This is a genomic window from Reyranella aquatilis, assembly GCF_020880995.1.
In the GTDB taxonomy this organism is placed as follows: Bacteria; Pseudomonadota; Alphaproteobacteria; order Reyranellales; family Reyranellaceae; genus Reyranella; species Reyranella aquatilis.
The window spans coordinates 111,461-226,803 of record NZ_JAJISD010000002.1; the positions used below are offsets into that span (position 1 = coordinate 111,461).

A 115,343-nucleotide genomic window follows, 5' to 3' on the forward strand; every position below is an offset into this window, starting at 1 on the left:
GCAAGGCCGTGGGCATTCCGCTCGAACCCATTCCCTATCGCGGCGCGGCGCCGCTGGTCGCGGACCTGCAGGGCGGCCACATTGCAGCGGGCTGCGGCGGCATCACCGACTTCCTGGAGCATCACCGCGCCGGCAAGGTGAAAGTCATCTTCACCTCGGGTGTGAAGCCCACGACCTCGGCGCCCGAGATCCCCACCATCACCCAACTCGGCTACCCGCAACTCTCCATCCTGGGCTGGTACGTGTTCTTCGCCCCGCCCAAAACACCGGCCCCGCTGATCGACGCCTGGGGCAAGGAGTTGAAGGCGGTGCTGGCGATCCCCGAAATCCAGAGAAAGCTGGTCGAACTGGGCCTCGACGTCGAGACCTCCACGCCCGCCCAGTTCACAGAACGCATGACCGCCGATCTCGCACGCTGGAAGACGATCATCGATTCGATCGGCTATAAGCCGCAGGGTTGATCCCACGGAGACGAGTGCATGCCGATCCTGAAAAGGCCCGATGCCGAGATCCACTACGAGGTTCACGGCCGGGGCTTTCCCCTTCTGCTCTACGCACCGGGGGGCCTGCGCTCGTCGATCGAATTCTGGGGACCGGCGGCCGACGGCACGCCGCGCGCGTGGATGGACCCGCGCGTGGCACTGAGCGACAGGTTCACTGTCATTTCCATGGACCAGCGCAATGCCGGCAAGTCGGTGGCCGACGTGAAGCCCGACCATGGCTGGCACACCTTCGCTGCCGACCATCTCGCCCTCATCGACCATCTGGGTTTCGGGCAGTTCGCCGTGATGGGCGGCTGCATCGGTGGCAGTTACTGCTTCGAGGCGATCGAGCAGGCGCCGGACCGGGTCGCCGCCGCGGTCCTGCAGAACCCGATCGGCCTGTGGGAGAACCGCGACACGTGGGACGAGGCCGTGAAGGGCTACGCCGCGACCGTGCGGGCCCGGGATCCCTCGATCTCCGAAACCACAATCAGGAGCTTCGGGCAGAACATGTTCGGAGGTGACTTCGTCTTCTCCGTCACCCGTGACTTCGTGAAGGACTGCCGGACTCCCCTGCTGCTGCAACCCGGCACGGACAAGCCTCACCCTGCCCATACGAGCAACGAGATCGCCTCGCTCGCCCCCAATATCGAGGTCCAGAAGGATTGGCGGGCTCCACACTTCCTTCAGGAATCGATAAACCGTGTCCGCGCCTTTCTGGAGAAGCACACGGCATGACGACCAGGCTAACGACTCTCGCGGCGATCCTTCTGACCGCGGCCTCCACACTCGCCCCTGTCGCCCAGGCACAGGAAGTCTGGGGCGCCGTCGCCACCGACAACGAGCGCCTGTTCGGCCTGTCGTCCGGCATGGCGACGCGCGAGGCCGCCGAGACCTCGGCCCTGGCGCAATGCGGGCCGCTCGAATGCGCCATCCGGATGTCCGCGCCGCAGCGCTGCATCGCCTACGCCCACAGCGACAACGGCCAGGCTTCGGGCTATGGCGCGGCCTCCACCCGGGCAGATGCCGAGCAGTCGGCCTGGAACGAGTGCAACGCGCGCGTTCCCAGCAATTCCTGCACGATCCGGGCGGCCCGCTGCTTCGAGTAGGCGGGCATCGGACTCCTAGAACTCGACCTTCGAGTTCGCCAGCAACCACCGGCGGGCATCGTGGATCGAGCGGAAGACCTGTACGGGCCGCTCCTCCGACGTGAGCGACATGAAAAGCCTGCCGAGTTCGCCGCGATTGCCGTCCGCCACGATGGCGAGCGGTCCTCGCGGTCGCTGAACGGGAGCGGACCGCAGGCGCTCGGCAATGCCCTCCAGCTCTTCCCTGCCGATCGACGACGTCGCCGACGTGATGTCGATGATCTTGCGGTAGGGCAGCGTGCCGGTGTCGATGAGCTCCTTCACCAGCAGCGCGAGGTCCTCGAGCGTGATGTCGCCCCGGGCCACCGCGACGACCATGCGGTCCGGCGGGAAGATATCGAGCTTGAAAGGCATGCTACCTGATCGCGAAAGGCACCGGCGCGATCCTACGTCAGTCGCGGCTCAGGGGCGATCTCGTCCCCTTGCATCGTCACGGCAGAAAGATCGGCCGCCTGGCGCCCCGCTTGCCTCAGGCAATCGGGTGTTCGTCGAGCCATTTCCGCGCCGCGTGCAGGCTGTGGAAGACCTTCACAGGGCGCTCCGCGCTGGTCAGCTGGGCGAATGTCGAGGCGTTGTCGGCGGCCTGGCCGGGACTGACCACGAAAGCCAGCGCCCCACGCGGCCGGGAAACGGCGCGGGACAGGACCAGTTCGGCCAGCATATGCACGGCAGCGCTGTCGAGGGGCGCCGTCGGGGAGGCGATGTCGATGATCTTGCGGTAGTGCAGCACGTCGCTCGCCAGGAATTGCTGGACCGACTCGCGGACGTCCTCGGCGGTGATCGCTCCCCGCACGACCGCGATGACGAGGCGGCTCGGGTGGAAGAAATCGATATGGATCGGCATCTAATTGCGGTTCAGGTTGCCCACATTCCACCGCATGGGAGCGGCAGGCTGGCTGGCGATACCATGCCCGCCCGCAGCCGCAAACAGGAGTTGTCTCTTGGAGCAGATCGCCGTCGTCTTCGTTGTGGCCCTTGCGGCCGGTGCCGCCCTGTACCTGTTCGGCCGCAACGTGTCCTCCCGGCAGCGCCTGATCCGCTCCCTGGCGGCGGCCGTCGCCGGTGCCGTGGCCGCAGCCGGCGCGGTCTACGGGCTCCAGGCCCTGACGGGGGACGACACCCAGATGGTCGACAATGCGATGACCGAGGCCCGCACGCTGCCGCTGGTAGGGCTCGTGCTGGCCGACGTGCCCGATGCCGAGACACGGCTGCGAGCCTCGCTGAGGGAAGAGCTGCGCAATCCGACGACGCAGGGACCGCCTCGGCCGCTTGTGCTGATGAGCGAGCTGCGCGCCAAGCACATCGTGCCGGCGTTGCGCGCCGCCGACGCCGCCGATGCCGAGGGCGTCCTGGCCGCACGGATCGCGCTGATGCGGCATCTCGCAGGCACGAACGTCGCGGCCTGCCGTGAACTCGCGCTGATCGGCATCCAGAGGGCCGACCGGCTCGACGCCCAGGGCCAGAAGCTGATGCGCGACATGCTGACGGCGATGGAAAAGGCCTACCGCACGGGCCGCGCAGCCCTCAGTTCAGGGGCAGCCCAACCGCCGGTGCCGAACGACACCGAGGCGCGCACTCTTCTCGTCGAGGCCGGCCTCGCGTCGTCCGATTTCGAGAAGCTGCAGAATCTCGCGAAGCTGTCGAACGAGGAAGCGTGCGAACTGGGAATTCGCCTGAACGGCGCACCCGGCAAGCTGCCGCCGGACAGGGCGGGCGGCCTCGCGCGCTATCTTGCGGCCGCGCAGTAGGACGAAGCGACCTCAGGCGATCACGGGGGCAATCACCGCCTTCAGGACGGCAGCAACGTCGTGCGGCGACATCCGAACCTGAAGGCCGCGCTGGCCGCCGTTGAGATAGACGAGGTCGTGCGCCATGGCCGCCGACTCGATCGCCGTCCGTACGGGCTTCATCTGGCCGAAGGGGCTGATGCCACCCACCTTGTAGCCGGTCATGCGCTCGGCATCGGCCGGCTTCATCATCTCGGCGGACTTCCCCTTGAACGCGGCGGCCAGCTTCTTCATCGAGACTTCGCGGTCGGACGGCACGATCACGCAGGCCGGCTTGCCGTCGACCAGCGTCATCAATGTCTTGAGGACGCGCATCGGCTCCTCGCCCAGCGCCTCGGCGGCCTGCAGCCCGACTTTGTCCGCATCGGGATCGTAGTCGTAGGTGTGAACCGTGAAGGCGACCTTCGCCTGCTCGAGTGCCTTCGTGGCGCGTGTGACCTTCGACATCCCTGCTCCGACCGTTCGTCCGGTCGGAGAGGATAGCCCAGGACCGCGTCAGTTCCCCTTCAGGATTTTCGCCGCCGCGTCGGCGAAGACCTGGCAGCCCAGCACGATGTCCTCGTCATGGGTGTTCTCGGTGAAGTGATGCGAGATGCCGCCGATCGAAGGCACGAACATCATCGCCGCGGGCATCCTGAGGCCGATCACCTGCGCGTCGTGGCCGGCGCCGGAAGGCATGCGCACATGCTTGTCGGGAGCGTGGACCGCGGCCGATTCCTCGATCGCCTCGAGAAAGCGCTCGTCCATCAGTAGCGGCTGCGTGCGCGAGAGATTTACGCACTCGACCTTGCAGGGGCTGTTCTTCTGATGGTCGGCGACGATCTCCATCAGCTTCGCCTCGAAGGCCTGCAGGACTTTCTGGTCGGCGTCGCGGAACTGCAGGATCATCTCGGCCCGGCCGGGAACGATCGCCGGAGCGCCGGGCTCGAGCACCATCTTGCCGACCGTCCAGACGCTGCGAGGACCGGACACGGCAGGGAACTTGTCCATCACGTCATTGTAGAGCCGCATCATGGCGACGCCTGCATCCTTGCGGATCGGCATCGGCGTCGTGCCGGCATGGTTCTGAATGCCGCTGAAGGTCAGGCGGAACTGCATGATGCCGACGATCGCCGTCACGATGCCGATGCGCTTCTCGCCGGCTTCGAGGAGCCCGCCCTGCTCGATATGGGCTTCGAGATAGCCGCGGTACCGGCCCTCTTCCAGATGCTCGCGTGGCACGCCCTCGAGGCCTGCCGCCTTCAGCGCCTCGCGCATCGGTGTGCCCTCGTCGCGGTGCTTGGCCTTGTCGATGTCGGCCTCGGAGAAGATGCCGATGAAGGAGCGGCTGCCCGTCATCTGGCCCCAGTGCCCCTCCTCGTCGGCCCAGGAGGCGACGTCGACGGCCAGATGCGCCGTCTCGGGATCCTCTGCCAGCGCCCGCGCCACTTCGAGCCCGTAGATCACGCCCATCACGCCGTCGAGCCAGCCGCCGCGCGGCTGGGTGTCGGAATGCGAGCCGATCAGGATGCGCGGGCCGGTCTTCGGACTCTTGCCGATTACCGTGCCGATCCCGTCGATCACCGGCTCGAGGCCAGCCTCCTTCATGCGCGCCGCCAGCCAATGACGGCTCTCGACATCCTGCGGAGATAGATGCGGGCGATGCACGCCGGTCTCGTAGCGCCCGAAATCGGCAATGCGCCGCAGGTCGCCGAGCAGTCGTTCACCGTTGATCGTGGGCATGTTGTGGCCTCAGTTAAGGTGCGCCGCGACCCAGGCGGCAAGGGAAAGGACGCGGTCGTCGTCATGGCGCAGGCCGACCAGCTGGACGCCGAGCGGCAGGCCGTTCGGGCCGGTACCCGCGGGCAGGGTCACGCAGGGCGTGCCAGCCAAGGTCCAGATCGAGTTGAAGACCGGATCGCCGGTGGCCTCGAGGCCCTTGGGTGCCTCGCCCGGCGCGCTGGGCGTCAGCAGTAGATCGACCTTGTCGAAAAGCGAGTCGATATGGGCCTTGAAGGCAGTGGTCTTGCGCTGGGCCGCGACGTAGCGCTCGAATGAGACGGCCAGCCCACGCTTCATCGGACCGTTCATCAGCTCGTCGCTCACCTTGTCGGGATTGCGCAGCCGCTCGTCGGCATAGTTGCGTACGCTCTCGAAGCCGGTGATTGCCGCATGGTCCTCGATGATGTCGGCGAACTGCGGCGCAAAGGATACATCGACGACCGACGCACCCTTGTCAGACAGAAGCGTCGCCGTGTTATCGATCAGCGCCTTGGTCTCGGGCTCGGCCTTGTCCCAGACCGGCGAACGGCAGACGCCGATGCGCGGCCGGCCGATGTCGCGATCGATGTGCACGGGCGGCAGCTTCAGGACGGCGGCCCGGAACAAGGCGATGTCGTCGAGCGTGCGCGCCATCAGGCCGAGCGTATCGACCGAATGGCACTGCATCTTGATGCCGACGCGGTTGAAGTCCCCGAAGGTCGGCTTGTAGCCCACCACGCCGCAATAGGCGGCCGGACGGATCACCGAGCCACCGGTCTGCGTGCCGAAGGCCAGCGGCACATGCCCATCGGCCACCGCCGCGGCCGAACCCGAGGACGAGCCGCCCGGCGTGTGCGCAGGATTGTGCGGGTTGGTCGTGGGGCCCGGATGACGGTTCGCGAACTCGGTCGTCACCGTCTTGCCCATGATGACGGCATTGGCGGTCCGGCAGAGCGCCACGCAGGCGGCATCGCCGAACGGCACCTTGCCCTCGAAGATCGGCGAGTTGTGGCCGGTCGGCATGTCGTAGGTGTCGATGATGTCCTTCACACCCACGGGAACGCCGCGCAGCAGACCGCCCCCGGCCGCATCGGCGGCCCTCGCCTGCGCGATCGCCTGGTCGGGATCGAGATGTGCCCAGGCCTTCACCACGTCGTCGCGCTCGGCGATGCGGTCGAGACAGTCCCGCACCAGCTTCTCGGAGGTGAGCGTGCCGGCCTCGATGGCGGCAACGGCCTCGACGGCGGACAGCGGCTTCATGACAGCACGCTCCGCGCCCAGGCCGCGATGTCGAGGAGGCTGGCATCCTCATGCTGGCGACCGACCAGCTGGATGCCGACCGGCAGGCCGGTCGGGCCTTTGGTCAACGGCAAGGTCACGCAGGGCATCCAGAGGTATGTCCAGAGCAGGTTGAAAGTGGCGTCGCCGGTGCGTTCGAGCCCCGGGGGCGCCTCGCCCTTGGCCGGCGCCGTCAGGATCACGTCGATCTCGCTGAACAGCGCATCGACCGCGGCTCGGCCGGTCTCGCCGAGCTTCCGCGCCGCCACCCAAGTCGCGTAATCGATTTTGGAGCCGGCCTCGAGCTTGTCCTTCCTCAGGCTCTCGCTCAGCAGGCCGGGAAAGCGCCGCGCCTCGTCGGCATGGGCGCGCGGTCCATCGAAGGCCGACAGGGTCTTCTGCCCCTGGGTCATGTCGCGCACCGGTGCGGGAAGATCGATCTCCTTCACCTTGGCGCCGGCCTTCGCGAAAGCCGCCGCCGCGTCGTTCACCGCCTGCGTGCCTTCGGGTGAAAGCTCATCCCGATGATGGGTGAAGGCGACCGCGATGCGTGGCGGTCGGTCGAGCCTGTTGACCGGCGTGAACGGCATCGCCATCAGCGCGGCGCGGAACAGGGCGATGTCCTCGACGCTGCGCGCATAGGCGCCGATCGTGTCGAGCCATTCGGTGTTGGCCTTCATGCCGGCCGGCGCGAAATGACCGTAGGTCGGCTTGTAGCCGACGATGCCGCAGAAAGCGGCGGGACGGATCACCGAGCCGCCGGTCTGCGTTCCCGTCGCCAGCACGCTCTGGAAGTCAGCCACGGCGGCCGCCGAGCCGGAGGACGAGCCGCCCGGCGTGTGCGCGGGATTGTGCGGGTTCTTCGTCGGACCGGGATGGCGGTTGGCGAACTCCGTCGTCACCGTCTTGCCGAGCAGAATCGCGCCGGCATCGCGGGCCAGCGCGACGGTCGCGGCGTCGGCCAGCGGCTGGTGAGTGCGGTAGATCGGCGAGCCGTAGGTCGTCGGCTGGTCGTGGGAATCGATGATGTCCTTCACGCCCATCGGGATGCCGTGCAGCAGCCCCTTGCGTGGTCCGCGATCAAGCATCCTGGCGGTTTCGAGGGCAGCCTCGCGCGCGAGATGGGACCAGGCGAGCACGTCGGCGTCCCGTTCGTCGATGCGATCGAGATGAGCGCGGACGATCCCCTCGGCGGTGGCCGCTCCGGAGTCCAGTCGTTGCGCGAGTTCTGTGGCGGTGAGCGTATTGAGCGCGGCCATGGTCGCCAGCAAAACAGCAAGAAGCATGCCGCGTCCAGCGCGGTCCGGGGTGGCTCGCTTCATGCTTCGTATGCCGGAACCACGGAGGTTCCCAATGCTCACCCGTCGCGCCGCCCTTCTCGCCGCCACCGCGCTCTCTTTCGTCAGTGTCGGTTCGTCACGGGCTCAACAGCCCTCCACCCTGCGCATCGCCATGACGCTGGCCGACATCCCCGCAACCGACGGCGCGCCCGACCAGGGCACCGAAGGCATCCGCTTCATGGGCTACACGCTCTACGACACGCTGGTCGCATGGGACCTGTCGTCCGCGACCGCACCGGCGAAGCTGGTGCCCGGTCTGGCGACCAAATGGTACCAGGATCCGGCCGATCCCACGAAATGGATCTTCGAACTGCGCCAGGGCGTGAAGTTCCACGACGGCTCCGACTTCAACGCCGATGCCGTGATCTTCAGCATCGACCGGGCCCTGAACGACAAGTCGCCTGCCTTCGACCGTACCGGCCGCAGCGTGCTGATCGCCGCGCTCTGGCCGCTGATCGGCTATCGCAAGATCGACGACTACAAGGTCGAGCTGCAAACCAAGGGTGTAGACACGATCATGCCCTCTCTGCTCAACCGCTTCCCGATCTCGAGCCCGGCCAACTTCGAGAAGGTCGGCCGCGACTGGCAGGCCTATCGCAAGTCGCCTTCCGGCACCGGTCCGTGGAAGATGAAGGCGTGGACGCCCCGCGAGCGCGCCGAGCTGGAGCGCAACAACGACTATTGGGACAAGGCGCGACTGCCCCGGAGCGAGCGCATGGTGCTGCTGCCGATTCCCGACGTCTCGACCCGTACCGCCGCGCTGCTGTCGGGACGGGTCGACTGGATCGAGGCACCGGCGCCCGATTCGCTCGACAAGCTGCGCGCCGGCGGCTGCAAGATCGAGACGAACGCCATCCCGCACATGTGGCCCTACACGCTCAGCATGCTGCCGGGCGCGCCCACGGCCGACATCCGCGTGCGCAAGGCGCTGAACCTTGCCGTCGATCGCGACGCGATGGTGAAGCTGCTGAACGGGCTGGCCGCCCCGGCCGTCGGCTGCGTTCCGGCCGATCACCCGTGGTTCGGCAATCCCACCTTCAAGATCCGCTACGATCCGGCTGAAGCGAAGAAGCTGCTGGCCGAGGCGGGCTACGGGCCGCAGAAGAGGCTCAAGCTGAAGGTCGCGATCTCGACCTCGGGCTCGGGCCAGATGTATCCGCTGATCATGAACGAGTTCATCCAGCAGCAGTTCGCCGAGGTGGGCGTCGATCTCGAATTCCAGGTGATGGACTGGAACGCGCTTCTCAATTTCATGCGCCAGGGCGCGAAGGCGCCGGAGGCCGCCACGTTCAGCGCGATCAACGTGAGCTGGAACACGATGGACCCGCACAATGCATTCATGCGCTTCGTCGACAGCCAGCAGGTGCCGCCGCGGGGCTCCAACTGGGGCTACATCAACGATCCCGAGTTCGACAAGCTGGCAGCCGAGGCGCGCAGCACGGCGGATCCCGCCGAACTCGACAAGGTGCTGGCAAAGATCAACACCCGCATGGTCGACCAGGCGGTCTTCGTCTGGTTCGTCCACGACGTCTGGCCGAACGCGATCTCCTCCAAGGTGAAGGGCTACGTGCACCCCAAGAGCTGGTACGTCGACTTCTCGCCGGTGACGGTCGGCTAGTCTCCCACCCGGGCGCGCTGCAATGCCTGCCACACGCGCGAAGGCGTGGCGGGCATCTCCAGCCGCTCGACGCCCGCCGGGCGCAGCGCGTCGAGGACGGCCGCCATCACGGTCTGCGGCGCGCCGATGCAGCCTGCCTGCCCGGAGCCCTTGACGCCCAGCGGATTGGCGCCGGTCGGCCGCTCGACCAGCTCGATGTCGAAGAACGGCAGGTCGGTCGCGCGCGGCAGCGCGTAGTCCATCAGCGAGCCGGTGAGCAACTGGCCCGACGCGGGATCGTAGACCGTGTGCTCCAGCAGCGCCTGGCCGATGCCTTGGGCGAGTCCACCCTGCACCTGGCCTTCCGTCAGCATGGGGTTGATGAGGCGCCCATAGTCGTCGACCGCGATATAGCTCAGGAGATCGACGGCACCCGTCTCGGGATCGATCTCGACCTCGGCGACATGACAGCCGTTCGGGAAGGTGAACACGTCGGTGACGTTGAGCACATGCTCGCCCAGCCCGGGCGACATGCCGTCCGGCAGGTTCGCCGGATCGCTCGCACTGGTGGCGAGGGTCGCGAGGTCGATGCCGCGATCGCTGCCGCGCACCGTGAAGCGACCGCGCGCGTAGTCGATCTCAGCCTCGCCCGCCTGAAGAAGATGCGCGGCCAGCCGGCGTGCCTTCGCCAGCGCCGCATCCATCGCCTTGACCAGCGCCGCGCCACCCATGTGCATCGAGCGCGCGCCGCCATGGCCGGCGCCGGTCCTCACTGCCCGCGTATCGGCCTGCACGTATCGAAAGGCTTCCAACGGCAGACCGAGATGCTGCGAGGCGATCTGGGCGAAGGAGGTCTCGTGCCCCTGCCCGTTCGACTCGGTACCGACGGCAATGGTCACCCGGCCGTCCGGATCGAATCGCACCTCCGCGCCCTCGTTGGGTGCGCCGCGGGAGGTTTCCAGGAAACAGGCAACGCCCTGTCCGCGCAGGCGCCCTCTTGTCCGGGCCTCGGCTCGACGCGACTCGAAGTCCCGCACGTGCCCACGCCCCACGGCGACATCGAGGTTGGCCACGAAGTCGCCGGAGTCGATGGCCATTCCCATCGCGGTCCGGTGCGGGAAGGAGGCGATCAGGTTCTGCCGCCGCAGGTCGGCCGGCGCCCGGCCGAGGGCACGCGCCGCCGCCTCGATGGCGCGCTCGACGATGTAGTTGGCCTCGGGTTTGCCGGCCCCGCGATAGGCATCGACCGGCGTCGTGTTGGTGAGCGCGCCGCGCACGTCGACCGCGATCGCGGGAATGTCGTAGAGGCCACCCTGCGCCGTCGAAGCGGCGACCACCGACGCGCCGGGTCCGTTGCCCGACAGGTAGGCGCCGAGATTGGCGACCATCGCGACGTCGAGCGCAAGGATGCGTCCCGTCTCGTCGAGCGCCAACCGCGCGGTCGCCTCGATGTCACGACCCTGGGCGCCCATCACGAAATCCTCGGCGCGATCGGCCAGCCAGCGCACCGGCCGCTTCAGGCGCCGCGCCGCCCACAGAAGCAGGATCCATTCGGGATAGAGGAAGTTCTTCATGCCGAAGCCGCCGCCGACATCCGGCGCATGAAGCTGGATGCGCTCGGGCGCCACCTTGAAGACGAACTCGGCGAGCTGGCGCCGGATGCCGTGCAGCCCCTGCCCGGTCAGTTCCAGGTCCATCGTGTCGGTCGCCGCATCGTACCGCGCTATGCCGGCGCGCGGCTCCAGCGGCACGACGATGACGCGATTGTTCGTCACGTCGACCTCGACGACATGGGCCGCTTTCTTCATCGCCTCGGAGACCGCGACGTGGTCACCGCGTTGCACGTGGTAGACGAGGTTGCCGGGCGCTTCATCCCACAGGAGCGGCGCATCCTTCGCGAGCGCGCCGAGACCATCGACGACCGATGGCAGCGGCTGGTAGTCGATTTCGACGCGCTCCGCGGATTCGCGCGCGAGCTCGGCGCTGTCGGCCACGACGAAACAGACCGGATCGCCGACATGGCGGACACGGCCCGTTGCCAGCGCGGGCCGCGGCGGCACGATCATCGGCGTCACTGCGGCCAGGCACGGCATGTGACCCAGGCCGTCCGCCGCGAGATCGGCAGCCGTCGCGACCAGATGCACGCCCGGCATGGATGCAGCGGCCGAGACGTCGATCGAGCGGATCAGGGCATGGGCATGCGGCGACCGCAGGACATGGCCATGAAGCGCGGCCGGCTCGGCGATATCCTCGACGTAGCGGCCGTGCCCCGTGAGGAACCGCGCATCCTCGAGGCGGCGCATCGATCTCGCATCCCGGCTTGCATCCGCCACGTCGTTTCTCCCGCATCGTTCCTTTGCGAAGAGCATACACCATTGACGCGCCCCGACGACGGGCGGAGGCTCCCGCCACCTGGCTCACACCCATTCTTCCGGAGAAAGAAATGATCGATCTGCATTATTGGCCCACGCCGAACGGAAAAAAGGTCACCATCCTGCTCGAGGAATGCGGCCTGCCCTACAAGGTCGTGCCGGTGAACATCGGCCAGGGCGATCAGTTCACGGATTCCTTCCTGGAGATGAATCCCAACCATCGCATGCCGGTGATGGTCGACCATGCGCCGGCCGACGGCGGCAAGCCGCTTGTCGTGTTCGAGTCCGGCGCGATCATGATGTACATCGCCGAGAAGGCCGGGAGGTTCTATCCGCAGGACCTTCGCGCCAAGCACGAAGTGAACCAGTGGCTGATCTGGCAGATGGCCAACCAGGGACCGAAGAGCGGCGAGTGCGGCCATTTCCGCCGCGTCGACCAGGCCAGGGAAGGCGACCAGACGTACGCGATCACGCGTTTCACCGACGAGGTGAACCGCCTGTACGGCGTGCTGAACAACCGGCTCTACAAGCACCGCTACCTCGCCGGGGACCAGTACACGATCGCCGACATGATCTGTTACCCGTGGACCGTGAACTGGAAGTTCCAGGGCCAGGACATCGAGGAGTTCCCCTACTTCAAGCGCTGGTTCGAGGAGCTGGGCGCACGTCCCGCGGTCCAGAAGGGCATGGCCGTCGGCGCCGACTTCGCCGTCGATCGCGAGAAGCTGCCGCCCGAGGAACAGGAGCGCATCCGCAAGATGCTCTACAACCAGCGTGCCCGGCCGGTTCGCGTGGCTGACTAAGGGCGGCGTTCGCTGGAGAGAGGCGGTGCCACCTCCTCCAGCGACTTGCCCTCCGCGGCGACGCCCAGCTTCAGCGTCACCAGTGCCGCCGCGATCATCAGCCCCGCGCCCAGCATGTATCCCCACAGGATTTCGCCCGAGCTGCCGCCGGCGATCAGCACGCCGAACAGCCACGGTCCGCCGACGCCGCCGAACAAGGTGCCGAAGGCGTAGAACAAGGCGATGGTGAGGGCCCGGATTTCCAGCGGAAAGCACTCGCCGACCGTGAGATAGGCAGCACTTGCCGCCGCTGAGGCGAAGAAGAAGACGACGCTCCACAGGGCCGTCTGCGTCGTCGCGTCGAGATGTCCGGCATGGAACATCCAGCCCGTCACCGCCAGCAGCACGCCCGAGATCGCGTAGGTGGCGGTGATCATCTGCCGCCGGCCCAGCGTGTCGAACAGCGGCCCCAGCAGCAGAGGGCCCAGGAAATTGCCGATCGCGAAAGGCAGGATGTAGAGGCCGACCTTGTCGGCCGGCACGTTATAGAACTTGGTGAGGATCAGCGCGTAGGTAAAGAAGATCGCATTGTAGACGAAGGCCTGCGACGCCATCAGCACGACGCCCAGCGTGGTGCGGCCGCGATAGTGCTTCAGCAGCGTCTGCGCGACCGAGAACATCGTCGTCCTGTGCGGGTCGCCGAGTTCCAGCGTCTTCGTCACCGGCTCGAGCGTCCGGCCGGTATCGGCCGCCACTCGCGCCTCGATCTCCTCGACCACGTCCTCGGCCTCGCGCGGCTTGCCGTGGATCATCAGCCAGCGCGGGCTCTCCGGCAGGAAGCGCCGCAGGAAGAGGATCACGAGCCCAAGCACCGCGCCGCTGGCGAAAGCCAGCCGCCAGCCCATGTCCGGGTCGAGCACGTTTGGATCGAGCAGCCAGACCGAGAGCAGCGCCCCGCCGGCGGCACCGATCCAGAAACTGCCGTTGATGGCGAGGTCGATGCGGCCGCGCAGGCGGGCCGGGATCAGTTCCTGGATCGCGGAGTTGATCGCGGAGTATTCGCCGCCGATGCCCGCGCCCGTGAGGAAGCGAAAGAACAGGAAACTGTAGAAGTCCCACGAGAAAGCCGTCGCCGCCGTCGCGACGAGATAGACTCCCAGCGTCACATTGAAGAGCCTCTTGCGCCCCAGTCGATCGGTGAGATGGCCGAAGAACAGCGAGCCCAGCACGGCGCCCGCGAGATAGGCGCTGCCGGTCAGACCCACCTGTTCCGCCGTGAGCTGCAGGCGCGGGCTCGTCTGCAGGGCGGCGGCCACCGAGCCGGCCAGAGTGACTTCCAGCCCATCGAGGATCCAGGTGATGCCCAGTGCGACCACGACGAGCCGGTGGAAGCGGCTCCAGGGCAGGCGGTCGAGACGGGCGGGGACATCGGTCTGCACAGCCGGTGCAACGCGGCGCGCGGAGGAAGGTTCAAAACAACGATGCCTCGCACCGCCGCAAGGCTGGGTTGCCGACCCGCCGGTGGCGAGCGGAAAGCGCGGGGCCTAGAGTGAGGGGATGACCGACAACACGATGGCAGCCGGCACCGCACCGGTTTCTGCCCCTACGGCGCCCTCCCTCACGGCTGCCGCCGACAGCACCACCTTCGCCGTCATTCTTTCCTTGAGTTTCTGCCATCTTCTCAACGACATGATGCAGTCGCTGGTGCCGGCGCTGTATCCGATTCTCAAGCATTCATACGCGCTGTCGTTCGGCCAGATCGGCTTCATCACCCTGGCCTTTCAATGCACGGCGTCGATGCTGCAGCCGGTCGTCGGCATGTACACCGACAAGAAGCCACAGCCCTATTCCCTGATGGTCGGCATGGGCTTCACCCTGGTCGGCCTCCTGCTCATGTCGCAGGCGAACTCCTATCCGTTGATCCTGTTCGCTGCCGCACTGATCGGTATGGGATCCTCGGTGTTTCATCCCGAGGCCTCCCGGGTCGCGCGCATGGCGGCTGGCGGCCGCTACGGCCTTGCCCAGTCGCTGTTCCAGGTCGGCGGCAACATGGGCTCCGCCGCGGGTCCGCTGCTCGCCGCCTTCATCGTGGTGCCTGCCGGTCAGCAGAGCATCGTCTGGTTCTCGGCGGCCGCGCTGGTCGCGATGATCGTGCTGTTCCAGGTCGGCCACTGGTACAAGGCGCGCCGCGCCATCCAGAAGCCGGCCGCCCGCAAGGCTTCCACGACCGGAAGCGTCGTGACGCTGTCGAAGCGTCGCGTCGGCGTGGCCGTCGCGATCCTGGTGGCCCTGCTCTTCTCGAAGAACGTCTACAGCGCCAGCCTCGGCTCCTACTTCACCTTCTATCTGATCCAGAAGTTCGGCATGGAGGTGCAGACCGCGCAGCTCTACCTGTTCGCCTTCCTGGTCGGCATCGTGGTGGGCACGATCCTGGGTGGCCTGGTGGGCGACAAGGTCGGGCGCATCCCGGTCATGTGGTTCTCCATCCTGGGCGCCCTGCCCTTCGCGCTGATGCTGCCCTACGCCAACCTGTTCTGGACGGGCGTGCTGGCGGTCGCCGTGGCGATCATCATGGCTTCGGCCTTCTCGGCCATCCTGGTTTATGCGCAGGAACTCCTGCCCGGCCGGGTCGGCCTGGTCGCCGGCATGTTCTTCGGTGTCTCTTTCGGCCTGGGCGGCCTCGGCGCCGCCGCGCTCGGAGAGATCGCCGATCATGCCGGCATCGAGGCCGTCTACAAGGTGACGCCGTTCCTGCTCCTGCTCGGTCTCCTCACGGCCTTCCTGCCGAAGCACCCGAGCACGCCGAAGCTTCCCGCCTGATCAACCCATGCCGGCCGTCACGATACGGCCGGCCTCGGCGATCACAGCGCTGCGCGCCTCGTCGGAAATCGTCGAGCCCGTGTAGTAGACGGCAATGAAGACCGGTGCGCGGCCGGGCGGCCAGGCCACGGCGATGTCGTTGGCGCTGCCGTTGCCGCCGGTGCCGGTTTTGTCGCCAAGTCGCCAGCCGGCAGGCACGCCGGCCTTCAAGCGCTTGTCGCCCGTCCGGTTCGCCAGCAGCCAACCGACCAGGCGCTCGCGGGACCCTGCCGAGAGGGCTTCGCCCGTCACGAGCTTCTGCATCGTGGCGATCATCGCCAGCGGCGAAGTCGTGTCGCGTGGATCGCCGGGGGTGCCTTCGTTGAGCTCCGTCTCGATCCGGTCGAGGCGCGTGACGCTGTCGCCCAGCGCACGCACGAAGGCCGTCAGCCCCGCGGGGCCGCCGAAGCTCGCGAGCATCAGGTTGCCGGCCGTGTTGTCGCTCAGGGTCATCGCGGCGGCGCAGATCGCGTCGACGGTCATGCCGGCAGGTCCGGCGTGCTCCTTGGTGACAGGCGAGTAGGTCACCAGGTCGCTCGCGCCGAAGACGATGCGGCGATCGAGCTTTTCCTCGCCGCGGTCGACCCTGGCCAGCATCAGCGCCGCTGCCAGGAACTTGAAGGTGCTGCACATCGGGAAGCGCTCGTCGCCGCGATGGGCCATGCGACGGCCGCTTGCCGTATCGAGCAGGGCGACACCGAGGCGGCCGCCGTTGCGCTTCTCGAGTTCTCGAAGCGCCGACACCGTGTCATCGGCGAAGGCCGGCAGGGACAGAAGCGGCGCAGCCAGCAGCGTGCGGCGGGCGATCGACAGCGACAGGGCATCCTCCTCGGTTGGCACCGCGGCGTGGATAAGAGCCGATTATGGCGGCACCCTGGCCTGTCGCTTGCTTACTCCTGCGTTAAAGTGGTGACCGGACTAGCCGAAAAGTCGCGGCCCGCCGCCACGCTGCGGCACAACCCAGGAGACAGAATGGTTCTCGGAATGTCCATCGCGACCTTCACCGTCGTGCACGTCGTCATCAGCCTGATCGCCATCGCGGCGGGCGCCGTCGCGTGTGCGCGCATGCTCGCAGGTCGGACACTTGACGCATGGAACTCGATGTTCCTGTTGTTCACGGTACTGACGACGCTGACCGGCTTCCTGTTCCCCATCACCGCCTTCACGCCGGCAATCGGCGTGGGAATCGTTTCCTCCGTGGCGCTCGCGATCGCCCTGCTCGCGCTCTACGCCGGCCGTCTCGCCGGCCCCTGGCGCTGGGTCTACGTCGCCAGTGCCCTGTTCGCCTTCTACCTGAACGTATTCGTGCTGGTGGTGCAGTCCTTCCAGAAGATCGCCTTCCTGAACAAATTCGCCCCGACCGGCTCCGAGCCGCCTTTCGCAGTCGTGCAGGGCATCGTACTGCTGGGCTTCATCCTGTTGGGCTTCCTGGCGCTGAGGCGCTTTCGCCCGGCCTAGAAGAAGATGAAGACGGAGGGGAAACGACATGAAGGATTTCGCGGGCAGGATCGCCGTCATAACCGGTGGCGGCACGGGCATGGGGCGGGAGCTGGCGCGCCAGCTCGCGGCCGAGGGCTGCAACATCGCGCTGGGCGACGTGTCGGGGGGCGCCATGGCCGAAACCAAGCGCCTTTGCGAGGCGGCCGGCCTGCAACAGGGGCAGCGCGTCACGACGCACATCGCCGACGTGGCCGACGAGCCGCAGGTCGTACGCTTCCGCGACGAAGTGGCAGAGCAGCAGGAGAGCGACCACATCAACCTGCTGTTCAACAATGCCGGGATCGGCGGCGGCGGCAGCTTCCTCGTCAACGAGCGCGACGAATGGGAACGCACCTTCAACATCTGCTGGGGCGGCGTCTACCTCTGCACCCGCGCCTTCATGCCGATGCTGCGCCGGGCCGATGCCGGCCACATCGTCAATACCTCGAGCGTGAACGGCTTCTGGGCCTATATCGCGCCGAACATCCCGCAGACGGCCTATGCCGCCGCCAAGTTCGCCGTGAAGGGGTTCACGGAGGCGCTGGTCACGGACCTGCGCATCAACGCCCCGCACATCAAGTGCTCGGTGGTGATGCCGGGCCATATCGGCACGTCGATCATCGCCAACTCCCGCAAGCTGCAGAGCGGCAACCAGTCCGACGAGATCACGGCGCACGAGGTCGGGCTGGCGCGAGCCCGCATCTCCTCCATGGGAGTCGACGCGACCAAGCTCTCGGACGACGATGTCCGCAAGATGATCGCCGAGCGGGCGCGGCGCTTCCTCGAGGATGCGCCGACGACGGCGGCGGAGGCCGCGACCATCATCCTCGACGGCGTGCGCAAGGAGCGCTGGCGCATCCTGGTGGGCCGAGACGCCGAGCGGATCGACAGCCTCGTTCGCGCGACGCCCGAGCAGGCCTATGAGACGGAGTTCTTCGAGGCCTTCGCGAAGGAGACCGGTTGGGTCGTCGGCGGGCGCTGACCCACCGGGCCATCGCTCCGCCCGATCGCATTATGGTTTGGTGACGTCCGGGCGATCGGGCACGCGCCCCGAGCTGAGCGGCGACGCCTCCGGCTCTCCGCCCTCGCGCGGCTCGAGGCTGAAGAGGTCGCGGCCGATCGATGCCGGGCGCTGATTGGCGACGTCGCGGCGATCGTACAGGAAGAGCCGCCGAGCATTGGCGGGCGGCAGGCGCGCCGCATCGGCGAGGCTGCGGGGCCCCTGCAGCACGACGTCGTAGCGGTCGGGATCGGTCGGCGACAGGCTGACATAGCAGGCGGCGCGATAGCGCCCGCCCTGGTTGACGGCCACTTCGAACGTCGGCCCGACGATCTCGGGAAGCGCGACGCCGGCCGCCCGCAGGTCGTCATAGAGCTTGTCGACCTCCTCCCGGGTCCGCATGACCGACCATGTGGCAAGTTGATCGGCGAGCCGTCCCTTGGCCTTGGCGGCGTTCAGGCCATCCTGCACGCGCTCGAGCATGTACTGGCGAACCTGCGGGCCCGCGATCGGTCCGACGATCATGGACGACACCGGCACCGGCGCAGGCAGCGAGTTGTTGCAGAGGTTCGCCGCCTGATGGGACATCGGCAGCGCCGGACGCTCGAGACCGATGGGGCAGAGATTGAGTTCGAGGAATTCCCCGATCGTTTCGAGATACTGGTACTCCTCGATCGGGCGCGCCATCAGGTTGGCCACGAAAGTCGGCGGCAGCCCCAAGTCGGCGGCATAACGGATCAGCATCGCCGCACCGCCGCGCGCATCGGCGAAGCCCTGCAGCCGGCTCGCCACCGGATCCTCGTGCGTCTGTTCCCGCAGGTCGCTCCGGTCGAGGAAGAAATTGTGGAAGGCGACCTTGCCACCCACTTCCACATTGCAGTCGTGCGGATAGGAGGCGGCGGCGCGGACCGCGTTGCCGCCCAGCAGGGCCAGGGCGCAGGCCGACAGGCAGAGGTCCTGCTTGCGGACGACCGCGACAACCCGGTAGCTCTTGAGCAGTTGGCCGATCTTGATGCCCTCGGGAAGGCTGCCGCCGAGGCTGCTGAGTTCGATCGTCGCCAGCGGAGCGTTTGCCTTCGCCGGAGTGGATGCCTGCAGCCTGACAAGGATGTCGCGAAGCCTCTCGGCATCGCCCGTCTCGATCATGCCAGTGAGACGAAGCGTGGGAGGCTCGGTCCCCTGCGCCCGGGCATAAGAACCGGTCGGCGCGCCGGCCGGCGGGACGGATTTGATGGTGGCGGCAGACGCTTCGGCAGGAATCGCGATCGATGCGATCCAACAGGCGCCCAGCACCACGAATGCCGCAAGCTTCCACATACTCGTCTCGCTATCGCGATGCCGACTCACCGTCGAGCATCCAAATGCATTGTTCGCGCCACTGTGAACTATAGTGAGCAGGCCGCATAAATTTGATGACAATTAATCAATTCAAATCGTGAAATCGGACCGCAGCCGGTTCCCGAACGCACTGCCAAAAAACGAATCAGGGCATCCCGGGTTCCATGAAAAAGCCACAGTTACGACAAGGGCCCCGATCACCGGCATAACCGGCAATCAAGGCCCTCACGCGATAGCATCCCGTCCGTCAACCGGCGAGCGCACAAAGGTTTCGATCGTTTCCCGTCGGCCGTGTGGTCGGGCCGACGACGGGATCAAGCCTTGAGATTGACCGCCGCTTCCTTGCCGCGCTCGACCTGGACCTCGTACGTGACCTTCTGGCCTTCATTCAGGCCATTGAGGCCAGCGCGCTCGACGGCGCTGATGTGTACGAAGACGTCCTTTCCGCCCGAGTCGGGCTGGATGAAGCCGTATCCTTTGGTGGCGTTGAACCACTTGACGGTACCTGAAGCCATTTTCGTATCCTTTATTTCCGGCGCGAGAGAACCGTGCCTTCCGAACGATAGCAAGATTCCGCCCCCTCTGACCATCGCCCGTCCAACGCCCGAAAACGGACCATAAAATAGTCACGATGAGGCGGGCCACAGCCCAGGGTCAGCGTACTCAGATCCAGAGGATCCGGGGATAGGAGGTTCCCTCGCCAGACCATGCCAGCACGTTCCAGGCCGGCGCGATGACGCAGGGAAAGGTGTGAATCTCGTTCACCGGATCGTCCCGCAGCGCGTAGGGATAGGAACCGTCGGGGTTCTGCGCAAGCACGAGCGCTGCCAGCAGTTCATTCGCCTTGTGCGGTTGCTGATTGCGCAGGGCAATCACCATGCCGAGGCTGCCTTCGTACCAGGGCGAGACGATCGTATCCGGCGGATACCCGTCGCGGGAAATGAACGTGGTGTAGCCGCGCAGGCCGGTCGCCGGGTCCGTGACGGCGTAGAGTTCGCCGGCGCGCGCGAGCGATGCGGCGGCTGCCGCCTTCAGTCCCCATTTCTCGAGCAGCACGGCCCCCCAACTGTGGGTGTCGAAGGCGCGCATGCCGTCGGGCTTGTTGACGCCCTTGCTGACGATGCCGCCCTGCCAGAACAGGCCCGTCGCGGAATCCCAGCCGACGCCATTCTCCAGGAGCGCCGCCTTCAGGGCGGCGGCGCGTCCGGCATAGTCGACCGACCCGCTCCCGTAGAGGCGATGCGCGAGATCGAGCGCCCACCACAGATCGATGTTGTGTTCGGTGCTCCACCACGGGACCACGTAGTCCGCCTCGAGCACCCCCTCCACGATGCGTCCGCGTCCGCCATCGACCAGGCCCTTGGCGTTGAGATAGTCGAGCGCGTAGTCGATCCCGGCCAGCGCCGCCGCCAGGGGGCGCTCCGCGAACCAGCCGCGGAACTGCGGTTGATCGGCGATCAGCAGGGCGTAGCAGACCCAGGCCTGCGCGCCGTTACGGATGATGCCTGCCTCGTGGGCGGAGAGCGTCGCCTGCTGGTTGGCAAAGGGAAAACTGCCGTCCGCGTTCTGCACGTTGAGCAGCGCATCGACCAGTTGCCGCGCCGCCGCGCGCTCTCCCAGTTGCAGCAAAGCGATCAGCGCGACCGCCTGGTCGTAGAGGAAGCAGGTGTCGTTGAAAGCGTCGTAATAAACGTCCTTGAGCGGCCGCTGACCGGCATCGGCGGCGGGAACGATGAACGACCTTATGAGACCCGACGGCATCGTGTACTCGCCACAGATCCGCTTGGTGTTCACGTCCACCAGCGACACGCGACCAACGCCCTTCGGCACCAGAGAAACCGCCCACTTCATGTCCCGGCGCGCCGGAACGATGCTGTCCGGTACCGCCGAGATCGCCGTCGTCAGGGAGCGGTACTCGATCCGCAGGTCGGGGAAGCAGCCGTCGCCGGCCGCCGCATTCTCCTCCGCCCACACCTGCCCCACGACACGCACCGCACAGCCCTCCAGCATCTCCACGAGGCGCAGCTTGATCCTGCCGCCGAAGGGAAACGCGCGGCTGATGGTGAACGGGCCGGGCGCCGCGACGGCCAGCGCCCAGGCATATTCGCCATCGGCCTCGCTGGTGACGAAGATCCGGTAGGAACGGCCGGCCACGGCATCGAAACCGTTGAGCCTTCCGCGAATGACGAAAGGCCCCGACGAGTCGAGCACCACGTCGCGGAACTGCGGCGGGGATTCAACGTACGAGACCGTCCAGTAGCGTCGCACATCGCCCGGCCGGTCCGACTGTCGCCACGGCGCGCCGACCGGAATCCGCCCGGCATCCCGTGCCGCCAGCGCAGCAGCCGGATAGGTCACGAGCTGGAACGTCCAGCTTCCCGCGATCACCCGGCTCACTTCGGCCTTCCAGTGCCGGTTGGCCGCGACGCGTGCGATGAATTGCGTGGCCCCGTCGACGCTGCCGACGACGTAGTAGGATCCCCAGTTAGCTCCGCCATCGCCGAACTGGGTCGCGCTCCTCGCCGCCGGCCGGCCCGCTTCGGCCGGCTCCTCGCCGTCGCGACGGCCGATCCAGCCGTCCATGGAAGAGAACGGCGCATCGACAAGGCCATTGAAGGTGGCCGCTCGTCCGACGACGAGCGGAAAGAACAGCGGCGCGGTCACGATCACGGGGGAGTAAGGCTGCGACGGCCCGGGAGCCGGCGGCAGGGTGAAGGTGCCTTGCCACGTGCCGGCCGAGAACCGGTCGATGGCGGGATCGGCAGGGGCGAGCACCGAGGATTTCCACGGCGTCCGGGTCTTCTGCTGCGAGAGGATGAAATCCCGCGCCCGCCGGACGCTTGTGCGAACCCGCTCGTCGGCCGTCCCTGTCTGCGGATCGCTCATGGTGCGAGTCGTTATAGCGCACGGATGGCGGAAATCCGGCGGATGGCCCTCATCGCGCCGGGGGCGTGAAGCCCTTGCTGCGGATCTTCTTCTCCAGGATGGCGATTCCCCCCGCGGTGTCGCCCTTGTTGCATTTGGTGATTCCGTCGGTGATGTCGAAGTCGGGCCTTGTGCCGCCGTTGCCGCCCGCGTCGCCCAGATAGCGCGTGGCATAGTCGCCGAGCTTCTTGCAGTAGGCCGCATCGTCGCTCTGGGCCGCGGCTTCGCCTGCAGCACCGGCCAGCAGCAGAAGCGGGATCATCAGTCTCTTCATCGGATCGTCCAACCCCCTTCGATCTTTGTCGCCGCACGGCCCACCGCTCACGGTGTAAGCTTACAACCTAACGGGTGGCGGGTGACCTGACACCCTGTCGCGCACCAAGGAGGATCGTTTGAAGACCTACCAGCATTTCATCGCCGGCGAATACGTCGACCCGATCGGTGGAAAATGGATCGACAGCATGGACCCCTATCGTGGAGAAGTCTGGGCGCGGATTCCCCAGGGCTGCGCCCGCGACGTGGACCGCGCCGTGGCGGTCGCGTCTCTCGCGCTGCGGGAAGGACCGTGGGCCACCATGTCTCCGTCCAGCCGGGGCAAGCTGATGATGAAGCTCGCCGATCTGATCGCGGCCAACGCGCAGCGACTGGCCGAAGTCGAGGTGCGCGACAACGGCAAGCTGCTCTCCGAGATGCTGGGACAGGTCAACTACAATCCCGAATGGTGGCGCTACTTCGGCGGCCTCGCCGACAAGATCCAGGGCGCCGTCGTGCCGATCGACAAGCCCAACCATTTCGCCTTCACGCGGCACGAGCCGGTCGGCGTCGTGGCGGCGCTCACCGCGTGGAATTCGCCCCTGCTGTTCATCGCCTGGAAATGCGCCGCGGCCCTCGCCGCGGGCTGCACGGTGGTGGTGAAGCCGTCGGAGTTCGCCTCGGCGTCCACGCTCGAATTCGCCGCCCTCACCAAGGAGGCCGGCTTCCCGGACGGCGTGTTCAACGTCGTCACCGGCTACGGCCAGGAAGCGGGTTCCGCGCTCGTCGATCACCCCGGCGTCGCCAAGATCACCTTCACCGGCTCCGACAGCACCGGCGCGAAGATCTACGCGCAGGCCGCAAGGACACTGAAACGCGTGTCGCTCGAACTGGGCGGCAAGTCCCCGAACATCGTCTTCGAGGATTGCGACCTGGGCGCCGCCGCGTCGGGCGCCATCTCCGGCATCTTCGCCGCCACCGGCCAGACCTGCATCGCGGGCTCGCGCCTCTTGGTGCAGAACTCGATCCGCGAGGAATTCAGCAAGCGCGTCGCCGAGCTGGGCCGCTCGGCACGCAAGGGCGATCCGATGCTGGCGGACACCAACATCGGCCCGGTCACGACGGCGCCGCAGTACCGCAAGATCCTGGACTACATGGAGATCGCCAAGGCCGAAGGCGCGCGCTGCATCCTGGGCGGCGGCGCCGCCAGCGACATGCCGGGCGGACAGTTCGTCGAGCCCACCATCTTCGTCGACGTACGCCCCGACATGCGGATCGCGCGGGAGGAAGTGTTCGGCCCCGTGCTGTCGATCATCGGCTTCGACACCGAGGAGGAAGCGGTGCGGCTGGCCAACGACACGATCTACGGCCTGGCGGCCGGCGTCTGGACCAAGGACATGAACCGGGCGCTGCGCATGACCGCCGCGCTCAAGGCCGGGACGGTCTGGGTCAACACCTATCGCGCCATCAGCTACATGATGCCGTTCGGCGGCATGAAGCATTCCGGCATCGGCCGCGAGAGCGGCATGGAAGCGATCCACGAGTATCTCGAGACCAAGAGTGTCTGGATCTCGACGGCGGAAGGCTCACCCGCCAACCCGTTCGTGATGCGTTAGCTCCGTTCCGGATCGTCCGAGCGCCAGGCCTTCCTTCAGGTGGAGGACGGCCTGGCGCACCGCCGGGTCGAGCCCCTCCCCGCCTCCATCGAGATGGCCGACGATCGCATCCCGCATGGAGGGCGGCCAGAACTTGAGAAGATGCGTGGCGATGGCCAGCGGAGCGTCGATGCCGCGCTGCGGGGTGAAGAACCGGCCGATCTGGTTGGCCATCGTCACCAGTTTTCCGACGGACACGAGCGCTACTCCGCCGCGATGCGCCGGCTGCGCCGGGCCCGCTCGGCATAGTCCTTCTGCCAGTCGCCCGGGCCGTTCGAGGGCGACACCTGCACGGCCGTGACCTTGTATTCGGGGCAGTTCGTCGCCCAATCGGAGATATCCGTCGTCACCACGTTGGCCTGCGTGTCGGGATGATGGAACGTCGTGTAGACGACGCCCGGCGCCACCCGATCGGTGATGTGCGCGCGCAGGCTGGTGCTGCCGGCACGGCTGTCGAGCCTGACCCAGTCGCCGTCGCGCACGCCGCGCTGCTCGGCGTCGTGCGGATGGATCTCCAGCAGGTCGTGGTCGTGCCACACGACATTGCCTGTGCGCCGGGTCTGGGCACCGACATTGTACTGGCTGAGGATGCGGCCGGTGGTGAGCAGCAGGGGAAAGCGCGGCCCCGTACGCTCGTCCGTCGCCACATACTCGGTAATCAGGAAGTTGCCCTTGCCGCGGACGAAGCCGCCGACATGCATCACCGGCGTGCCGAGCGGCGCCTTCTCATTGCAGGGCCACTGGATCGATCCGACCCTATCCAGAAGTCCATACGACACGCCGGCAAAGCTCGGCGTGAGTCGGGCAATCTCGTCCATGATCTCCGACGGATGCCCGTACGGCATTTCGAAGCCCATGGCTCTGCCGATGGCGATCGTGATCTCCCAGTCGGCCATGCCCGCCTTGGGCGTCATGACCCGGCGCACGCGATTGATGCGGCGTTCGGCATTGGTGAAGGTGCCGTCCTTCTCGAGGAACGTGGAACCGGGCAGGAAGACGTGGGCGTAGGTCGCCGTTTCGTTCAGGAACAGATCCTGCACCACGACGCATTCCATGGATGCAAGCGCCCGCGCGACATGTCCGGTGTCGGGATCCGACTGCAGGATGTCCTCGCCCTGCACGTAGAGGCCCTTGAAGCTGCCCTCGATCGCGGCGTCGAACATGTTGGGGATTCGGAGGCCCGGCTCCGGATCGAGCGGTCGCCCCCACATCGTTTCGAACGTGCCGCGCACGGCATCGTCGGAGACGTGGCGATAGCCGGTGAACTCGTGGGGAAACGACCCCATGTCGCAGGCGCCCTGGACATTGTTCTGGCCGCGCAGCGGGTTCACGCCCACGCCTGGCCGGCCGAGATTGCCCGTCGCCATGGCGAGATTGGCGATCGCCATGACGGTGGTGGTGCCCTGGCTATGCTCGGTCACGCCCAGCCCGTAGTAGATCGCGGCGTTGCCACCCGTCGCGTAGAGCCGCGCGGCACCGCGGATCGTCTCTGGATCGACGCCCGCCATCGGCCCGACCGCCTCGGGGCTGTTCCGTGGCTCGGAAACGAAGGCAGCCCAGTCCTCGAACGCATCGCGGTCGCAGAACTCCCGCACGAACCGTTCGTTCACCAGGCCTTCGGTGACGATCGTGTGGGCCAGCGCGTTCATCACCGCCGTGTTGGTGCCGGGCCGCAGCGGCAGGTGATGGTCGGCTTCGACGTGCGGCATGCGCACGAGGTCGATCCGGCGCGGATCGATCACGATCAGCCTCGCGCCCTGACGCAGGCGCTTCTTCATGCGCGAGGCGAAGACCGGATGCGCATCGGTCGGATTGGCGCCGATCACGACGATGACGTCGCTCTGCTCGATCGAATCGAAATCCTGCGTGCCGGCCGAGGTGCCGAACGCCTGCGCGAGGCCGAACCCCGTCGGCGAGTGGCAGACGCGCGCGCAGGTATCGACGTTGTTGTTGCCGAAGCCACCTCGGATCAGCTTCTGCATCACGTAGGTTTCCTCGTTCGTACAGCGCGAGGAGGTTATGCCGCCGATCGCCAGCCTTCCGTGCTTCCCCTGCAGGCGGCGGAATTCCGAGGCGACCCGGCCGATCGCCTCGTCCCAGCTCACCTCGCGCCACGGCTGGTCGATGCTCTCGCGGATCATCGGCTGCAGGATCCGATCCCGGTGATGGGTATAGCCCCAGGCGAAGCGGCCCTTGACGCAGGAATGTCCGCGGTTGGCCTTGCCGTCCTTCCAGGGGACCATGCGCACCAGTTCCTCGCCGCGCATCTCGGCCTTGAAGCTGCAGCCGACGCCGCAATAGGCGCAGGTCGTCACCACGGAATGCTCGGGCTGGCCGATTTCGATCAGGCTCTTCTCCGACAGCGTCGCCGTCGGACAGGCCTGGACGCAGGCGCCGCACGACACGCATTCGGAGCTCAGAAAGTCATCGAGCGCCGTGCCGGGTGACACTTTCGATTCGAAGCCGCGTCCCTGGATCGTGAGCGCGAACGTGCCCTGCACCTCCTCGCAGGCGCGCACGCAGCGCGAACAGACGATGCACTTGGAGGGATCGAAGGTGAAGTAAGGGTTGCTCTCGTCCTTCGCCTGTTTCGTATGGTTCTCGCCCTCATAACCGTAGCGCACGTTGCGCAGCCCGACGGCGCCGGCCATGTCCTGCAGTTCGCAATCGCCGTTGGCCGCGCAGGTCAGGCAGTCGAGTGGGTGATCGGAGATGTAGAGCTCCATCACGCCGCGGCGGATCTTCTTCAGCCGCTCGGTCTGCGTCGACACGACCATGCCGGACGCGACCGGCGTCGTGCACGAGGCGGGTGTGCCGGCGCGGCCCGCAATCTCGACGAGGCAAAGGCGGCAGGAGCCGAAGGCTTCGACCGAATCGGTGGCGCAAAGCTTGGGCACCTGGATGCCCGCTTCCACCGCCGCGCGCATGATCGAGGTGCCTTCAGGGACCATGACGGCACGGCCGTCGATGACCAGCGAGACCTGCGTCCCGTTGCAGCTCGGGGGCGTACCGTAATCGGTCTCGGAGACGAGCGGCATGGCGTGCTCCTATCCCGCGGCCACGGCGCGAGCTCGGCGGACAAAATCCTCCGGGAAGTGCCGCAGCGCACTCATCACCGGATAGGGCGTGAAGCCGCCCAGGGCGCACAGCGAGCCGAACTTCATGGTCTGGCAGAGATCCTCGATCAGCTCGAGGTTTGCCGCGACACGTTCGCCTCGCCTGATCCTGTCGAGGGTCTCGACGCCGCGCGTCGAGCCGATGCGGCAGGGCGTGCACTTGCCGCAGGATTCGATGGCGCAGAATTCCATGGCGAAGCCCGCCTGCCGCATCATGTCGACCGTCTCGTCGAACACCACGATGCCGCCATGGCCGATCAGACCGTCGCGCGCAGCGAAGGCCTCGTAGTCGAACGCCGTGTCGAACAGCGCGCGCGGGAAGTAGGCGCCCAGGGGACCGCCGACCTGCACCGCCCTCACCGGCCGGCCGCTTCGCGTGCCGCCGCCGATCCCGTCGACCAGCTCGCCCAGCGTCACGCCGAAGGCCGTCTCGAAGAGGCCGCCATGCCTGACGTTTCCGGCGAGTTGAATCGGCATGGTGCCGCGCGATCGTCCCATTCCGAGTACCGAATAGGCCTCGGCGCCCTCGGCGAGGATCCACGGCACGGTCGCCAGCGTGACCACGTTGTTGACGACCGTGGGGCGGCCGAACAGGCCCTTGTGGGCAGGCAGCGGCGGCTTGGCGCGGACCTGCCCGCGCTTGCCCTCGATGCTCTCCAGCAGCGCGGTCTCCTCGCCGCAGACATAGGCGCCGGCGCCGACACGGACCTCGATGTCGAAACCGGCCGCCGCGCCCAGCAGCCCGTCGGCTTCGGCGAGCGACACCGCGCGCTCGAAGGTGCGCACGGCATCGGGATACTCGGAGCGGATATAGACGAAGCCCTTGGCCGCACCGACGGCGAGGCCGGCGATCGCCATGCCTTCGATCAGCGCGAAGGGGTCGCCCTCCAGCAGCATGCGATCGGCGAAGGTGCCGGAATCGCCTTCGTCGGCGTTGCAGACCACATACTTCCGGTCGGCCACCGTGTCGGCCACCGTCTTCCACTTGATGCCGGTCGGAAAGCCCGCGCCGCCACGCCCGCGTAGACCCGACTTCGCGACTTCCTGCAGGGTTGCCGCCGCACCAAGGCTGCGGGCGCGTTCGAGGCCACGGCCACCGCCGTGGGCGCGCCAGTCGGCGAGCGACAGCGGATCGACGATGCCGCAGCGCGCGAAGGTGAGCCGCGTCTGGCGCTTCAGGAAGGGAATGTCCTCGGGCCGGCCGAGATACAGGGGATGGCTGGCGCCCGCCGTCAGCAGCCCCGGCGCGTCACCGGGCTTTGCGGGTCCGAAGGCAATGCGACCGTCGGGCGTCTCCACCTCGACCATCGGCTCCAGCCAGAACAGGCCGCGCGAACCGGTGCGCACGATCTGGATCTCGATGCCACGCCGCCGGGCCTCATCGTGCAACGCGGCCGCCACCTTGTCGGCACCGACGGCCCGGGCGGCGGCATCGCGCGGCACGAAGAAGCGCATCATCATCGCGACACCTCGCTCACGATCTCGCCGATCGAGCCGTCGTCCAGACGCGCCATGGGCTCGCCGTCGAGCATCGCCGCGGGTGCGGAGGCGCACAGGCCGAGGCAATAGACCGGCTCGACCGTGACCCTGCCGTCGGGCGTCGTGCCACCCCATTCCAGACCGAGACGATCCAGCAGGCGGCGCGCCAGGCCCTCCCCCTCCATCGCCTGGCAGGCCTCGGCACGGCAGATCTTCAGCACATGGCGGCCCGCCGGCCGGTCGCGGAAGTCGTGATAGAAGGACACGACGCCGTGCACCTCGGCACGCGTGACGTTCATCGCCTGCGCCAGGAAGGGGATCGCCGGATCCGGGATGCAGCCGAACGACGCCTGCACGTCGTGGAGGATCGGCAGCAGGCGCCCCTCGCGTCCCTCATGCCGGCGGACGATCTCGCGCGCTTCGGCTTCGTCCCACTGCACCGACACCTGAACTCCACCCTATATGGACACCGGCTCGTTGCCGGGTTCGCCGGGGGAATGCTCGGCGGATGGGGCGGCAGTCTCAATAAAGGCGTTCGGTGCTGCGATAGAACAAATCTATCGACCGCCCCTTCTGGGGCGGAGAGCACCCGTCAGACCGGCGAGGCGGCGAGCCGGGTGGCTTCGGCGACCAGGGCGTTCACAAGGGGGCTCATCGGCTCGCGCCGGGGTACGACGAGGCCGATCGAGTGCGTCGCATCGGGCTCGACGATCGGAATGGAGCGCAGATGCTCGGTGAGGCCCAGCGTATCGGCCAGCTTCTGCGGCATCACGCTGGCCCAGCGGCCGGTCCGGACGTGCGAGAACAGCACGATCATCGAGTTGGATTCGAGCGTGGGATCGGCCTGGCCGCCGGCCTCGTGCAGGAGCTGGTCGATGATACGCCGGTTCTGCATGTCGGGCGTCAGCAGACAGAGCGGGATGCGCCCGACCTCGGCCCAGGTGACGCTGTCGCGATCGCCGAGCGGGCTGCTCTCCGACGTGAGCAGCCGATACTGCTCGGTATAGAGCGGCACCGCCCGCAGCCGCCCCAGCGGCTCGTTGTCGATATAGGTCAGGCCGGCATCGACCTCGAGATTCTCCAGCATCGCCAGGATCTCGATCGAGGTCCGCGACAGGATGGTGAACTTCACGTTGGGATGTCGCGCCCGGAACGGCGTGGTGAGCGCCGACACCATGGCGAGCGCCGTCGGGATCGCCGCGATTCGCAGCCTGCCGCTGAGCCCTTTTCGCAACGACACCACTTCCTGTCGCATCGCGCGCGTGTCGGCCACGATGCCGCGCGCCCAGTCGAGCACGCGATCGCCTTCCGGCGTGAAGCCGATGAAGCGCGACGTCCGCTGCACCAGCATCACGCCGAGCATGTCCTCGAGGCTCTTGATGCCGGCGGAGAAAGTAGGCTGGGTGACGCCGCACAGTTCGGCCGCCTTGCTGAAATTCCGCTCCTGGGAGAGCGCGAGCAGGAATTCCAGTTTGTCGATCATGCGGGGAGACTAGCCGAAAACCGCCGCTCCCGCTGCCCCGCCCGGGACGGCTAGGGACGCCGGGGGACGCCCGGTGGAGCTACATGGCCGTCCTGGCCTTTTCGGACTCCTGCTGCAGGCTCCACGGTGCGCGGTAGCCGGCGCGCCAGTCCGGCGGGAGTTCGCAGGGCCGGAGGTCGAAGCTCGCATAGGTCGCCGGCTTGCCGCGCACGATGTCGCCCATATGCGGGCTGGCGATCGGCGAGGGCACGTAGCAGAACGAATCGGCCGACGAGTAGACCGGCAGGAGCAGCGGGCGTGCCGCGCTCGACCTGTTCTGCGTCGAGCCGTGGATCGTGCGGCAGTTGAGCAGCAGGGTCGTGCCCGGCCCTCCGGTGGCGCGCTTCACCTCGCTCTCGCGAATCTGCCGCGCATCGGCCTCGCGCAGCGCGACCGCGAAACCGCCCTTCTCGTCGTACATCGTGTAGAGCGGCCCTTCATGGCTGCCCGGTACGAAGGCCAGCGGCCCCTGATCGTCGCTGCAGCCGTCGATGTAGACGCCGACGGTGACCGGGCTGTAGTCGGTGTGAGGCCAGGCCTGGATGTCCTGGTGCCACTTGAACTCGCGGCTGCCGTTGCCCGCCTTCACGTTGAGCTTGGCATGGTGGAACTTCACGTCCGGACCGACCACGTCGGCCACCAGGTCGGTCATGACCGGGTCTGACATGAAATCCCAGAACGTCGGATGCTGGTCCTGCGGCGAGGTCACGCGATGCAGGCGCGGATCGGAGGCCGAATGGCCCTGCTCCAGCACGAACACGTCGCCTGACCGGGTTTCGGCACGGCTGCGGTCGACGACTTCCGTCATCGCAGCCCGAAGCCGGCTGAGCCAATCGGCCGACACGTAGTTCTCGAGCACGAGATAGCCATCGCGGAAATAGGCAGCGCGCTGGTCCTCGGTCAGGACCAGGGGTTTGTGCTTGAGGACGTCCTGCGGCTTCATCGAACGTTTCCTTCTCCGGGGGTGTTCTTGCGACACGTGTCCCGGACGTTGCGGGGCGGCGATGGCCGTCGGCAAGGAAAAGCGTGACGCCGTGCCGCAGAACAAGACCTCATCTCGGTTACGCCGCTCTCTTCGGCAACGCCCATGTTACTGTTCACACGAAAACGGACGGGATGCGAATGACGACAGGCAGTGTGGCGATCGGCATCATCGGCGCCGGCATCATGGGCGAGCGGATGCTCAACGCGATCCTGCAGCAGGATCCGGCAAGGGTTCACGCCTGCGGCCTCTGGGATCCGGCGCCGGCCGCCCTGCAGCGCATGCGGAACAGCTTCCCGCAGGTCGCCCAGGCGGGCGATGCGGCCGGGCTGATCTCGGCCAGTGACTGTGTCTACATCGCCTCGCCGCCGGCCTCGCATCTCGCGCATGCCCGCGCTGCGCTGGCGGCGGGCAGAACCGTCTTCTGCGAGAAGCCTCTTTCCATCGACGTCGCAGACGCACGGGCCTTCGTGGCAGAGGCCGGCGACCGGGGTGCCGTGAATTTCCCCTTCGCCTCCTCCCTGGCTGTCGCGGCGATCCGCAACTGGATGGAGGCTGGCGATATCGGCACACCTCGGCGCGTTGTCATCGAGGTGGGCTTCGCGGCCTGGCCACGCCCCTGGCAGGCCGATGCTGCAGGCTGGCTCGACCGGCCGATGCAGGGCGGATTCACGCGCGAGGTGGTCTCCCATTTCCTGTTCCTCGCGCGCCGCCTCGTCGGGCCGCTGCACGATCTGAAGGGCCAGGCCGTCTTCCCGCAGGACGGCAGGTCGGAGCGGCGGATCGAGGCCACGCTGCAGGCCGGCGACCTGCCGGTGACGCTGACGGGCGCCGTCGGCGAGACGTCCAAGGACGATCACAATATCTGGATTCTGGAAGGCGACCGGAGTGCCGTGCGGCTACGTGACTGGTCGATCGCGGAGCGTCTCATGCCCGACGGGTCGTGGCAGCCCGCACCGGATGCCCTTCCCAACGAGAAGGCGCGTCCCATCGCGCTGAAGCGTCAACTCGAGGGCGTGGTGAACCTCGCGCGGGACAAGCCGCATCATCTCGCCACGCTGCGCGAAGCCCTCGACGTGCAGGAGGTCGTGGAGTCCATCGTCGGATCCGCTTCCAAGCGCCGCGAATAGTCGACGCCTTTGGCAGATACTCGTGCCGCCAACGACCGTTCGCGCGTTCGATGCGAGAACCAGTGCGGCCTGATGGCGGTTATTTGAAGCAGAGCGCAGCGCGCCTCGCACTGCTGAGGATCGACCACCCGCGCGGCGCGTGATCCGGCACCCGAGTGAATGCGTAAAGCGGACGTCTGCTGCACACACATCCGAAGGAGCGCGCCATTTCCGAGGCCGGAAGAAGGAGTCCGTCGCGACGCGTCCTCCTGGCATCGCTGCTGGCGCTGCCGGTGGCAGTCGGTGCGCGGGGCGCATCCGCCCAAAGCGAGCCTTGGGGCGCCCTTCGTCAGCCCGGATCCTTCGCCTTGATCCGCCATGCGCTGGCACCTGGCACCAACGACCCGACAGGGTTCCGCCTCGACGACTGCACCACCCAGCGCAATCTTTCGGCAGAGGGCCGTGCGCAGGCCGCCCACATCGGCGAGCTCTTCCGCGCCAACGGCATCGCCGCCGCGGACGTCTATTCCAGCCAGTGGTGCCGCTGCCTCGAGACGGCCTCGCTGATGAGGCTGGGCGAGACGCGACAGCAGCCGCTGCTCAACTCCTTCTTCCAGGACCGCGCACGCGAGGCCCGCCAGATCGAGGCGCTGCGGCAATGGATCGGGCAGCTCGATCCGGCCCGACCAACAGTGTTCGTCACCCACCAGGTGGTCGTCACCGCGCTCAGCCAGATCTTTCCCGGCAGCGGGGAGATCGTCGTGATGCAGCGCGCGCCGGATGGAAGGCTGTCGGTCCAGGGCCGGCTTCCGACCGCCTGATCGTCGGCCCGACCATATCTGCACTGCCCTGCGCGGCCGAAGGCTGCTATGAGCGCGCGCCCCGCCTTCCGCGGATATGTGAAACAGCCGCGCATGCGCACGACCAAACCGCCGATCTGGCTGCTGATGAGTGCCACCGTGTGCTCGCAGATGGCGCTGACCATTTTCCTGCCGTCGCTGCCGACGATCGCGGGCGACCTCGCCGTCTCCTACGGCACCGCCCAGCTGACGCTGTCGATCTACCTGTTCGCGTTCGCCTTCGCCCAGCTGGCGGTAGGCCCGCTCTCGGACAATCTGGGCCGCCGCCCGCTCCTGCTCGCCAGCCTCGTCGTGTTCACGGTGGGCAGCATCTGCTGCGCTCTCAGTCCGACCATCGAGACGCTGATCGCCTCGCGCCTGATCCAGGCCTGTGGCGCCTGCGGTGGCGTGGTGCTGGGCCGCGCCATCGTTCGCGACAGCCGGACCGGGCCCGAAGCCCCCCGGGCGATGGGCTACATGGCGTCCTCCATGGCGCTCGCACCGGCGCTCTCGCCGCTGCTGGGTGGGCAGTTGCTCGGCTTCTTCGGCTGGCGCAGCAATTTCTGGTTCACCGCCGCCTGCGGGTTCGCCGTACTGGTCTTCGTCTGGCGCATCCTGGGCGAGACCGCACCGAAGGCTGCCCCCCGGACGACGGGCGTGGTGCGCGACTACATCGACGGCTTCGGCGCGGTGCTGCGGGAGCGCCGCTTTCTCGGCCTGATGATCGCGACCACCTGCGCCTCGGCGGGCTTCAATGTCTTCTTCTCCGGCGGCCCCATCCTGCTGATCCAGGTGATGGGCGTGGGCGCCGAACTGTTCGGCTGGTTCACGCTGGCATGGGCGGGCAATTTCGTGCTCGGCAGCCTTGTGTCGAGCCGCCTGCAGGGCCGGGTGAGAAGCCTGCTCCTGATTCCCGTGGGTCAGAGCATCCTCACCCTGGGCGCCGTGGCCATGATGGCGACGGCGGCGCTGGGCTACGTCACGCCGCTGGCGCTGATCGTCCCGCTGGTGCTGATGGGCTGGGGCAACGGGCTCAACATGCCCAACGCGATGGCGAACGCGCTCTCATCGGTGCCGGCCAATCGGGTTGGCGCCGCCTCGGCGCTGATGGGCTTCGTGCAGATGGTCACCGCCGCGGTGCTGACCCTGCTGGTCGGCTACGTGCCGCACGACACGCAGATGAACATCGGCATAGGCGTAGCGGTCACGGGCATCATCGGACTGATCGGCTGGTGGACCCTGGTGCGTCGACCGCCGGCGACAGCGCCCTGACGGTGTTCGCCGTCAGGCCAGGCAATCTCGCAGGAGAGCCACCGTGCGGCGGCGCGCCTCGCCGGCCGCGGCTTCGTTGAAGGGCGGATAGCCCTGGCGGTTGAAGCCATGCTCCGTGCCCGGATAGACGTGGATATCCACTCCGGCCTCCCCGTCCATACGCGCCCGGATCGCCGCAACCGTGGCCTCGGGCACGTGCGGATCGTCGCTGGCGAACTGCATCAGGATCGGGCACCCGCGCTTGCCGGCCTCGTCGAGATGCTGGTCGATATGGACGCCGTAGTAGCTCACGGCGGCGTCGATCGGCAGGCGGGTGCTGGCGAGATAGGCGAACTTGCCGCCGAGGCAGAAGCCCATCACGCCGACCTTGCCGGTGCAGTCCGGACGGGCGCGCAGGAACGCCACGATGTCGCCGAGGTCGCGGGCGAACTGATCGGTATCGAGTTCGGCCCACAATGCGCGTGCCTTGGTGCGCCCCTCATCGGTGTAGGGGAGATAGCACCCCGCCTCCTGTCGCCAGAAGACGTCCGGCGCCAGCGCGATGAAACCGTCGGCGGCATAGCCGTCGGCCACCGACCGGATGTGCGGATTGGTGTTGAACACTTCAGGCAGTACGACCAGCGCCGGCGCCGGCAATCGGGCAGGCAACGCCAGGTAGGCCGCGAACTGTCCGCCGTCTGTTGCCGTCAGCCTGATCTCCTCGCCCATGGCTTTTCCTTCTTTCGCTTCCGGACATCACGATAGACAGCGCGTCGGCAAGCCGGAAGCGATGTCTTCCACCCGCTCGCCATGTTGCCCCGGACCGATCGCGCGCCCATCATCGCCCAAAAGCCGGGCGGGAACAGGAACCATGCAATTCATCAACGCCAAGGACAGCCTGGTCGTCGACGCGATCGACGGGCTCCTGCGCAGCAGCGGCGGCGCCAATCTGGCGCGTCTCGACGGCTATCCCGACATCAAGGTCGTGCTGCGCACCGACCACAGGCCCGGCCGCGTCGCCATCGTCGCGGGCGGCGGTTCCGGCCACGAACCGGCGCATGCCTCGTTCGTCGGCAAGGGCATGCTGACCGCCGCCGTCTGTGGCGAGGTCTTCGCCTCGCCGTCCATCGACGCGGTGTTCGCCGCGATCATGGCGGTGACGGGCAAGGGCGGATGCCTCGTCATCTTCAAGAACTATACCGGGGACCGGCTGAACTTCGGCCTCGCCGTGGAACGCGCCCGCGCGCTCGGCCGGAAGGTCGAGGTCGTGATCGTGAAGGACGACATCGCCCTGCCCGACAGTCCGCAGCCCCGTGGCATCGCCGGCGTGATGTTCGTCGAGAAGATCGCCGGCCACTATGCCGAGAAGGGCGCGGACCTGAAGACGGTCGCGGCCATGGCGCAGAAGGCCGCCGACGATCTGGTGTCGCTCGGCATCTCGCTCTCCTCCTGCACCCTCCCCGGCATCGGCCGTGAGGACCGCGTCCCCGCCGGCAAGGCCGAACTTGGACTCGGCCTCCACGGCGAGCCGGGCGTCGACCTGGTAAATTTCGAGAGCGCGCGCCAGGCGGCGCTGCTGCTGGTCGAGCGCCTGTTCGCCGCGGCCAGGCCCGCGCGCTCCTACGCCCTGCTGGTCAACAATCTCGGTTCCACCACGCCGCTGGAGATGAGCCTGCTCACCAACGAGGTCCTGGCGAGCCGGCTGGGTGCGAAGATCAAGCTGGTGCTGGGCCCCGCAACGCTGGTGTCGTCGCTCGACATGCACGGCTTCTCCCTCAGTCTTCTCCCCCTCACGCCCGATTTCGAGAAGGCACTGCTGTCTCCGGCAAGCCCGCTGGTCTGGCCCACGGTCCGCACGCACGCGAAGCCGAAGCTCGTGAAGCTCCCCCGGGAGATGAAGCACAAGCCCCTCCGGGCAAGCCGGAACGCGGCGCTGAACGCGCTGGTCAGCCGGGCGTGCGACATCCTCATCTCTGCGGAGGGAAAACTGAACGCCCTCGATGCCAGGGTGGGCGACGGAGACACCGGCTCGACCGTCGCAACGGCGGCGCGTCATCTGCAGGCAGCGCTCCCCCTGATGCCGCTGGCCAGGCTCGACCGCTTCTTCGCGGCAACGAGCGAGGCGCTCGCGCGCTCGATGGGTGGATCCTCGGGCGTGCTGCTCGCCATCTTCTTCTCGGCCGCGAGCCAGTCGGCCACGGCGGGCGCACGCTGGCAGGATGCCCTGTCGGCGGGGCTCGCCAGCATGATGGCCTATGGCGGCGCGAAACCCGGCGATCGCACCATGATCGATGCGCTCGCACCGGCCCTGGAGGCATTGCCGATGGGCCTGGAGGCCGCGGCGAAAGCCGCACGGGCCGGCGCAGACTCGACGGCAGGAATGAAGACCGCCCGCGCCGGCCGCTCGAGCTACCTGTCGTCTTCCCATCTCGCGGGCGTTGCGGATCCTGGAGCGGAGGCTGTCGCCACGCTGCTGGAAGGCATGGCGAAGAGTTGACCAACGCATAGTGCGGCAATGCACAGACGAGCCGTCGGCACTCGCACCGTGGACCGGCTACTTCCGTCGAAGCTTCAGGGAGTTAGGCGAATGGTGCCCAGGGGCGGAGTCGAACCACCGACACTGCGATTTTCAGTCGCATGCTCTACCAACTGAGCTACCTGGGCATGCCGTCCGTTGGAGGCGGCGCTTATAGGACGCGTCAGCCCCGCTGTCCAGACGCTCCGCCACCTTCGCCGGACGATCGGGTTTCCGTCTCGTCCTCGTCCGGGACCTCGTCGGTCGGCACGCGATAGCCCTCCTTCAGCCAGCGGCCGAGATCGATGTCGGCGCAGCGCTTGCGGCAGAACGGCTTGTATTTCGGGTCCGCGGGCTTTCCACAGGTCGGACATTTCGGCTCGATACGGACGGCACGCAGCGGCACGTTTCGCTCAGTCATCGCTCTTCTCCAGCGCCTCCAGCTGGGCCGCCAGCGTTGGACCGCGTCGTGCGCGGGTCAACTCGAACAGGCCCAGCCGGGTGAAGCCGTAGATCTGGGTCGGCACCGGATCGCCCGCCAACGCCTCCGCCAATGCGGCCTGCACCTTGTCACGATCGTAGGCGCTGCGCATGGTGACGAAATCGATCACCACCGCGCCCGCGAGATTGCGCAGCCGGAGCTGCTGGGCGATCGCCGGGGCCGCCTCGAGATTGACGTCGACCGGTCGGCGCGGGGCGCGCCCCTGGCGGCCGCCGGCGCCCGCGCTGTCGACGTCGACGGCACAGAGGGTCTCGCCCGGCTCGAACAGCACCTCGACGCCGCTCTGCAGCGCGATGCGGGAAGCGAGCGCGGTGTCGATCTGGCCCGCGACATCGTCGATGTCGAAGGCCGGCATCGTCCCGTTGTGCCAGCGCACCCGGATCTTTTCTCCCTGCCGGTCCATCAGGTCCTGCAGCGTGCGCGCCATGGTGCGGTCGTCGATGATCACCTCTTCGAGCGTGGCGCCGTGATCGCGCAGCATGCGCGCGATGGGATCGCGTTCGCCCGGCACACGCGAGGACAGGTCGGCCGGCGGCTGGATGTCGAGGGCGAGCCGCCGGATCTTCTCCCACCGTTCGAGCACGCCGGTCGCGTCGGCACGCAACAGCTCGGCGGTCGCGCCCAAGGCGGCCGTGCGCAGCACGATGCCGCCGTCGAGAAGTCCCTCTACATGCGCCTTGAGCCGCTCACGCTCGGACTCGCCCTCGATGCGGCGCGAGAAGGTCACGCCCGTGCCGTTGGGGTGATAGACGAGATAGCGCCCGCTGACGGCCAGGTTCATTGAAAGCCGCGGGCCCTTGTCTCCCTCGCCGTCGTTGCGCACTTGCACCAGCACGGGGGCGCCCGGCGGCGGCCAACCGTCGATTCCCGACCGGTCCTCGGCGCGCAGGAAGCCCGCGCGGCCGATGCCGATATCGACGAAGGCCGCATCGAGATCGGTCATCACCCGCTCGAGCCGGCCGAGGAAGATGCTGTCGACGCGCGAGGGCGTGTCGCGGCGCACCACCTGCAGTTCGACGAGGCGCCCTCCCGAGACCAGCGCCATGAGGAACGCCTTGGGCAGGACGTGGCAGACGAGCCGGTCGATGCGGCTCATCGCGCGGCCGATTTCAGCAGCCCCACGGTCTCGAACAGGGGCAATCCGACGACATTGCTGTAGGAGCCGGACAGGAAGGCCACGAAGGCGGCGGCCCGGCCCTGGATGGCATAGCCGCCGGCCTTGCCGCGCCACTCGCCACTGGCGAGATAGGCGTCGATCTCGGCCCGTTCGAGGCGCTTGAAGCGCACGATGGTCTCGACCAGCCGCGTCTGCACCTTGCCGCTCGGCGACGCCACGGCGACCCCGCCCAGCACGCGATGACGGCGACCGGACAGCCGCGTCAGGCAGTCGCGCGCCTCGGCCTCTTCTTCGGTCTTGGGCAGGATGCGCCGGCTGCACACAACGACGCTGTCGGCCGCCAGCACGAGGGCGCCGGCATGACGCGGCGCCACGGCCTCGAGCTTCGCGCGCGCCATGCGCAACGCATAGGCGCGGGGCAGCTCCCGCGCGTGCGGTGTCTCATCGATGTCGGCAGGGTCGATCGCCGCGGGCTCGTATCCGACCTGCCGCAGCAGGTCGAGCCGTCGCGGCGACGCGGAGGCCAGTACGAGCGGGGGGATCGGCGAGGCGCTCAACGCCTACTTGAAGCGGAAGGTGATGCGGCCCTTGGTCAGGTCGTAGGGCGTCATCTCGACCGTGACACGGTCGCCTGCCAGAACGCGGATACGGTTCTTGCGCATCTTGCCCGACGTATGGGCGAGAATGATGTGGTCGTTGTCGAGCTTCACCCGGAACATGGCATTGGGCAGCAACTCGGACACCACACCGGTAAATTCGATCAAGTCTTCTTTGGCCATCCGGCCTCCGGCTGGGGTGAATTTCTGGAAAGCGGGCGGAAAATGGGCCGCAGGCGGGGGTAAGTCAATGGCGGCGGCCCGGGACAGGGGGGATGGCGGCCTTCTCACAAGCGGCCGCCTCCCCTATACAGGTCGCGGCTGCGGATGCTCGGGGGAAAGAGGACCAGTGAAGATGAACGCAACGTGCATGTCCGGCCTTTTGGCCGCCCTCCTGTTGACCCCGGCGCTCGCCTTCGCCCAGGCGCCGGCGCCCGCGGCGCCGAAGGCGCCCAATGCCATCACCCATCCCGCCCAGAAGACCATCGGCAAGCCTGCGACGCGGCAGTATTCGACGGCGCTGATCGTCATCAATGCCCGCGGCGCCAGGCTCGACGGCCAGAAGCTGGTGCTCGACGGCGTCCTGCCGACCGCGACCCTGTTCACCAGCCGTCCGACCCGCTCGGTCGGCCACATGGTGACGCCGGACATGGCCGACATCTGGCGCACCGGCAGCTTCGCCAAGGACGCGCCGAACGCCACGGTCTCGGTTTTCCACAAGGATGGCGGCAACGTCTCCGATCTCGTCGTGACCCTCAAGACGGCGAAGCTCGAGGGCGACAAGCTGACGTTCGACGTCGATGTGCTGGAAGGCAGCCTGGGCGCCGCCGACGGTCCCGCCTCGGTGTTCATCGACACGATCTGGTTCGGCATCGGCTCGCACGGTGCTCAGTATTACGGCCAGAGCCAGACCACCGGCGGCGAGACGCCAGCGATTGGCGATCCCGACGGAACCAGCACCTTCAGCGGCTGGCCCAACCCCTCGCCGACGCAGCCGGTCAATCCATATGGCGGCGGCTATGGCGGCGGCGGTGGTGGCTACAACAGCGGCGCCGGCGCGCCGCCGCCGCCCGACATCGATCCGCGCTACCAGCAGCGCTACAACGCGCCGAGCTGCGGCAAGCCGCCTCTCCTGCCCTGCTACTGAGCCGTACGGTGATGACCATGAACAGCTTTCGCCTCTCCGTCGCTCTCGCCACTGCCGCTGCAACGCTTGGCCTCGCCTTCGGCGCGACCGCGCAGACGCCGCCGGCCGCTCCCGCCGTGCAGGGCCTGCCCAAGGTCGTCGGCACCTCCCAGCATCCGCGGCTCATCCCGTCGATGTTCGTGCTCAACGCCCGCGGCGCCAAGCTGCAGGACAAGAAGCTGGTCCTCGAGGGCGTGGCGCCGAGCGTCATCGTGTTCGCCGACCGCCCGGTGCGCTCGGCCGGCCACGCGATGCTGCCGCACGTGCTCGAGGAATGGACGCTGAACGCGCCCAACTCCTTCGCCAAGGATCCGCCCAATGCCACCGTCTCGGTGCTGAACAAGGCAAAGGCCAGCGTCGTCGATGCCGTCGTCACGCTGAAGTCGCCCAAGCTCGAAGGCGACAGGCTCACCTTCGACGTCGACGTGCTTGAGGGCGATCTCGCCGGCGCCGACGGCGGCGCCTCGGTGTTCATGGACCTCGTCAACCTGCCCGTGACGCGTCGCAGTTCGAGCCGCGCGGCATGGTACGCCGGCGCCGCGCCCGCTCGCTGACTCTGTCCTTACAATCGCTTGCGCGACGCGGGTGTCTCACCTGCGCGTGCAAGCGCGGGTCAGCCACAATCCACTCATAATTCGGGACGGAAATGACTCCGGTCGAAAGCGCTCCAGTGTGGCAGCGCTTCGCACCGAGGAGAGTCATCATGAAGCGTACATTGCTCGTACTTTCGCTGGCCGCCACTGCAGTCCTTGCGACGAATGCAGTCCAGGCGCAGGGCATGCCGAGCGGCCCCGAACCCGCCGCCGAGCCGGGCAGCACCCGCATGCCGACCGCAGCCCCGAACTGGACGCCGACCGCCGAGGGCGCGATCGCCCGCCAGCAGATTCACGACGCGGGCTACAACGGCGTCAGCATGCTGATGCGCAACAGCGACGGAAGCTGGCAGGGCCAGGCGCTCAAGGGCGACACCTACTACAGGATCACGCTCGACCCGCAGGGCCACGTCACCCAGCGCTAAGCGCGGCGGGCTAGACCGTGGGCGCCATCGGGATGCCGAAGCGCGCCTTCAGTCGAGCCAGAACCTGGTCGCGGGTGTGACGGTAGGCATCGAGCCGCATCTCCCGCGACCCTTCCACCGCGCTGGGGTCGGGTGTTGGCCAGTACTCGACCTCGGTCGCCGTGCCGCGCGTGAACTCGAGCGCGCTGTGATGGGCTTCCGGCGACAGGGTGACGATCAGGTCAAAAGACGCCGGATCGACGTCGTCGAACGTCTTGGCATGGTGTCGATGGACGTCGATGTCGATCTCATCGAGCACGGACACCGCAAAGCCATCCACTTCGCTCGCGCGCACACCCACGGAGTCCACATAGAGAGACCGCCCGTAGAGCCGCTTGGCCAGCGCCTCGGCCATCGGCGACCGGACCGAATTTTCACTGCAGGCAAAGAGCAGGCTGGCGGGCAGTCCGGTCATTGCCCCGCCGCCGTCACGACTTGATGTGAAGGGCGCAGATCAGCGTGAACAGCCGCCGCGCGGTGTCGTGGTCGATCTCGATCTTTCCGTCGAGCCGTTCGCGCAACAGCTCGGAACCCTCGTTGTGAAGGCCGCGCCGGCCCATGTCGAGCGCCTCGATCTGCCCCGGCCCGAGCTTCTTGATGGCCGCATAGTAGCTCTCGCAGATCAGGAAATAGTCCTTCACGACCTTCCGGAAGGGCGTCAGCGACAGCACGATGTCGCGCAGCTTCTCGTCGGCCTCGTTGCGCACGTCGAACACCAGTCGCTGCTCGAAGATGCCGATGCGCAGGCGGTAGGGTCCGGGCTGGTTGCCGACGAGGCAGAAATCATTCTCCTCCATCAGGTCGAACAGGGCGACCGCGCGCTCGTGCTCGACCTCGGGCGTTCGGCGTGCGACCGAGTCCTCGTCGAGCACGACGTCGACGATGCGCCGCGACTTGTCGGTCGACACGTCCGGCACGGTCAGCGTCCCAGCCGCAACGAAACGGAGCGACCGTGCGCCCCGAGCCCCTCTGCCTCGGCCAGCGCGAGCGCCGATGGACCGAGCGCGGCGAGCGACTGCGGCGTGCAGGCAACGAGAGACGTGCGCTTCAGGAAGTCCGCGACACCGAGGCCGCCGGAGAAGCGCGCGGCACGGGAAGTCGGCAACACGTGGTTGGTGCCGGCCACGTAATCGCCGATCGCCTCGGGCGTATGACGACCGAGGAAGATCGCGCCGGCATGGCGGATCTTCTGCGACAGCGCCTCGGCCTCCGCCATCTCCATCGCCAGCTCGACATGCTCGGCGGCGATCGCATCGACGATCGGCGGGGCGTCGGCAAGATCGCGCACCAGGATGACGGCGCCATTGTCGCGCCAGCTCGCGCCGGCGATTTCCGCACGGTCGAGGGTCTCGAGTTCCACCTCGACCGCCCGAACCACGGCGTCCGCGAACGCCGCGTCGTCGGCAATCAACACCGACTGCGACGACGGATCGTGCTCGGCCTGCGACAGGAGGTCGGCGGCGATCCACTGCGGATCGTTGTGCCGGTCGGCGACGACCAGGATCTCCGACGGGCCGGCGATGAGGTCGATGCCGACCTGGCCGAACACGCGGCGCTTGGCGGCCGCGACATAGGCATTGCCGGGGCCGGTAATCTTGTCGACCGGCCTGATGGACTGCGTGCCGTAGGCGAGAGCAGCGACCGCCTGCGCGCCGCCGATGCGCCAGACCTCGTCGGCGCCGGCGATCTCGGCCGCCAGCATGACCAACGGGTTGAGCGTGCCGCCCGGCGTGGGCACCACCATGACGATGCGCCGGACGCCCGCGACCTTGGCCGGCAGGATGTTCATCAACACTGACGAAGGATAGGCCGCCGTGCCGCCGGGAACATAGACGCCGGCGGCATCGACGGGGCGATAGCGCGCGCCGAGCCGCGTGCCGGTGCTGTCGGTGAAGTCGACGTCCTTGGGCAGCAGTGCGCGGTGGAAGGCCTCGATTCGCTTGGCGGCGAAGGCCAGCGCCTCGCGTTGCGCCGCCGGCACCTTTGCCGCCGCGGCCGAGCGCTCGGCGTCCGAGAGGCGCATGTTCTCCGCCGTGATGCCCGGCCAGTCGAACTTCGCGGTGTAGTCGACGACGGCGGCATCGCCGCGCGCGCGCACGTCGGCCACGATGCCGGCGACGACGCGGTCGACATTCTCGTCGGTATCCCGATTGCGCCCGAGGAAGGCCGAAAATTCCTTTTCGAAACCCGGCGCCGAAGCGTCGAGCCTAAGCGGCACGGGCGGCCCCCTGGGCAACCTCGCGGAACCGGTCGATCCAGTGGCCGACGCGCTCCGGCCGCGTCTTGAGCGCGGCGCGGTTCACGATGAAGCGCGAGGTGATGTCGGCGATGTGCTCGATCTCGACCAGCCCGTTGTCCTTCAGCGTGCGCCCGGAATCGACGAGGTCGACGATGCGATGGCTGAGGCCGAGCGACGGCGCCAATTCCATCGCGCCCGAGAGCTTGACGCACTCGGCCTGGACTCCCCTCGCCGCGAAGTGCTTGCGCGTCACCTCGGGATACTTGGTGGCGATGCGCACGTGGCTCCAGCGCCGTGGATCGTCGCTGCCCGCCATCTCGACGGGTTCGGCGACGGCCAGCCGGCACTTGCCGATGCCGAGATCGATCGGCGCGTAGATCTCGGGATAGTCGAATTCCATCAGCACGTCGGCGCCGGCGATGCCGAGATGGGCGGCGCCGAAGGCCACGAAGGTCGCCACGTCGAAGGAGCGCACGCGGATGATGTCGAGGTCGGGATGGTTGGTCGTGAAGCGGAGCTGGCGGGCATCCGGATCGGCGAAGGCCGCTTCCGGTTCGATGCCGGCGCGCGCAAACACCGGGGCCGCCTCCTTGAGGATGCGTCCCTTGGGCAGCGCCAGGATGAGCTTCTCGTTTGCCTCGCTCGACACGACTGATTCTCCAGTAACGAACGCCCGCCCCTCGTCGGAGCCGGAAGGGCTATTCGACCGGGTGAGCGGGCTTCCACGGGGTGGGCCAAGGCTCCCCGACATCCCCCAAATGGCATGCGAGCCGGCCGATTTCCAGCCGTATGGCCCGGCCGGCCGAGAAGCGCACGAGCACTGAACGCTCGTTTTCCAGCACTACGGCCAGCACTTCCAGCATCCGGTCGGGTTCGCCGGTCGGGATGTCATGGTGCCGCACGGCCGTCACCTCGTTGAAAACGAGGGCGGAATGGGTACGGGAGTGACCCTCCCCCGCCGCCGGATCGGCCTCCCAGCGGAACCGGTTGAGCAGCAGGACGAAGCGCTTCTCGTCCTTGAGGTAGGCGCAGTCGCGCACCGCCACCAGCGCGTCCTGGACGGCCGCCGAGACGATGGCGAGATCGTCGGCGTCGAGGGCGGAGAGCTTGAGCTTGGCGGTCATCCGGCTCAGCCCTTCACGCGCTCGATGTCGGCACCGCAGGCGCTGAGCTTCTCTTCCAGCCGCTCGAAGCCGCGGTCGAGGTGGTAGACGCGATGGAGCATCGTGTCTCCCTCGGCCGAGAGGCCGGCGATGGCCAGCGACACCGAGGCGCGCAGGTCGGTCGCCATCACTTCGGCGCCCCGCAGCTTCGGCACGCCGCGCACCAGCGCGGACTGGTGATGGATGGTGACGTTCGCGCCCATGCGCGCCAGCTCCGGCACGTGCATGAAACGGCTTTCGAAGATCGTCTCGGTGATCATCGAGGCGCCCTCGGCGCGCGTCATCAGGGCCATCATCTGGGCCTGCAGGTCGGTCGGAAAGCCGGGGAACGGTTCGGTCATCACGTCGACGCCGTGCAGTGCCCCGTTGGTCCGGTGGACGCGCATGCCCTTCTCGGTGTCTTCCAGCGTGACGCCGGCGGCGCGCAGGCTGGCGGCCACCGTATCGATCAGGTCGACGCGGCCGCCGATCAGCTCGACGTCGCCCGCCGTCATGGCAACGGCCATGGCATAGGTGCCGGTCTCGATGCGATCGGGAATGACCGCATGCTCGATCGCGTTGAACGAGGTCACGCCCTCGATGGTCAGCGTCTCGGTTCCGATGCCGCCGATCGGCACGCCCATGGCCGACAGGCATTCGGCGAGATTGGTGATCTCGGGCTCGCGCGCGGCATTGTCGAGCACGGTCGTGCCCCTGGCGAGCGCCGCCGCGATCATCAGGTCCTCGGTCGCGCCCACCGACACCTTGGGGAAGGTATAGCGGCCGCCGCGCAGGCCCTTCGGCGCGCGGGCCACCATGTAGCCGCCGTCGATGTCGATCTCCGCACCCATGGCCTTCAGCCCCGCGATGTGCAGGTCGACCGGACGCGCGCCAATGGCGCAGCCGCCCGGCAGCGAAACCTTGGCCTGGCCCTCGCGCGCCAGCAGCACGCCCAGCACCAGCATCGAGGCGCGCATCTTGCGCACGATGTCGTAGGGCGCGGTGGTCGAGGTGATCTTCGAGGCCTTGAGCACCAGGGTGGTGCCGTGGCTGTGGCCGTTCTCCCCTGCAGCCGCCGAGATCTCGACGCCATGCTGCTGCAGGAGCTGCATCATGGTGGTGATGTCGGCCAGGCGCGGTACGTTGTGCAGCGTCAGCGGCTTGTCGGTCAGCAGCGACGCCACCATCAGCGGCAGGGCCGCGTTCTTTGCGCCGGAGATACGGATCTGGCCCTTGAGCTGGCGGCCGCCCCTGATGCGAATTCTGTCCATGGTCGCCTCCGCTCAGATTTTCGGCAGGGTGACGCCGCGCTGGCCCTGATACTTGCCGGCCTTGTCGCGATAGGAAACCTCGCAGGGCTCGTTGCCCTGGAGGAAGAGGAACTGGCAGGCGCCCTCGTTGGCGTAGATCTTGGCGGGCAGCGGCGTGGTGTTGGAGAACTCCAGGGTCACGTGACCCTCCCACTCCGGCTCGAGCGGCGTCACGTTCACGATGATCCCGCAGCGCGCATAGGTCGACTTGCCGACACAGATGACCAGCACATCGCGCGGGATGCGGAAGTATTCGACCGTCCGCGCCAGCGCGAAGGAATTGGGAGGGATGATGCAGACATCGGTGTTGCGGTCGACGAAGCTCTGCTGATCGAAGTTCTTCGGGTCGACCACCGAGGAATTCACGTTGGTGAAGATCTTGAAGTCGTTGCCGACGCGGGCGTCGTATCCGTAGGACGACAGGCCGTACGAAATGACGCCCTCGCGCTTCTGGGCGTCGACGAAGGGCTCGATCATGCCCTTCTCCTGCGCCATGCGGCGAATCCAGCGGTCGGAAAGAATGCTCATCAGGGGGCGCTTCTAAAGGAGGGAGGGGGCCGGCTCAACCGCCGGTCTTGACCGCGGCCGGACCGAGATCCGAGCCGGCCGGCCGGCCTGTGTCCGGCGGCTTCGGGACATCCCCCTTGGCGCGCGCCTGCGCCTTGCGCCGCTTCAGGTTTTCGCGCAGAGCAGCAGCGAGCCGTTCGGCGCGTTCGTCCTTCTCCGGAACGGGTTTCGAGGGGGCCGTCATGGTCGGGAGGATACACCATTGATCGAGGCCCTGCGCACGCCAGATGAACGGTTCGCCGATCTTCCGGACTGGCCTTTTGAGCCGAAATACCTGGAGCGGCCCGATGCGCTGCGCCTGCACTATATCGACGAGGGCCCCCGGGATGCCGGTAAAACCTTTCTCTGCCTGCACGGCCAGCCCACCTGGAGCTATCTCTACAGGCGCATGATCCCCCATTTCACGGCGGCCGGGCACCGGGCCGTCGCGCCGGATTTCCTGGGCTTCGGCCGCTCGGACAAGCCGAAAGACGAAGCCCCCTACACGTTCGAGTTCCATCGCGACACGATGCTCGGGGTGATCGAGGCGCTCGATCTGCGCAACATCGTGCTGGTCGTGCAGGACTGGGGCGGCCTGATCGGGCTGACCCTGCCGATGGCCGCCCCCGAGCGCTACACGGGGCTGTTGGTGATGAACACCGATCTCGGCACGGGCGATCGCCCGCTCGGCCAGGGATTTCTCGCCTGGCGCGACTTCTCCAACCGCAGTCCCGACCTGAACATTGCCGGCCTGATGAAGCGCGCCTGTCCGCATCTCTCCGATGCCGAAGCGGCCGCCTACGGCGCGCCCTATCCCGACTTATCTTACAAGGCAGGCGTCCGACGCTTTCCCAATCTCGTGCCCGACAGGCCCGACGCCGGCGGCGCCGCTCTGTCCCGCGAGGCGCGGACCTTCTGGCGCGAGCGCTGGACCGGCAAGAGCCTGATGGCGATCGGCATGAAGGACCCCGTCCTGGGCCCACCGGTGATGCGCGAGCTTCACGCCGTCATCCGCAACTGCCCGCCGCCGATGGAAATCGCCGACGGCGGACACTTCGTGCAGGAATGGGGCGAAGAAATCGCCCGCGAGGCCCTGAAGCGGCTCTAGCTCAGTCGCCCGCCGCCGGGATGCCGGTGAGCGGCTCGTCGCCTCGCTTCTTCGAATGGTCGGCCGCCAGCATCACATAGACGGCCGGCACCACGAACAGGGTGAACAGCGTACCGACCGCCAGGCCGCTCGCGATCACCAGGCCCATCGAGAAGCGCGAGAGCGCGCCCGCACCCGTCGCCACGATCAGCGGCACCACGCCCAGCACCATCGCCGCCGTCGTCATCAGGATCGGGCGGAGACGGATACCGGCGGCTTCGAGGATGGCCTCGCGCCGCGACTTGCCGGCTTCCTGCAGCTCGTTCGCCACCTCGACGATCAGGATGCCGTGCTTGCTGATCAGCCCCATCAAGGTCACCAGGCCGACCTGGGTGTAGATGTTCAGCGTCGCGCCCGGCATGCCGACCGTGCTGAGCGCCATCAGGAAGATGAGCGCGCCGGCGATCGACATCGGCACCGAGAACAGGATGATCAGCGGGTCGCGGAAGCTCTCGAACAGCGCCGCGAGCGACAGGTAGATGATGATCAGGGCGAAGCCGAAGGTGACGATGAAGCCCCCGGTCTCCTGGATGTACTGCCGCGACGCGCCGCCGTAGTCGATCGAGTAGCCCTGCGGCAGCGTGCGCTGCGCCAGTTCCTTCAGCGTGTCCAGCGCCTCGGCCTGCGACACGCCGGGGAAGGCAACGCCCTGGATGGTGGCGCTGTTGAGCTGCTGGAAATGGTTGAGCGACTGCGGGATCGCCTTGGTGACGATCTTCGCGACCGTCGACAACGGCACCGAGGAGCCGTCGGCCGCCTTGATGTGATAGTCGAGGATCTGGTCGATGTTCTGCCGCGAGGCCTGCTGGACCTGCGGAATCACCTTGTAGGACCGGCCGTCGAGCGCGAAGTAGTTGACGTAGCCGCCGCCCAGCATCGAGCCCAGCGCGCCGCCGATGTCGCTCATCTTCAGCCCGAGCTGGGCCGCCTTGTCGCGGTCGATCACCACGGTGGCCTGCGGCGCGTCGATCTTGAGGTCGGTGTTGAGGAAGATGAAGCGGCCGGTGGCGAGCGCCTCCTGCAGGAACTTCTGCGCCACATCGTTCAATGCGTCGAACCCGCCCGTGGTGTTGATCACGAACTGGATCGGCAGGCCGGTCGAGCCGGGCAGCGGCGGCGGCTGGAAGGCCACGACCTGCGCGCCGGCAATCCCCGCCAGCTGCTGCTGCATGATCGGCTGCAGCTGGTTGGAGGTCTGCGTGCGTTTATCCCACGGCTTCAGCACGTAGCCCGCGATCGACTGGCCGGGCACGTCGAGCTGGAAGACGTGATCGGTCTCGGGATGGCTGGCGCCGATCTTGTAGATCTCGCGCGAGTAGATCTGGCGCTGGTCGATGGTCGAATTGGGCGCCGAGGTCGCGAAGCCGATGATGATTCCCTGGTCCTCCTGCGGCGCCAGCTCGCTGCTGGTCGCAGAGTAGAGGAAGAAGATGCTGCCCAGCACCAGCACGGCGAAGGTCGCCGTCACCGGCAGGTAGTTGAGGCTGCCCGTCAGCCAGCGCGAATAGCCGCGGCGCAGGCTGTCGAAAACGCGGTCGATGCCGCGGATCAGTCGGGCCTCCCAGCCGCGGTCGGCCGCCTCGTGCGGCTTCAGCATGCGCGAGCACATCATGGGCGAGAGCGTCAGCGCCACGATCGCCGAGATGGTGACCGCGCCCACCAGCGTGAAGGCGAACTCGGTGAACAGCGCGCCGGTGAGTCCGCGCTGGAAGCCGATCGGCACATAGACCGCGATCAGCACCACGGTCATGGCGATGATCGGCCCGCCCAGCTCGCGCGCCGCCTGGATGGCCGCGGGGAAAGGCTTCTGCCCCTCCTCGAGATGGCGGTTCACGTTCTCGACCACGATGATGGCGTCGTCGACCACCAGGCCGATCGCCAGCACCAGCGCCAGCAGGGTCAGCAGATTGATGGAGAAGCCGAAGGCCGCCATCATCGCGAATGTGCCGATCAGCGACAGCGGAATGGCGATCACCGGGATGATCACCGAGCGCACCGATCCCAGGAAGGCGAAGACGACCAGGGTCACGATCACCAGCGCCTCGATCAGCGTGCGGATCACCTCGTCGATCGAGGAATTCACGAACTCCGTCGAATCGTAGATGATCTGCCCGTTCAGGCCCTGCGGGAGCTGCGCCTGGATCTGCGGGAAGATATCGCGGACGCCCTTGATGACGTCGAGCAGGTTGGCCGCCGGGGCCACCTGGATGCCGATATAGACCGCCTTCTGGCCGTCGAAACTCACCTCGGATTCGTAGTCGTCGGATCCCAGGGTTACGTTGGCGACGTCGCTGAGGCGCACGATCGCGCCGCCCTCCTGCTTGAGGACGAGGTTGCGGAATTCCTCGAGCGAGCTCAGCGCCGTCGAGGCCTTCAGCGTGACCTGCACCATCTGGCCCTTGGTCGTGCCGAGGCCCGCGATGTAGTCGTTCGCCGTCAGCGCCTGCCCCACATCGGCGGCGGTCAGCCCGTAGGCCGCGAGCTTCTGCGGATCGAGCCAGGCGCGCAGCGCGAAGTTCTTGGCGCCAAGCAGCTCGGCCGTCTGCACGCCCTCGACCGCCTGCAGCTTGGGCTGCACGACGCGCACCAGGTAGTCGGTGATCTGGTTGGGCGCGAGTTCGGTGCTGTTGAAGCCAATGTACATCGCATCGATCGTCTGGCCGATCTTCACCGTCAGCACCGGCTGCTGCGTGCCGGCGGGCAGCCGGTTCAGCACGGAACTCACCTTGGTGTTGATCTCGGTCAGCGCCTTGCTCGAATCGTAGTTGAGCCTCAGGTAGACCGTGATGGTGCTGACGCCGCTCTGGCTGGTCGACGTCATGTAGTCGATGCCGTTGGCCTGGGCGATCGCCTGCTCCAGCGGCGTCGTGATGAAGCCCGCAATGACGTCGGGATCGGCGCCGTAATAGGTCGTCGTGACCGTGACGACGGCGTTCTCGGTACGCGGATACTGCAGCACCGGCAGGGCGCTGATGGCGCGCAGGCCGACGACGAGGATCAGCAGGCTCACCACGCTCGCCAAGACCGGACGGCGGATGAAGATATCGGTGAACTTCATGGGACGATGTCCTGCAGGCTGGATTACTTGTCGACGATCTTCGGCGCGGGGTCGTTGGTCGGTACGGCGCTGTTGTTCACGACGATCGGCACGCCGTTGCGCAGCTTGATCTGGCCGGAGGTGACGACCGTGTCGCCCTCCGACACGCCCTTCAGGATCGCGACCTGGTCGCCGCGCGTGGCGCCCGTCGTGACGAAGACCTGGCGCGCCGAGAGCTGCGGCTTGCCATCCGGGCCCTGGCCCTTTTCATCCACGATGTAGACGAGCGAGCCGTAGGGATTGTAGCTCACCGCGGTCTGCGGCAGCGTCACCAGCCGCTGCGCCGCCCCGGTGTCGAGCTCGACCGTGGCGAACATGCCGGGCAGCAGCTTCTGGTCGACGTTGGGCAGCGTCGCGCGCACCTGCACGTTGCGGCTGCCGGTCTCGATCTTCGGGTTGATGGCCGTGATCTCGCCTTCGAAGGTGCGGTCTGGGAAGGCGTCGATCCTGGCCCTCACCTTGTTGCCGACCGCGATCTGCGCCACCGCCTGCTGGGGCAGCAGGAAGTCGACGAAGATCGGATCGAGCGACTGCAGCGTCGCGATCATCGTGCCGGCGGCGAGGAACTGGCCGAGATCGACCTGGCGCAGGCCGAGCTTGCCGTCGAACGGCGCGCGCAGCGTCTTCTTGTCGAGGATTGCCTTCTGCACGGCGACCTGCGCGCGGGCGTTGCGAAGGTTGGCCTCGTCGTTGTCGACGATGGCCTGGCTGATCGCCTGGGCCTTGAGCTGCTTCACGTCGCGGTCATAGGTGATCTGCGCGAGAGACGCCGTCGCCTCGAGCGACTGCAGCCGCGCTTCCTCATCCTCCTTGCGCAGGGTCAGCAGCACCTGTCCGGCCTTCACCTCGTCGCCCGACTGGAAGGTGATGGTCTCGACCACACCCGGCACTTCGAGCGAGAGCTCGGCGCCGCGCACGGCGCGCAGACTGCCGACCGCGTCGATCTTCGGCTGCCATTCGCTCGTCACGGCCTTGGTGGCCGAGACGGTCTGGGGCGTGTTGGCCATGCCGGCCATCGCTTCCTTGATCTTGCCGTTGACGAAGGTCTTGAAGCCGAACAACCCGCCGAGCACTGCGCCGACGAGAATGAGCATGATGAGCATTCGCTTGATCATCGTATGCCTCTTGCACTGAACTGGATTGAGTTTCTGTCGCGGATGAAGCGGCCGGTCAGTGACCGGCGCGCGGAAGCCTGATGTCCTGGACCGGGGGCAGCGTGAAACGCGACGGCGTCCCCATGGATTTCGGATCGACGTCGCTGCGGTGCCACCAGCCACCCCCCAGCGCCTGGAACAGCGCCGCCGTGTCCGAGTAGCGCGCAGCCTGCGCCCGCAGCCGGTTGATGACCGCCGTCTGGTAGGTCTGCTGGGCGTTGAGCAGGATCAGGTAGTTCACGGCGCCCAGCTGGTACTGCTGCTCGGAGAGTTTGAGGCTCGCCGCAGCGGTCTGCTCGGCCGCCACCTGGGCGCGCAGCGTATCGGCATCGGCCTGCAGCGCGCGCAGCGCATTGGCGACGTCCTGGAAGGCCGACAGCACGACGCCGCGATACTGGGCCGCGGCGCGCTCGTAGGCCGCGATCGCCGCCTTGCGCTGGCTGTCGAGCCGCCCGCCGTCGAACACGGTCTGCGCGATGCCGAGGCCGATGCTCCACACGCCCGTTCCGGGCATGAACATCGTCGCGATTCCGCCCGAGGTGAAGCCCAGCAGGCCGGTGATCGTGAACTGCGGCATCTGGTTGGCGACGGCGACACCGATGTCGGCGCTTGCCGAACGCAGCTGCGCCTCCGCGACCCGAACGTCGGGCCGCTGCTCGACCAGCGTCGAGGGCAAGCTGAGCGGCAACTCGGTCGGCAGCTTCAGCTTGGCGAGATCGAAGCTCTCGCCGCGGTCCTGGTCGGGAGTCCGGCCGACCAGGCGCATCAGCTGGTTGCGCTGGACCGCGAGCTGCTTCTGCAGCGGCGGCAGCGTCGCCTGCGTCTGCGTCAGCGCCGCTTCCTGCGCCAGCACGTCGGCCCGCGAGGCGCCGCCGAGATCGAACTGGCGCCGCACCACCCCCAGCGAATTGTTGAGGATGGCGATGATGCCGTTGGTCGCGTCGATCTGCGCCTGCAGCGAGGCCAAGTTGACCGCGGCCACGACGACGTTGGAGGTGAGCGTGAGATAGGTCGCCTCGAGCTGGAAACGCTGGACCTCCGCCAACGCCTCCTTGGATTCGACCTGCCGCCGGACGCCGCCGAAGATGTCGGGCGAATAGGAGATGTTCAGCGAAGCGGACGTGACGCCGAACATCGTGCCGGCTCCCGTCTGGCCCTGCGATGCCGGCGAGGCGAGCTGCTGCTGCCCGGAACCGTTGGCGCTGAGCGTGGGGAACAGGCTGCCCTGCTGGGCGAAGAAATTCTCGCGCGCCTGCCGAACCGCCGCCTGCGCCGCATCGACATCGGGATTGGCCTGCATCGCCTCCCGGACCAGCGCATCGAGCTGCGGCGACTGGAACAGCGTCCACCACTCGCCGGGAATGTCCTTCTCGGGCACGAAGGTCTGCGCCGCGCCGCCCGGCCCCGCCGCCGAGCTGGTCTGCGGCGCCAGGGCCTCGGGCGTGTATCCGGTCGAAGTCGGTTTGGCGGGCTTCACGAAATCCGGACCTGCAGTGCACCCGGCAAGCAGAAGCGCCGTGAAGGCGACGAGGAAAGGCGAACGCGTGGACATGGTCTTACTCGCGAACTAACGGGGGACTGCGGCGGCGCGACAGATGGCGAGCGTGTGATCGCGCACGATCTGCTTGATCAGGCGGACGCTTTCCTCGTCGAAGCCGGTGGCGGCGAGGATGGGTCGCTTGTTGTTGCTGCAGAAGATGACGACCTGTCCGATCAGCGCCATCGTGCGCATCGTCATCTCGGGATCGGTCTCGGGCTTGCCGTGGATGCGCGACAGTAGGGCGAGACAGGGATTGAAGATCTGTCGCATGCCGTTGTCGTGCAGCCGGTCGAGACCCGGCGTCTCCTCGACCTCGGCGCGGGCAAAGAAGAGACGGCGGCTTTCGACCTGCGCGCCGCTCGTGACCAGCGTAACGAAGGTCTCCAGCATGTCGCACAGAAGCTCGGTCAGCTCGGCCGGGGTGGTGTCGGCCCGGTCGAGCGCGGCCCGCACGCGGGGCGACACGCCGGCCATGTGCCGCTCCGTGTCGGCCACGATGTCCTCGATGATGGCCCGGTAGAGGCCCTCCTTGTTGCCGAAATAGTACTGGATGGCCGGCAGGTTCACGCCCGCGCCATCGGCGATCTGCCGGGTGCTGGCGCCCTCGTATCCCTGGGCGGCGAACAGATCGAGCGCGGTTTCGAGGATTCGGCGCCGTGTGTCCTCGCCCCGGGCCTGGACGGCAAGGCGGCGGCGGACGGGGGTTTGCGGCTCGATCATCGGGGTCCTGAACAGCGTTAAGTCGAAGCTGTTTAGTATCGATCGATATAGTATGTCAATCGATAGATATTATCTTGCACCACGCAAATTATAATCGTTCGCGCCGAAGACTGACGCACGCGTGTCCGGCCCGGCAATGGACCGGCCGCATCGTCGTTCTCACGCCCCCGAAGGGGTCGCGAGGCGACTTCAGAAATCGAGTTTGGCGGCCAGCGACTTCGGCACGCGCACCGGCATGTCGAGCAGCATCTGCGCGAAGGCCTTGGCCAGCGGATCGGCCTTGAGCGAGGCCATGCCGCCGCCGCCCAGCGCCTGGCGCAGCAGGAAGTTGAAGCCCTTGATGCCGGGCAGTCGCCAGCGGGTGACGGGACCCTTGATGCGGTGCGCGAAGTACTTCGCCACCGCCTCCTCCGTCACCTCGGCGTCGAGGATCGGCTCGTACTCCGGCTGGCGCGCGAAGATGCCGATGTTGGCGTTGTCGCCCTTGTCGCCGGAGCGGCCATAGGCCAGCGCGATCAGCGGCACGGTCGCGGTGTCGCCCGCCGGCGCCGGGGTTGCGGGCGGCGCCTCGACCGGAAGCTGTGCCGCCGTGAAGCCGGCGCTCAGCGCGCCTTCCTGCATCGCGATCTGGTGGCCGCCGATGTCGACCGTGACCGGTACCATCGTCTTGGGCACCAGGCAGGAGAACATGCGGATCACCGGCGAGGGCGAAACGCGACCGGCGCCGAAGCTGCCCGTCATGCCGACCACGCCGCCTGTCGACATCGGGGCGATCTCGCGGCCGAGCAGCGCCAGTGCCTCCTTCTGGTCGTGGCGTGCGGCGATCTTCACCACGACCTCGCGCGCGTCGGGCACGCGGCCATGCGGCCCATAGGTCGCCTCGCTGCCTATGATCTCGATGCTGACGTCCCGGTAATCCGCGAAGCCCCTTTCGGCGAACAGGCGGCGCGTCTTCGTGACGATCGACTCGGCGCTGTGCCGGCCCTTGGCCACTGCCTCGCGCCCGCCCAGCATGAAGATCGAGCTGAACTTGTAGCCGTCGGGCCAGGTGGTCGAGACCTTGTACGTGTCGGTGGGCGGCCGGCCCCTCGCGCCGCTGACGCGCACGCGGTCCTTGCCCACCTGTTCGTAGGTCGCCTGGGTGAAGTCGCAGACCACGTCGGGCACCATGTAGGCGCGCGGATCGCCGATCTCGTAGAGCATCTGCTCGGCAACGGTTGCGGGAGTGATCAGGCCGCCTGTGCCGTCGGGCTTGGAGAGCACGAAGCTGCCGTCGCTCGACACCTCGGCGATCGGGAACCCCATGTCGTCGTAGCCGGGCACCAGCCGCCAGTCGGTGAAGTTGCCGCCGTTGCACTGAGCGCCGCATTCGATGATGTGGCCGCACAGCGTGCCGGCGGCGAGCCGGTCGAATTCCTGCGGCGTCCACGAAAACGCGTGGATCAGCGCGCCCAGCGTCACCGCCGAATCGACGCAGCGGCCGGTGATGACCAGGTCGGCGCCCTCGGCCAGCGCGCGGGCGATCGGGAAGCCGCCGAGATAGGCGTTCATGCTGGCGATCTTCGACGGCAGCTCCGCACCCGTGTCCATTTCGCGGATGCCGGCAGCGCGGAACTCCTCGACCCTGGGCAGGATGTCGTCGCCCAGCACGACGGCGACCTTCAACGTCACGCCGGCCGCTTCGCAGGCCTTCAGCACGGCGTCGCGGCAGGCCAGCGGATTGACGCCGCCGGCATTGGTCACGACCTTGATCTTCTTCTCGGCGATTTCTCGAGCGAGCGGCGCCATCACGACCGACACGAAATCGACCGCATAGCCCGCCTGCGGGTTGCGCAGTTTCTGCGCCGCCATGATCGACATGGTGACTTCGGCGAGATAGTCGCTCACCAGATAGTCGACGTTGCCGTGCCGGACGAGCTGCGCCGCGGCGGTCTCGGTGTCGCCCCAGAAGCCGGAATGGCAGCCGATGCGGACCGTCTTCTCAACCATCGCACTGCCCTCCCGCGAGCCTACTTCCTCTTGCGATTGACGAACGCTCCCATGCGCTCGATGTGCTCACCCTCCGCGACCGACTGGGCGAAGGAATCGATGCCGGCCTGCACCGCCTCGTCGAGCGGCAGGCGCTCCCAGCGGCGCATCAGGCGCTTCTGGGCGCGCACCGCGAGCGGCGTCGCATCGACGATGGAATGCACGCAACGCTCGATCGCGGCATCGATCTTCGCCGTCTCGACCCTCTCCTCGATCATGCCCCAGGCCTCGGCCTTGGCGGAATCGATGTTCTCGCCTGTGAGCAGCAGCCACGAGGTGCGGCCCCAGCCGATCAGGCGCGGCAGCAAAGCCGCCTCGACGACGGAGGGAATGCCGACCTTGACCTCGGGCATGCCGAAATGCGCCGTGTCGGTGGCGATGCGCAGGTCGCAGGCGGCCGCCACCTCGAGGCCGGCGCCCAGCGTGTAGCCCTCGAGCCGGCAGATCACCGGCACGGGGCAGTCGCGGATCGACTGGCAGAGCTTGTGGACCATGGTGATGAAGGCGCGACCGTCCTCCGACGTGCGCATCCCCGCCATGTGGTTGATGTCGGCACCGCCGATGAAGGCGCGGCCGCCCGCGCCCGAGAAGACGACGACGCGCAGGTCCTCCTCGGCCGACAGCGCGTGGAAGGTCGCGGTGAGGTCGTGCAGGGCCGGCGGGTTCAGGACGTTGAGACGCCGCGCATTGTCGAACACGAGATGGGCGACCACACCGGCATCGCGCTTCTCGCGACGAACCTCGATCTTGTGGGCGGATTCGGCCATGACGTTTCGCTCCGTGGCTCTTTGTGATTGGGTGATTCTCTTCTATTAGAACCCGCCAACGACGCTTCACAAGAGACAATGCCCGACACCCTTCCCGACCTTGCCTCCTGGGGCATAGACCTCTCGCGCTACACCGTCTTCGTGCCGCCGGATCCGTTCGAGGATCATGTCGGGCCGTTCTTCTTCCAGTTGCAGGGCGACGCACGAAAGGCGGGCGCGGTCCATTGCGTGCTGCCGACGCTGCCGCGCCACGGCAACTACATGGGCGGCGTGCATGGCGGCGGCATCCTCACCCTGGCCGACTACGCGCTGTGCATCGTGGCCGGCCGCGCAGCCGACGGCGGCACCAACAGCTCCTTCGCCGTGACGGTGAGCATCGCCGTCGAGTTCCTGAACGGCGCCCGCATCGGGCCGCCGCTCGAAGCGCGCGGCGAGCCGCTGCAGGTGACGGGCCGACTGGCCTTCGCACGCGGCTCGATCACCCAGGAGGGCCGCACCATCGCCCTGTGGTCGGGCGTGTGCCGCCACGTGGCGCGCGCCAAGGCGATGGCGCGCAAGGACGAGCAGGCGCCGTCGCGGATCGCGCTGCCGCCGCAGGTCGTGCCGGAGGGCTTCGAGCCCTACAAGGCGAGCGCCTACTCCACCCATATCGGCCCGGCCTACGTGCGCAAGGAAGCGGACGGCGCCTCGCTGGTGCAGCCGACGCTCACCCGCATGTGCAATTCAGGCGGCGCGCTGCACGGCGGCTACATGATGAGCTTCGCCGATACCGCCATCACGCGCGCGGCGGCCCTGAACAGCGACCTCGCGCCCACCACGGTCTCCTTCGCGGCGGAATTCCTGTCTGCCGGCAACATTTCCGCGCCGCTGGTGACGCGCGTGCAGATTCCGAAGCAGGGCAAGTCCATCGCCTTCCTACGCGGATTGCTTGAGCAGGACGGCCGCGCCCTGCTCTCCTACTCCGCGACGGTGATGCTGAGGCCGCGCCGCTGATCAGGACGCGGCGACCTGTGCCGCGACCCTCGCCACTTCGTCGCTGAAACCCACGTCGAGGCGGCGCACCGCCGGAAGGTCGCGTGCCCTGGCGGCCTGCTCGACGGCGGCCGCGGCCTGCCTCAATCCCTCCGCGCCGATCATGCCGGATGCGCCCTTCACGCGGTGCGCCGCCTGCGCGATCCGTTCGAGATCGTCCGTGCCGCCAATCTCCCGGGCCGCCTCCCGCGCCGTGTCGAGGAACTCGCGCTCGATCTCCGCTACGACGGCGGCATCGTCGCCGAACAGTTCGATCAGCCGGGCGCGGTCGTAGGCCTGGCTCACGCCGCCCGCTCGCAGTTCGTTTGCGGCAGCCATACGTCGAGCGTGGCGCGCAACTGCTCGATGCCCACGGGCTTGGTGATGAAGCCGTCCATGCCGGCGGCGCGGCTGCGCTCCTCCTCGTCCTCCAGCGTGCTGGCGGTGATGGCGAGGATCGGCAGGCGCGCAGCGCCGGTCGCCGCCTCGGCGGCCCGGATCCGTCGTGCCATCTCGAAACCGTCCATGTCGGGCATCTGCAGGTCGGCGAGCACGAGATCGTAGCGGCCGCCGCGCAGCAGCTTGAGCGCCTGCTCGCCGCTTGCCGCCACATCCGTCGAGGCACCGGCAAGTTCGAGCTGTCGCGCCAGGATCTTGCGGTTGACCGAGTTGTCGTCGACCACCAGCACGCGGCCCTGCAGCCGGTCGGGCGCAGGCGGGGTTTGCGCCGCGGCGGACGGGACGCCGGGGCGGCCGACCGCCTGCGCGATCGCCCGCACCAGGCCATCGCGACGCCAGGGCCGCTTGAGGGTCGCCAGGGCCATCCGCACCGGGAAGCCCGCGATGCTCACCGACGGCTGGTTCGAGACAAGGTGTTCCACGTCGGCGCCGGCGTCATGCAGGTAGCGGGCGAAGGCGGCTCCTTCTTCGGGGTCGGGCAAGGCCAGCACGAGCGACAGGCCCTCGAGAGGCCGCTCCGGGCGAGCCGTGCGGGAAGGTGCTTCGCGCAGTCTCACATCGACGACGAAGCTGGACCCGGCGCCCGGCTCGCTCTCGATCGCCACACTGCCCTGCATCGCCTCCGCCAGCCGGCGCACGATCGACAGGCCGAGGCCGGTACCGCCGAAGCGCCGCGTCGTCGAGCTGTCGGCCTGCACGAACGGCTGGAACAAGCGGTCGCGCTGGGCCGCCGTCAGGCCGATCCCCGTATCGACGACCCTGAAGCGGAGCGCCAGCACGGCCGGCGCACCGGGCGGACCGGCCGCGGCGGGCGTGCGTTCCAGGACGAGGCGGACCGAGCCGCGTTCGGTGAACTTCAGCGCATTGCCCAGCAGATTGAAGAGGATCTGCTGCAGGCGCAGCGGATCGCCGAGCGCGCGCGCCGGCACGTCGGGCGCCACGAAGGCCGACAGGACCAGTCCCTTCTCGTCCGCCCGGGCGGCCAGCGCCTCGGCCACGCCTTCGACCAGCTCGACCGTCGAGAAGTCGATCGGCTCGAGATCGAGATGCCCGGCCTCGATCTTCGAGAAGTCCAGGATGTCGTCGATGATGCGCAACAGCGCGGAAGCCGAGTAGCGGATGGTGCCCAGCGATTCGCGCTGCTCCAGGGTGAGCCGGGTTCGTTCCAGCACGTCGATCGTGCCCAGGACGCCGTTCATGGGCGTGCGAATCTCGTGGCTCATGGTGGCGAGGAAGGTCGACTTGGCCTGGTTGGCCTTCTCGGCCTCGCGCTGCGCCGCCAGCGCGGCGTCGTAGGCGACCTGCAGGCGGCGCGCGAGATCCTCCTTCTCGTAGGCCAGCGCGATGTTGTCGTACTGCCAGCGGTGCACGTCGCGCACATAGGCCATCAGATGTCCGACATAGGCGGCACCGGCGATGCCGACGAGCTGGTAGAACGGCCCGCCCGAGGCGATCAGCACCAGCAGCAGCGGCGCCGCGGTCGCCACGGCAAAAGCATAGAAGGTCGGCGGATGCGCCGAGCGGATCGGCACCGCCGTGGTGACGGTGGCGAGCAGGACCAGCCCCAGCAGCATGCGCTGCAGCTCGAAATCCTTCGAGGCCAGCAGGAAGCCGGCCCACCCCCAGCAGGCGCCGCCCAGGAACGAGAAGCCCGCGAACCACCAGCCCCAGCGCAGTGCCTGGGCGTCGTCCGGGCGGGCGCGCGCGAAATTGTGGCGCAGCAGGTCGAAGCCGAAGGTGACCAGCAGATAGGCCGCGAAGGGCCCGGCCAGTTCGATGGGGTTGATCTGCCGCCAGTAGATGGCGGCGATCACCGGCCACAGGACGAAGGCGAAATAGCGCGACGGCGCCGAGCCCTCGAACAGGCGCCGAACCAGTTCGGCGCGGACGAACAGGTCCTGCCGGACCGCCGCCTGCGCCCCCTCCGGCAGCGCGCCCGGCGGCGCGTCCGTCCCGGCACTGGACCGGTCAGCGGTGACGATCGACATGAGCGGGCTCCTGGTGGGAGCACCAACCGTATCAAAAATATCAAGAAAACGATATAATTCGTTGAGAAATAGTGTTATTTTGAAGGCATTAGAGTTCGTTCATTTTGGTAAAATCATGCAGCAACCGTCGATTTTGCTGGTCGAGGACGACGCGTTCCAGCGCAAGGCCGCCGAGGCCTATCTCACTCAGAACGACCTCAAGGTCACGGCCGTCGAGAACGGCGCCCAGATGCGCCGCCAGGTCTCGCGGGCCATGCCCGACCTCGTCCTGCTCGACGTCCAGCTTCCCGGCCCGGAGGACGGCTTCGCCCTGGCCCGCTGGCTGCGCGAGACCAGCACCCGCGTCGGCATCATCATGCTGACGGCGTCGGCCGACCCGGTGGACAAGGTGCTGGGACTGGAGAGCGGTGCCGACGACTATGTCGCCAAGCCCTATGAGCCGCGCGAACTGCTCGCCCGCTGCAAGAGCGTGCTGCGCCGGTCGGTGAACAAGGCCACCCCCTCGCGTCTGGAGCGCGTGCGCATGGGCGGCCACATGCTCGACCTGGCCAAGCGTCAGCTCGTGGACGCAGAGAACGGCGACGTGCCGCTGACCTCGGGCGAGTTCGACATCCTGAAGACCTTCGCCGAGAACCCCAACCGGCCGCTGTCGCGCGACTGGCTGCTCGAGACGACCAGCCATCGCGCCCGCGACCCGTTCGACCGCGCGATCGATCTCCGGATCACGCGCATCCGCCGCAAGATCGAGCCCGCCCCCGACAAGCCGACGGTCATCCGCACCGTGCGCGGGGTCGGCTATATGTTCGTGCCGCCTGCCGAATAGCCGCGCTATAAGGGCCGGCCCCGGCCCGCCCGGGGCGCGGCCGGACGGTTGCGGGGGCCCGTAGTTCAGCGGTTAGAACGAGCCGCTCATAACGGTTATGTCGCAGGTTCGAATCCTGCCGGGCCTACCAACCACCCGCTGCCGCGAATACCGGCGGGGAGCGGTCAACCCGGAACGCCCCATTCTCCGGCAATTCTTGGATCTCAGAGTCGGCTAAGAAATCCTCATGGTTGATATACGCACCGGCCGTCCGGCCACTCTCGCGCCCAACGGTATGGTCACATCCCCGCATTCACTGGCGTCACAGGCCGGCGTCGATGTGTTGAGAGCAGGCGGATCGGCGGTCGATGCCGCCATCGCCACCAGCGCCGCGCTTTCGGTGCTCTATCCGCATATGACGGGCGTGGGCGGTGACGCTTTCCTGCTTGTCCACGACGCCAAGACCGGTGCCGTGCGCTACATCGACGGTGGCGGACGTGCTGCCGCGGCCGGCACGATCGACGCCTTCGCCCGGCGCGGCCTGGCCGAGATACCCTATCGCGGCGTACTGCCCGGCACCCTCACCGTTCCAGGCGCAGTCGCGAGCTGGGGCATGGCCCACGCCGCCTATGGTCGCTTGCCTTTGAAGCGCTGCCTGGAGAGCGCCATCGGCTACGCCCGCAATGGCTTCCCGGTGACGGCGCGGCTCGCCTACTGGCGCGAACTGGCGCGTGAGGAACTGGCGAAAAGCCCCGAAGCGGCGGCCATCTTCCTGAAGGACGGCGCCATTCTCACCAACCCCGATCTCGCAAGGACCCTGGAGGCGATCGCCAGTGACGGCTGGCACGGCTTCTATGAGGGTGAAGTCGCGGGCGAATTGGCGCGTTGGTCGAAAGCCAACGACGGCTTCTTTACTCTGGACGACCTGAAGACGCAGAACGCGCGCTGGGGCGAACCGCTGAAAGGCAGCTACCGCGACGTCACGATCTACGAAACGCCAGCACCCACGCAGGGTTTCGCCGTGCTGGAGATGCTGAACCTGCTCGAGCCGATGGAGATGCACAGGAAGCCCTTTCTGGGCCCCGACTATGTGCACTTGATGGTCCAGGCCAAGCAGCTCGCCTATCACGACCGCGACCGTCATCTCGCCGATCCACGCTTCGCGTCTGTCCCGATGGAGCGCCTGATATCGAAGAAATATGCCGATGAGCGGCGTGCTCTGATGGACCCGGCCCGAGCCTTGCCATGGGACAAGATCCCCTCCTACGGCAGCCTGGCCGGTGACACGGTTTATATCGCCGTGGTCGACGCCGAGGGCAATGCGGTGTCGATGATCCATTCCCTCTATGGCGGCTTCGGCGCCGCGGTCGTGGCGGGTCGCACCGGAGTTGTCCTGCAGAATCGTTCGGCCTATTTCTCGCTCGATCCCAAGAGCCCCAACCGGGTCGAGCCCGGCAAGACGCCATTGCACACGCTGATCGCCTCGATGGCGTTCCGCGACGACAGGCTGTGGGCTGTGGTGGGCTGCATGGGCGCCGACGGCCAGCCTCAGATCCACCTGCAAACCTATCTCGCCCTGATCGACCACGGTCGCGACATCCAGGAGGCGCTTGAGACACCACGATTCCTGTCCGGCCGCTTCGCCATCGGCGAGCCACGCGACACGCTGCACCTCGAGGGACGCATTCCGGCCGAGACCATTGCCGAGCTCGAACGACGCGGCCACATGGTCAATCGCTGGGGCGCCTGGAACGAACTCGCAGGCCACGCCCACGGCATCACCGTGGACCCGGTCAGCGGCCTGCGCGTCGGCGGCTCGGATCCGCGCAGCGACGGCGCCGCGATCGGGTATTAGCAGGCTGCGTCCTACAGAGACATCGCCGGGAGCTCCTCCCCTCGCACCCGCGCAATCAGCCGACGCCTGCCGATGTGCTTTGCCTCTTCCCGGGTTCAAATCCTCCGCCAGAGCGGCCAGGTCGCGGCGAGCGCCAGCAGGCCCATCACGCCGGTGATCGCCGTGGCTTCGGGCGCTCCGATGAGATCGGCGAGCCAGCCCAGCCAGACGAAGCCGATCGGGCCGGTGCCGATGCAGACCGAAAGCACACCCAGGATGCGCGAGCGCATTTCCATCGGCGCCGCGAGATAGACGAGCGTGGCCTGCAGGGTGGCGAAAGTGGCGCCGGCGAGGCCGGTCACCAGCATCGCCACACCCGCCAGCAGAGGCGTGGGCGCCGCCGCAAAGCCGATCAGCCCGACCAGGTAGGCGGCCGTGCCGCCGACATAGGCGCGGGCATGCCAGCCCGGCGTCAGCCACAGCGCGAGCAGCAGGCAGCCGGCGAAGGCGCCGACGCCGTCGATGCTGGTGAGCAGACCGACGCCTTCGGGGCCAAGCAGCAGCCGGTCTGCGCCGATCACAGGGATCATACTGGTGAAGGGCCAGGCGAAGACATTGTAGATGACGGTGACCGCCATGATCGCACCGAGGCGGCGGTCGGAAAAGATGAGCGCCACGCCCTCCCAGGTGCGGGCGAGCACGGCTCCGGCACCGGGCGAGGACGGGATGTGGCTCTGCACCATCAAGGTGGCGGCGACGGCCGACGCGTACAGTGCCACGCTCAGCAGGAAGGCACCTTCGATACCGACGCCTGCCAGCAGCAGGCCGCCGGCGGCGGGCCCCACCATGCGGCTCACATTGCCGGCGCCGACATCGAGCGCCATGGCGATGGCCATGCGATCGCGGCCCATGACTTCGCCCATCATCACGCGCCGCAGAGGATTGTCGGTGGCCCAGCCGCAGCCGTTGATGAAACTGGCGACGGCGAGGTGCCAGACTTCCAGGGCTCCCGTGAAGGCGACGACGGAGAGCAGGGCCGAGGTGACCATCATGAGGCCGACGATGCCGGCCAGGGTCAGGCGGCGGTCGAACCGTTCGGCGAAGGCCCCGAGGAAGGCGCCGAACAGGCCCATCGGAACGAGGCGGAGCATGGTGATCATGGCGACGACCAGGGCGGAGCCGGTCTGCTGATAGACGACGATGCCCATGGCAACCGTTTCCAGCCAGCGCACGGTGGTGACGACGAAGCCGACGTACCACAGGCGCCAGAAATCCATCGGACTGGTCCGCAGCACCTGCTGGAACGAACTCGGCGTGTTCTTGTTGTTCTCGCCCATGCCGGCGCCGACTTTCGCGCACGGCGGCGCCAAAGTCTCCTGTCCTGACACCGGTACCAGGCTTTCCGTGAATGTGGCGTAACCTTGAACAGCGGACCCGCGCGATCAACCGCCGCCTGCCGAACTGCTTCAGCGTGCCCCAACCGTTCAGCTGCCACGCAATGCACGTATAGCCGGTGCTCATGCGCGGCGGCACGTGCCAGGCCGAAGTTCCAGCAGATTTCCTTCCATCTCATCCCGCAGGCCCGCATGCCTTGCTACGAGGACTGTCGGCACACAATGGTTCCGGTCCTTCAGTTCTTCGAAATGCACTCCTTCCGCGGCATACTGCCGTCGACTGGGACTGGCCGCTCGCTGGCGCCAGCCAACACATTCACGTCCGAGTACATGAAACTGATCGTCAAGAAGTCGCGGATCCACGGCAAAGGTCTGTTCGCCGGCGAAGACATTCCCTGGGGCGTCAAGATCATCGAATACAAGGGCGAGGTGATCCCGGATGCCGTCGCCTTGGCGCGCATTGCCGCCGGATCAGACTGCATCTTCGAGCTCGACAAGGACAAGAACATCGACGGCGCGGTGCGCGGCAACGAGGCCCGCTACGCCAACCACGACCGCCGCAAGCCCAACTGCTTCGTGCTTCGCGACAAGGGCCGGATCTGGCTCGTGGCTGGAATCGAGGGCATCCGCAAAGGCGAGGAGCTGACCTTCGACTACGGTTCCACCTTTTACGAACGCTAGCCGCGCCGGAAGCAAGCGAACAATGCGCTTGAAGTATCACAGGCGCGCCGTTCATACCCGCGGTCCGACGAGAGCGACGGTATCGCTCAGCTCCGGCCGAAGAGGGTTTACTTGGTGGTCTCCATCCAGGCGCGCATTGCCGAGGAACTCGGCGTCAAGGAACAGCAGGTCCAGGCCACGGTCGAGCTGCTCGACAGCGGCGCGACCGTCCCCTTCATCGCGCGCTACCGCAAGGAAATCACCGGATCGCTGGACGACGCGCAGCTGCGCACGCTGGAGGAGCGGCTGGGCTACCTGCGCGAGCTCGAAGCCCGCCGCAAGGTCATCCTCGAGTCCGTTCGCGACCAGGGAAAGCTCGACGCCAAGCTCGAAGCGGCGATCCTGGCGGCCGACAGCAAGAGCCGGCTCGAGGACATCTACCTTCCCTACAAGCCCAAGCGCCGCACCAAGGCCGAGATCGCCAAGGAAGCGGGGCTGGAGCCGCTCGCGGACCTGCTCCTGCGCGACCCCACGGTCCTGCCCGCCGAGCGCGCGGCGCCCTTCGTCTCGGCCGACAAGAACGTCGCCGACGCGACGGCGGCCCTGGAGGGCGCGCGCGCCATCCTGGTCGAGCGCTTTGCCGAGAATGCCGACCTGATCGGCGCCCTGCGCGAGGAATTCTGGGCCAACGGCCGCCTCGTTTCCAAGGTCCGCGAGGGCAAGCAGGAAGCCGGTGCCAAGTTCAGCGACTATTTCGATTTCTCCGAAGCGCTGGCGAAGATGCCCTCGCACCGCGTGCTGGCCCTGTGCCGCGGCGAGCGCGAGGAGATCCTGGGCCTCACGGTCGAGCCGGACGATCCCGCGACGCGACCGCCCGCCGCCCAGGCCATCCCCAGCGCCTACGAGCTGCGCATCATGCGGACCTACGGCATTTCCGACCAGGGGCGGCCGGGCGACAAATGGCTGACCGATACGGTCCGCTGGGCCTGGCGCACCAAGATCACGATCATGCTGTCGATCGACCTGCGCCTGCGCCTGTGGACGGCGGCCGAGGAAGAAGCGGTGCGGGTCTTCGCCTCGAACCTGCGCGACCTGCTGCTCGCCGCACCGGCGGGCACGCGGCCGACGCTCGGCCTGGATCCCGGCTATCGCTCGGGGGTGAAGGTCGCCGTGGTCGACGCCACGGGCAAGGTGGTGGCGACCAGCACCATCTATCCCCACGAGCCGCAGCGGCGGTGGGACGAATCGCTCGCCATCCTCGCAAGGCTGGTGCGCGAGCATAAGGTCGAGCTCATCGCCATCGGCAACGGCACCGCCTCGCGCGAGACCGACAAGCTCGCCCTCGAGCTGTTGAAGGGACTCTCCGACCTCAAGTTGCAGAAGGTGGTGGTGTCGGAAGCCGGCGCGTCGGTCTATTCCGCCTCGGCCTATGCGTCGGAGGAGCTGCCGGGCCTCGACGTCACATTGCGCGGCGCGGTCTCGATCGCCCGTCGCCTGCAGGATCCGCTGGCCGAACTGGTGAAGATCGATCCGAAGTCGATTGGCGTCGGCCAGTACCAGCACGATCTGAGCGAGTTCAAGCTGTCCAGGTCGCTCGACGCGGTGGTCGAGGATTGCGTGAACGGCGTCGGCGTCGATCTCAACACGGCCTCGGCGCCGCTGCTGGCGCGCGTCTCCGGCATCGGCCCGGGCCTGGCGCAGAGCATCGTCGCCCATCGCGACACCAACGGCGCCTTCCGCTCGCGCAAGGCCCTGAAGGACGTGCCGCGGCTCGGCCCCAAGGCCTTCGAGCAGTGCGCGGGCTTCCTGCGCATTCCCGGCGGCGACGATCCGCTCGACGCCTCGGCGGTGCATCCCGAATCCTATCCGGTCGTCCACCGGATCATCGCCGCGACCAAGAGCAAGATCGATGCCCTGATCGGCAACAGCGCCGCGCTGCGGGCGCTGTCGCCCACCGAGTTCGTCGACGACAGGTTCGGCCTGCCCACCGTCACCGACATCCTGCGCGAGTTGGAGAAGCCCGGCCGCGATCCGCGCCCGGCCTTCAAGACGGCGGAGTTCAAGGCCGGCGTCGAAACGCTCAACGATCTCGAACCGGGCATGGTGCTCGAAGGCGTCGTAACCAACGTCGCGGCGTTCGGCGCCTTCGTCGATGTCGGCGTCCATCAGGACGGGCTCGTTCATGTCTCGGCGATGTCGAAGACCTTCGTGAAGGATCCGCGCAGCCTGGTGAAGCCGGGCGACATCGTGCGCGTGAAGGTGCTGGAGGTCGACAAGCCGCGCAAGCGCATCGCGCTGACCCTGCGGCTCGACGACGAGGCCGGCAAGCAGCCGGCGCGAGGCGGAGGCCGTCCCGAACCCGGCGGCGCCTCGAAACGCGACCAGGCTCGCGTGCAGGCCGCCAAGCCGAGCGCGCCGGGCAATGCGATGGCCGATGCGTTGCGAAGGGCGGGGTTCGGCACGCGCAAGTAGCGCCGGCGGGCGGGCGCGGCGTCTTGCCGATCCATTTGGCGAGCGACGACTGGTGGCCGTTGGTCGTGAGATGCGCGGGCAGCGGTTCGTCGAGGTCGAATTTCGAGAAGTCGATGCCGGTCACCCGCGACATGCCCGACAGATGCAGGTCGAGATGCTTCTCGGCCTCGGCCGCTTCCATGCGGGCGCGGTCGCGGGCCGCCTCCATGCTGACGTCGATGATCGATAGGCGAGGAACAACACCTTGATGTCGTCGGGATTGCGCCCGTACTCGGCCGCCTGTTTGCGAACCTTGTCGCGATAGACCTTCATGCTTTCGATGCTGCCGCCGCCTTCGGTGATGATCGTGTCGGGCCAGCGCGAAGCGAACTGCGGACCCGTATGGATCCCTCAATCCGCGCATGCAGGTCCACGAGATCGTCACCGAACCGCTGCGGCTGGCCGGCCTGTCGCGCCATGAATGCCGCGAGCGGGCGCCCGCGCTCCTCGCCCTGGTCGGGCTCGCGCCGGAACACGGCACGCGTTACGAAGGCGCTTCTCGCGGCCGTACCGGCCGCTCGGCCTGGCCGGCCCCGTAGCCGAGTCGCCGTGCAAGGAGAGATTCCCAGTCCGATGAATCCGCCGGCGGGCTGCGCCTTCCATCCACGCTGCCCACTCGCGACGGGCCGCTGCCGAAACGAGCGGCCGACCCTGCGCCACGTCGCCGATCGCGACGTCGCCTGTCACCTCGCTTCGTAGTCGTCGCCGCCGTTCGCGCGACGACGCGCGACGGCGCGCGACGGCGAACGAGCGTCCATTCACCGGCCCTGCAAAGCCGCCACGAAGCGGGCTCTTTCTCCATGCGCGCTTAGTGTTTTACCGACGCGCATGTCTTTGAATCGATTTCAAAAATTCGTCATCTCACAAAATGTGCATTCGTCCAGATGTCGCCACAATGCCTACCCATCTACCCCCCGCAACGAAACTTAAGACGTGAGTTGACGGGAGGTGCGCATGGCAACGGCTGCTTGGGGCCGACGGGTATCGTCGTGTGACCGTGTGCTTCTATCTCGGGGGTAAGATGTCTTATCGAGCGTTCAAGTCGGCTCCGTTGCTCGTCGGGTTGGCTTTGTTTCTGGCTGGCTGCGACGAACCGGCTGCGGCCGATGCACCGCAGTCGACCCCCCCGGATGTCGGCATCGTCACCCTCAAGGCCGAGCCGTTCTCGCTCACGCGCGAGTTGCCGGGCCGGGTCGCGCCCACCCGCGTGGCCGACGTTCGTCCGCGCGTATCGGGGATCGTGGTGCAGCGCCTGTTCGAACAGGGAACAGACGTCAAAGCCGGCGATGCGCTCTACCAAATCGATCCGAAGCCTTTCGAGATCGAGTTGCAGGCGAGCCAGGCGGCGGTCGATCGCGCCAGGGCCACGCTCGACCTCGCGCTCCAGCAGGCCAGTCGCTCGACGCAGATGGCCGGTGTGAAGGCCATCTCCGCGGCCCAGCACGAGGTCGCGGTCTCCACCGTGGCGCAGGCCCGGGCCGAACTCGCCGCCCGCGAGGCCGAACTGGCGCGCGCCCGACTCAACCTCGACTACGCCACCGTTCGCGCGCCCATCAGCGGCCGCATCGGTGCGGCGATGGCGACGGAGGGAGCGCTGGTCGTGCAGAACGACACCGCCAATCTCGCCACCATCCAGCAGCTGGACACCATCTATGCCGATTTCACCCAGTCGGTCACCGAGATGAACCGGCTGCGCCGCGCGTTCGAGAGCGGCGACCTTGAACAGATCTCCCCGGAATCCCTCAGGGTCCGCCTCGTGCTCGACGATGGCACGCCCTACGCCCATACGGGCCGGCTGCTGTTCTCCGAGGCGCGCGTCGACGCCACGTCGGGCCAGGTGACGTTGCGCGGCGAGTTCCCCAATCCCAATCGCGAACTTCTGCCCGGCATGTACGTGCGGGTACAGATCGACCAGGGTGTCGATGGGGACGCGATCACGGTTCCCGAACAGGCCATCCAGCGCAACGGCGGCGGCGGCAGCGAAGTCTTCGTCGTGCGTGACGACAACCGAGCCGCGGTCCAGGAGGTGCGTCTGGGCGCCGCCCAGGACGGGCGATGGGTGGTGGTCGACGGGCTGAAGCCCGGCGATCGCGTGGTCGTCGACGGGTTCCAGAAGTTCGCCGCCGGCGACACCGTCAAGCCGAAGCCCTTGCAGTGGACCCAGGCCGAGGCCCCCCGGACATCGTCCAAACCCCGTCCCTCCGGCTCCCGATAAATCCACCCGATGGCCAGCTTTTTCATCGACCGGCCGATTTTCGCCTGGGTCGTCGCTCTCTTCGTGTGCCTGATCGGCCTGATCTCGATCCCGCTTCTGGCGATCGCACAGTATCCGATCATCGCGCCGCCCTCGATCTCGATCAGCACCTCCTATCCCGGTGCGTCGCCGCAGAACCTCTACAACTCGGTGACGCGCCTCATCGAGGAGGAACTGAACGGCGCCTCCGGCATCCTGAGTTTCGAATCGGCCTCCGATTCGCTGGGCCAGGTCGAGATCATCGCCAACTTCCAGCCGGGCACCGATCCCGCGATGGCCTCGGTGGAGGTCCAGAACCGCATCAAGCGCGTCGAATCCCGCCTGCCGCGCGCGGTCATGCAGCAGGGCATCCTGATCGAGGAAGCCTCCAGCGCGGTGCTCCAGATCATCACGCTCAGCTCGACCGACGGCAGCCTCGACGAGGTGGGCCTCGGCGATTTCCTGGTGCGCAACGTGCTGGGCGAGATCCGCCGCATTCCCGGCGTCGGCCGCGCCACCCTCTATTCGACCGAGCGCGCGCTGCGGGTCTGGATCGATCCGGCCAAGCTGGTCGGCTACAACCTCACCGCCGACGACGTGAATGCCGCCATCACCGCGCAGAATGCCCAGGTCGCCTCGGGCAGCGTCGGCGCGGAACCGAGCAACGAGGATCAGAAGGTCTCGGCGCTCGTGCTGGTCAAGGGCCAGCTCGGCACGCCCGAAGAGTTCGGCGCGATCGTGTTGCGCGCCAACCCCGACGGCTCGACCGTGCGCCTGCGCGACGTCGCGCGGGTCGAGGTCGGCGGCATGGGCTACCAGTTCACCACGCGGCTGAACGGCAAGCCGACCGCCGGCCTGTCGGTGCTGCTGGCCCCGACCGGCAACGCGCTGGCCACCGCCAGCGCGGTCGAGGCCAAGATGAAGGAGCTCTCGCGCTTCTTCCCGGCCAACATCACCTACCAGATTCCCTACAACATCACCCCGGTGGTCAAGGCGTCGATCCAGAAGGTCATCATGACCCTCATCGAGGCGGTGGTGCTGGTCTTCATCGTGATGTTCCTGTTCCTGCAGAACATCCGCTACACCATCATCCCGACCATCGTCGTGCCGGTGGCCCTGCTCGGCGCCTGCTCGGTGCTGCTGGCCGCGGGCTACTCGATCAACATGCTGACGCTGTTCGCCATGGTTCTGGCGATCGGCATCCTGGTCGACGATGCCATCGTCGTGGTCGAGAACGTCGAGCGCATCATGTCCGAGGAAGGACTGTCGCCCAAGGAGGCGACGCGCAAGGCGATGTCGCAGATCACCGGCGCCATCGTCGGCATCACCCTGGTGCTGATCGCGGTCTTCCTGCCGATGGCCTTCTTCCCCGGCTCGGTCGGCATCATCTACCGCCAGTTCTCGGTGACGATGGTGGCGGCGGTCGGCTTCTCCGCCCTGATGGCGCTCTCGCTGACACCCGCCCTCTGCGCCACCCTGCTGAAGCCGATCCCGGCCGGGCACGGGCACGCCAAGCGCGGCTTCTTCGGCCTGTTCAACCGCAGCCTCGACAGGGTACGCGACCGCTACACCGGCGTCGTCGCCTGGTCGCTGAAGCGCACTGGGCGGCTGATGGCGATCTATGCCGCGCTGCTGATCTGCCTCGGCTGGGCGCTGGTGCGCCTGCCCGGCGGCTTCCTGCCGATCGACGACCAGGGCTTCATCACCACCGACGTGCAGACACCGGCGGAAGCCTCCTATAACCGCACCGAGGCCGCGGTCGAGGCCGTCGAGCGCTACCTGACCCAGAAGCCCGGCATCAAGGACGTCACGTTCCTCACCGGCTATAGCTTCCTCGGCCAGGGCATGAACACGGCGCAGGCCTTCATCACCCTCGAGGATTGGTCCAAGCGCGGCCCGGACCAGTCGGCCGCCGCGCTCGTGGCCGACATCAACCGCGACCTGGCGTCGATCCGGGATGCCGAGGTCTCGGCGCTGCAACCCCCGCCGATCGACAATCTCGGCAATTCGAGCGGCTTCAGCTTCCGTCTGCAGGATCGCTCCCAGAAGGGCTACGCGGCGCTCACCGCGGCCAGCGAGCAACTCGTCAAGGCGGCCAACGCCAGCCCGGTGCTGCGCAACGTCTATGTCGAGGGCCTGCCAGAGGGTCCGCTGGTGAACCTGCTGATCGACCGCGAGAAGGCGATGGCCTTCGGCGTCACCTTCGAGGACATCAACAACACGATCTCCACCAACCTCGGCTCCAACTACGTCAACGACTTCCCCAACCGCGGGCGCATGCAGCGCGTCATCGTTCAGAGCGATGCGGCGGGCCGCATGCGCGCCGACGACCTGCTGTCCTATTACGTCAAGAACAACCGCGGACAGCTCGTGCCCTTCTCGTCCTTCGCGACCGTCGAATGGGCCAAGGGGCCGACCCAGATCATCGGTTTCAACTACTACCCGTCGGTGCGCATCAGCGGCGAGGCGCGGCCGGGCTACACCAGCGGCGATGCGCTGGCGGAGATGGAGAAGCTCGCCTCCCAGCTGCCGCGCGGCTTCGGCTACGAATGGACGGGCCAGTCGCTGCAGGAGAAGCTCTCGGGCTCGCAGGCCCCGTTCCTGCTGGCCTTGTCGGCGCTGATCGTCTTCCTCTGCCTGGCAGCGCTCTACGAGAGCTGGACGATCCCGATCGCGGTGCTGCTCACGGTGCCGCTCGGCATGACGGGCGCCGTGATCGCGGCGAACCTGCGCGGCCTGTCGAACGACGTCTACTTCACCGTCGGCCTCATCACCATCATCGGTCTCGCCGCCAAGGACGCGATCCTGATCATCGAGTTCGCCAAGGACCTGACCAGCCGCGGCAAGCCGCTGATCGAGGCGACGCTGGAAGCGTGCAAGCTGCGCTTCCGGCCGATCCTGATGACCGGCCTCGCCTTCGTCTGCGGCGTGCTGCCGATGGCGATCGCCACCGGCGCCGGTGGCAAGAGCCAGCAGGCGCTGGGCTCAGGCGTGATGGGCGGCATGATCGCGGTCGTGATCCTGGCGCTGCTCATGGTGCCCGTCTTCTTCGTCGTGGTACAGCGCGTGCTGGGCCGCAAGACGGAGAAGAAAGACTCCGCTCCGCCGGTTGCCGCCGAACCGGCAGCCCCCGCCCCCCAAAACTAGACGGGAAAGCCCCGCCATGCGTCTGTGCCCGCCCTTCGTCGCGGCGTTGTCCACCAGTGTCATGATCGGCTGCTCCGCCGGTCCCGACTTCGAGCGGCCCGACCGGCCGAGTGCGACCCGCTACACCGCCGAACCGCTCGCGCTGCAGACCACCGCCGCGCCGGGGCCCGGCGGTGCCGCGCAGACTTTCGTGCCCGAAATGGACATTCCCGGCGAATGGTGGACCCTTTTCCAGTCGCCGCAACTCGATGTCCTGGTCAAGGAGGCACTGCGCGCCAATCCCGACATCGAGGCCGCACAGGCCGCGCTCCGCCAGTCGCGCCAGCTTCTGTTCGCCCAGCAGGGAAGCCTGTTCCCGACCTTGAGCGCCAACGCGCTCGGCCAGCAGCAACTCGCGTCAGCGGCGGCGAGCGGGATGACCGGCGACGCCACGATGTACGGCGTCACGTCGGGATCTCTGAATATCGCCTATTCACCCGACGTGTTTGGCGGCGTGCGGCGCGCGGTCGAGTCCCGGGCCGCGCTCGCGGAGTTTCAGCGTTTCGAACTCGAGGCGGCCTACCTGTCGCTCAGTGCCAACGTCGTGGTGGCGGCCATCAACGTGGCCTCGTTGCAGGCTCAGATCGACGCGACGCGCGACATCATCCGCATCGTCGGCGATTCGCTGCGGGTCGTGCGGCTGCAGCTCGACCTGGGGGGCGCCTCCGCCGCCGACGTTCTGGCGCAGGAAGCGATCCTGGCGCAGATTGAGGCGACCCTGCCGCCGCTGCAGAAGCAGCTTGCCCTCCAGCGCAACCAGCTCATGCGCTTGCTCGGACGGTCGCCCGACCAGGATCGCGGCGAGACTTTCGATCTCGCGAAGCTGAAACTGCCGACCGAGTTGCCTGTCAGCCTTCCCTCGCAGCTCGTCGAGCAACGGCCTGACGTGCGCGCGGCCGAGGCGCAGCTGCGCGCCGCCAGCGCCGACATCGGCGTCGCCGTCGCCAACCAGATGCCGCAGTTCACCATCACCGCCGCACTCGGGCTCACCTCGGCCGGCATCAGCTCGCTGTTCGTGCCGGGCTCCGGCATCTGGAGCGTCGGCCTCGGCATCGCGCAGACCCTGTTCGACGGCGGCCGGCTCGACAGCCAGCGCAAGGCGGCCATTGCAGCCTATGAGCGCGCCGCCGCGCAATATCGCGGCGTCGTGCTGTCGGCATTCCAGGACGTCGCCAACGCGCTGCGCTCCCTGCAGATCGATGCCGAGGCGCTGCGCGTGCAGGTCGCCGCCGAGCAGACGGCCGCGGCGAGCCTGCGGCTGGCCGAGCAGCAGTACCAGCTGGGTGGCGTGAATTACCTGATCCTGCTGAATGCCCAGCAGACCTACCAGACCGCGGTGATCAACCGTCTGCGGGCGCAGGCCACGCGTTATTCCGACACGGCGGCGCTGTTCCAGGCGCTGGGCGGCGGCTGGTGGAACCGCCGCGACGTCGATCCGAAATCGATGGGCGAGCCGTCGCGTTTCTCGCTGCCGCCGATCCAGGACATCAAGCTGCCGCGCGCCGGCCGGTAGGTACCCGGCGGCGCAGCGCTGCGCGCTCAGGCGTGCAGGTGCTCATGGCCGTGGCGATGCTTCTCGAGCTTCCGCTCGGCCGGCACCAGATGGAGCTGACCGTGGCGGACGCCGCGCTGGCTGACCGTATCGTCAGCCATGGCGCGCACCTCCTTCACCGGCCCGCGCAGCACCGAGACCTCGAGGCAGGAGTCGTGGTCGAGATGCACGTGCATGGTCGCCACCTGCAGGTCGTGGTGCCTGTGCTGCGCCTGGGTGAGCCGGCGGCCGAGATCGCGCGTCTCGTGGTCGTACACATAAGCCAGCGTGGCGATGCAGAAGCCCTCGTCCTTGCCGGATTTGCCCTCCGCCAGCGTCTCGCGCGCGGCGGCCTCGCGCAGGATGTCGCGCAACGCCTCGGAGCGGCTCGCATAGCGATGCTTCTTCATGTGGCGATCCAGCGTCGCCAGCAGATCGTCGTCGACCGACAGGGTCACACGCTGCATTCAATTCCTCCCCTTGCCGCGCCGGCACGAAGTATGCAGAACATATAAATAGTGCATACGAAAACTCTCCTCTGGGCCGCCGTCGCTCTCGCCTGGCCGGTCGTGGCCGGCGCCCAGCCCGAACCCGCCCCGCTGGCGCCTGGACAGGGCCCCGTCGATCCGGCGGCACCTAACCCGACCGCGGCGCCGACCGCCCAAGGCTACACCGGCGCCTCGACCGCCCTTCCCGCCATCACCGTAACCGCGCCGCGCATCCTCGAAGCCGAGCCGACCGATTCCGCCAGCGAGCGCCGCGTCTCGGGAGAAACGCTGAACACCCGACCGATCTCCCGCCCGGGCGAGATGCTCGAGGCGGTGCCGGGCTTGATCGTGTCGCAGCACAGCGGCGAAGGAAAGGCCAACCAGTACTTCCTGCGGGGCATGAACCTCGATCACGGCACCGATCTCGCCATCTGGCTGGATGGCATGCCGATCAACATGCGCACGCACGGGCACGGCCAGGGCTATGCCGATCTCAATTTCCTGATCCCCGAGTTGGTCGAGCAGATGACCATCAAGAAGGGCCCCTACTATGCCGAGGAAAGCGATTTCGCCTCGGCAGGCTCGCTGCGCCTGTCCTACGCCAACCGACTGGAGAATGCCGTGGTGGTGGCGACCGGCGGCAGCTTCGGCTACTGGCGCGCGCTGGCGGCCGGCTCGATGGCGGCGGGCCACGGCACGCTGACCGCAGCAGGCGAGATCGTGACCTACAACGGCCCCTGGCAGGTTGGCGACGACCTCAAGAAGTTCAACGCCTTCCTGCGCTATGCCGAGGGCGACACAGCCAACGGCTTCGCGATCACGGCGCTGGCCTACACCAATTCCTGGCATTCGACCGACCAGATCCCGGCGCGCGCCGTGCTCGACGGCAGCCTCGGACGCTATGGCGCGGTCGACCAGACCGACGGCGGCGACACCCAGCGCTATTCGCTGTCGATGCGCTGGAGCCGCAGCGACGAGCGCACCGCCTCGAAGATCGAAGCCTACGGCATCTACTCGACGCTCAATCTCTACAACAACTTCACCTATTTCCTCGACGATCCGACCAACGGCGACCAGTTCCAGCAAACCGACAAGCGCATGATTGTCGGGCTGAACGCCAGCCACCTGATGCGCCACACCCTGGCGGGATTCGCCTCCGAGACCACGGTCGGCACGCAGATCCGCTACGACAACATCGGCGTCGGCCTGTTCAACACGGTGCAGCGCACGGCCTTCAACACGATCCGCTACGACCGGGTGAACGAGACCAGCCTCGCGGTCTATGCCAAAAACACGCTGCAGTGGAACGACTGGCTGCGCTCGATTGTGGGCATTCGCGGCGACTGGTTCATGGGCTCCGTCGCCTCCGATACCGCCGCGAACTCCGGCAACGTCTCGGCCTTCCTGGCCAGCCCCAAGGCCAGCCTCATCTTCGGGCCGTTCGACAGGACCGAGTTTTTCCTCAATGCGGGCCTCGGCTATCACAGCAACGATCTGCGCGGTGCGACCATCACCGTCGATCCGGGTGACAAGACCACGCCCGTCGCCTCGGTGCCGCTGCTGGTACGCTCCCGCGGCGCCGAGGTCGGCGTGCGCACACAGGCGATCCGGGGCCTCGATTCGGCGCTGGCGGTGTTCGTGCTCGACTTCGATTCCGAGCTGCTGTTCGTGGGCGACGCCGGCACGACCGAGGCGAGCCGCCCCAGCCGCCGCATCGGCGTCGAATGGACCAACCAGTACCGGCCGCTGCCGTGGGCGATGTTCGACCTCGACCTCGCCTACACGCAGGCGCGCTTCACCGACCCCAGCGCGTTCGGCGACTTCATTCCCGGTGCCCCGGCCTTCATCGCCTCGGCCGGCATGACCCTCGGCGGTGACACCGGCTGGTTCGGCGCCCTGCGCTGGCGCTACTTCGGTGCCCGCCCGCTGGTCGAGGACGGCAGCGTCTACTCCGACCCGACCTCGATCTTCAACGCGCGCCTGGGCTACGTGTTCGAGAGCGGGCTGAAGCTGCAGGTCGACGGCTTCAACCTGTTCAACACGCAGGCCAGCCAGATCGACTACTACTACACGTCGCGCCTGCCGAACGAAGGGCCGGCCGGCGTCGCCGACCGGCACTTCCATCCCGTCGAACCGCTGATGGTGCGGTTCACGGTCGCCAAGGCCTTCTGATCCTCTCGCTCTCTCCCGTCCGGGAAAGAGCGAGGGACGCGCCCGTCAGAACCTCGCCTTCACACCGAAGAAAGCCTGGAAGTACGGCGCCTGGAAGCCTTCGGGCTCCTCATAGACCTGGTTCAGGACATTCTCGGCGCGGGCGAAGAGCTGGACCGACGGGATCACGTCCCACTGCGCGGTGATGCGCACCAGCGTGTACGGCGACGGGATCACCAGCGTACCGGTCGTGGCGCTGTTGTCGTATCGGCTGTTGACCTGCAGGACGCCGATGCCGAACAGCGTGTTCTCCCATGGCCGGAACTGGGCGCGGATGTTGAAGATGTCGCCCGGCCGGCGCACCAGCGGCGCGTTGCCGTCGACGTTCCGCGCGATGGTCTGCGTGTAGTCGAAGTACAGGTCGAACCACTTCACCGGGCTGATCTGGATGAAGGTCTCGAAGCCCTCGCTCTGCGCGTTGGCGACGTTCTGCATCAGGGTGAAGGTCGGCGGCGCGCACTGGATGAGGTTCTGATAGGTGTTGAAGAAGTAGGTGATGCCCGCCTTCACCTTGCGATCGAACAGGCCCTGCTCGACCCCGACCTCGTAGCCGCGACTGTACTCGGGCTTCAGGTTGATGTTGCCGCCGCAGAACGGGCCGGGGCCATAGAGTTCGAAAAGCGACGGCGCCTTGAACGCCGTGCCGTACGACGCCTTGATCTTGGTATCGGTCGGCGCCCACAGGTAGGAGGCGCCGGCGCGCCATGTGCCGACGTTGCCGAACGTGTCGTTCATGTCGATTCGGCCGCCGACGTTGAGGTTGAAGCCCTCGAACGGATTGAGCCGAAGCTGACCGTAGAGACCGGTCTGGGCCATCGTTCCCCACGCCTGGGTAAACGGCGTGAAGGAACCGATCGTGTTGCTGTAGGCCCACTGCCGGTCGTAATCGACGCCGCCCACGAACTCGACCTGCTCGCTGAGCGTGATCAGGTTCTTGAAATCCGCCTGAAGGCGGCGCCCGTTGAACCAGCTGTCGAGGTTGTTGGGAAGCAGGTTCTGCGGACTGGCATAGTCGAGATCGTGCCGTGTGATGGTGGTGTAGTTGATGCCGACGACGGGCTTCCAGCGACCATCGAAGTAGCTGCCCTCGATCTCGCCGCGCGTGTAGAACTGCGAGGTGTAGCCGTTGGCCATCGGGTCTTCCTGGCCGACCTGGTCGTAGTTCAGCTTGGTGTCGATGTAGCGGGCGAAGAAGTTGAACTGGGTGTTATCGCTGATCTCGTAGCCGAGACGCGCCGCCAGCGTGATGTTGCGATAGGGATCGATGTCGACGAAGCCGCCGTTCGGCGTGAAGCGTGCGGGTACCGGCGTGTCGTTGGGGCTGAACGTGCCGGCAAAGGTCAGGTTGTAGTTGAACTTGCCCTCGCTGCCGCGCACGTAGGCGCCGCTGTTGCTCTGCAGGCGGGTGCCCAGCTCGGTGAACGCCGCGCCGTTCATCGGCCCCTTGCCCGCCTTGGTGACCAGGTTGATGACGCCGCCGATCGCCTGGCTGCCGTACATCGTCGACATCGGGCCGCGCACGACCTCGATGCGGTCGAGGTTCTCGGTCAGCAGGTGGGCGAAGTCGGGCGCGCCATTGGGGCTCGACGGATCGTTGACGGTGATGCCGTCGACCAGCACCAGCACTTGATTGGAGTTGGAGCCGCGCACGAAGACCGAAGTCTGGCCGCCGGGACCGCCCGACTGCTGGACGGAGACGCCGGGAACGGTCTTCAGCACCTCGCCTGCGGTGCGCAGCTGACGACGCTGCATCTCCTCCTGCATCACGACGGTGTAGCTCGACGTCACCTTGTCGGGATCGGTCGGGAAACGGTCGGCGGTCACGACCGTGGTGGGCATCATCCCTGCCGGCTCGGTCTGCGCGAGCGCAGCCGACGGGGCCAGCAGAGAAAAGAACAAGGCGATACGACGAAACGGCGTCATCAGACGGTCTCCCAAAAGCAGCCACGCAAACAGCGCGTCACCGCTCGGTTGACCGTCCCGTTGGAACATCCCGTCCATCGGAAGAGCGACGCTATCGCCGGCAGGTCTTCTGGCTCGCGGGTCGCTGCGCCTGCCCGCCTTCCCGAACCGAAGTTCAGTGGCTTGTTGGACAGTCGCTAACCGCTCACAGCTGCGGGTACAGCCGCCGATTTGTCCGGACGGACATCACGGCGTTCCCTCTTGGCCTCCTGTTAGGGAGGACCGGCAATAGCGATATTATCCCTTCGCGTCTGTAGAACGTCAAGATTCCGCCGCAATGTGGCGCGGCGGCAAGCCCTTCAGGGCGAAAGACGGCGCTACTCGTAGAGATAGCCGACCGGCGGCCCGTCGGTGCGCAGAGGGCGCAATTCTTGCGCCGTGATGATCTGCCCGGCCAGCCCATCGATCTCGTCGCGCTGCGTGGGCGTCCACTTCCGCAGGTTGTCGATCCCCTTCAGCAGCCCCATCCGCAGCACCTGCGTGTTCTCGCCCATCGCAACCAACTCGATCGCCTGTCCGCCCGCCGTCACCGTATCGCCCGCGGACAGTTCCAGCAGCTTGCCCACGCGATCCTTGAAGGCCGCGGTTCCGCGAATGACCCGATAGACCGCGACTTCGCCCTTCGCGAGATCGGCGACAGAGGCGCGGCCGGTCGAACTCTTGGGAAGGAGCGATTGCCCGGTGGGGTCGGTGGCGATGATGTGGCCCACGGCGAGATGTCCGCTGGGGCTCTCGATCTCGAGGTCGCGCACGAAGATCGGCGAAGGCGACTTGACCGGGCCGCCCGGCAGATCCTCCACGAGCGGACGATAGAGTGCGTTCAGCGCCAGCGGGTCCTGATACCAGAAGCACGCATCGATCGGACGATCGTGCACCGGATGGGCCCAGGCGGTGCGCGACGTGTCGGCCTCGACGATCCGGTCCGCCGCCACGACGGTCGGGTTGGGAAAGGTCGCCGGTTCGGTGATGAAGGCTTCGAGGAACTTGCCGGAATAGCCCATCGAGAGCGCATCGGGCACGGCCGTCTGCGGCGTCTTCAGGTTCTTGTCGGTGGGCAGGCCCGACCATGTGTAGAAGAGCTGACGATGCACGATCGCGCTCTGCATGATCACGGCGCCGGGGCCGACATAGTGGATCTTCCCGTCATAGTCGAAGGTGAACATGCCCGACGTCACCAGGACGAACTGGAAGCCTCCCGGCGGCAGATGCATGTGGAAGTCGGTGGGCCCGGTGTCCTGGCGATGGATCGGCAGATTGGTCGCGACCTCCTGCAGCAGGAAGGCGTCGTTGTTGGCGCGCAGACCGTGGGTCGCGACGTTATAGAGCGCCTGCGGACGATAGATCGCATCGTAGGTCGCCTCCCGGTCGCGATCGACGGCGACGAAATCCCCTCGATTGAGTCGGATGGGCTCGCCGGCGGGATGGGTGAGTCCCGGCCACTTGAAGTCGGCCGGTGCCCGCCTAGTATTCTTCAGGTCCGTGCTGGTCATGCCGCTCTCGCTTTCCCGTGCAACTACTTTGCGATGCAACATGAGAATTGTGCGTTGCAGCGAAAGGGTCTGCAAGCGGAAATGCCGCTTTGTCGCCCTGTCCGGGGACTTGGTCTCATCCAACCCTACAATTGCCGCGAGCATTGTGTGCAATGCAACATGGACGGTTTTGTCTTCAGACCTTTTCCAGCACGAGTGAAACGACGCGGTCTGCTGCCTGTTCGGGCGACAGTTCGCCGGTCCGCAGAACGAGGGCCGGATCCTGCGGCGGTTCGTATCGCTGGTCGCGGCCTGTCAGGTTCATCAGCTTGCCTGCGTCCGCCTGGGCGTAGAGGCCCTTGGGATCGCGCTGACGGCACAGGTCGGCCGGTGCATCGACGTGGATCTCGAGAAAGCGTCCTTCCGGCAACAGCGCCGCGGCGCGTGTGCGATCGGCCTGGAACGGCGAGACCAGAGCCACGATGACGATCAGGCCCGCATCGGCCATCAACTTGGCGACCTCGCCCACCCGGCGCACGTTCTCCGAGCGCGCTGCCGCGTCGAAGCCGAGATCGGCGTTCAGCCCCTGCCGGAGATTGTCGCCATCGAGCAGCATGGTGTGGCGCCCCAGCGCGATCAGCCTGCTTTCGACGATGTTGGCGATGGTCGACTTGCCCGATCCCGGAAGACCCGTCAGCCACACGACGACCGGCTCCTGCGCCTTGAGCCCGGCCCGTGCGGCGGGCGTCACGGTCTCGGCATGGCGATGCACGTCACGGGCAGCGTCGAACCCCTCGCTCACCATGCCCGCCGCCGCGGTGCGCAACGTCGAGCGGTCGATCAGGATGAAGGCGCCGGTGTGCCGATTTTCGGCATAGGAATCGAAGGCGACCGGCTGGGCGACCTCGATCTCGACCCGTCCGATGGCGTTGAGGTCGAGACGATCGGCGGGGTCGCGGCGAAGCGATTCGACGTTGAGCGTATCGGCCACGCGAGCAACCGTGGCCGGCACGGTCGCGGTCCCGATCTTCAGGAGGAACCGCTTGCCCGCCGTCACCGGCGCATCGTCCATCCACACGAGGTCGGCGGCGAAGCGACGCGAGACGGTCGGTCGCCGCCGCGGATCGACGATCACGTCGCCGCGCACGAGATCGACCTCGTCTGTCAGAGTGAGGGTCACGGACCGGCCTGCGGAGACCGCGGGCAGGTCGCCGCCTAAGCTCACGATGCGGGCAACCCGGCTGGTCCGCCCCGAGCCGGCCACCACGACCGGATCGCCCACCGCGACGCGGCCCGAGGAGACCGTTCCGGCAAAGCCGCGAAAATCGCCGTTGGGGCGGTTGACCCACTGGACGGGAAAGCGAAGCGGCGCCTCGGCGGCATCGAGGCCAGTCTCCACCGTCTCGAGATGCGCCAGCAGGGGCGGCCCGGCATACCAGGGTGTGCGCGGGCTGGCGGCGGCGACGTTGTCGCCGCGGCGCGCTGAGAGCGGGATGGCAACGACCGAATGAAAGCCGAGTGGTGTTGCAAAGGCCGCGAATGCCGCCTCGATTTCGCGAAAGCGCGCCTCCGCGTAGTCGACGAGGTCGATCTTGTTCACTGCCAGGACGATGTGGCGGATTCCCAGCAGTGAGACGATCGCGGCGTGGCGCCGCGTCTGCTCGACCAGTCCCTTTCGGGCGTCGACCAGGAGGATCGCCAGTTCGGCGTTAGATGCGCCCGTCGCCATGTTGCGCGTGTACTGCTGGTGGCCGGGCGTATCGGCCACGACGAAGGCGCGCCGCGGTGTCGCGAAGAAGCGATAGGCGACGTCGATGGTTATGCCCTGCTCGCGCTCCGCTTCCAGCCCGTCGAGCAGAAGCGCGAAGTCGAACTCGTCCTCGGTCGTGCCGAAGCGGCGTGAGTCGTCGCGCAACGCGTCGATCTGGTCGTCGTGCAATCCGCTCGTATCGCTGATGAGCCGGCCGATCAGGGTCGACTTGCCATCGTCGACAGAGCCGCAGGTGAGGAAGCGCAGCTCGCTTCGTGTCTGCAGCGGTAGAGCGTCGTTGGCGGGGGGAGCAAGCGCGTCGGGCATCAGAAGTATCCCTCTCTCTTCTTGCGTTCCATCGAGGCCTGCGAGGCGGCGTCGACCAGGCGCCCTTGGCGTTCGGACGAACGTGCGTCGAGCAGCTCGGCGATCACGCCGCGAACGTCCGTCGCCGCGGAGGCGATCGCGCCGGTCAGCGGCCAGCAGCCCAGGGTGCGGAAGCGGACCCGGCGCTTGACCGTGTTCTCGCCCTCCTGAAAGCGCATGCGCTCGTCGTCGACGGCGATCAGGGCGCCGTCGCGTTCGACGACCATGCGCTCCGCCGCGAGATAGAGCGGCACGATGGGGATCGATTCGGCCTGGATGTAGGTCCAGACGTCGAGTTCGGTCCAGTTGCTGAGAGGGAACACGCGCATCGTGTCGCCGGGCGACAGCCGCGTGTTGAACAGCCGCCACAGTTCAGGCCGCTGGTTGCGGGGATCCCAGACATGGCCCGAGGCGCGCAGGGAGAAGATGCGCTCCTTGGCGCGCGCCTTCTCCTCGTCGCGCCGGCCGCCGCCGAATGCCGCGTCGAACCCGTGCAGGTCGAGCGCATCCTTCAACGCCTCGGTCAGCATCAGGCGCGAATACTCGCCGGTCTCGGTGTCGAACGGATTGACGCCGGCTCGCGCCGCCGCCTCGTTGGAATGAACGAGCAGATCGAGGCCGTAGGCCGCGGCGATGCGGTCGCGATGCCGGAGCACCGCCTGGAAGTCCCAGCCCGAGGCGATGTGCAGGAAGGGGAACGGCGGCGGCGCAGGATAGAAAGCCTTGAGCGCCAGGTGGAGCATGACGCTCGAATCCTTGCCCACCGAGTAGAGCATCACGGGCTTTCGATACTCGGCCACGACCTCGCGCAGGATGTGGATGGCCTCGTCCTCCAGGCGCTGCAGATGCGGCGACAGGCTGGATCGACGGACGGCATCGCCGGACGGCGTGATCTTTGGGGCTTGCGCAGCGGCGGGCGGGCTCATCGAACAGTACTCACTTCACGGATTCCAGGGCGGTCGGACGGTCGACGGTGGAGCGGTGGATGCCGCATTCGGTCTTCTCGAACCCGCGCCAGCGCCCGGCGCGCACGCCCTCGTCGGGCAGGATCGAGGACGTGCAAGGCGCACAGCCGATCGACGGAAAACCGCGGCCCGCCAACGGATGCACCGGCAGACCGTGGCGGGTGGCATAGGCGTCGATCTCGGCCTGCCCCCAGCGCGCCAGCGGGTTGATCTTGGCCTGCACGCCATCGACCTCGAACACGTCGAGCGCGCTGCGTGTCGTGGACTGGAAGCGCTTGCGGCCGGTGATCCAGGCCTCGAAGCCCTGCAGCGCGCGCTGGAGCGGCGCCACCTTGCGGAAAGCGCAGCAGCCGTCGGGGTCCCAGGTGGCGCGGCTGAGATCGGCATCGAGTCGCGCCACCTCCTCGGCCGACGGACCGACGCTGCGCACGTCACTCAGTCCCAGGTGGCGCACCAGCCGGTCACGATGCTCGAGCGTCTCGGGAAAATGCCGGCCGGTGTCGACGAACAGCACGGGCGTGTTGGCATCGATCTCCGCCACCATGTGGAGCAGCACGCCGGAATCGGCACCGAACGAGGAAACCACGGCGATACGTCGGGTGAAGACCTCACCAAGCACGGCCTGCAGGATGCAGGACGGCTCCGCGCCATCGAAGCGGCGTCTCAGGTTGACGACATGCAGGGCGAGCGTCGGCATGGCGTCACCGCGACGTGAACAGGCGGATGGTGGCGAGCGACACCGGCAGCACGTCGCCCTTACGGGCGCAGTGACCTGCCGGCAGATCGATTTCGACGGCCGGCAGGCCCTCGGTGAGCAGCAGTTCGGCGCGCCGGGCGGCGCCGCCGCGGCGGACGGCGATCACCCGGGCGGGGATCGCCGTGGCCGGATCGGTCGCGGGCACGAGATCGCCGGGCCGCACGAACAGTTCGGCCGGACCCGCGGCGTTCTCGCCCGGCGTCCGCACCTGATGGTCGCCGATGCGGATCCAGCTGCCGGCCGCATCGACGGGCACCCGCACCGCCTCGCCGACGAAGCCCGCGACGAACGGCGTTGCGGGCCGGTCGAGGATGTCGTCGGGCGTGCCGACCTGCTCGACACCGCCCTTGTCGAAGATCGCGACCCTGTCGGCGAGTTCCAGCGCCTCTTCCTGGTCGTGGGTGACGAACAGGGTCGTGTGGCCGGTGCGCTCGTGCACCTCGCGCAGCCAGCGCCGCAGATCCCGGCGCACCTTGGCGTCGAGCGCCCCGAACGGCTCGTCGAGCAGCAGCACGCGCGGTTCGACGGCCAGCGCACGGGCCAGTGCCACGCGCTGGCGCTGGCCGCCCGAAAGCTGCGCGGGGCGGCGACGATCGAGCCCGGGAAGCTGAACCAGGTCGAGCAGATCCGCGACGCGGCGCTTGATATCGGCGTCCGACGGCCGCTCGCGCCGCGGCCGCACCCGCAGGCCGTAGGCGATATTCTCGGCAACAGTGAGATGGCGGAACAGCGCGTAGTGCTGGAAGACGAAGCCGACACGCCGATCCTGTACGCTGAGGTGCGTGGCATCCTCGTCGCCGAACAGGATCCGGCCGGCGGTCGGCGATTCAAGTCCGGCGACCAGGCGCAGGAACGTGGTCTTGCCCGAACCCGAGGGCCCGAGCAGGGCCAGCAACTCCCCCGGCTCCACGGCCAGGTCGAGGCCGGACACGGCAACGGTGCCGCCGAAGGACTTGGCCAACCCCTCGGCACGGATCGCGATTGCCACCGGACGGTCAGTGACGGCGGGTGCGTGCGAGCCCGTCGCCGTATCGCCACTCGAGGAGGGACTTGGCGCCCAGGGTGACGAGGGCGAGTCCCGCCAGAAGCGTGGAGACGGCGAAAGCGCCGACGAAGTTGTACTCATTGTAAAGGATCTCCACTTGAAGCGGCATGGTGTTGGTGAGGCCGCGGATATGGCCGGAGACGACCGATACCGCGCCGAATTCGCCCATCGCCCGCGCGTTGCACAGCAGCACGCCGTAGAGCAGCGCCCACCGGACATTGGGCAGGGTGACGGTGAGGAAAGTGCGGAATCCGGAGGCGCCGAGGGTCAGGGCCGCCTCCTCCTCCGCCGTGCCCTGCTCGTGCATCAGCGGAATGAGTTCGCGCGCGATGAACGGGAAAGTGACGAAGACGGTGGCAAGCACGATGCCAGGCACGGCGAAGATGATCTTGAAGCCCCAGTCGTCGACCAATGGCCCGAGCAGCCCCTTGGCGCCGAACAGCAGCACGTAGACCAGGCCCGACACGACGGGCGACACCGAGAACGGCAGGTCGATCAGTGTGACAAGGAGGCTCTTGCCCGGAAACTCGAACTTGGCGACAGCCCAGGCGGTCGAGACGCCGAAGACGAGGTTGAGCGGTACAGCGATGGCGGCAACCAGCAGGGTGAGCCTGATCGCCGCCTGCGTGTCGGGATCTGCGAAAGCCTCGAGGAACACCCCCACCCCACGGCGCAAAGCCTCGGTAAAGACCGCGGCCAGCGGAAGGACCAGGAACAGCGCCAGGAAGACCAACGTCAAACCGAGCAGCGTCCAGCGCACGGGCCGTCCCTCGGTGAGGACACCGTCACGCATGACCGAGCCTGCGCCGGCTGTAGGCCTGGAGACCGTTGATGGCGAGCAGCGCCAGGAACGAGATCGCCAGCATCACGGTGGCGATCGCGGCGGCGCCGGCATAGTCAAACTCCTCCAGCTTCGTGACGATCAGCAGCGGCGCGATCTCCGATACGAAGGGCATGTTGCCCGCGATGAAGATCACCGAGCCGTACTCGCCAACCGCGCGCGCGAAGGCGAGCGCCACACCCGTCAGCAGGGCCGGCAATAGTGCGGGCAACACGACACGGAACACGGTTTGCGCGCGTGAGGCGCCCAGCGTCGCGGATGCCTCCTCGACCTCGCGGTCGAGGTCCTGAAGGACCGGTTGCACGGTCCGCACGACGAAGGGCAGGCCGATGAAGATGAGGGCGATCAGAATGCCCCAGGGCGTGAAGGCTATCTTGATGCCCCACGGCGCGAACAACGAGCCGATCCAGCCGTTGGTAGCGTAGAGCGCTGCGAGCGCGATGCCGGCCACCGCGGTCGGCAGGGCGAACGGCAGGTCGATCATGGCATCGAGCAGGCGCTTGCCAGGAAACTCGTAGCGCACCAGGACCCACGCGGCGATCGAGCCGAACACAGCGTTCACGAGAGCGGCGGCCGCAGAAATGAAGAAGCTCACCTGCAGCGCCGCCAGCACGCGCGGCGTGGTGGCGACGCGCCAGATTCCGTCAAGGCCGAGATCTGCGGCACGAGCCAACAGCACCGCCAACGGCAAAAGCACGATCAAGGAGAGATAGCTGACGGCAAAGCCGAACGTGATCCCGAAGCCCGGCAAGGCGCTCGGCTCCCGGAAGCTTCGGTGGCTCGACGTCCAGCCGCGGAGAGCCGCGACGCTCATCGCGTCGCGGTCTTTCCGGGCTTGTAGATCTGGTCGAACAGGCCGCCGTCGGCGAAGTGCTCGGACTGCGCCTTGGTCCAGCCGCCGAACACACCGTCGATCGTCACCAGCTTCAGCTTGGGAAAGCGCGCCAGGTCGGCCGGATCGGCGGCTTCCGGCTTGGACGGGCGGTAGAAGTTGCGGGCGATGATCTTCTGCGCCGCCGGCGAGTAGAGATAGTCGAGATAGGCCTGCGCCACCTTCCGCGTGCCGCGCTTGTCGACGACGACATCGACCAGCGACACCGGCGGCTCGGCGAGGATGGAGAACGGCGGCACGACGATATCGAACTTGTCGGCGCCGAACTCCTGCTGGATCAGGAAGGCCTCGTTCTCCCAGGAGATCGCGACGTCGCCCACCGCGCGCTGCGCGAAGGTCGTGGTCGACCCGCGGGCGCCCGAATCCAGCACCGGCACGTTCTTGTAGAGCGCCTCGACGAACTTGCGCGCCGCCGCCTGATCACCCTTTGTACGGTCGAGTTCGTAGGCCCATGCAGCCAGGTAATTCCAGCGTGCGCCTCCCGACGTCTTCGGGTTCGGCGTCACGACAGACACGCCCTCCTTCAAAAGGTCGGGCCAGTCCTTGATGCCCTTCGGGTTGCCCTTGCGCACGACGAAGACGATCGTCGAGGTGTAGGGCGAGCTGTTGTTTGGCAGGCGGCTCTGCCAGGTGTCCGGCAGGCGCTTCGATTCACGAGCGATGGCGTCGATGTCGCCTGCCAGGGCCAGCGTGACGACGTCGGCCTCCAGTCCGTCGATTACCGAGCGGGCCTGCTTGCCCGATCCACCATGGGAGGTGCGGATCGTCACCTTCTGGCCGGTGCTGGCCTGCCAGTCCTTGGCGAAGGCTTCGTTGAGCGCTTTGTAGAGTTCGCGCGTCGGATCGTACGAGACGTTGGTCAGCACGACCTCAGCCGGCGTTTGTGCACGTACGGCAACGATGGTGGACATCAGGCCCGCCGCGATGGCGAGGGCTGCGAGGAAGCTCTGTCGGGTCGTCATGATGGATTTTGCCTGTCAATCAATGCGCGAAGGAGGTTCGGCGCGAGCCGCGCTGCAGCCGGGCGGCGGCAAGTCGGGCATGGCCGGGGGTGGTGAACTGCGTGCCGTCGAGTTCGAAGAACGGACGGGCGGTCGCGTGGAAGCGAAAGGCGTTGCCTTCGCGCAGGACGATGCCCGCAGGCTCGCCCCAGATTTCGATGATGAAGGGTTCGGACATGGCTCCGCTCCTCCGGCCCTTGAGGAGCCGGTCTGGTCTCGCGAAAAACTGTCTTCGACTTGGGTCCGGCTCAGGCGAGCCGGCAGCTCATGCGGCACATGCCGCGTCGACAGGTGAAGCGGAGGGTCGGCAGAAGGGGCTGGGTCATCGCTGTCTCATCCATCGTAGCGGAGCCCACGAACGTATCGTGACGCTTTAGCACTTGGTGACGCGGCGCAAGCTGCTCCTCAAATCCCGCGGTCTTTCGACCCTTCTGAAATGCCCCGGTTTGCGACAGCGGACAATGGTTTGCTTTGTCAAAGTTCGAGCGCGCGGCAGAACGATCTGCGCGCCGGCGCGGCGCGCAGCGACAGGCATTTGCCTCGCGCCTATCGCGCCGAGAGATCGACCGCCAGCGCCACGGGAAGACGGTCGAGACCGTAGGTGCGCGTGGCCGTGCCGCTGTAGAGCGCCGTCTTCTCCCCGGCACTCGCGCCCGCCGTCAGCCGCTTGAAGGCGTTCCACAGGACCGGGTAGCTGCACTGTCCCTTGTCGACCGGGAAGTTGCTCTCGAACATGCAGCGCTCGGCGCCGAACGCCTCGATGCAGGTCTCGATGTAGGGACGCCAGGTCGTCGCCAGTTCTTCCGAGCCCGGCGGCTTGGCCCGCTTGTGGAAGTCGAAGCCGTTCACGAACATGGTCAGGCCACCGAGCTTGACCCGTACGTTGGGCAGCGACGCCAGTTCGGTGATGCGCTGCTTCCATTCGGGATAGACCTCGGCCTGCCTGCCGCGGAACGGACCGATGCCCAGCGGGCCGCCGACATGGTCGACGACGATCGTGAGCTCGGGCACCGCGCGCGCCAGCGCGATCACGTGAGGGAGCTGCGTATGATAGGCCCAGACGTCGAGCGGCAGGCCCTGCCGCGCCAGACGACGCGCGCCATCCGCAAACGACGGATGCTCGAGCGGGCCCGGCGGCTTCATCACCAGGTTGGAGGTGACGTCCGGCGAGGGATGCCATGCGGTGCGGTTGCGGATACCGCAGAAGCGGCCGCCGGCAATGGCCCGATGCTTCTCGAGCAAGGGCTCGACCCGATCGCCCAGGGTCAGGTCGACCATGCCGATGATGCCGGCGCAGGCGCGCGTCGGACCGTGGCGGCCGCTCGCGCTCACCGCCGCCATGCCCGTCACGAACTCCGTCTCGCCGAGCGACTGCTCGTCGGTCGGACCCGAGGCGCGATACATCTCCCCGCACTGCACGAAGATCGTCGCGCGGATGTCGTGCCCGCTCGCCGTGTCGGCCAGGAGATGCGGCAGCAGGTAGGAATGGCCGCCGTCGCGCTCCCAGAGATGATGATGCGGATCGACGATCGGCAGGCCCGGCTCGAGGATCGGCTCCTCGGTCAGGCGAAGCCAGTCTTCGCGCACGACGATCTGCCGGCCATGGCCGAGCAGCGGATCGTTCTCGGCCATCTCCTGCTCCCTACTCGATGCGGATGTTCGCGCTCTTCACCATCTCGGCGAAGAAGGCGATCTGCTTTTCACGGAAGGCCGTGAACTCGACGACCGTGTTGGGCTGCGTCAGCGCGCCCAGCTCCGCGAGCCGCTTGGCCACGCTCTCCATCTTCATGACGGCGTTGACCTCGGCATTGAGGCGCGAGATCAGGGCGGGATCGGTGCCGGCCGGCGCGAACAGGCCGTTCCATTCCCAGGTCTCGAAACCCGGAATGACCTCCGAGATGGCAGGAACGCCCGGCAGGACCTCGACCGGCTTCGGCCCGGTATGCGCCATGCAGGTCACGTCCTTCGACGTGAGCAATGCCACGGTGCCGGGAACGTTGCTGAACAGCAGCGGGATGCGGCCGGCGAACAGGTCGTTCCGGACCGAGCCCATCTCCTTGTAGGGCACGTGGTTGATCTTTATGCCGGCCTTCTGGTTCAGCAGTTCGAGCGAGACATGCTGCACTGTGCCGATCCCCGTCGAGGCACAGTCGAGCGAGCCCGGCTTGCTCTTCGCGAGCGCGATCAGCTCAGGCACCGTCTTGACCGGGAACTGGGCGTTGCGCACGAGCGTCACCGGCGTCTGCATCGTCTGGGCGATCGGCAGGAGCTCGCGCTGCGTGTCGTAGGGCAGCTTGCCGGCGAACAGCGACGGGTTCACCGACTGCGCGGTGGCATCGTACAGAATCGTATAGCCGTCGTTGGGCGCACGCGCGACGATCTGGGCGGCGATCGTGCCGGCGGCACCTGGCTTGTTGTCGACGGTGAAGCTCTGGCCCAGCCTCTCGCCCAGCGCCTGGCAGTAGATGCGGCAAACCACGTCGGCCGTCCCGCCCGCGCTGTAGGCATTGACCACCCGCACCGGTTTGCTGGGCCAGGCCTGCGCCTGCACGATGGCGGGCGCGGCCAGCACGCCGACGGTGGCGCCCAGCAGGGTGCGGCGGCCGATGGTACGGCTGTGCGACATCTCGTTTCCTCCGTTACACGCAGCTCTTTGGCTACGCCAAAAAGTCTGCAGGCACGGCGCTTACAGCCACAAGCGCAATCGATGCGGCTCGATTGCACGCCGAAACGGAATGTCCCTCGCCGCGTCGCTAGGCGACCGCGCGCAGCGCCCGCACGACATAGTCGTTGAGGCGGCGCGCGAAGGCAGCCGGATCGGACGGGATCTCGCCGTCGAGGATGCGGGCCTGGTCGAGCAGCAGGTTGGCGAGATCCTCGACATCCTGCGTGCGGTCTTCCTTCTTCGCCGTTGCCAGCAGGCGGACCATCGCGTGCTTCATGTTGAGTTCGAGGATCGGTTTGGCGCCGCTGCCACGATTCTGGCGCTCCAGCAGGCGCTCGAGTTCGCGATCCCTCCCCTGCGCACTCGCCACCAGGCAGGAGGCGCTGTCGGTGAGCCGGGTCGAGGCCTTCACGTCCGCGACCGCATCGCCCAGCACGTCTTTCGCCGCCGCCAGCACCGATGCGTCGTCCTCGGCATCGACCGTGGCATCCTCGGGCTTCTTCTCATCGACCAGTGGGATCAAGCCGAAATCGACTTCGCCCTGGCTCAGCGACTTGAGGGGCTTGCCCTCGAATTCCTGCGGCAGCGTGGTCCAGAAGGCGTCGACCGGGTCGGTCAGCAGAAGCACCTCGACACCGCGTGCCTTCGCCGCCTCCAGCTTCGGATTGGACTTCAGCCGGTCGAGGCTGTCGCCCACGAGATAGTAGATCTCGGTCTGGTTGGGCTTCAGGTCGGCCACGTACTCCTTGATCGAGCGCGGCTTGTCGCCGGCGGTCGAGGCGAAGCGCGCGAGGCCCAGCAGCTGCGCGCGGCGCTCGCCGTCCTCGTACAGGCCTTCCTTCAGGATCGAACCGAACGTCTCCCAGATCTTGCCGAAGGCCTCGGCGTCCTTCGAAGCCACGCTCTCCAGCTCGGAGATCACACGACCGACCAGGCCGTTGCGGATCTGCCGGACCTGCGGATTGTTCTGCAGCATCTCGCGCGACAGGTTGAGCGGCAGGTCCTCGCTGTCGACCACGCCGCGCACGAAACGCAGATAGGCAGGCAACAGCTCGGCATCGTCGGTGATGTAGACGCGACGGACGTAGAGCTTCACCCGCCCCTTGCGCGCCGGGTCGGTGAGATCGAACGGCGGCGTGCTCGGCACGAACAGCAGGACCGCATACGACTGACGCCCCTCGACCTTGTAGTGCAGCGTGAGCGCGGGCTCGTCGAAGGCCATGGCGAGCGAGCGATAGGCCTGCGTGTACTCCTCGGACGTGACCTCCGACTTCGAGCGCTGCCAGAGCGCGCTCGCGGCATTGACCTGGCGCGCCTCGCCCTTGTCGTCGATCAGCTCGATCGGGAAAAGCACATGATCGGAATAGGTGCGGACGATCCGCTCCAGCTCATAGGGCTGGAGGTAGCGCACCGCGTCTTCCTTGAGATGCAGCACGATCTCTGTGCCGCGCGCGACGCGCGCCGCCTGGGCCTCCGTGGCCGGCGACACCTCGAAGCCCGCGCCGCTGGCGGACGTCCAGGTCCAGGCCTCCGCCGAACTGGCGCGGCGGCTAGTCACCTCGATGCGGTCGGCAACCATGAAGGCGGCATAGAAGCCCACGCCGAACTGGCCGATCAGGCCCAGCCCGTCCTTGGCGTCCTTCAACCCCTTCAGGAAGGCCTTGGTGCCGGACCGCGCCAGGGTGCCGAGGTTGTCGATCAGCTCCTGCCGGTCCATGCCGATGCCGTTGTCGGCAATGGTCAGCGTCCGGGCCGCCTCGTCGGGCTTGATCCGGATCGCCAGCCGCTCGTCGCCGGCCAGGAGTTCGGGGCGGGCGATGGCCTCGTAGCGGACCTTGTCGCAGGCGTCGGAGGCGTTCGACACCAGCTCGCGCAGGAACACGTCGGTCTCGGAATAGACCGAGTGGATCATCAGGTTGAGGAGTTCGGCCACCTCGGCCTGAAACTGGTGCTTCTCCGGGCCGCCCTGGGCAGCCGAACCGTCGCCGTTCATTGCGCTCGTGTCCTCGCGATGGATTTTCCGGCGGTGATATAGGACACCGGCCGCGAACGGCAAGCGCCCGGACGTGGGTCAATCGCTGCGCTTGCTGCCCCACAGCCTGGCCAGTTCGGGGCGCGACACCTGGACGTCGGCGCCGGATGGCAGGGGCTGGTCCTTGTCCTGGATCCAGGCGGCGATGTCCCTGGCGACCAGCGCGCCCTGCTTGTCGCGCAGCAGCATGTGATAGCCGTTCCTATAGAACGCGAGATGCGAATCGGGCCGCCGGGGCATCACCTCGATCGCCGACCGCACCGGTGCGATCGGCACCAGCCGGTCGCCGATGCCGTGCAGCATCAGGTACGGCTTGTCGATATTCGGCGCCGCAGCCTTGCCCGCATCCATCGCGTCGACCAGCCCGTACCCGAGATCGACGCGGGGATTGCGCAGGATCATCGCGTCGTTGCGCATCTTCTCCATGGTCTTGGGGTTGTCCGTCGGCTGGAAGTCGATGGAAGTCGGGCCGGAGGGCAGCCACGGGACCGTATGGGCGAAGAACGAGAGCCCTCCGCTCAGGAAGGGACCCAGCGTATCGCGCGACCGCAGCGCGGCGGCGACCAGGATGAGGCCCTCGACATCGAGAGTCTTGTCGGACGCGGCCATGACGAGCGCGCCCCCCATGCTCTCGCCGGCGAGGTAGAACGGCACGTCGGGGTACTTCTGCCGGATGAGCGTTGCGACCGTCCGGATGTCCTCGATCATGGTGGCCGTACCGGCCCAGCGCCCCCGTGTGGGGCTGGAACCGAAGCCGCGCTGGTCGTAGGCGAAGGTGGTGATGCCGTCGGCGGCCCAGATCTCGGCCGGCTCCTCCCAGGCCTTGCGATAGTCGCCGAAGCCGTGGATGCCGAGAATGATCGCCTTCGGCGTTCCGCCCACGGCAGGCCATGTCGCGAGCTTGAGCACGCTGCCGTCCGCCGCGATGTAGCGGTCGGCTTCGAGCGTCGGCGGCCGGATCGGGGCACCCGCCGGGACGACGACGGGCGCGCACCCCGCGAGGGTCGCGAGCAGGAGCAGGACAATACGCAGGTTACTCATCGCATCGGATCGGAACGCTTCCCAGTCTGGCCCGCAGAGACCCTTGCCGAGAGAAAATGGCAAAAAACCATATCCGGCCGATTAAACCACGACGCGCCCAAAGCGTTCCCTACCAGCGCATTCGGAAGCCGGCGGTGAGAGCGTGTGCGTTGTCTTGGCCGGACACCTCGCCATCGTAGCGCACGAAGACGTCGAGCGCTTCGGCGACCGTGGTGGTGGCCGCAAGCCCCAGCACCACTCCGTCGCGCTGGGGCGCCACGCCGTAGGTGGTGAAGGGCGCCGCCGGTGCGCCGGCCAGCGAAGCCGTCACCGGCCGGGCGGTGTCGGCATATTCGTGGCTCCAGCCCAGCCGCATTCTCAATGCCAGCCGGTCGCGCCATCCCATGTCCATCGAACCGCCGATCTCCGCGCCCAGCACGCTGCGCAGCGAATTCGTCGTCTGCTGTCCCACCGACAGATTGAGCGAGCCTGCACCCGTCTCGGTGAAGGCGTTCTGGGTTCCGGTGTAGGCCTGCAGTCGCACGAAGGGCGTGACGAACGCCTCGGCGAGACCGCCGAGATCGAAGCGGTAGCCAGTCTCGACCTGGCCGTAGACCTGGTTGGCGCCGGTATTGCCGATGGCGGTGCGCGCGGCCAGCCCCGGAATCGCGATGCTGCGGGTCATCTGGTTGGCACTGTAGGCGTAACCCACGATCGCGTCGGCATAGAGCTTGTCCTGGACGAAGTTGGCGTAGAGCCCGGCCTGGAAGGTGTTGGAACTGCCGGTCCCGCTGAACCCTGCGACCCACTGGTTGGCGCTCTGGTAGCCGATCGTGGCGCCGACCCGGACGTTCGCCGCCACGAGACGGTCGAGGCCGGCCGCGAAGCCACCGACGCTGTAGGTCAGGGCGCCGGCATTGCCGCCGCCGTTGCTGATGCTGCCCAGCCCGCCCAGCGCGCCGCCCCAGGCACTCCACGGCCCCGCGGCCGTGCCGTCGCAGGCGATGTCGCAGGCCTCGGCCAGCGCCACGCGGTTCGATCCGCCCGAGTTGCGGCCGCCGCCCGCCTGCCCCGCGAAGCTGTTCAGGAAGAGCTGTGTCCCCTGCACCATCGAACTCGAGAAGCCCGAATAGTTCTGCCCGCTGATCGCGTTCATCGCCGCCTGGCCCTGCGGTGCAGAGAGGCCCGCAAGCGCACTGACGACGGTTGCGTAGTCGCCCGCCGCATTGGGCGCCGTCGCATCGAGAACCGCCCCCACCGCGGCCTGGTTGGGCGTCAGCGCCGCCTGTGCAAAGCCGCCGACCTGCAGGGTGAGATAGGCGTTGTTGGCGTCGTAGCTGAGGGTCGGGACGAGGAAGGGCGCGGTGCTGGCGACCGATTGGAACGCACCGCTCAAGCCTCCCGTCGCCGTCACGATCGTGCGGGTCGAGCGCGGCGCGAAGGTACCGCCCTGCGCGAGGACCTGCAGGCCGCCGGCCAGCCGCGCAGTGCCGTCCACGACGAGGGCGTCCGCCGTCGCCGGCGACACGCGCAACCCCAGCGTGCCCGCCGAGGTCTGCACGAAGGTGCCGCTGATCTGGTGCGTGGCACCCGCACCGGCGGCCGCGATGCCGAGCCAGCCGCTGTTCTCGAAACGGGCATCGGGTCCGGCAGCGATCGAGACCAGGCCGTCGATGGTGCCGTTGTTGACGACGAGCGAGCCAACCGCCCTGCCATCGGTGCGGATCGCGTAGCCGCCCGGGCTGGCGCTGATCGTGCCCACATTCAGCAGCGAGCCGAACTCGCCCGTCATCTGAACGGCCATGCCGCCCGCGCCCGTGACCCCGATCGTGCCGTAGTTGGTCACCACGCCGTAGGTTCCGTTGGCGATGCCGATGGCGTTCGCGCCCGACATCTGGATCGAGCCGTTGTTGACGACGTCGTCGCCCGCCCCGTCGATCGCCACCGCGCCGGCCACGCCGGACGTGAGATTCACCGAGTTGGTGACGGGATTGTAGAGACCCGGCACGTTGACGAGATAGGCCCTGGTCACGCCGTTCTCGACATAGACGCCGATCACGTAGCCGCCATAGGTCGAGTTGGCCGACGTCACCGACGCGCCCGGCACGGCGATCTCCGTCCAGGTAGCGAGGCCCGCCGCGTCGACATGCACCGCCCAGGCATGCGGATTGCCGTTTATGTCGACGGAGTCGGCGACGAGATTGTAGGTGTTGGCCCGGCCACCCGATGTGATGCCTTCGAAATGCGTGACCACCGCGCCCGGTGCGTCGTAGGTCGTGAAGAGACGCATCGACTGATTGTAGATGTAGCCGTGCAGCGTGGGATCGGCGAAGCCGCCGGCGATCCTGTTGCCGTACACGCCATAGGCCGTGGTGCTCACCGCCCCGGGCTTGTTGTTGGTCGTAAAGGTGCCGGTGGGAATATCGTAGACGAAGGCATTGCCGGTGGCGAACCTGGTGTCGTAGTTGCCGACGACCTGGTTCCCGAAGTTGCTATGGGCGATGGTGTAGAGCGTGTCGCCGCCAGGATAGATCAGCGTGCTGAGCTGCGATCCGGGCGCCTTGGCCGCATCGTACAGATAGCCGAGATCGTAGGGGTTGGACGCGGCGGTGATGTAGCTGCCGACCACCCGCAGTATCCCCGACGCGGAACCGAAGCTCGGCCCATAGGGCGTGCTGCTGGTGGCGCCGGGATAGTTGGAGGCGCCTGCCGCCGCCGATGGGAACGGCGCGATCGAATCTCCCGACAGGCCGAAGAGCAGTCCGCCCGTGCCGCCCGCATAGGAATAGTTTCCGGTCATGTTATCGCCGCGGATGCCAGTGACCGTCGTGATGGCGCTCGTGCCGTACTGGTAGGTCTTGAAATCGAGCTGTGCCTGCGCCGGCCCCGTCAGGGCGCCGAGGCCCGTCGTACCCATGCATACGGCAATCATGATGCGACGCACTGGCGTGACACGCAGCGACTCTGATTCTCCCACCAAACTCCCCGTCATTGATCTGGTCTTCGGCCCGGCTCGCCGGTCGCGTCGCTGGAAAAGCGCAGCACTCACCACGTCATGCGGAAGCCGGCAGTGAAGGCGTGGGCGTTGTCCTGGCCGGAGACCTCGCCCTCGTAGCGGAGGTAGATCGACGTCGCATCGGCGACGGCGGTGTTGGCCGCGAGGCCCAGCACCACCCCATCGCGTTGCGGCGCGACGCCATAGGTGGTGAAGGGCGCCACCGGCGCGCCCGCGAACGAGGCCGTCACGGGACGCGCCGTGTCGGCATATTCGTGGCTCCAGCCCAGGCGCATCTTGAGCGCCAGCCGGTCGCGCCAGCCCACGTCCATCGAACCGCCAAGCTGCGCGCCCAGCACGGTGCGCAGCGAGTTCGTCGTCTGCTGCGCCACCGAGAGGTTCAGCGAGCCCGCCCCCGTCTCGGTGAAGGCGTTCTGGGTGCCCGTATAGGCCTGCAGCCGCACGAACGGCGTGACGAAGGCGTCGGCCAGACCGCCGAGATCGAAGCGGTAGCCGGTCTCGACCTGGCCGTAGAACTGGTTGGCGCCGGTGTTGCCGATGGCGGTGCGCGGCGCGAGGCCGGGGATCGCGATGCTGCGCCACATCTGGTTGGCGCTGTAGGCGTAGCCCGCGATCGCGTCGGCGTAGACCTTGTCCTGGATGAAGTTGGCGTAGAGGCCGGCCTGGAAGCTGTTGGAGTTGCCCTGCCCGCTGAAGCCGCCGACCCACTGGTTGGCGTTCTGGTAGCCCGCCGTCACGCCCACCCGCAGACCCGGCGCCACCAGACGGTCGAGGCCACCTGCGAATCCGCCCGCACTGTAGGTCAGCGTGCCGGCATTGCTGCTGCCGCTGCTCATCGTGCCGAGCCCGCCCAGCATGCCGCCCCAGGCACTCCACAGCGCCGGCACCGTGCTGTCGCAGGCTACGTCGCACGCCTCGGCCAGCGCCACCCGGCTCGACCCGGTGAGGCTGCCGCCGCCGCCCGCCTGTCCCGCGAAGTTGCTCAGGAAAAGCTGGATCCCCTGCGCCATCGAGCTGGAGAAGCCGGAATAGTTCTGGCCGCTGATCGCGTTCATCACCGCCTGGCCCTGCTGGGCGGAGAGGGTGGAGAGCGCGCCTATGACGGTGGCGTAATCGCCCGTCGCATTAAGCGCCGTGGAGTCGAGCACCGCCCCGACGGCCGCCTGGTTCGGCGTCAGCGCCGCCTGCGCGAAGCCCCCCACCTGCAGGCTGAGATAGACGTTGTTGGCATCGTAGCTCAGGCTCGGCTGCAGGAATGGCAGGGCGCTGCTGACTGAGGCGTAGGTACCCGTCAGCCCGCCGGTCGCGTTGAGCAGCGTATAGGTCGTACGCGGTGCGTAGCTGCCGGCCTGCGGCAGGACGACCACTGTGCTGCCCGCTCCGATCGTGGCGGTGCCTGTCGCGTTCAGCCGGTCGCTCTGTCGCGTGGCATTGACCTCCGCCTGGAAGGTACCGCCGGTCTGCGTATAGTTGCCCGTGACGCTCAGCGTGCCGATCGAGTTGCCGGGCGCGACGACGCCGGCGTTCGTTACGTTGCCGAAGATCGTGCCGGTACCCGAGAGCACGCCCATGTTGTTGACATTGCCGGCGATCGTGCCGTTCTGGGCGAACAGGCCCATGTTGGTGACGTTGCCAGTGATCGTGCCGGTGTTGCTGAACTGGCCCAGGCTGCCGTTGAACACCGAGCCCGTCAGCGTCCCCCCATTGGCCGCCAGCCCAAGGTTGGCGAGGCTGGCGTTGAAAGCGCCGTTGTTGGTGAAGTTGCCCGAATTCAGCTGCCACTGGAGCGGCGTGTCGACCGTACCGTTGTTGACGAAGCTGCCGCCGGCATTGACGGTGAGCTGACCATTGCCGCCGATCGTGCCGTTGTTGACCAGGCCGCCACCATTGTTGACGGTGACGTCGCCCAGGATCGAACCGGTGTTGGCAATCGTGAGAAGGCCGCCGTTCACCGTCGTTCCGCCCGTATAGGTGCCGGCGCCGCCCAGGGTGAGGTTGCCGCTTCCCAGCGTAAGACCGCCAGGCCCCCAGATCGAACCGTTAAGAAGGGCAGAGCCATTCTGCTGAACCTGCACCGTCACATTGTCCATCAGGTACGTCGTGAAACTCGCCTGGAAAGCGTCCGGCAGGTTCAGCATGCCCTGCAGGGCCAGCATCTGGACGATGCTTCCATTGCCCCGATAGTCGCGACTGACGGGGACGCTGTAGCCGACGAAGCCGTTCATCGGATCGTAGAGGTAATTGAGGTTTTCGAAGAAGGTGCGGCCGAGGTTGGTGAAGCCCGGCCCGTCCGTGACCTGCACGCCGTAGGGCAGGATGGAACTGCTGTCGCCCAGGATGAAACTGTAGGCGGCCGTCGTTTGCCCCGGCAGAAAGACCTGCACTGTACCGCCGGGTTGCAGGCAGTTGTTCTCCGCCTGTGTCCTAGCGCTGCACTGCCCCCGGCCGACCGGGACCTGGCCGGCGGTCGGCGCCGTGACGATCATGTAGGAGATGCCGCTATCGGGTAGCTGGTTCAGGGTCCCGAGATCGTAGCGTGGCTGTCCCTCGACCGTGATCGAGACCGACCCATTCTGGGAGCCCCATTGCACGGGGTAGGCAGTGCCACCGATGCTGTACCAGGACAGGTTGGTGCCGCTCGAAGGCAGGTTCTGGAAGGCGAAGCCGCTGGTGTTCTGGCTGTTGAGCCCCAGCAGGATACCCGGGGTATTGCCGAGGCCGAGGCTCGGAAATCCGCTCATGCCGATGATATAGCCTGGCTGCATGGTGCTGCTGACGCCGGGGCCGCTCACCAGCGAGAGCAGCGGATTCATGTTCCATGAGTTGTTGGCCGCCTGCTGCAATTTTTTAGGTGCGCCAAGGTACGGATCGACCATGACGCCGCCGCGATCGAAGCCGATGCCCATTTGATGGAAGCCGTCTTTGGTGGTCGCGAGGATCGGAACCCGCGCGGTCACCGACTGGCCGTTTGCGCCATTGATCTGCACGTTCGTGAGGTAGATGGTGCCGTCCGAGCCGGCATTGCTAGTGCCGTAACTGATGCTCGCATAGGGCGCGAGGACAGGATCGTTGCCGGGCTTGTAATGCTTTCCGTCCGCTACAAGCCCGAGGGAGCCGGTATCCAAAATGAAATTCTTGGGGCCGTAGCCGTTCAGCGTCAGCGAGACGAATACCTGGTTGGGCCCGCCAGCGGGATTCGGCTCGGTGGTGAGCGGAACGAAAAACGAGCCGCCGCCACCGTACATGTTCCAGGGTAGCGCCGATTGCGCCACGACCGGACCGGAAAACAACGAACACGCCGACAGGATGAGCGTTGCCCGCCAGACACCTTCACGGTTCACGCCTCTACTCCCCAGCACCCACCCTTTGCGACGCTCTGGCCGCTTCATGCCCAATCCTGAATGAAGCACCGCCAAAGCTCAAAACGAAAAAGCTGGTCCCTGGACGCCGGCGAGGGTAGGGGCCGGCGAATCAGAGCACGTACCCCCGTCGAGGGTGAGGCCAGCGCCCATCCTATAGCCCACCTCCCGGCTCGCCAGACAGGCGACCCAACCAACGGTTTCCGCCGACTTTCCGCGCCTTGCGACAGTCGCCGACCCCGTGGATGCCGAGGAAGATGGCCTTCGCCGCGCCGACCCTGCGCGGCGTTCACCGCCCGATGGAACCTTCGTCTACCACGTCATGCGGAAGCCGGCAGTGAAGGCGTGGGCATTGTCCTGCCCTGAGACCTCGCCCTCGTAGCGCAGGTAGATCGACGTCGCATCGGCAACGGCGGTGTTGGCCGCGAGGCCCAGCACCACCCCATCGCGTTGCGGCGCGACGCCATAGGTGGTGAAGGGCGCCACCGGCGCGCCCGCGAACGAGGCCGTCACGGGACGCGCCGTGTCGGCATATTCGTGGCTCCAGCCCAGGCGCATCTTGAGCGCCAGCCGGTCGCGCCAGCCCACGTCCATCGAACCGCCAAGCTGCGCGCCCAGCACGGTGCGCAGCGAGTTCGTCGTCTGCTGCGCCACCGAGAGGTTCAGCGAGCCTGCCCCCGTCTCGGTGAAGGCGTTCTGGGTGCCCGTATAGGCCTGCAGCCGCACGAACGGCGTGACGAAGGCGTCGGCCAGACCGCCGAGATCGAAGCGATAACCGGTCTCGACCTGGCCGTAGAACTGGTTGGCGCCGGTGTTGCCGATCGCAGTGCGCGGCGCGAGCCCGGGGATCGCGATGCTGCGCCACATCTGGTTGGCGCTGTAGGCGTAGCCCGCGATCACGTCGGCATAGACCTTGTCCTGGATGAAGTTGGCGTAGAGGCCGGCCTGGAAGCTGTTGGAGTTGCCCTGCCCGCTGAAGCCGCCGACCCACTGGTTGGCGTTCTGGTAGCCTGCCGTCACGCCAACCCGGAGACCTGGCGCCACCAGCCGGTCCAGACCGCCCGCGAAGCCGCCGGCACTGTAGGTCAACGTGCCGGCATTGCTGCTGCCGCTGCTCATCGTGCCGAGCCCGCCCAGCATGCCGCCCCAGGCACTCCACAGCGCCGGCACCGTGCTGTCGCAGGCTACGTCGCACGCCTCGGCCAGCGCCACCCGGCTCGACCCGGTGAGGCTGCCGCCGCCGCCCGCCTGTCCCGCGAAGTTGCTCAGGAAAAGCTGGATCCCCTGCGCCATCGAGCTGGAGAAGCCGGAATAGTTCTGGCCGCTGATCGCGTTCATCACCGCCTGGCCCTGCTGGGCGGAGAGGGTGGAGAGCGCGCCGATGACGGTGGCGTAATCGCCCGTCGCATTAAGCGCCGTGGAGTCGAGCACCGCCCCGACGGCCGCCTGGTTCGGCGTCAGCGCCGCCTGCGCGAAGCCCCCCACCTGCAGGCTGAGATAGACGTTGTTGGCATCGTAGCTCAGGCTCGGCTGCAGGAATGGCAGGGCGCTGCTGACTGAGGCGTAGGTACCCGTCAGCCCGCCGGTCGCGTTGAGCAGCGTATAGGTCGTACGCGGTGCGTAGCTGCCGGCCTGCGGCAGGACGACCACTGTGCTGCCCGCTCCGATCGTGGCCGTGCCTGTCGCGTTCAGCCGGTCGCTCTGTCGCGTGGCATTGACCTCCGCCTGGAAGGTACCGCCGGTCTGCGTATAGTTGCCCGTGACGCTCAGCGTGCCGATCGAGTTTCCGGGCGCGACGACACCGGCGTTCGTTACGTTGCCGACGATCGTGCCGGTACCGCCCAGGGTGCCCCCGCCGCCCACTACCATATCGCTGGTGGTGCTTCCGTTGACCGCGAGCAGGCCGCCGAAGATCCGGGTTTCACCGGTATAGGTGTTGTTGCCGGTCAGCGAAAGCTGACCTGTGCCGAACAGACTCAACCCGCCGGCGCCGGTGACGGAAGTGGCGAGCGAACTGGCGCCGCTGGCATTGATGCTCAGCCGGCCGGCGCCGAGGTCGAGCACGCCGCCGACGCCGGAGAGGTTGCCGATGGTCGGGCTGTTGCCGTTGAGATTGAGCTGCCCTGCGTTGATGGTGAGCGAACCGCCCGTCGGCAAGGCTCCCGCCGAAGCGATGTTGAGAATGCCGCCATTGACGATGGTGCCGCCGCTATAGGTATTGGTGCCCGACAGGTTCATCGTGCCGCCGCCGAGCGCAAGGCTGCCCGGTCCGCCGATGTTGCCGCTGATGGTCCCGGTGCCGGTCTGCTGGAAGGTCGTTGCGGCCATCAGGTAGGTCGGGAAGTTCGACGAGAAGTTGTTGTCGAAGGCGAGCGTGCCCTGCAGGGCGAGCATCGGCGTGACCGAGCCGCTTGGATCAACGTTCGATCCGCTCCAGCGATAGCCGACGAAACCGCCAACGGGATCGTAGAGATAGTCGAAGCCGCGAAAGAAATTGTGGCCCGTGTTCACATAGGGTGGGCCATCGACCACCTGAACGGCGGTTGGCGCCACGGGGTCAGGCGTTCCGACGGTGAATGTGTAGTTCGCGGCGGTACCCGGCTGCCCCGGGAGGGCGATCGCAATGATCGTGCCGTTGGGCGCATAGGTCTGTTCGCCGGCGACCAGACCGCTGCCCGGCGGCGGCGGTGACAGGAACATATAGCCGATGCCGCTGTCCTGGAGCACGGTCCCGCTCATGGGGACGCCATTGGTCGTCACGCTCATGGTGGTCGGCTGGAAGTTGCCGGCGAGTGAGCAGGCCGTCGTAGGCGTAGTGCACGGCGTCACCGTGTTCGCGTTCGTATTCGGCATCAGTTGCACGTAGGCAAAGTCGTTCAGGAACGCGCCATCGAGGCCCAGCCTCACGCCGGGCTGCGCCTGGTTATTGGTGATGACGAAGCCCGCGCGCATGTTTGCGACCGACAGGTCGGGAAGGTTCACGAATCCGGTCAGGTTGAGAAACGGGTTGCCGTTCGGCGACAATCCTGTCGCGGCGCCGGCGGCGGCGTTGGCGGACCCGCGGTTGAATCCCACTCCCATCATCCCGATCCCGGTAGGATTGGAATTGGGCTGGCACTGGCCCGTGGCTTGCTTGCCAGGCTCGCAGGTTATGTTTGTCACCAGAAGGACCGGCACGGTGGCCATCGCGTAGGTTTGCTGGCCGTTGACGACTGCCCCATGAATGAAGATGTCAGCGTTGTAGACCGTTCCCTGGTTGATGATACCGCTGCTGGTGTAGGTGATGCTGCCCTGGCCGAGTGAGGTGCCCGGCACGGGGGTGAACCGGTCTGCGGAGACGAGGATGCCGGTCGACCCGGTGTCCATCACGAAGGGGATCGGGGTGAACGGCGCCACGTTGGGGGCCGAAGGCAGCGAGAGGTTTACCATCCCCATCGTGCCGTCACCCATCTGGCCGCCGGCAAAGGGAACGTAGAAGGTCGAATTCGTCGCCGTCGGATAGTAATTCCACGACTGGGCCGCCGCCGGCCCCGCGATCGCCACCGACAAACTGGCGACGAGCGTCGCCGACCAGTCACGCTTCTTCACCCGCAACTCCTCCAGATCCCCCAAGTCCCAAACCCGGCGCCGCCGCTTTCGTCAGCGCTTACTCTTCGCCCGCTCGATCGCCTCGGTGATGAGGCGGCGCGCCTCGTCGACGTCGCCCCAGCCCAGCAGCTTCACCCACTTGCCCGGTTCGAGGTCCTTGTAGTGGATGAAGAAGTGCTCGATCTGGTGGCGCGTGATCTCCGGCAGGTCGGTGTAGTTCTTCACGTGCACGTAGCGCTGGGTCAGCTTCGAGGACGGCACGGCGATGATCTTCTCGTCCCCGCCTCCGTCGTCCTCCATGCGCAGCACGCCGATCGGTCGGACATTCATCACGGCGCCGGCGATGATCGGACGGGTATTGGCGACCAGCACGTCGATCGGGTCGCCGTCGTCGGACAGGGTGTGCGGCACGAAGCCGTAATTTCCGGGGTAGCGCATGGGCGTGTAGAGGAAGCGGTCGACCACCAGGGTGCCGGCTTCCTTGTCCATCTCGTACTTGATCGGCTCTCCGCCGATCGGCACTTCGATGATGGTGTTGACGTCTTCGGGTGGATTTTTGCCGATGGCAATGGCGTCGAGCTTCATGCCGCGATCCTGACCGAAGCCGGCCGAAAGCTCAAAAAGAAACCGGCGGCCCTTGGGGGCCGCCGGTTCATTTCTGTCGCGGATCGAGTGTCAGTCCTCGGCGTAGATGTCGCGATCCTTGGTCTCGGGCATGAACAGCAGGCCGATCACCAGGGTCATGCCGGCCACCGCGATCGGGTACCAGAGACCGGAGTAGATGTTGCCGGTCGCGGCCACGATGGCGAAGGCGGTCGGGGGCAGGAAGCCGCCGAACCAGCCGTTGCCGATATGGTACGGCAGCGACATGCCCGAGTAGCGGATGCGGGTCGGGAAAAGCTCGACCAGCAGGGCCGCGATCGGCCCGTAGACCATCGTCACGTAAATCACCAGGATCGTCAGGATGACGATCACCATCGTCATGTTGATCTTGGTCTTGTCGGCCGCTGCCGGATAGCCCGCGGCGCGGATGGCCGCCGTGGCGTCGGTGTTGAACGCCCGCTCCTTGGCGGCGCCGTCGGCGCCCGCCTTAGCCTTGTCGAAGGAGGTGACGACCTTGTCACCGACCTTGATCTGCGCCGGCGTGCCCGCCGGTGCCGCCTGGTTGGCGTAGTTCACCGAGTTGCGCGCGAGGAACGACTTGGCGATGTCGCACGAGCTGGTGAACGAGGCGGTACCCGTCGGGTTGAACTGGAACGAGCACTCGTTCGGGTCGGCGACCACCACGACCGGCGACTTCTCGATCGCGGCGTTGAGCGCCGGGTTCACCGCGTTGGTGAGCGCGTGGAACAGCGGGAAGTAGGTCACCATGGCGAGCGCGCAGCCCGCCAGGATGATCGGCTTGCGGCCGATCTTGTCCGACAGCCAGCCGAAGAAGATGAAGAACGGCGTGCCGATGGCCAGCGCCACGGCGATCACGATGTTCGAGGTCGTGCCGTCGAGCTTCAGCGTCTGGGTGAGGAAGAACAGGGCGTAGAACTGGCCGGTGTACCAGACCGCCGCCTGGCCGGCGGTGCCGCCGAACAGGGCGATGAGCGCGATCTTGGCATTCTTCCAGACGCCGAACGCCTCGCGCAACGGCGTCTTGGAGCCCTTGCCCTCGGCCTTCATGCGCTGGAACGCCGGCGATTCCTGCAGCTGCAGACGGATCCAGATCGACACCGCCAGCAGCAGGATCGAAACGAGGAACGGCACGCGCCAGCCCCAGTCCGCGAACTGCTCGGGCGTCAGCGACAGGCGAAGCGCCAGGATGACGAGCAGCGAGAGGAACAGGCCGACGGTGGCCGTCGTCTGGATCCAGGACGTGTAGAAGCCGCGACGGCCCTGCGGGGCATGCTCGGCCACGTAGGTCGCCGCACCGCCGTACTCGCCGCCCAGCGCCAGGCCCTGCAGCAGGCGGCAGGCGATGAACAGGATCGGCGCCGCGATGCCGATCGAGGCATAGCCGGGCAGCAGACCGACCACGAAGGTCGCGATGCCCATCAGGGTCATGGTGACGAGGAAGGTGTACTTGCGGCCGATCAGATCGCCCAGGCTGCCGAAGAACAGCGCGCCGAACGGACGGACCGCGAAGCCAGCCGCAAAGCCGAGCAGCGTGAAGATGAAGGCGGCGGTCGGATTGACGCCGGCGAAGAAGTTGGCGGCGATGTTCGCGGCGAGCGAGCCCGCGAGATAGAAATCGTACCATTCGAAGATGGTGCCGACGGAGGAAGCGATGATCACCTTCCTCTCTTCGCGCGTCATCGGACGCGCGCGCTCGTCCACGGTGCCAGCTACGGCCATAGGCGTTTCTCCCGTTATGACAATCGAATTGAGCTCGACTGCTTAGGATCGCCTTTAGTTGGTGCTGCGGGGCACGTGCAATTGGACCAAGGTCATGCAAGACCAAAGTCGAATGTCGTCTGCGAAATTTCAGAGGCCCTGCGACGTCAGCCGCGGAAGACCCAAACGATCGCAGCGCCGATGCAGAGCACCAGCGTCACGACACCCGCCATCTCCGCGTAGCGAAGATAGGTCTTTCGGAGCACCTCGAGCAGCAGTTCGGGCGGATAGTTCGGTGGCAGGTCCGCACCCTTGTTCAGGAGCACCCAGAGTTCCGTCGACTTGTGGTTCCACTTCGGCGCATTGTACGCAAACAAACCGAGCACCGAACCGTGCAGCGCCTCGAGTATCGCGCCCGATTTCAGGCAGAGCAGCAGGTCGTGGGAAAGACCGAGCATGACCATGCAGATCGCGAGCAGCGCGAAGCCGCAGCCGCGACGCACGATGACATCCGCGAGATACTCGATGCGATCCATCCGGCCCTCCGGTGCAGCCTATTGCACAGCACCTGACATGAGCAAGACACGGACCATGGCGGGAAAGCAGAGCACCAGCGCGACCCCGGCCCAGATCCAGTTCGGACCGGGCGCCTCGCGCGAGGCCGGAATGGCGCGCTCGACCAGGGCGGCGGGCACCCCTGATACGAGAAGCGTCGTCGTCGCCACGATCAGGCTGGAAAAGTAGAAAACGACGCTCGGATCGCCGGGCAGCCAGGGCGGCGCCCAGACGAGACTATAGGCGGCGACGAGGTGCACCAGCGGAGAGAAGATGCCGTTGAACACGGCGAGCCCCAGCACAAGGGCGAACACCTGGTGGCGGAGCATCGTCAGCCTCCTCCGGCGAGGCGCGGCGTGAGGCCGGCGGACGCCATGGCGAAGTAGATGCCCGTCCGCAGCCAGAACAGCCAGAAGGCCGTGATGAGCGGCAGCCAGCGCTGCCCCAGCGATGCCGGCGTGATGAAGCTCACGATGGCGATGGCCCAGCCGGTGAGCCAGACAAAGGAGCGCCAGATGTAGTTCTGCGGCTGCAGGGCCGGCACGAACAACGACAGCATCCAGCGCCCGATGCAGGCCCAGGCCACGAGCGACAGCCCGTAGTTCACGATCCAGAAGGGCAGGTAGCCCCAGAAGAAGTCCGGTTGATTCATCGGTCCAAATGGAAAGGGCGAGGCTTTCGCCCCGCCCTACCCTTCCTCAAGTCGTGGCGGCGATCAATGTGCCGCTTCGGCGTTGCGCACCGATCCGGCCGGCACGCGGATCGAATCGATGAAGTCCTGCATCTCGGCCGATGCCGGCTTGCTGATCCATCCGACGACTATCATGGCGAGGAACGCCGCCGGGATGCCGAAGATGCCCACCGAGATGTTGTTGATGCCCCAGATGTAGGCAACGTCGCGACCGCGAATCTTCACGATGTTGATGTCGCCCAGCCAGCTCATGCTTGCCTTGACCCATGGCCCGTAGAACTCGGTCGCGATCAGGAAGAACATGCAGAGGCCGAAGCCCACGATGATCCCCCAGATGCCGGCGGCATCGCCGGCGCGCTTCCACCAGATGCCGAGCACCAGGCCCGCGAACAGGCCGGCGGCGGCGATGGAGAAGGCCCACGACACCAGGAACAGGATGTCGGCTCCCAGCGTGCCGGCCACGTAGGCGGCGACGATGGCCACCAGGCCGAGCAGGACCCGGCTGATGATCAGGCGACGCTTCGTATCGGCCGTGGGGTCGATCATCTTGTAGTAGACGTCGTGGCTGAGCGCGTTGGCGATCGCGAGCAGCAGGCCGTCCGCGGTCGAGAGCGCGGCGGCAAGGCCGCCGGCCGCGACCAGGCCGGAGATGACGTAGGGGAGGCCGGCGATTTCCGGCGTCGCCAACACGACGGCGTCGGTGTGCAGCCGGAACTCGTTGAGCTGCAGGATGCCGTCGCCGTTGCCGGTGACCCCCTTGCAAAGCGCGAATTGCGCGGCGGCATTGGCCGCATCGCATGCGCCGACCAGCCCGATGCTGCCCCAGGAGGCGACCCAGGCCGGCAGCTTGGCGATCGGCTGGCCGATCACCGACTGGTAAACTTCCAGCTTCGCGAACGCCGCGTAGGCCGGCGCCGTGAAGTAGAGCAGGAAGATGAAGAACAGAGACCACGCCACCGAATCGCGCGCCTGCTTGACGGACGGCGTGGTGAAGTAGCGCATCAGGATGTGCGGCAGCGACGCCGTGCCGACCATCAGGCAGAGGATCAGCGCGAAGAAGTTCCACATCGCCGTCGGACTGTAGTTGCCGCGGGCGTCTACGAAGGCCGCGGTATGCGGCTGCAGGACGCCCAGCGTCTTCTCGAGCGCGGCGATCTTCTCGAGCGCCTGGCCGTACATGATCTGCGGGAGCGGAACGCCCGTGAGCTCGGACGACAACACGGTGACCGGGATCAGGTAGGCGATGATCAGGATGATGTACTGCGCCACCTGCGTCCACGTGACCGCCTTCATGCCGCCCAGCATCGAGCAGAGCAGGATGCCGAGCAGACCGACGAAGCAGGCGATCTCGAAGCCGATGTTGAGGAAACGCGCGGTGATGATGCCGACGCCGACGATCTGGGCGACGACGTAAACGAAGGACGCCGTGATCAGCACGACGACCGCCAGGGCGCGGGCCACGTTGCCGCCGTAGCGCGCGCTGAAGAAGTCCGGAACCGTGAACTGGCCGAACTTGCGCAGGTACGGCGCCATCAGGATCGAAACCAGCACGTAGCCGCCGGTCCAGCCCAGCACGAAAGCGAGGCCGCTGTAGCCGCCGAAATAAAGCGAGCCCGCCATGCCGATGAACGATGCGGCGCTCATCCAGTCCGCGCCGGTCGCCATGCCGTTGTAGAAGGCGGGAACCGCCCGGCCGGCGACGTAGTATTCGTTGACTTCCGCGGTCCGCGCCAGCCAGCCGATCAGCGCATAGACGCCGAGGGTGAGGAAGATGAAGAGATAGCCGAGGACCCTGTTCGGCACGCCCATCAGTTCGAGGATGCCGATGAAGATCGTGAAGCCGATGAAGGCCCCGGTATAGATCGCGTAGACCCGTCCGAGGTTGGCGAGAAACCCGCCCTGGATAGCTGCCATGGTCGTTCCTCCTAACCCGTCACTCGTCCTGGACGCCGAATTCGTGATCGATCTTGTCCTGCGACTTGGCGTTCCACACGCACATCAGGACGAAGGCGATCAGCGAGCCCTGGGCCGCCATGTAGTAGCCGAGCGGGAATCCGAGGATACGGATCTGGTTGAGCTGAGGTGCCCAGAAGTGGATGAGGAAGCTGAAGACGAACCACGCAGCGAGGATGACCAGCATCAGCCCGCGCGTTTTCTCCCAATAGGCGGCCTGTTGAGAGGCCGACAGTTTGTTCTCCGCCATGCTCTTGCTCCTCCAGTGACTCGTTGGAGGCGCCGCCGCAGATTTACCGCCGCGATGAGTTTCGGGCTTGCCCGACGGTACGCTGAACTCCCCATCGCCCGGTCTGTTCGGGCGCCGTGCTTCTTGCTTTTTCAAAATGATCAGACTGTGTGAATATACAGAAGGTGTGATTCACTGTCAGCGCAAAGAGACCCCCTACTTTAGTCGAATATCGATTCACAGGCCGGGCCACGGACGTACATGCGGATGCTTGCAGGACTGAAGCGCACCCTTTTCCCGCAACGCGTGCGGTCGCGGAGCGATCTCACCCGCTTTGTCAGCGGCGAGGCCTCCTATGTGGCTCAGCGGTCCACCTATGAGTTCTCCCGCAACACCCTGGCATGGTTCGGCCAGTCGGCGTTTGGGGACCCCGCCTTCAACGAAGCCTTCGCCGTCTGCCGCTGGGAGGCCTTCGCCGCGATCGCAGCCGACATGACGATGGTGGTGCGAGCCTTTCTCGACGGAGGGGCCGACCTCGACCCTGCCCTGCTGCGGGTCTATGCGGACGCGCTCGGCGAGTATCCCGCCCCGGCGCACCGGCCCCAGGGCTGGAGCGATCGCCATGCGGCCCTGCTCAGCCGCTTTGCCGGAAGCCCGCCCGACCATCGGCCGGATTTCAAGGCCATGGGACACCGTACCGGTGTGATCATCCACGAGTTCGTCCCGGCGCGATCCAACAATGCCGAGGAGGAACGCCAGGTCCTTGCGGCGGCGGTGACTTTCGGTTTGATCTCTTTCAACGATCGCCTGTCGCAGCGCCTCGTCCGTCAGGCGCTGCTCGATAATCTCCGCCTTCCACCTTGATTCTCCCGGCCCCGGTGGTCACGCTCCTTCCATGGCCGAGATCGAGCGCTTTCTGATCGCCGATGACCATCCGATGGTCCGAGACGCACTGGCGTCGGCGCTGGGTCAGGCCTTCGCGGGCGCGCAGTTCAGCGTGGCGGGAACCTTGGATCAGGCCAAAGCCGAACTCGACCGCGAGCCGGAGACGGATGCCGTCCTGCTCGATCTCGACATGCCCGGCATGGACGGGCTGACCGGCCTCGCCCGCCTGCGGGCCGAGCATCCCACGGTGCCGATCATCATCGTCTCCGCTGCGCGCGAAACTGGCGTGGTTCAGCGGGCCTACGAATTCGGCGCCTCCGCCTACATCGAGAAATCGGCATCGCTCGAGGAGATCGCCGGAATCGTGCGCGCCGTGCTTGATGGAGAGATCTTCGCGCCGCCCGAATCCAACGCCACCGACACCTTCGCCCAGCGCGCGGCGCAGCTCACGCCCCAGCAGTGGCGCGTGCTGGCCCTCATGGTGCAGGGCGACCAGAACAAGCAGATCGCCCACAAGCTCGGCGTCGGCGAGGCCACGGTGAAGGCACACGTCACTGTGATCCTGCGCAAGCTCGGCGTCCGCTCCCGCACCCAGGCGGTCATCGAGGCGCGCGGGCTGGCGCTGCCCGGGTCGGAGATGGTTCGGAGTTAGCCCATCCTCATGTTCCTCTACCCCGTTAGGGGGAGAGGCTAGGTGAGGGGATACGGGCGGTGCGTCGTCCCCTCACCCAACCTCTCCCCCTAGCGGGGGCGAGGCGTAAGAAGTCACGCCGTCAGCCGCCCCGCCGCCGAACTGCGCAGACGCAGCAGCGCTCGCAGCGATGCCGGCTTCACCGGCTTGTGCAGCAGCTCGACCTGCCGGGCGCGCGCCCGCAGCCGCAGCATCGGATCGCGATCGGCGGTGACGAGTGCCGCGGGCACGGCACGCCCCCAGGTCGCGCGCATCGCGACCACGGCGTCGAGCCCGTCGGCGCCCTCGTCGAGATGGAGATCGGCCAGCACGAGGTCGGGCAGCCGGCCGGCGCGTGCCACTGCCGCGAGCGCCTCGGCCTGAGAGGCCGCGGTAGCGACGATGCAGCCCCAGCCGCCCAGCAATGCCGCCATCGCCTCGCGCACCTGCGCTTCATTATCGAGGCAGAGCACGAAGCTCTCGGTCTCGATCGACGGCGGAAGTTGGGGTACCGGCGCGGCGCTGGGAGCAATCACGACGGCCGCGACGCGCGGCACGGTGACGGAGAAGGTCGAGCCGCGCCCCGGCGCGGAGGCGAGAGCCACCGGCAGGTCGAGCATGCGCGCGATGCGGTCGACGATGGCGAGGCCGAGGCCCAGCCCCCGCTCCTCGCGCAGCCCCTCGTCCTCGGGCTGCAAGCGCACGAACTCGTCGAAGATGACCGCCTGCTTGTCGGGCGCGATGCCCGGCCCATTGTCGCGCACCTCGATGCGCAGCGAGTCGCTGCCTTCTCCTGTCGTCACGCGCCGGCAGCCCAGCAGCACCCGCGCCGGCCGTCCCTCGACCTGCCCGTAGCGCAGCGCGTTCGACAGAAGGTTCTGCAGGATGCGCCGCAGGAAGGCGGGATCGGTGTCGACGAAGGCGCGTGTCGGCACGACCACCAGCTCGACGCCGCGCCGCGCCGCCATCGGTGCGAAGGCCGTCGCCAGCGATTCGAACAGCGGCTGCAACGCGAAGGTGCGCTTCTCGGGCTTGAAGGCGCCGGCATCGAGCTTCGAAATGTCGAGCAACGCATCGAGCAGCGATTCGACGGCGCCCAGGCTCGCATCGATCTTGCCGCCGAGGTCGTTTCGCGGGTCGCGGTCGATCATCGCCGCCGTGAACAGCCGCGCGGCATGCAGCGGCTGCAGCAGGTCGTGGCTGGCAGCCGCGATGAATCGGGTCTTGCCGAGATTGGCGGCCTCCGCCTCGGCGCGGCTGGCCTCGAGTTCGGCGGTGCGCTCGGCCACGCGCTGTTCCAGCGTTTCGGCTGCGCGGCGAAGCTGGCCGTCGCTGTCGCGCAGCGCCTGGGCGATGCGCACCCGTGCCGTCACGTCGTTGCAGGTGGCGACGAAGCCGTCCTCGGGCAGCGGATCGAGACGCAGTTCGATCACCCGGCCGTCGCGCGTCGTGATCTCATGCGTCGCCGGCGCCTCGGGCCGTCTCAGCAGCGCAATGACGTCGGGTGCCGCGCCGAACTCGCGCGGCGCGGCGCCGACGGCCACCGCATCGTCGTCGAGCGCCAGGAGGTCGGTGAAGCGGTCGTTGAAGATCTCGAGCCGGCCCTCGCGATCGAACGACGCGATGCCCATGCCGACATGGTCGAGCGTGTTGCGCAGGATCTCGTAGTTGTAGCGGATCGCCTCGGACGCCTCGTCGATGATGGCACGGGCACTGCGTGGCAGCAGCCGGCCGCGCCGCGCCGAGGCCGCCACGATGACGCGCGCGGAGGCAGCACCCAGCGTGCCCGACAGCATGCGCTCGGTGCGGACCAGCGCCGCTTCCAGCGACAGGTCTCCCGAGAGCGCCCGGGCCGCGCGCTCGACCCCCACGAAGCGTGCGAGCAGTTGCCGGAGCTCCTCGATGCGGGCGGCATCGGCCGGCGCGCGGCGGGGCAGCGGGGGCGGCTCGGCGCCCAGTACGAAGGCGTCGGCCTGCTCGCGGTCACGGCCCACGGGCCGCACCAGCAGCGACACGCCGACCAGCAGCGCGGTGTTCACCGCGATGCAGACTAGGAACCCCTGCAGCACCGGATCGAGCGCCGCCAGTGGCTCGGGAAGAAACGGGCCGAGCGGCGCCATCGGCCCCGCGCCCGCACCGCTTCCCCCGCCCTGGCGCAGGGTCGGCAGCAGCAGCGCGTAGAGCCAGACGACGAAGCCGCCGATCAGGCCGGCCACGACGCCGAACCGATGGGCTCGCTGCCAGTAGAGACCGAGCACCAGGCCGGGCGCGAAGTTGGCGACCGCGCAGAAGGAGATGAGGCCGATCGAGGCGAGCGGCAGGTAGCCCGAGATGATGCGCTCGTAGGCGTAGCCCGCCATCAGGATCAACACGACGGCGGCGCGGCGTACCAGCACGACCAGCGGACCCATGTCGCGCGCGACACCGGCCTGTCGGCGCAGCAGGTAGGGCATCAGCAGCTCGTTGCCGATCATGCCCGAGAGCGCCATGCAGGCCACGATCACCATCGAGGTCGCAGCCGAAAGACCGCCGATGAACACGAAGGCCGACAGCCAGCTCTCGCCGCCGACCAGCGGCAGCTGCAGCACGTAGAGGTCGGGGCTGACGCTCGGCCCCAGCAGCAAGAGACCCGCCGCCGCGATCGGGATCACGAACAGGTTGATCAGCACCAGATAGGCCGGGAACAACCAGCGCGCCGTCCTGAGGCTCGCCGGATGATCGTGCTCGACCACGGCCACGTGGAATTGGCGCGGCAGGCAGAGGAAGGCCATGCCCGAGAGCAGCGACATCACCACCCAGGTGAGCGGCGAGGCCTCGCGCGTCAGCCGCTCGGCCACGGCCGGCACCTCGGCCAGGCGCCCGATCATGTCCGCCGGCCCATCGAACAGGAACCACACGACGAAGGGGCCGACCGCCAGCAACGCCAGCAGCTTCACCACCGATTCGAAGGCGATCGCCAGCATCATGCCGCGATGCTGCTCGGAGGCCTGCACGTTGCGCACGCCGAACAGGATGGTGAACAGCGCCATCAGTGCCGCCACGATCAGCGAGGTGTCGGCATGCACCACCCCCCGCGCATCGCCGCTCCACGGCAGGGGTGCCGCAATGGTGCGGAACGAGGAGGACACGGCCTGCAGCTGCAGCGCGATGTAGGGCAGCACGCCCACCGTGGCGAACAGCGTGGCGGTGACGCCGACGGCGCGGCTCTTGCCGTAGCGCGAGGCCAGGAAATCGGCGATCGAGGTGACGTTGTGCTGCTTGGCCAGCCGCACCATTTTGGCAAGCATCGGATAGCCGAGGGTCACGACCAGGACCGGACCGGTATAGATCAGGATGAAGTCGATGCCCGAGGTCGCCGCCCGCCCGACCGCGCCGTAGAAGGTCCAGGAGGTGCAGTAGATGGCCAGCGACAGGCCGTAGACCACCGGCGCCACCGAGTTCCTGGACCAGTCGCGCGCGTACCGGTCGCCGAAATACGCCACGGCGAACAAAAGCCCCAGATAGGCCAGCGACAGGGCCAGGACAGCCGGTTCCACCAGCATGCGTGCGCGTTTCTCCCCGCCGTCATTGAACCGTCTGGGCGGGGCCGCTACAAGCACCGCCACACAAGGATTCGGTCACAATGGCTTCTTACCAGTACATCTACGTGATGAAGGGTCTGAACAAGACCTTTCCCGGCGGCAAGCAGGTGCTCAAGGACATCTGGCTGTCGTTCCTGCCCGGCGCCAAGATCGGCGTCCTCGGCCTCAACGGCTCGGGCAAGTCGACCCTGCTGAAGATCATGGCCGGACGCGACGACAGTTTCACCGGCGAGGCCTGGGCGGCCGAAGGCGTGAAGGTCGGCCTGCTGGAGCAGGAGCCGGGCCTCGACCCCAACAAGGACGTGCTGGGCAACGTGATGGACGGCGCCGGCGACATGGCGAAGGCGCTGGCGCGCTTCGAGGAGGTCTCCAACGCCTTCTCCGATCCCGACGCCGACATGGACAAGCTGATCGCCGAGCAGGCCG

The 115,343-nt window shown here is 67.2% G+C and carries 98 protein-coding genes, 2 tRNA genes, 1 pseudogene and 1 riboswitch (2 of these 102 running past the window's edge); of the genes and pseudogenes, 33 read left to right on the plus strand and 68 right to left on the minus strand.

The genetic code is table 11. The features are described 5' to 3' along the window. The 3 genes in view from LJ725_RS06395 to LJ725_RS06405 are tightly spaced (at most 18 nt apart) and all read left to right on the plus strand, a layout consistent with a single transcriptional unit that may run on beyond the window. Positions 1–461: the end of a Bug family tripartite tricarboxylate transporter substrate binding protein gene (locus LJ725_RS06395; RefSeq protein WP_230549809.1), read on the plus strand. It extends 532 nt beyond the left edge of the window; the window shows 461 of its 993 coding nt (coding positions 533–993); its start codon lies beyond the left edge, outside the window; the stop codon is at positions 459–461. Between the two features lie 18 nt (positions 462–479). After that, complete coding sequence (locus LJ725_RS06400; RefSeq protein ID WP_230549810.1) at positions 480–1,220, plus strand: alpha/beta fold hydrolase; 741 nt, start codon at positions 480–482, stop codon at positions 1,218–1,220. Then, positions 1,217–1,591 carry a DUF4189 domain-containing protein gene (locus LJ725_RS06405; RefSeq protein ID WP_230549811.1) on the plus strand — a complete coding sequence of 125 codons (375 nt, stop codon included), beginning with the start codon at positions 1,217–1,219 and terminating at the stop codon, positions 1,589–1,591. The genes LJ725_RS06400 and LJ725_RS06405 overlap by 4 nt, the downstream gene beginning before the upstream one ends. Before the next feature lie 15 nt (positions 1,592–1,606). Here LJ725_RS06405 and LJ725_RS06410 read toward each other — a convergent pair whose 3' ends face one another. Together LJ725_RS06410 and LJ725_RS06415 are read right to left on the minus strand one after the other, a co-directional pair. Then, complete coding sequence (locus tag LJ725_RS06410; RefSeq protein ID WP_230549812.1) at positions 1,607–1,984, minus strand: hypothetical protein; 378 nt, start codon at positions 1,982–1,984, stop codon at positions 1,607–1,609. A gap of 115 nt (positions 1,985–2,099) precedes the next feature. Continuing rightward, entirely contained in the window at positions 2,100–2,474 is a 375-nt protein-coding gene (locus LJ725_RS06415) for an STAS/SEC14 domain-containing protein (protein WP_230549813.1), read from the minus strand. A 97-nt stretch (positions 2,475–2,571) separates the two neighbouring features. On the opposite strand from LJ725_RS06415, the gene LJ725_RS06420 reads away from it, so the two are divergent. Next, positions 2,572–3,378, plus strand: a complete 807-nt coding sequence (locus tag LJ725_RS06420; RefSeq protein ID WP_230549814.1) for a hypothetical protein — start codon at positions 2,572–2,574, stop codon at positions 3,376–3,378. A gap of 12 nt (positions 3,379–3,390) precedes the next feature. Here the strand turns inward: LJ725_RS06420 and ybaK are convergent, their stop codons facing one another. The 4 genes from ybaK to LJ725_RS06440 are packed head-to-tail and all read right to left on the minus strand — an operon-like array spanning position 3,391 to position 7,721. Further along, positions 3,391–3,864: a Cys-tRNA(Pro) deacylase gene (gene ybaK, locus LJ725_RS06425; protein WP_230549815.1), complete on the minus strand. Its 474-nt coding sequence runs from the start codon at positions 3,862–3,864 to the stop codon at positions 3,391–3,393. Between the two features lie 48 nt (positions 3,865–3,912). After that, on the minus strand, positions 3,913–5,139 hold the full coding sequence (locus LJ725_RS06430) for a hydantoinase/carbamoylase family amidase (RefSeq protein WP_230549816.1): 1,227 nt from the start codon (positions 5,137–5,139) through the stop codon (positions 3,913–3,915). 9 nt (positions 5,140–5,148) lie between these two features. Continuing rightward, on the minus strand, positions 5,149–6,417 hold the full coding sequence (locus LJ725_RS06435; RefSeq protein WP_230549817.1) for an amidase: 1,269 nt from the start codon (positions 6,415–6,417) through the stop codon (positions 5,149–5,151). Continuing rightward, positions 6,414–7,721, minus strand: a complete 1,308-nt coding sequence (locus LJ725_RS06440; protein WP_230549818.1) for an amidase — start codon at positions 7,719–7,721, stop codon at positions 6,414–6,416. Before LJ725_RS06440 ends, LJ725_RS06435 begins: the two co-directional genes overlap by 4 nt. Before the next feature lie 67 nt (positions 7,722–7,788). On the opposite strand from LJ725_RS06440, the gene LJ725_RS06445 reads away from it, so the two are divergent. Continuing rightward, positions 7,789–9,393: an ABC transporter substrate-binding protein gene (locus LJ725_RS06445; RefSeq protein WP_230549819.1), complete on the plus strand. Its 1,605-nt coding sequence runs from the start codon at positions 7,789–7,791 to the stop codon at positions 9,391–9,393. Here LJ725_RS06445 and LJ725_RS06450 read toward each other — a convergent pair. Further along, positions 9,390–11,705, minus strand: a complete 2,316-nt coding sequence (locus tag LJ725_RS06450; protein ID WP_230549820.1) for a xanthine dehydrogenase family protein molybdopterin-binding subunit — start codon at positions 11,703–11,705, stop codon at positions 9,390–9,392. The genes LJ725_RS06445 and LJ725_RS06450 overlap by 4 nt on opposite strands. A gap of 110 nt (positions 11,706–11,815) precedes the next feature. On the opposite strand from LJ725_RS06450, the gene LJ725_RS06455 reads away from it, so the two are divergent. Beyond that, the gene (locus LJ725_RS06455; protein ID WP_230549821.1) at positions 11,816–12,547 is read left to right on the plus strand and encodes a glutathione S-transferase N-terminal domain-containing protein; all 732 of its coding nucleotides are present in this window, start codon (positions 11,816–11,818) and stop codon (positions 12,545–12,547) included. On the opposite strand, the gene LJ725_RS06460 is transcribed toward LJ725_RS06455, so the two are convergent. After that, positions 12,544–13,965 (minus strand): MFS transporter, encoded by a 1,422-nt coding sequence (locus tag LJ725_RS06460; RefSeq protein WP_230549822.1) that lies wholly within the window; start codon positions 13,963–13,965, stop codon positions 12,544–12,546. The genes LJ725_RS06455 and LJ725_RS06460 overlap by 4 nt on opposite strands. 118 nt (positions 13,966–14,083) lie before the next feature. On the opposite strand from LJ725_RS06460, the gene LJ725_RS06465 reads away from it, so the two are divergent. Then, positions 14,084–15,346: an MFS transporter gene (locus tag LJ725_RS06465; protein ID WP_230549823.1), complete on the plus strand. Its 1,263-nt coding sequence runs from the start codon at positions 14,084–14,086 to the stop codon at positions 15,344–15,346. On the opposite strand, the gene bla is transcribed toward LJ725_RS06465, so the two are convergent. After that, on the minus strand, positions 15,347–16,204 hold the full coding sequence (bla, locus tag LJ725_RS06470) for a class A beta-lactamase (protein ID WP_230550148.1): 858 nt from the start codon (positions 16,202–16,204) through the stop codon (positions 15,347–15,349). It lies immediately after the preceding gene. A 153-nt stretch (positions 16,205–16,357) separates the two neighbouring features. Between bla and LJ725_RS06475 the strand changes: the two genes are divergently transcribed. Together LJ725_RS06475 and LJ725_RS06480 are read left to right on the plus strand one after the other, a co-directional pair. Beyond that, entirely contained in the window at positions 16,358–16,843 is a 486-nt protein-coding gene (locus tag LJ725_RS06475; RefSeq protein ID WP_230549824.1) for a hypothetical protein, read from the plus strand. 28 nt (positions 16,844–16,871) lie between these two features. Then, on the plus strand, positions 16,872–17,846 hold the full coding sequence (locus LJ725_RS06480) for an SDR family NAD(P)-dependent oxidoreductase (RefSeq protein ID WP_230549825.1): 975 nt from the start codon (positions 16,872–16,874) through the stop codon (positions 17,844–17,846). A gap of 30 nt (positions 17,847–17,876) precedes the next feature. Here the strand turns inward: LJ725_RS06480 and LJ725_RS06485 are convergent, their stop codons facing one another. The 4 genes from LJ725_RS06485 to LJ725_RS06500 form a co-directional block, all read right to left on the minus strand. Then, positions 17,877–19,181 (minus strand): hypothetical protein, encoded by a 1,305-nt coding sequence (locus LJ725_RS06485; RefSeq protein WP_230549826.1) that lies wholly within the window; start codon positions 19,179–19,181, stop codon positions 17,877–17,879. Between the two features lie 335 nt (positions 19,182–19,516). Then, positions 19,517–19,717, minus strand: coding sequence for a cold-shock protein (locus tag LJ725_RS06490; protein ID WP_230549827.1), 201 nt, complete (start codon positions 19,715–19,717; stop codon positions 19,517–19,519). 148 nt (positions 19,718–19,865) lie between these two features. Continuing rightward, a complete protein-coding gene (locus LJ725_RS06495; RefSeq protein ID WP_230549828.1) occupies positions 19,866–22,088 on the minus strand; it encodes a hypothetical protein in 2,223 nt (740 codons plus the stop codon). Positions 22,089–22,137: 49 nt separating this feature from the next. Next, on the minus strand, positions 22,138–22,401 hold the full coding sequence (locus tag LJ725_RS06500) for a hypothetical protein (RefSeq protein WP_230549829.1): 264 nt from the start codon (positions 22,399–22,401) through the stop codon (positions 22,138–22,140). A 118-nt stretch (positions 22,402–22,519) separates the two neighbouring features. Between LJ725_RS06500 and LJ725_RS06505 the strand changes: the two genes are divergently transcribed. Further along, a complete protein-coding gene (locus tag LJ725_RS06505) occupies positions 22,520–23,995 on the plus strand; it encodes an aldehyde dehydrogenase (protein ID WP_230549830.1) in 1,476 nt (491 codons plus the stop codon). Here LJ725_RS06505 and LJ725_RS06510 read toward each other — a convergent pair. The 6 genes from LJ725_RS06510 to LJ725_RS06535 all read right to left on the minus strand — a co-directional run bounded on the left by LJ725_RS06510 (position 23,966) and on the right by LJ725_RS06535 (position 31,094). Beyond that, positions 23,966–24,208: a formate dehydrogenase subunit delta gene (locus tag LJ725_RS06510; protein WP_268990507.1), complete on the minus strand. Its 243-nt coding sequence runs from the start codon at positions 24,206–24,208 to the stop codon at positions 23,966–23,968. The genes LJ725_RS06505 and LJ725_RS06510 overlap by 30 nt on opposite strands. Positions 24,209–24,237: 29 nt before the next feature. Next, complete coding sequence (gene fdhF / locus LJ725_RS06515; RefSeq protein WP_230549832.1) at positions 24,238–27,072, minus strand: formate dehydrogenase subunit alpha; 2,835 nt, start codon at positions 27,070–27,072, stop codon at positions 24,238–24,240. A 9-nt stretch (positions 27,073–27,081) separates the two neighbouring features. Continuing rightward, entirely contained in the window at positions 27,082–28,611 is a 1,530-nt protein-coding gene (locus LJ725_RS06520; protein ID WP_230549833.1) for a formate dehydrogenase beta subunit, read from the minus strand. After that, positions 28,608–29,075 (minus strand): formate dehydrogenase subunit gamma, encoded by a 468-nt coding sequence (locus LJ725_RS06525; protein WP_230549834.1) that lies wholly within the window; start codon positions 29,073–29,075, stop codon positions 28,608–28,610. The genes LJ725_RS06520 and LJ725_RS06525 overlap by 4 nt, the downstream gene beginning before the upstream one ends. 146 nt (positions 29,076–29,221) lie before the next feature. Next, complete coding sequence (locus tag LJ725_RS06530) at positions 29,222–30,112, minus strand: LysR family transcriptional regulator (protein WP_230549835.1); 891 nt, start codon at positions 30,110–30,112, stop codon at positions 29,222–29,224. A gap of 79 nt (positions 30,113–30,191) precedes the next feature. After that, complete coding sequence (locus LJ725_RS06535) at positions 30,192–31,094, minus strand: phytanoyl-CoA dioxygenase family protein (RefSeq protein ID WP_230549836.1); 903 nt, start codon at positions 31,092–31,094, stop codon at positions 30,192–30,194. Positions 31,095–31,273: 179 nt separating this feature from the next. Here LJ725_RS06535 and LJ725_RS06540 point away from each other — a divergent pair, with 179 nt between their 5' ends. From LJ725_RS06540 to LJ725_RS06550, 3 genes are all read left to right on the plus strand, one after another. Then, positions 31,274–32,263 (plus strand): Gfo/Idh/MocA family protein, encoded by a 990-nt coding sequence (locus tag LJ725_RS06540; protein ID WP_230549837.1) that lies wholly within the window; start codon positions 31,274–31,276, stop codon positions 32,261–32,263. A 347-nt stretch (positions 32,264–32,610) separates the two neighbouring features. Beyond that, a complete protein-coding gene (locus LJ725_RS06545) occupies positions 32,611–33,063 on the plus strand; it encodes a histidine phosphatase family protein (RefSeq protein WP_230549838.1) in 453 nt (150 codons plus the stop codon). A 48-nt stretch (positions 33,064–33,111) separates the two neighbouring features. Then, positions 33,112–34,353, plus strand: coding sequence for a multidrug effflux MFS transporter (locus LJ725_RS06550; protein ID WP_230549839.1), 1,242 nt, complete (start codon positions 33,112–33,114; stop codon positions 34,351–34,353). Between the two features lie 12 nt (positions 34,354–34,365). Here the strand turns inward: LJ725_RS06550 and LJ725_RS06555 are convergent, their stop codons facing one another. After that, positions 34,366–35,061 (minus strand): dienelactone hydrolase family protein, encoded by a 696-nt coding sequence (locus LJ725_RS06555; protein ID WP_230549840.1) that lies wholly within the window; start codon positions 35,059–35,061, stop codon positions 34,366–34,368. A 142-nt stretch (positions 35,062–35,203) separates the two neighbouring features. On the opposite strand from LJ725_RS06555, the gene LJ725_RS06560 reads away from it, so the two are divergent. After that, positions 35,204–36,829: a dihydroxyacetone kinase subunit DhaK gene (locus LJ725_RS06560; protein ID WP_230549841.1), complete on the plus strand. Its 1,626-nt coding sequence runs from the start codon at positions 35,204–35,206 to the stop codon at positions 36,827–36,829. A 91-nt stretch (positions 36,830–36,920) separates the two neighbouring features. On the opposite strand, the gene LJ725_RS06565 is transcribed toward LJ725_RS06560, so the two are convergent. The 5 genes from LJ725_RS06565 to infA form a co-directional block, all read right to left on the minus strand. Beyond that, a tRNA-Phe gene (locus tag LJ725_RS06565) sits at positions 36,921–36,996 on the minus strand. 35 nt (positions 36,997–37,031) lie between these two features. Continuing rightward, on the minus strand, positions 37,032–37,268 hold the full coding sequence (locus tag LJ725_RS06570; protein WP_230549842.1) for a DNA gyrase inhibitor YacG: 237 nt from the start codon (positions 37,266–37,268) through the stop codon (positions 37,032–37,034). Continuing rightward, positions 37,261–38,445: a ribonuclease E/G gene (locus LJ725_RS06575; RefSeq protein ID WP_230549843.1), complete on the minus strand. Its 1,185-nt coding sequence runs from the start codon at positions 38,443–38,445 to the stop codon at positions 37,261–37,263. Before LJ725_RS06575 ends, LJ725_RS06570 begins: the two co-directional genes overlap by 8 nt. Then, on the minus strand, positions 38,442–39,023 hold the full coding sequence (locus tag LJ725_RS06580) for a Maf family protein (protein WP_230549844.1): 582 nt from the start codon (positions 39,021–39,023) through the stop codon (positions 38,442–38,444). The genes LJ725_RS06575 and LJ725_RS06580 overlap by 4 nt, the downstream gene beginning before the upstream one ends. A gap of 3 nt (positions 39,024–39,026) precedes the next feature. Next, positions 39,027–39,245 carry a translation initiation factor IF-1 gene (gene infA, locus LJ725_RS06585; protein WP_216964027.1) on the minus strand — a complete coding sequence of 73 codons (219 nt, stop codon included), beginning with the start codon at positions 39,243–39,245 and terminating at the stop codon, positions 39,027–39,029. Positions 39,246–39,432: 187 nt separating this feature from the next. On the opposite strand from infA, the gene LJ725_RS06590 reads away from it, so the two are divergent. The 3 genes from LJ725_RS06590 to LJ725_RS06600 all read left to right on the plus strand — a co-directional run bounded on the left by LJ725_RS06590 (position 39,433) and on the right by LJ725_RS06600 (position 41,266). Further along, positions 39,433–40,209: a hypothetical protein gene (locus LJ725_RS06590; RefSeq protein WP_230549845.1), complete on the plus strand. Its 777-nt coding sequence runs from the start codon at positions 39,433–39,435 to the stop codon at positions 40,207–40,209. A 17-nt stretch (positions 40,210–40,226) separates the two neighbouring features. Further along, entirely contained in the window at positions 40,227–40,802 is a 576-nt protein-coding gene (locus LJ725_RS06595; protein ID WP_230549846.1) for a hypothetical protein, read from the plus strand. 149 nt (positions 40,803–40,951) lie between these two features. Further along, positions 40,952–41,266, plus strand: coding sequence for a hypothetical protein (locus tag LJ725_RS06600; protein ID WP_230549847.1), 315 nt, complete (start codon positions 40,952–40,954; stop codon positions 41,264–41,266). Between the two features lie 10 nt (positions 41,267–41,276). On the opposite strand, the gene LJ725_RS06605 is transcribed toward LJ725_RS06600, so the two are convergent. The 8 genes from LJ725_RS06605 to LJ725_RS06640 are packed head-to-tail and all read right to left on the minus strand — an operon-like array spanning position 41,277 to position 46,747. Continuing rightward, positions 41,277–41,720, minus strand: coding sequence for an arsenate-mycothiol transferase ArsC (locus LJ725_RS06605; RefSeq protein WP_230549848.1), 444 nt, complete (start codon positions 41,718–41,720; stop codon positions 41,277–41,279). A 13-nt stretch (positions 41,721–41,733) separates the two neighbouring features. Next, a complete protein-coding gene (locus LJ725_RS06610) occupies positions 41,734–42,213 on the minus strand; it encodes a UPF0262 family protein (RefSeq protein ID WP_289295510.1) in 480 nt (159 codons plus the stop codon). A gap of 11 nt (positions 42,214–42,224) precedes the next feature. Next, a complete protein-coding gene (gene hisD, locus LJ725_RS06615; protein ID WP_230549850.1) occupies positions 42,225–43,523 on the minus strand; it encodes a histidinol dehydrogenase in 1,299 nt (432 codons plus the stop codon). Next, the gene (gene hisG / locus LJ725_RS06620) at positions 43,513–44,193 is read right to left on the minus strand and encodes an ATP phosphoribosyltransferase (RefSeq protein WP_230549851.1); all 681 of its coding nucleotides are present in this window, start codon (positions 44,191–44,193) and stop codon (positions 43,513–43,515) included. The genes hisD and hisG overlap by 11 nt, the downstream gene beginning before the upstream one ends. A gap of 49 nt (positions 44,194–44,242) precedes the next feature. Beyond that, complete coding sequence (locus LJ725_RS06625; protein WP_230549852.1) at positions 44,243–44,668, minus strand: DUF2948 family protein; 426 nt, start codon at positions 44,666–44,668, stop codon at positions 44,243–44,245. A 5-nt stretch (positions 44,669–44,673) separates the two neighbouring features. Further along, complete coding sequence (gene murA, locus LJ725_RS06630) at positions 44,674–45,957, minus strand: UDP-N-acetylglucosamine 1-carboxyvinyltransferase (RefSeq protein WP_230549853.1); 1,284 nt, start codon at positions 45,955–45,957, stop codon at positions 44,674–44,676. A gap of 12 nt (positions 45,958–45,969) precedes the next feature. Beyond that, on the minus strand, positions 45,970–46,524 hold the full coding sequence (gene dcd / locus LJ725_RS06635; protein ID WP_068190442.1) for a dCTP deaminase: 555 nt from the start codon (positions 46,522–46,524) through the stop codon (positions 45,970–45,972). 34 nt (positions 46,525–46,558) lie between these two features. Then, positions 46,559–46,747, minus strand: a complete 189-nt coding sequence (locus LJ725_RS06640) for a hypothetical protein (RefSeq protein ID WP_230549854.1) — start codon at positions 46,745–46,747, stop codon at positions 46,559–46,561. An 18-nt stretch (positions 46,748–46,765) separates the two neighbouring features. Here LJ725_RS06640 and LJ725_RS06645 point away from each other — a divergent pair, with 18 nt between their 5' ends. Beyond that, entirely contained in the window at positions 46,766–47,650 is an 885-nt protein-coding gene (locus LJ725_RS06645; protein ID WP_230549855.1) for a haloalkane dehalogenase, read from the plus strand. A 1-nt stretch (position 47,651) separates the two neighbouring features. On the opposite strand, the gene LJ725_RS06650 is transcribed toward LJ725_RS06645, so the two are convergent. From LJ725_RS06650 to LJ725_RS06675, 6 genes are all read right to left on the minus strand, one after another. Further along, positions 47,652–50,747, minus strand: coding sequence for an efflux RND transporter permease subunit (locus LJ725_RS06650; RefSeq protein WP_230549856.1), 3,096 nt, complete (start codon positions 50,745–50,747; stop codon positions 47,652–47,654). Positions 50,748–50,770: 23 nt separating this feature from the next. Next, on the minus strand, positions 50,771–51,901 hold the full coding sequence (locus LJ725_RS06655; protein WP_230549857.1) for an efflux RND transporter periplasmic adaptor subunit: 1,131 nt from the start codon (positions 51,899–51,901) through the stop codon (positions 50,771–50,773). Between the two features lie 55 nt (positions 51,902–51,956). Next, positions 51,957–53,492 carry an efflux transporter outer membrane subunit gene (locus tag LJ725_RS06660; RefSeq protein WP_230549858.1) on the minus strand — a complete coding sequence of 512 codons (1,536 nt, stop codon included), beginning with the start codon at positions 53,490–53,492 and terminating at the stop codon, positions 51,957–51,959. Between the two features lie 15 nt (positions 53,493–53,507). After that, complete coding sequence (locus LJ725_RS06665; protein WP_230549859.1) at positions 53,508–54,200, minus strand: CerR family C-terminal domain-containing protein; 693 nt, start codon at positions 54,198–54,200, stop codon at positions 53,508–53,510. A 189-nt stretch (positions 54,201–54,389) separates the two neighbouring features. Continuing rightward, positions 54,390–56,189: an acyclic terpene utilization AtuA family protein gene (locus LJ725_RS06670; protein WP_230549860.1), complete on the minus strand. Its 1,800-nt coding sequence runs from the start codon at positions 56,187–56,189 to the stop codon at positions 54,390–54,392. A 20-nt stretch (positions 56,190–56,209) separates the two neighbouring features. Further along, the gene (locus tag LJ725_RS06675) at positions 56,210–56,995 is read right to left on the minus strand and encodes an enoyl-CoA hydratase (protein ID WP_230549861.1); all 786 of its coding nucleotides are present in this window, start codon (positions 56,993–56,995) and stop codon (positions 56,210–56,212) included. 78 nt (positions 56,996–57,073) lie between these two features. Here LJ725_RS06675 and LJ725_RS06680 point away from each other — a divergent pair, with 78 nt between their 5' ends. After that, entirely contained in the window at positions 57,074–57,988 is a 915-nt protein-coding gene (locus LJ725_RS06680; RefSeq protein WP_230549862.1) for a PaaI family thioesterase, read from the plus strand. Here the strand turns inward: LJ725_RS06680 and LJ725_RS06685 are convergent, their stop codons facing one another. Then, positions 57,989–58,312 (minus strand): Hpt domain-containing protein, encoded by a 324-nt coding sequence (locus LJ725_RS06685; protein WP_230549863.1) that lies wholly within the window; start codon positions 58,310–58,312, stop codon positions 57,989–57,991. Beyond that, positions 58,309–60,453: an ATP-binding protein gene (locus LJ725_RS06690; RefSeq protein ID WP_230549864.1), complete on the minus strand. Its 2,145-nt coding sequence runs from the start codon at positions 60,451–60,453 to the stop codon at positions 58,309–58,311. The genes LJ725_RS06685 and LJ725_RS06690 overlap by 4 nt, the downstream gene beginning before the upstream one ends. 115 nt (positions 60,454–60,568) lie before the next feature. On the opposite strand from LJ725_RS06690, the gene LJ725_RS06695 reads away from it, so the two are divergent. The 3 genes from LJ725_RS06695 to ggt all read left to right on the plus strand — a co-directional run bounded on the left by LJ725_RS06695 (position 60,569) and on the right by ggt (position 63,110). Continuing rightward, the gene (locus LJ725_RS06695) at positions 60,569–61,276 is read left to right on the plus strand and encodes a response regulator (protein ID WP_268990511.1); all 708 of its coding nucleotides are present in this window, start codon (positions 60,569–60,571) and stop codon (positions 61,274–61,276) included. Between the two features lie 54 nt (positions 61,277–61,330). After that, positions 61,331–61,406 (plus strand) — tRNA-Ile (locus LJ725_RS06700). Positions 61,407–61,502: 96 nt separating this feature from the next. Next, on the plus strand, positions 61,503–63,110 hold the full coding sequence (ggt, locus tag LJ725_RS06705) for a gamma-glutamyltransferase (protein WP_230549865.1): 1,608 nt from the start codon (positions 61,503–61,505) through the stop codon (positions 63,108–63,110). 95 nt (positions 63,111–63,205) lie between these two features. On the opposite strand, the gene LJ725_RS06710 is transcribed toward ggt, so the two are convergent. Next, the gene (locus LJ725_RS06710) at positions 63,206–64,459 is read right to left on the minus strand and encodes an MFS transporter (protein ID WP_230549866.1); all 1,254 of its coding nucleotides are present in this window, start codon (positions 64,457–64,459) and stop codon (positions 63,206–63,208) included. Positions 64,460–64,813: 354 nt separating this feature from the next. Here LJ725_RS06710 and LJ725_RS06715 point away from each other — a divergent pair, with 354 nt between their 5' ends. The 7 genes and pseudogenes from LJ725_RS06715 to LJ725_RS06745 all read left to right on the plus strand — a co-directional run bounded on the left by LJ725_RS06715 (position 64,814) and on the right by LJ725_RS06745 (position 74,586). Further along, positions 64,814–65,164, plus strand: coding sequence for an SET domain-containing protein (locus LJ725_RS06715; RefSeq protein ID WP_230549867.1), 351 nt, complete (start codon positions 64,814–64,816; stop codon positions 65,162–65,164). A gap of 114 nt (positions 65,165–65,278) precedes the next feature. Next, on the plus strand, positions 65,279–67,615 hold the full coding sequence (locus tag LJ725_RS06720) for a Tex family protein (protein WP_230550150.1): 2,337 nt from the start codon (positions 65,279–65,281) through the stop codon (positions 67,613–67,615). Between the two features lie 401 nt (positions 67,616–68,016). Further along, the gene (locus LJ725_RS06725) at positions 68,017–68,193 is read left to right on the plus strand and encodes a hypothetical protein (RefSeq protein ID WP_230550161.1); all 177 of its coding nucleotides are present in this window, start codon (positions 68,017–68,019) and stop codon (positions 68,191–68,193) included. A 7-nt stretch (positions 68,194–68,200) separates the two neighbouring features. After that, positions 68,201–68,353, plus strand: a pseudogene (locus tag LJ725_RS06730) (oligopeptide/dipeptide ABC transporter ATP-binding protein); the annotation flags it as partial. Between the two features lie 322 nt (positions 68,354–68,675). Then, positions 68,676–69,869 (plus strand): efflux RND transporter periplasmic adaptor subunit, encoded by a 1,194-nt coding sequence (locus LJ725_RS06735; protein WP_230549868.1) that lies wholly within the window; start codon positions 68,676–68,678, stop codon positions 69,867–69,869. 9 nt (positions 69,870–69,878) lie between these two features. Continuing rightward, entirely contained in the window at positions 69,879–73,034 is a 3,156-nt protein-coding gene (locus LJ725_RS06740; RefSeq protein ID WP_230549869.1) for an efflux RND transporter permease subunit, read from the plus strand. Between the two features lie 16 nt (positions 73,035–73,050). After that, a complete protein-coding gene (locus tag LJ725_RS06745; protein WP_230549870.1) occupies positions 73,051–74,586 on the plus strand; it encodes an efflux transporter outer membrane subunit in 1,536 nt (511 codons plus the stop codon). Between the two features lie 26 nt (positions 74,587–74,612). On the opposite strand, the gene nikR is transcribed toward LJ725_RS06745, so the two are convergent. Then, complete coding sequence (nikR, locus tag LJ725_RS06750) at positions 74,613–75,071, minus strand: nickel-responsive transcriptional regulator NikR (protein WP_230549871.1); 459 nt, start codon at positions 75,069–75,071, stop codon at positions 74,613–74,615. Between the two features lie 51 nt (positions 75,072–75,122). Between nikR and LJ725_RS06755 the strand changes: the two genes are divergently transcribed. After that, entirely contained in the window at positions 75,123–77,264 is a 2,142-nt protein-coding gene (locus tag LJ725_RS06755; protein WP_230549872.1) for a TonB-dependent receptor, read from the plus strand. A gap of 45 nt (positions 77,265–77,309) precedes the next feature. Here the strand turns inward: LJ725_RS06755 and LJ725_RS06760 are convergent, their stop codons facing one another. The 24 genes from LJ725_RS06760 to LJ725_RS06875 form a co-directional block, all read right to left on the minus strand. Further along, positions 77,310–79,226 (minus strand): TonB-dependent receptor plug domain-containing protein, encoded by a 1,917-nt coding sequence (locus LJ725_RS06760; RefSeq protein WP_230549873.1) that lies wholly within the window; start codon positions 79,224–79,226, stop codon positions 77,310–77,312. An 82-nt stretch (positions 79,227–79,308) separates the two neighbouring features. After that, positions 79,309–79,507: riboswitch (cobalamin riboswitch) on the minus strand. 75 nt (positions 79,508–79,582) lie between these two features. After that, complete coding sequence (locus tag LJ725_RS06765) at positions 79,583–80,755, minus strand: cupin domain-containing protein (protein ID WP_230549874.1); 1,173 nt, start codon at positions 80,753–80,755, stop codon at positions 79,583–79,585. Positions 80,756–80,930: 175 nt separating this feature from the next. Beyond that, entirely contained in the window at positions 80,931–82,811 is a 1,881-nt protein-coding gene (cysN, locus tag LJ725_RS06770; RefSeq protein ID WP_230549875.1) for a sulfate adenylyltransferase subunit CysN, read from the minus strand. After that, positions 82,811–83,776 carry a sulfate adenylyltransferase subunit CysD gene (gene cysD / locus LJ725_RS06775; RefSeq protein ID WP_230549876.1) on the minus strand — a complete coding sequence of 322 codons (966 nt, stop codon included), beginning with the start codon at positions 83,774–83,776 and terminating at the stop codon, positions 82,811–82,813. The genes cysN and cysD overlap by 1 nt, the downstream gene beginning before the upstream one ends. A gap of 10 nt (positions 83,777–83,786) precedes the next feature. Beyond that, positions 83,787–84,512 (minus strand): phosphoadenylyl-sulfate reductase, encoded by a 726-nt coding sequence (locus LJ725_RS06780; RefSeq protein ID WP_230549877.1) that lies wholly within the window; start codon positions 84,510–84,512, stop codon positions 83,787–83,789. Between the two features lie 4 nt (positions 84,513–84,516). Then, entirely contained in the window at positions 84,517–85,560 is a 1,044-nt protein-coding gene (locus LJ725_RS06785) for a sulfate/molybdate ABC transporter ATP-binding protein (protein WP_408015725.1), read from the minus strand. Between the two features lie 7 nt (positions 85,561–85,567). Beyond that, positions 85,568–86,410: a sulfate ABC transporter permease subunit CysW gene (cysW, locus tag LJ725_RS06790; RefSeq protein WP_230549878.1), complete on the minus strand. Its 843-nt coding sequence runs from the start codon at positions 86,408–86,410 to the stop codon at positions 85,568–85,570. Further along, positions 86,403–87,272 (minus strand): sulfate ABC transporter permease subunit CysT, encoded by an 870-nt coding sequence (cysT, locus tag LJ725_RS06795; protein WP_230549879.1) that lies wholly within the window; start codon positions 87,270–87,272, stop codon positions 86,403–86,405. Before cysT ends, cysW begins: the two co-directional genes overlap by 8 nt. Continuing rightward, positions 87,269–88,312: a sulfate ABC transporter substrate-binding protein gene (locus tag LJ725_RS06800; RefSeq protein ID WP_408015726.1), complete on the minus strand. Its 1,044-nt coding sequence runs from the start codon at positions 88,310–88,312 to the stop codon at positions 87,269–87,271. The genes cysT and LJ725_RS06800 overlap by 4 nt, the downstream gene beginning before the upstream one ends. A 19-nt stretch (positions 88,313–88,331) precedes the next feature. Next, complete coding sequence (locus LJ725_RS06805) at positions 88,332–88,529, minus strand: hypothetical protein (protein WP_230549880.1); 198 nt, start codon at positions 88,527–88,529, stop codon at positions 88,332–88,334. A 368-nt stretch (positions 88,530–88,897) separates the two neighbouring features. Continuing rightward, positions 88,898–89,983: an amidohydrolase family protein gene (locus tag LJ725_RS06810; protein WP_230549881.1), complete on the minus strand. Its 1,086-nt coding sequence runs from the start codon at positions 89,981–89,983 to the stop codon at positions 88,898–88,900. 10 nt (positions 89,984–89,993) lie between these two features. Continuing rightward, positions 89,994–90,977, minus strand: a complete 984-nt coding sequence (locus tag LJ725_RS06815) for a Bug family tripartite tricarboxylate transporter substrate binding protein (protein WP_230549882.1) — start codon at positions 90,975–90,977, stop codon at positions 89,994–89,996. A gap of 127 nt (positions 90,978–91,104) precedes the next feature. Continuing rightward, on the minus strand, positions 91,105–93,009 hold the full coding sequence (htpG, locus tag LJ725_RS06820) for a molecular chaperone HtpG (protein ID WP_230549883.1): 1,905 nt from the start codon (positions 93,007–93,009) through the stop codon (positions 91,105–91,107). A gap of 78 nt (positions 93,010–93,087) precedes the next feature. Beyond that, a complete protein-coding gene (locus tag LJ725_RS06825; RefSeq protein WP_230549884.1) occupies positions 93,088–94,089 on the minus strand; it encodes an alpha/beta fold hydrolase in 1,002 nt (333 codons plus the stop codon). 109 nt (positions 94,090–94,198) lie between these two features. Further along, positions 94,199–96,985 carry an autotransporter outer membrane beta-barrel domain-containing protein gene (locus LJ725_RS06830; RefSeq protein ID WP_230549885.1) on the minus strand — a complete coding sequence of 929 codons (2,787 nt, stop codon included), beginning with the start codon at positions 96,983–96,985 and terminating at the stop codon, positions 94,199–94,201. Between the two features lie 128 nt (positions 96,986–97,113). After that, a complete protein-coding gene (locus LJ725_RS29105; RefSeq protein ID WP_230549886.1) occupies positions 97,114–100,425 on the minus strand; it encodes an autotransporter family protein in 3,312 nt (1,103 codons plus the stop codon). A 330-nt stretch (positions 100,426–100,755) separates the two neighbouring features. Then, positions 100,756–104,031, minus strand: coding sequence for an autotransporter family protein (locus LJ725_RS29110; protein ID WP_230549887.1), 3,276 nt, complete (start codon positions 104,029–104,031; stop codon positions 100,756–100,758). A gap of 51 nt (positions 104,032–104,082) precedes the next feature. Then, a complete protein-coding gene (gene ppa / locus LJ725_RS06845) occupies positions 104,083–104,616 on the minus strand; it encodes an inorganic diphosphatase (protein WP_230549888.1) in 534 nt (177 codons plus the stop codon). Between the two features lie 90 nt (positions 104,617–104,706). Next, positions 104,707–106,374, minus strand: a complete 1,668-nt coding sequence (locus LJ725_RS06850; RefSeq protein WP_230549889.1) for an MFS transporter — start codon at positions 106,372–106,374, stop codon at positions 104,707–104,709. Positions 106,375–106,520: 146 nt separating this feature from the next. Then, complete coding sequence (locus LJ725_RS06855; RefSeq protein WP_230549890.1) at positions 106,521–106,889, minus strand: hypothetical protein; 369 nt, start codon at positions 106,887–106,889, stop codon at positions 106,521–106,523. A gap of 18 nt (positions 106,890–106,907) precedes the next feature. Next, on the minus strand, positions 106,908–107,237 hold the full coding sequence (locus LJ725_RS06860) for a hypothetical protein (RefSeq protein WP_230549891.1): 330 nt from the start codon (positions 107,235–107,237) through the stop codon (positions 106,908–106,910). A gap of 2 nt (positions 107,238–107,239) precedes the next feature. Beyond that, on the minus strand, positions 107,240–107,560 hold the full coding sequence (locus tag LJ725_RS06865) for a hypothetical protein (RefSeq protein ID WP_230549892.1): 321 nt from the start codon (positions 107,558–107,560) through the stop codon (positions 107,240–107,242). A gap of 63 nt (positions 107,561–107,623) precedes the next feature. Next, positions 107,624–109,513, minus strand: coding sequence for a sodium:solute symporter family protein (locus LJ725_RS06870; RefSeq protein ID WP_230549893.1), 1,890 nt, complete (start codon positions 109,511–109,513; stop codon positions 107,624–107,626). Between the two features lie 19 nt (positions 109,514–109,532). Continuing rightward, complete coding sequence (locus tag LJ725_RS06875) at positions 109,533–109,802, minus strand: DUF4212 domain-containing protein (RefSeq protein ID WP_230549894.1); 270 nt, start codon at positions 109,800–109,802, stop codon at positions 109,533–109,535. Positions 109,803–110,048: 246 nt separating this feature from the next. Between LJ725_RS06875 and LJ725_RS06880 the strand changes: the two genes are divergently transcribed. Next, a complete protein-coding gene (locus LJ725_RS06880; RefSeq protein WP_230549895.1) occupies positions 110,049–110,645 on the plus strand; it encodes a hypothetical protein in 597 nt (198 codons plus the stop codon). 31 nt (positions 110,646–110,676) lie between these two features. Further along, positions 110,677–111,318, plus strand: coding sequence for a response regulator (locus LJ725_RS06885; protein WP_230549896.1), 642 nt, complete (start codon positions 110,677–110,679; stop codon positions 111,316–111,318). A gap of 113 nt (positions 111,319–111,431) precedes the next feature. Here the strand turns inward: LJ725_RS06885 and LJ725_RS06890 are convergent, their stop codons facing one another. Next, positions 111,432–114,878: an ATP-binding protein gene (locus tag LJ725_RS06890; protein ID WP_230549897.1), complete on the minus strand. Its 3,447-nt coding sequence runs from the start codon at positions 114,876–114,878 to the stop codon at positions 111,432–111,434. Between the two features lie 80 nt (positions 114,879–114,958). Between LJ725_RS06890 and ettA the strand changes: the two genes are divergently transcribed. Beyond that, positions 114,959–115,343, plus strand: the 5' portion of a protein-coding gene (gene ettA, locus LJ725_RS06895) for an energy-dependent translational throttle protein EttA (protein WP_230549898.1). It continues 1,292 nt past the right edge of the window; the window shows 385 of its 1,677 coding nt (coding positions 1–385); the start codon lies at positions 114,959–114,961; the stop codon falls past the right edge of the window.

Excerpts from the sequence above, each read along its gene's own strand:
- LJ725_RS06400 (WP_230549810.1), top strand. The coding sequence starts at position 480 with ATGCCGATCCTGAAAAGGCCCGATGCCGAGATCCACTACGAGGTTCAC.
- LJ725_RS06405 (WP_230549811.1), top strand. The coding sequence starts at position 1,217 with ATGACGACCAGGCTAACGACTCTCGCGGCGATCCTTCTGACCGCGGCC.
- LJ725_RS06410 (WP_230549812.1), bottom strand. The coding sequence starts at position 1,984 with ATGCCTTTCAAGCTCGATATCTTCCCGCCGGACCGCATGGTCGTCGCG.
- LJ725_RS06415 (WP_230549813.1), bottom strand. The coding sequence starts at position 2,474 with ATGCCGATCCATATCGATTTCTTCCACCCGAGCCGCCTCGTCATCGCG.
- ybaK (WP_230549815.1), bottom strand. The coding sequence starts at position 3,864 with ATGTCGAAGGTCACACGCGCCACGAAGGCACTCGAGCAGGCGAAGGTC.
- LJ725_RS06430 (WP_230549816.1), bottom strand. The coding sequence starts at position 5,139 with ATGCCCACGATCAACGGTGAACGACTGCTCGGCGACCTGCGGCGCATT.
- LJ725_RS06435 (WP_230549817.1), bottom strand. The coding sequence starts at position 6,417 with ATGAAGCCGCTGTCCGCCGTCGAGGCCGTTGCCGCCATCGAGGCCGGC.
- LJ725_RS06440 (WP_230549818.1), bottom strand. The coding sequence starts at position 7,721 with ATGCTTCTTGCTGTTTTGCTGGCGACCATGGCCGCGCTCAATACGCTC.
- LJ725_RS06445 (WP_230549819.1), top strand. The coding sequence starts at position 7,789 with ATGCTCACCCGTCGCGCCGCCCTTCTCGCCGCCACCGCGCTCTCTTTC.
- LJ725_RS06455 (WP_230549821.1), top strand. The coding sequence starts at position 11,816 with ATGATCGATCTGCATTATTGGCCCACGCCGAACGGAAAAAAGGTCACC.
- LJ725_RS06465 (WP_230549823.1), top strand. The coding sequence starts at position 14,084 with ATGACCGACAACACGATGGCAGCCGGCACCGCACCGGTTTCTGCCCCT.
- LJ725_RS06475 (WP_230549824.1), top strand. The coding sequence starts at position 16,358 with ATGGTTCTCGGAATGTCCATCGCGACCTTCACCGTCGTGCACGTCGTC.
- LJ725_RS06480 (WP_230549825.1), top strand. The coding sequence starts at position 16,872 with ATGAAGGATTTCGCGGGCAGGATCGCCGTCATAACCGGTGGCGGCACG.
- LJ725_RS06485 (WP_230549826.1), bottom strand. The coding sequence starts at position 19,181 with ATGTGGAAGCTTGCGGCATTCGTGGTGCTGGGCGCCTGTTGGATCGCA.
- LJ725_RS06490 (WP_230549827.1), bottom strand. The coding sequence starts at position 19,717 with ATGGCTTCAGGTACCGTCAAGTGGTTCAACGCCACCAAAGGATACGGC.
- LJ725_RS06495 (WP_230549828.1), bottom strand. The coding sequence starts at position 22,088 with ATGAGCGATCCGCAGACAGGGACGGCCGACGAGCGGGTTCGCACAAGC.
- LJ725_RS06500 (WP_230549829.1), bottom strand. The coding sequence starts at position 22,401 with ATGAAGAGACTGATGATCCCGCTTCTGCTGCTGGCCGGTGCTGCAGGC.
- LJ725_RS06510 (WP_268990507.1), bottom strand. The coding sequence starts at position 24,208 with ATGGCCAACCAGATCGGCCGGTTCTTCACCCCGCAGCGCGGCATCGAC.
- fdhF (WP_230549832.1), bottom strand. The coding sequence starts at position 27,072 with ATGCCGCTCGTCTCCGAGACCGATTACGGTACGCCCCCGAGCTGCAAC.
- LJ725_RS06520 (WP_230549833.1), bottom strand. The coding sequence starts at position 28,611 with ATGATGATGCGCTTCTTCGTGCCGCGCGATGCCGCCGCCCGGGCCGTC.
- LJ725_RS06530 (WP_230549835.1), bottom strand. The coding sequence starts at position 30,112 with ATGATCGACAAACTGGAATTCCTGCTCGCGCTCTCCCAGGAGCGGAAT.
- LJ725_RS06535 (WP_230549836.1), bottom strand. The coding sequence starts at position 31,094 with ATGAAGCCGCAGGACGTCCTCAAGCACAAACCCCTGGTCCTGACCGAG.
- LJ725_RS06540 (WP_230549837.1), top strand. The coding sequence starts at position 31,274 with ATGACGACAGGCAGTGTGGCGATCGGCATCATCGGCGCCGGCATCATG.
- LJ725_RS06550 (WP_230549839.1), top strand. The coding sequence starts at position 33,112 with ATGAGCGCGCGCCCCGCCTTCCGCGGATATGTGAAACAGCCGCGCATG.
- LJ725_RS06555 (WP_230549840.1), bottom strand. The coding sequence starts at position 35,061 with ATGGGCGAGGAGATCAGGCTGACGGCAACAGACGGCGGACAGTTCGCG.
- LJ725_RS06560 (WP_230549841.1), top strand. The coding sequence starts at position 35,204 with ATGCAATTCATCAACGCCAAGGACAGCCTGGTCGTCGACGCGATCGAC.
- LJ725_RS06570 (WP_230549842.1), bottom strand. The coding sequence starts at position 37,268 with ATGACTGAGCGAAACGTGCCGCTGCGTGCCGTCCGTATCGAGCCGAAA.
- LJ725_RS06575 (WP_230549843.1), bottom strand. The coding sequence starts at position 38,445 with ATGAGCCGCATCGACCGGCTCGTCTGCCACGTCCTGCCCAAGGCGTTC.
- infA (WP_216964027.1), bottom strand. The coding sequence starts at position 39,245 with ATGGCCAAAGAAGACTTGATCGAATTTACCGGTGTGGTGTCCGAGTTG.
- LJ725_RS06590 (WP_230549845.1), top strand. The coding sequence starts at position 39,433 with ATGTCCGGCCTTTTGGCCGCCCTCCTGTTGACCCCGGCGCTCGCCTTC.
- LJ725_RS06595 (WP_230549846.1), top strand. The coding sequence starts at position 40,227 with ATGAACAGCTTTCGCCTCTCCGTCGCTCTCGCCACTGCCGCTGCAACG.
- LJ725_RS06600 (WP_230549847.1), top strand. The coding sequence starts at position 40,952 with ATGAAGCGTACATTGCTCGTACTTTCGCTGGCCGCCACTGCAGTCCTT.
- LJ725_RS06605 (WP_230549848.1), bottom strand. The coding sequence starts at position 41,720 with ATGACCGGACTGCCCGCCAGCCTGCTCTTTGCCTGCAGTGAAAATTCG.
- LJ725_RS06625 (WP_230549852.1), bottom strand. The coding sequence starts at position 44,668 with ATGACCGCCAAGCTCAAGCTCTCCGCCCTCGACGCCGACGATCTCGCC.
- murA (WP_230549853.1), bottom strand. The coding sequence starts at position 45,957 with ATGGACAGAATTCGCATCAGGGGCGGCCGCCAGCTCAAGGGCCAGATC.
- dcd (WP_068190442.1), bottom strand. The coding sequence starts at position 46,524 with ATGAGCATTCTTTCCGACCGCTGGATTCGCCGCATGGCGCAGGAGAAG.
- LJ725_RS06640 (WP_230549854.1), bottom strand. The coding sequence starts at position 46,747 with ATGACGGCCCCCTCGAAACCCGTTCCGGAGAAGGACGAACGCGCCGAA.
- LJ725_RS06650 (WP_230549856.1), bottom strand. The coding sequence starts at position 50,747 with ATGAAGTTCACCGATATCTTCATCCGCCGTCCGGTCTTGGCGAGCGTG.
- LJ725_RS06655 (WP_230549857.1), bottom strand. The coding sequence starts at position 51,901 with ATGATCAAGCGAATGCTCATCATGCTCATTCTCGTCGGCGCAGTGCTC.
- LJ725_RS06660 (WP_230549858.1), bottom strand. The coding sequence starts at position 53,492 with ATGTCCACGCGTTCGCCTTTCCTCGTCGCCTTCACGGCGCTTCTGCTT.
- LJ725_RS06665 (WP_230549859.1), bottom strand. The coding sequence starts at position 54,200 with ATGATCGAGCCGCAAACCCCCGTCCGCCGCCGCCTTGCCGTCCAGGCC.
- LJ725_RS06670 (WP_230549860.1), bottom strand. The coding sequence starts at position 56,189 with ATGGTTGAGAAGACGGTCCGCATCGGCTGCCATTCCGGCTTCTGGGGC.
- LJ725_RS06675 (WP_230549861.1), bottom strand. The coding sequence starts at position 56,995 with ATGGCCGAATCCGCCCACAAGATCGAGGTTCGTCGCGAGAAGCGCGAT.
- LJ725_RS06680 (WP_230549862.1), top strand. The coding sequence starts at position 57,074 with ATGCCCGACACCCTTCCCGACCTTGCCTCCTGGGGCATAGACCTCTCG.
- LJ725_RS06690 (WP_230549864.1), bottom strand. The coding sequence starts at position 60,453 with ATGTCGATCGTCACCGCTGACCGGTCCAGTGCCGGGACGGACGCGCCG.
- LJ725_RS06695 (WP_268990511.1), top strand. The coding sequence starts at position 60,569 with ATGCAGCAACCGTCGATTTTGCTGGTCGAGGACGACGCGTTCCAGCGC.
- ggt (WP_230549865.1), top strand. The coding sequence starts at position 61,503 with ATGGTTGATATACGCACCGGCCGTCCGGCCACTCTCGCGCCCAACGGT.
- LJ725_RS06715 (WP_230549867.1), top strand. The coding sequence starts at position 64,814 with ATGAAACTGATCGTCAAGAAGTCGCGGATCCACGGCAAAGGTCTGTTC.
- LJ725_RS06725 (WP_230550161.1), top strand. The coding sequence starts at position 68,017 with ATGCAGGTCCACGAGATCGTCACCGAACCGCTGCGGCTGGCCGGCCTG.
- LJ725_RS06735 (WP_230549868.1), top strand. The coding sequence starts at position 68,676 with ATGTCTTATCGAGCGTTCAAGTCGGCTCCGTTGCTCGTCGGGTTGGCT.
- LJ725_RS06740 (WP_230549869.1), top strand. The coding sequence starts at position 69,879 with ATGGCCAGCTTTTTCATCGACCGGCCGATTTTCGCCTGGGTCGTCGCT.
- LJ725_RS06745 (WP_230549870.1), top strand. The coding sequence starts at position 73,051 with ATGCGTCTGTGCCCGCCCTTCGTCGCGGCGTTGTCCACCAGTGTCATG.
- nikR (WP_230549871.1), bottom strand. The coding sequence starts at position 75,071 with ATGCAGCGTGTGACCCTGTCGGTCGACGACGATCTGCTGGCGACGCTG.
- LJ725_RS06760 (WP_230549873.1), bottom strand. The coding sequence starts at position 79,226 with ATGACGCCGTTTCGTCGTATCGCCTTGTTCTTTTCTCTGCTGGCCCCG.
- LJ725_RS06765 (WP_230549874.1), bottom strand. The coding sequence starts at position 80,755 with ATGACCAGCACGGACCTGAAGAATACTAGGCGGGCACCGGCCGACTTC.
- cysN (WP_230549875.1), bottom strand. The coding sequence starts at position 82,811 with ATGCCCGACGCGCTTGCTCCCCCCGCCAACGACGCTCTACCGCTGCAG.
- cysD (WP_230549876.1), bottom strand. The coding sequence starts at position 83,776 with ATGAGCCCGCCCGCCGCTGCGCAAGCCCCAAAGATCACGCCGTCCGGC.
- LJ725_RS06780 (WP_230549877.1), bottom strand. The coding sequence starts at position 84,512 with ATGCCGACGCTCGCCCTGCATGTCGTCAACCTGAGACGCCGCTTCGAT.
- cysW (WP_230549878.1), bottom strand. The coding sequence starts at position 86,410 with ATGCGTGACGGTGTCCTCACCGAGGGACGGCCCGTGCGCTGGACGCTG.
- cysT (WP_230549879.1), bottom strand. The coding sequence starts at position 87,272 with ATGAGCGTCGCGGCTCTCCGCGGCTGGACGTCGAGCCACCGAAGCTTC.
- LJ725_RS06800 (WP_408015726.1), bottom strand. The coding sequence starts at position 88,312 with ATGACGACCCGACAGAGCTTCCTCGCAGCCCTCGCCATCGCGGCGGGC.
- LJ725_RS06805 (WP_230549880.1), bottom strand. The coding sequence starts at position 88,529 with ATGTCCGAACCCTTCATCATCGAAATCTGGGGCGAGCCTGCGGGCATC.
- LJ725_RS06810 (WP_230549881.1), bottom strand. The coding sequence starts at position 89,983 with ATGGCCGAGAACGATCCGCTGCTCGGCCATGGCCGGCAGATCGTCGTG.
- LJ725_RS06815 (WP_230549882.1), bottom strand. The coding sequence starts at position 90,977 with ATGTCGCACAGCCGTACCATCGGCCGCCGCACCCTGCTGGGCGCCACC.
- htpG (WP_230549883.1), bottom strand. The coding sequence starts at position 93,009 with ATGAACGGCGACGGTTCGGCTGCCCAGGGCGGCCCGGAGAAGCACCAG.
- LJ725_RS06825 (WP_230549884.1), bottom strand. The coding sequence starts at position 94,089 with ATGAGTAACCTGCGTATTGTCCTGCTCCTGCTCGCGACCCTCGCGGGG.
- LJ725_RS06830 (WP_230549885.1), bottom strand. The coding sequence starts at position 96,985 with ATGGGTACGACGGGCCTCGGCGCCCTGACGGGGCCGGCGCAGGCACAG.
- ppa (WP_230549888.1), bottom strand. The coding sequence starts at position 104,616 with ATGAAGCTCGACGCCATTGCCATCGGCAAAAATCCACCCGAAGACGTC.
- LJ725_RS06850 (WP_230549889.1), bottom strand. The coding sequence starts at position 106,374 with ATGGCCGTAGCTGGCACCGTGGACGAGCGCGCGCGTCCGATGACGCGC.
- LJ725_RS06855 (WP_230549890.1), bottom strand. The coding sequence starts at position 106,889 with ATGGATCGCATCGAGTATCTCGCGGATGTCATCGTGCGTCGCGGCTGC.
- LJ725_RS06860 (WP_230549891.1), bottom strand. The coding sequence starts at position 107,237 with ATGCTCCGCCACCAGGTGTTCGCCCTTGTGCTGGGGCTCGCCGTGTTC.
- LJ725_RS06865 (WP_230549892.1), bottom strand. The coding sequence starts at position 107,560 with ATGAATCAACCGGACTTCTTCTGGGGCTACCTGCCCTTCTGGATCGTG.
- LJ725_RS06870 (WP_230549893.1), bottom strand. The coding sequence starts at position 109,513 with ATGGCAGCTATCCAGGGCGGGTTTCTCGCCAACCTCGGACGGGTCTAC.
- LJ725_RS06875 (WP_230549894.1), bottom strand. The coding sequence starts at position 109,802 with ATGGCGGAGAACAAACTGTCGGCCTCTCAACAGGCCGCCTATTGGGAG.
- LJ725_RS06880 (WP_230549895.1), top strand. The coding sequence starts at position 110,049 with ATGCTTGCAGGACTGAAGCGCACCCTTTTCCCGCAACGCGTGCGGTCG.
- LJ725_RS06885 (WP_230549896.1), top strand. The coding sequence starts at position 110,677 with ATGGCCGAGATCGAGCGCTTTCTGATCGCCGATGACCATCCGATGGTC.
- LJ725_RS06890 (WP_230549897.1), bottom strand. The coding sequence starts at position 114,878 with ATGCTGGTGGAACCGGCTGTCCTGGCCCTGTCGCTGGCCTATCTGGGG.